Consider the following 112,942-nt stretch of genomic DNA (forward strand, 5'->3'; position numbering starts at 1 on the left):
CATTGGTCTGGATCTGGTTACCGCTAATCTTGAAGGATGCATTATCTGTGCTTCCTGTTCCGCTTACTAACGAATAGGTAAAGGTTGCACTTGGATCATCACTTGTTGAGCTTAATGTTCCTGCTACAGTACTTACCGGAGCATTCTCATAAAGCGTACTTGCTGCCAAAGTAATGCTGGTTGGATAACCAGGTTTAACAGTTAATACACCAGGAACAAAACTGATCGCATAGTTAGCAGCGGTTGCCCCATTTACTGTGATTGGGTAAGTTCCCTGAGCTGAATTAGCAGTTGCTGTGGTAGAGAAAGCTGGTTGAGTAGTTAATACTGAACTCGTTTCTCCGTTTACAAAGCCTGAATAAGCTGCTGTGAAAGCTGGCAATGCCAGTCCCTGGAACTTCTCTTTGTTCTCAGCAGTGATCGTCAGCACTTTCCTACCAACTGTTAAGGTTCCTTTTACATAAGTTACAGTATAGTTAGCAGACGCTCCGCTTGCCGTGATGTCATAAGTCCCTATTCCTGATTGGGTAGTAGCCGTAGTGCTTACCGCAGGTGCAGGGTTAAGAGCTGTTTCACCATTTACCAAACCTGAATAAGTCACACTCAGTGCCGGGTTAGTATCACCATAGGTTTTTGCCTTGTTCTCTGCGGTTACAGTAAGGGCTTTCTTAGCTACCGTTAGTGTCCCTTTTACGAAGGTTACATCATAGTTTGAAGCTGTTCCGCTTGCAGTAATGTCATAAGCGCCTACACTGCTCGCTGCCGTTGCAGTAGTACTTACCGAAGGTGCAGGGTTAAGAATGGTCTCCCCGTTTACCAATCCTGAATAAGTTACACTTAGTGCAGGGTTAGCTTCACCGTAAGTTTTGCTCTTGTTATCTGCTGTTACCGTTAAGGCCTTCTTGTTTACAGTTAAGCTTTGTTCTTTACTTGAAGCAGGATCATATTCAGTGTTTCCTGCTTGCGACGCTGTGATTACTGTTGTTCCTGCAGAAACTACATGAACCTTGCCATTAACAATAGTTGCCACAGAGGTATTACTAGAGGTATAATTAACTGCGAGTCCAGAACTAGCTACAGCGCCAGCTACGAAATCTGCATCTCCATAAGTTTTTGTTGAATTAGCATCGAAAGCTATTGTCTGGGAATTTCTACGATTAACTTTAATTGAATAAGTTTTTAACGTCAAGCCATCTTCGGCAGTAACCGCAATTAAGATCGTATTTATTCCGACTGCCAGGTTAATAGCAGAAGAAGCTGTAGCGTTTTCAACTTTAACTCCATTTACTTTGACCGTAGCATTTGCATCAGATAAAGTTGGAGTAACAACAATGCTTGAGGTTGAATAATCTACATCAGTAACATAATTCAAAATCGCCGCGTTAAAGTCCGGACTAATAGAACCCTTACTCGAAGCCAAATTAGCAAGAGTAGCAACCGTGTTTAACGTTCTGAAACTTTTAGCTTCTCCATAAGATGTACCTACTGCATTTTTTGCGTAAGCTCTAACATTATAGGAAGTATTAGCAGCAAGAGAGCTTACTGTTGAAGAATAATCTGCTATTCCTTTGCCGATACTTAGCTTAGAATCAGCGGTTGTAGGATTTGTATTAGTAGCTGAATAAACAATACCGTACTCGTTCAACGGGTCCTCCTCACTAACAACAGTTCCACCAAGAATAGCAGACGTAGTTTGGATACCTGTAATACCATTAGTAGTAACTACCGGAGCCCAGTAATTATAAAGCTTACCAGTGAATTTATTCGAAGAATTATCGTTAAACGCTCTAGCTAATTGATTACTCTCAGCAGTTACGTTTGATTCTATTGAATAATAAGCAATAAGATTCGAAGAGGCTGGGTCGATAGTATTTGGAAGATTTGCAGCAATTTCACTGGCAGTGCGTGCTGTTTTCCAAATTCTAACTTCATCCATCTCTCCCTTAAATATCTCAAAATAATTTGCAGTAGAATACTCTGCAATACCCATATTAATCGAAAGTCCCTTTTTAGCTGCATTTATTGCATTTCCAGTGAAGCCAATAGAAACACCATTAACAAAGATCTCCGTGTTAGTGCTCTTCATCACAAAGGCTAGGTGATACCATTTATCTTTTGTAAATGCATAAGTAATGGAATTATAACTACTACCATTCCAAAGACCTATCCTGTCTAATTGATTATTAATATGGAAACTATAGCGAGAACCAGTAGTATTTCTTTCTCCAATTACAGTTGGGTTACCTGTCGCTGAACCTGCGACCCAGGTTGGCTTTACCCACATCTCAATAGTACCCTCTGTAAACTCTAACTCAGGGTTATTAGGAATGGATACATATTGATTAGAGCCATTAAATGAAAGAGTACTAGCAGAAGGAGGATTCAAAGGTGCCAGAACAGTAAAGGATTGCTTTACTTCTGTAGCAGCAGTGAAAACTTCATTTCCACTCTGAGTGCTTGTAATGTTCACTTTTCCTACCCCGACAATATGAATTTTATTATCGACAATTGTAGCTACAGCGCTGTTATCTGAAGCATAACTTACCGTAAGACCAGAGCTGGATGTAGCCCCAGGCGAGAAATCTTCTGAACCATAATTCTTTGCCTCGATAGGATTGAAAGTAATAGTCTGCATACCCTTAGGGGTGCCGGAGACCGTTTCAGCAAGACCGCTTTCGTTCCCCACCTTATCTGTTGCAGAGATACTGTAAAGATATTGAGATCCGTTGGTAAGTGACTCTTGCGTATATGTTGTTGTTCCGGCAGGGATAGACGCAATCAGCGTACTTTTTTTATCTGAACCTATAGCATATAAACTGTACGAAAGAAAATCTGCCTCTGCATTTGCCGTCCAGCTAATTACGTTCCGGGTGTCACCTGAAGTAACCGCCAAACCAGAGGGTATAGCCGGGGCTGTCTTATCAAAAGCAATGGAATAAAGACCTTCAGCATTTCCATAATTATTCGCGTCTGTTACAGAGTTAGGCTTGACTTTTAATTTCACAACGCCGTCTCCGGAAGGTATCAGATTAACAGTGTATGTACTACCTGATCCTTGAAGATCTTTAACTTCTGCATTTTCCGCTACTAGATCTTCTAAACTGAAACCAGTAACTGAATTATCAAATTCTATTGTAATGGCAATAGGATTCTCGTTTGTTATTGTTTTTTGAACACTGGTTAAACTTACGGAGAAGCTTTGGATATACTTTGAAATTTGTGAACCAGTACTAGAGTACCCATTGGCTGATCTCAAATAAACGCTTTCGCCTTTGTCTACCAAGATGTCATTATTAGGCGACATCATCATCATGATGTCGTCGTAATAATCTCTGCTTATATTATAACGCCATTTTTCCTTACCATTAGAATCAAATTTAATCAAAACGTCGTATTGGTTACTGGAGCTATAGTAAATAGAAGAGCCGATAATGTAAATATTATCTGAATTAGCGATCTTAATACCGGTGGGATAAAGGTATTTTCCAGATTCATCAGAACTAGAGCCAGAAGTTTTAACTTCCCATAAGAGTTCCCCGCTGTTACTGTACTTAATAGTAAACATATCGGTATTATTGTCCCGTCCTAAAACAACAATATTATTAGAATTATCTAGCGAAATGCGATAAGGCCATACATAAGGACTGTTACCATTATAAAATTTGGTCCAGGCAGTAGTAGCGTCAGATCCTAATTTTGTTAAATAAACAGCATACGAGCTGTTATTTGAAACTTGCGACGCAAGATATACATTCTGACTAGCGTCCAAAACGAAATCAACAATGCTTGAACTGGTATAATTAGCTGGAGTGGAAATAGTTTTACTCCAAATTATCTCACCGCTGGTGTCTAACTTTCTTATAGTGTAAGCTGAGTTATTTTGATCAACAACATAACTATTGCCCAAATTATCTACTTTCAAGAACGCCATCTGAGTGTAGCTACCAGAAGATACTACTTTTTCCCATTGCTTATTGCCTGAGGGGTCAAACTTTGCAACAATCGTCTTGTAGTTTGAATTTACGTAGTCAGTACCAGATACAATTATATTTCCTTTCGAGTCTACAGACCAGGGACCCATGCCAAAACTTGTAACACTAGTAGTTGGTATAAATTCGATCTGGAAAATATTATTTCCACTTTTATCATATTTCAAGATTGATGTTCTTGAACCATTAGTATTGTTCCCGTAATAATAGGAATAGCACACAACAACAATACTTCCATCAGCATTTAATTTAATGCCTCTTGGCTGATGAGATGTATCGTAATTATTAATTTTTTTTGAATAAGTTCTTTCCCATATCAACTCACCACTAGCATTGAACTTTTGAATCAGTGCAGGGGCATAACTTTGATTTTGGTTAAATCCCACGACATACATATTTCCTTCGTCGTCGAGTACAGAAGCTCCCTGATCAGAATAATAACTGTAGGAATATATATTTGGTAAAGTCTTCTTCCAACTCTCGCTTACCTGCGCGAAGCTTAATTGTCCCGGCAACAATAAAAACAAAGCTATTATTGTCCTGTATAAGCACCAAGCAATCTTAGCCCCTGATCTGTTACCGCGTCTAACCTTAGTAAGGCCTTCATTTTGTTTGAGTAAAAATCTCCTCATTGTTCTTTTAATAAATATCTAAATCCATATTCTTCTATTTGCTGGCTATAATCACTAAAGCCCAACCCTCACCGTCTATTTTAACTTCTTCATAAAACTCCCTTTTTGCCCTTTTCTACGCCGCAAAGAGACGCTTGTTATTGAAATTGAGTATCAAAATCAGTAGTTCGGACAAGAAAAACCCAGAATAAGAGTACATTTTGACGATAAGAACCCACAAACGGAACAGGATAGCCGTGGATGCCGGAAAACCCTTTCAATATTTTCAATTCATAATTGAAGGATCAAACAAGTTCTAATTAGAAGGCCCTGCAATCTATTGAGAGGAATAACTAATGGTAACCAGAATAACAGGGGGAAGGATAAGAGATGCAGGTAGGAATATTTGCAGTAATTACAAATATCAGTCCGAACAAAAAAGGTAATGGGAGCCGCCGACCTTGGGCTGGATTGTCAGACGGTCCCTTTAACCAAAAACTTATGCCGAAAGGTAATACTTTGCTGGCTGTAGATCTTGCAATACGGGGGTATTGAATATATTATCAAAGCATTCGAAGATCCTATCGAAATCTTCAAAACTTAGGTTACTGCCACTGGGAAGACAAAGGCCCCTGTTAAAAATATGTTCAGCTACACCATTCCCGAAATAAGGGAAGTCTTTGAAAACAGGCTGAGTGTGCAATGGCTTCCACACTGGCCGTGTCTCTATATTCCTTTCTTCAAACTTACGTCTTATAAATTCTGCATCAACACCGCCAGTTTCTTTTGGATTGATCAAAATTGATGTCAACCAGTAATTTGAGAAGAATTCGTCAGATGGCTCCTCCTGAAATGTGATCCCTTGCTGCGTACCCAGCTCTTGCTGGTATCTAAAGAAATTATCTCTCCTTGCCTTTACCCTATCCTCAATTACTTCAAGCTGTCCTAACCCTATTCCTGCAAGTACATTACTTAAACGGTAATTATATCCAATTTGGCTATGCTCATAATGCACCGCCTGATCTCTTGCTTGGGTGGCGAGAAATTTAGCTCTGTCTATAAGAGATTTATCATTGCTGAAAAGTGCACCGCCACCGCTGGTAGTGATAATTTTATTGCCATTAAAACTAACCACTCCTAAAGTACTCAGTGTTCCACAATGCCGGCCCTTATAAGTACTTCCCAAAGCTTCTGCACTATCCTCAATAACAGGAATTCCATATTTTTCTGCAATCCTTGTGATCTCCGTCATCTGGCAAGGCATACCAAATAAGTGCACCGGAATAATAGCCTTCGGTAATTTCGCTTTCTTTACACCGCTTGCCGTTTTAACCTGCCCGGCAAGGCATGCTAAAATGGCCTCCTCCAAACTTTCAGGGCACATATTCCAGGTAGCATATTCAGAATCGATGAATACAGGTGTACCTCCCAGATATCTAACAGGATTAGCTGAGGCCGTAAAGGTTAAACTCTGTGTAAGAACAAAATCATCCTCTCCAACTCCCAGCATAATTAAAGCAAGGTGTAATGCAGCGGTACCCGAACTTAACGCAGCTACGTAAGGTGTCTGAGTATAATTACTCAGTGCAAGCTCAAATGCATCCAGGTTTGGTCCCAAAGGAGCCACCCAGTTTGTAGCAAATGCTTGATTAACATACTTATCCTCGCGGCCGCTCATATGAGGCGAGCTAAGCCATACTTTTGTCCCAGTGAATATACTCATCTTAAAATAGCTAAGGAAGCTAAAAAACCCTTTTCTCTCTGTCTCCCGATCTTATTGTTGCTCAATAAGATGCAGACAGTTTGTTCTACGAATAATAAATACAGAAGTTCCACTTAACTTGAGGACAAGTGAAACTTTTATATTCTATGGCATCTGAATTTTCTTCAGATATGCATTGCGTAAACCCAATGCCTTAATCCTTCTAAGTCTGTCCTCTGCTAACTTCTCATCGTTAAATACGCCAAAGAAATACAAACTATGTCCTCTGTCGTCCTTCCGTTCAAACACATTGGCATTTAACCCTTTCAAATAAGAAATATTACCGTCGCCTACATTAGCAGACGAACCAAGATATATAGTGAAATAGTTTGTATTGCTTGATCTTGCAGAGTTGCTCGTATCTGCATCCAGCTTCATAAAGGTATTTATCCTTCCCAGCAGCTCTTCCTGAGACACTGTATCACTTCCAAAAGTGGTTTCGCCTAATTCCTGCTCTTTAAACCCTGAGAGATACAGTTCGCTTCTTCTGTTCTTCTGCTGCACAATATCTTTACAACCTTCACAATTATTAATTGGAGCCTTCTCACCATACCATGAAGTTGCAATCCTTTGAGTATCAATACCGCTGTTTTTCAAATAGTTCTTTGCAGATTTAGCCCTGTTTTGACTTAAAATTTTATTATAAGCAATACTCCCTCTCAAGTCTGTATGAGATTTAATCTGCAACGTCAGCGAGCTATCATTCTTCATGATGTTGCTTATCTTATTCAGTGTGAAGGCTGCGCTTGGTCTGATATAGTACTTATCAAAATCGTAGTAGATCGTATCTTTATAGAACACCCGGAATCTTTTCGACAACCTGCTATCCAAAGAAACAGCCATGGAGGTATCAGGATATGACCTCTCGGGTACAGCAGCAAGGGTGGCAGCCACAACAGAGTCACAAGGATTTTTATCTGGTGATTTCGGAGCATCCGGTACCGTTTTAATATTCGCCAGATTATTTCCCCCGCAAGGAAGACAGAAGGTGGTACCAAATGGAAGTAAAGCTTCCATCTGACTAATGAGTTTCCTATTATTTTCCTGGGTATATTTCTCCATATCCGCCGGTTTCTTCTTTCTCCATCCATACGGGAAAATGCTCAGGGAAACCTCAACGTGAGACACATCATAATAAGGTTTAAGGATCGGCATTTCGTAACTAACGTGAAAACCCACCTTGTCGTTAATATTCATCCCCAACATTCCGTATACAGCCTTCCAGGAACGCGAATACATTCCGATATTAACTGTTTTCTTCGGCATGTAACGATAGTAAGTTAAGCTATAAGTAGTTTCATGGATCTCTGTACTATCATCACGTTTGGCTTTATAATCCCTTAAATAAATTCCCTCTTTCCAGGAGTAATGCTCCACTTTCAAGGCATTTTTAGGATCAGGGCGGTAATAAATACTACTTAGTGCATTAACCCGGTATCGTTTAAGCAACCAGCCCATATTCTTGTACATCAGGTTATAGTCGGGATTGGTAATATTATATGCAGAAAAACCCGATTCAATCTTCAAACGATCCAGCGTCAGTTTATACTTTAATCCGGTGCTATAATTCATATAACCCAAAGATCCCTTGAAATTACCTGTTGCGTTAGCTGGAGTAAACCACCTTACAGGTCTTACATCGATAAGACGGTCGTATGGGCCTTTTGCCTCATCAACTGTTCCATATAAGTAGCTGGCCTGAAATCCAACCCGCAACTCCTGAAATTTATATTTGTCAATATAGAATTGCCTTGCCGCCGAAATACCAGCATATTTACCGGAGATAGGGATATTAGGAGAACCTGTTTGCAAATAATTCAAACCCACTCCCCACATTCCCTTCTTTCCTAACCGCATATCGGCTGATAGATTATAGAAATGATTATAGTCCTGCCTGTTACTGATCCTGGCAAAAAGCCCGGTTATCCTGGCGTTGCCTTCTTCAATATCACCTGTCTGGGCTGGATTAACCAACAATGGGATAGCTCTGTATTGAGAAACCCTGGCATCCTGAGCACTTGCTTTGGTTACCACTATTAATCCCAGAACTAAAAGCAACATTTTATATACTGCTTTTACTGTGTTAGTAAATTGGCTCACAACCACTTTATTGATTATTATGATTTTCAACTCGAAAAACAACTGATAAACTCCCTTATTTCCTTAATATTTCCCCATAACGCTGCACCTGTATCAATCCTCAGTACCGGAATTCCTATCTTATCAAGGAAACTGATCTTTGATCTATATTCAGCCACATTTTGCTCGATGTAGTCCCTAAGTTCACTTTCAGATAAACCCCGGTGACTGAACGTCTTTACACCGCCTTTTCTTCTTTGAAGGGCTCTTGCGAACACCTCATCAGCATCAAGTTCACAAGAAATAATGGCTGCAGGATTAACAATCAGATCGTTCAACCACGGCTCGGAAGGATATTTAGAAAAGAGTTCTGACGACAGGCCATGATGATGGTGTAACGGTCCTTCATCCAGAACAACTACATCATTATTATCCAAAATATTATTCAAAACACAGACATCATCGGCGCGCTTCTGGAACGCCTTCGTCCTTTTCTGAACAAGAGATCTGTCTGTCACATTACTTAATTTTTCAGATAATACCGAAAGCGAAAAGCTGTATTGATTCGTCAGGTTCCTTTCCAGGCTATTAAGCATCCTTACTGAAACCCCGTATCGTTTATCTTTAAATGCAGGCACCTTTAACAGTGCTTTATATAAGATATTCTTATTCAAACCAACCTTGAAGCGATAATTCGTGGCAGCCCTTACATGAGCTTCCTGAACACTAAGAAAGTTCCTGTCAGGAATGCTCTTATCTACTAACCTCGAGTATAAGAACGTTTTACCTACCCCTGAAGGGCCTAGAAATTCAATTACTTTCACTTCGATTAGCTATACGTCCTGCAAGACTTGTTCTTCCATAAAAAAATCGGAGGAGATACCGTAGTAGCTGAATAAATCATTTATTACCGTGTCATTTTCTCCATTTGCAATGTTCCTGGTAGTCAGTTGCTCTGCATTTGAACCACTGATAGAGACTAAGGATTGATTAGAGGAACTTGCAATTGAAAATACCTGCGTATTACTTCTAATAGCCATAACCTTTAACCAAAGATCATCTGCATGCAAAGCCATTTGTTTCAGCCTTTCTTTATCGAAAACGTCAGCATGTAAAGCGTTAGGTGGGTATAAAACACCGCATACTCCTAAAGCAATTAAGAGATGCGAAGGCTTCGAACTGAACTTGTAAACAGGCCATTTAATATAAGTAGCAAGCCTAGAATGTTCCCAAACAATAGACCGGGTCATCGACGCACAGATCGCATCAGGATATTTTACATGTCCTTTTTTCAAGTTCTCAATTAAGTTCGAAGGGTAAATTTTATCATCATCAACGGTGATGATATTAGCCTTCGGAAAAGCCTTCATTGCAAAATAATATTTGTTATGAGGTTTGAGGTTATCTTCTACAAATACAATTTGCAGGCCTCTTTTTTTCAAGCTAGTAAGACTTTCAGGTAGAACATCTTCATGGGCAAACTCATCCCGGGCCAGATACAAGATCAGACCATCAGGCTTCTCGCTTTGTCGTAGTATAGATTCTATAACGAGCCATAATTTCTTAATACGAGAGGGCTTAGAGGTTAGTGTTACAACCGTTACCCCATTCCTATTCAGATCATCGCTTATTATTATTTTAGCAAAGGGCGACCACCTTGTACAAGAGTACAAGAGGGTCGCCCAAAGATTTAAAAAAAAATTTTTGAGATCATTCATTTGAGAGCGTTAATATTGGGAGTCCTCTATGGATAAACCAGTAGAGATCCGGCCCTGTTTCCGGTAGCTCCGGTATACCAGTTTGTAGAGTTAACACCACCTGAAGTTACCCAATCTGAGAATTTCAGGAATGCTCTTGTCATTGATCTACCAGATTTAGTATATGGAATCTCAGATGGAACTTCAACAGCCCATGTTAAATTTGCTGCTGCACGACCACCATTACTTAAGTAATACTTACCTGTAGCTACAGAAGAACCATCATCTTCAGTACCAAATCTTCCTGTGTTCGCTAATACAGTAGGTCTGCGGTTAGAAAGATGAGTTTCTACGTTTCTTCTATCATTGGTAATAATAAACGGAGATATTTTGTTGAAATCAGCAACAGAAATAGGTGTTTTAAACCTTACTGTAAATGAAAATCTTTCTACAGGTCTGGTAATAGCACCGTCACCGGTGTTATTCACCACATTTCCTCCCATTATTGTACTAGCGGCAGTAAATACTTTCACAACAACATCTTTCGTATGGCCAGATTCAACGGCGTAAGTCCGGCTAGTGGTTGTATTCGAATTTACATTAGCAAGGTTATAATTATTTACAACCTGTACATTATTTGGAGAAACATCAGGGATCATCACACCAAAGCTGTTGTTCAACTGCGCAGACAAAGCCTTCAGATCAAACGTAAAGCTGATATCCGTTACCTTTCCGGTTTCATCTAAATAGCCAGTGTAATTATGGTTGATAACCAAGTCGTTCATATCAAAGTCGCCAAGTCTAGGCCAGCAATCTTCAAACAACAATGTTCCTTTCAAGTTTTTGCCAGGGAAGAAAACATAATCCTTATCAGTACGTGGAACGTCTGGTAGCTTAGGGTAATCCTTCGTTGGAATTGCCTCGTTAGGTGTCCAGCTTGCAAAAAATGCTACATCGGAGTAATCTGCGTCAGTTCCATCTTCAATAGCCCATACGATCTTATTGGTTGTCTGGTCATATAATACAACCATACGCTCTGTAATACCAGCCATATTACCAGAAGTTCCTGCTGCATTGAACCTCTTATCTGAATAATAGGTTGTCCGTGCAGTTCTGATAGTTCCAGGAGTATTAATATCAGTACTAGGAATAAATCCATTAGCGATAATGAAGAAACCTACTGTGGTTCCTGGATTGAAAGATCCATCAGCATTCGGGCCTTGCAGCTTTACAGTTTGCCCGGCAACTAAACCGCTGTAATCAGAAATCGCACTTCTGGATGTACTAGGAAAAACATATCCCTTATTTACAATTGCTGCAGGAGAAGCAGGAGGATTATTACTATCATACCAGTAGTAACCAAGAGTATTGCGGTATGTAGAAGTTGCAAACATGAAAGAGATCGAGATATCCGCAGTCTGACCCGGCTTTAGATCTAATACAATGTTTCTTGGAATCGAAGTGTTCAATAAAGCTGGATTCACCTTAGTCTTATAAGGAACTGCCGTTTGAAATCTCTTCACGAACATTCCACTTACATAGTACGGGTCGATAAGATAATTAGGATATCCAACATTGTTCCAGGTACGAGCAACTGCACTAGTGCTTGCCGATCCACCTGAAATACTCATTACTTTATTCGATAATTTCAAACTTGAAAGCGTTTTATTTTTAGCAACAGCAGCATCCGCACTGTATTGCAATTTAAAGCCGCTTGCAGTTCTATTTAACTCAAACACTTCAGGAATTCCTAAAGACTTAGATAACAGGTAAATTTTTTCTACATAGGTTGGAACTTTGATTTCTGAATTGTACTGTCCGTTCTTGTTCAAAGTAAAGCTTGAAATCATCTGAATTGAATCAAGCACAGCAGGATCATCAAGACTAGCTGTTGGATCTTCAAGATACACTTCGAATTGAGCACCTTCATAAGGTGTTTTACCCAACAATAGGACTTCTGCACTTAAAGGTTGTGATTCGGAGGTTGCATAAGAAAACTTATCCGGCACCACCATCGTTGCAAAATCCACACCGCCCTCTTCCTCAGAGGTGGTCTGACTCTCGTTCTTCTTACACGAGGATAATAAAGCTATTGCCAGTATTGGAATAGCTAATAAGGTTTTGTTCATGGAACGCATCGTTGTTTATTTGTGTTATTTATTTTTTTTAATTGCTTAACTAGAAAGACGTACTCTTCCTGGAACTCCGACGATTTTTGAATCTGCCGTAACATTTTCAACTAACATCGCCTGGCCTCCAATTACAGCCCCATCTCCAACTATTATATTCTGCCGGCTCGCTGCACCTATTCCCACATCTACCCCTTTTCCTATCTTGGTGTGTCCGCCCAAATTAACCCCTGGCGCCAGGCTTGTACATTCTCCGATACTGCAATTATGGCCAATCGCGCTATTCATATTTATTACAACAAAATCCTGAATATCACAACCATAATTGATAGACGCGCCGGGATAGACAATACTCCCAACCCCTATCACTGTACCCCTTGATATCCAGGCATTCCTCGATATCAGGGTTGGAAAACTTAAGCCTTTGTTAGCCTTGAGCTTTTCTATTATTTTAATCTTAATTTTCGGAAATGCTATTCCTATAACAACTGCTAGATTTTCCCTTTTCTGCAATAGATCTACCGGACCCAAAACTTTGTATCCAAAAATTTCTGTCCCCTGCTTCTTTGGATCATCATCTACAAATCCTAAAAGATTAAGGTCACCAGAATATTCCTCAAGATTTAACGCTATGTGTCCCCCAACACTTCCAGCGCCTACAATTATCAGGTCCATCAGCAAAACTCATCAATGGCCAGTGGGCCAATATTTCTCATGTATTCGATCAGTAAAAAACGTTTGTTACATATTTTTTACTTTTTCAAAAACAATATCACTACTCGGCTGTAAAGGTAAAAAATTTTCTCTAATTATTCCCGGTGAATCTAGGCATCGGGACTTCATTTGAACTATTGATATCACTTGCCTTTAAAACCTTTAAAACTGTCATAATCAGTATATTGAAATCAACAGCCAGCGACATATTATCTACATACCAAACGTCTAAAGCAAACTTTTGCTCCCAGCTTATACTATTCCTTCCATTAACCTGAGCCCAGCCGGTAATTCCTGGTTTCACCTCGTTCCGGCGTTTTTGAAAATCACTATATAATGGTAAATAATCCATCAGCAGTGGCCGGGGGCCTATTAAACTCATATCCCCTTTCATAACATTGAGTAATTGAGGCAATTCATCTATCGATAGCTTTCTTACCAGTTTGCCGACAGCAGTTAACCTGTCTTTATCCGGAAGTAATCTGCCGTTTTTGTCCCGGGCATCCCTCATCGTTTTAAATTTAACAATGAAGAAGGGTTTACCATGAAGTCCTGGTCTCTGCTGAAAGAAAAAAGCATCGCCATTATTAACTATCTTAAGGATGATGTAGGTCACTAAAACCAGTGGCGAAGTTAAGATCAACACCAACAGGGCTATAAACAGATCAAATATGCGTTTTAGGAAAAATCTATACATTTCTATTAATCTATTGCCTCTTCCATTCATTTTTATAGATCGGTCTCTTACCAGACTTCTGAGGCTTAATATCCTCTACCATAAGAATATCTACAATTGCTTTTACTCCAAGTACCTTCAAAAGGTTCCCTTTAATCTCGTCTAATATCTGTACCGGGATCTGGGTCCCAGATTTAACCCGAAGTTCATAGTGCTTTTCCCCAACCTGGGCGAATTGGAATTGATTATAAAAATTTCTTTCTGTTAAAGGCTTATGAATTAAAGGTCCGAGGGAAAGTGCAGCAATAGAATTACCCTCCGCGTTATAGATCATCTCGGTAGTCCTTCCCGAGATAGCACTTAGAGACATCAATTGTCCTTCCTTGTATTCGTGAGCAACCGCTATATCGCCGGTATCGTAACGTACTATCGGAACAAGATCAGCCTTTAGATCTGTAACTACAACCTTACCCGCTTCTCCCGCTGCCACCGGAAGATTATCATCCCCTAAAATTTCGACCAGAACATTATACCTATTGGTATAATAAACCCCACCAAACTCCCTTTGCTGAGCAATTAAACCTACTTCTTCATTACTATACCGGTCAGTTACCCTGCATCCAAAAGCCCTTTTAATAAATTTCCGCTTTGTTTCGTCCGTTGGTTCAGACGTGAATATTATAGCATTTACAGGATGATCAATCTTGTTTTCAGCTATATAAGCAGCCAGTTCGTAAACAACTGATGGAAATCCTATAATAACTTTTATTTGCTGGTCGCAAAGCAGTTTAACAGTTTCAGCAATCTGTTGTTCCGAAAGGTCTTTAGGAACAAAGCGATATTCATTCCTCAAAAACTGCCACCATTTTGGTTTCTCTTTTGCAGCGATAAGAAGAAATGGATCTCCAAGGGAATAGCCTGCAATTTCATTAAAATAGGCAAAGGAAGCAGTTCTGATACCAGCTCTTTCTTTAGAATATGGCAATTTAAATGGCTCTCCATACGAGCCACCAGTGTAAGCATAGGAATGAATGCTGGAAGGGTTTACACCAGGCAATCTACCAGAAATATCCTTCTTTGTCATCAAGGGCAAAGAATTCCATTCATTATAATTATATCCCCATTTAGACAAGTATATCTGAATGTCCTCTTTCTTAATAAGACTCGCATACGTATGTGCATCCCTGATCTTTTTAAGGTGATCATTTATGGATGTGCCAACTACACCTGCGTAGGCATGAAATAAAAGTTTAGAAATTATCCTTCTGATCATAGCAACGAGCTAAACTCTTTTGAACTCATAAACTCAACATCCGGCCATCTTTTAACTACTGCAAACAAGAGATTGTCCAATTCATTGATACCATGCTTCCTGTTCGCTTCATTCAATCCCCCCACAAAATTCACCCGGTGTGTTCCTACAACAGCGGCTTTTCCACATAAAAATGCGCCTTGTATCTGGCTTAACACGTGAGATATTCCTTTGTATGAGCCTTCGGAAGGCTCGAAATTACAATTGCGAACATAGTACTTCAGCCCCTCTGAGCTTTCCTGACCAGTTACATAATTTTTGTGCTCATACGCCCCACGCTCATTCCTCTCCAAACGTTTATGAGGAACAGCATTGAAACGTATTCCCTTTTCAATCAATGTTGAGTTAAGGGAAGGTACAAAGACAGCATTCGGTGCATTGAAAACATCGGGCGAGCATTTAAAGCCAGCCTTAAAAATATCTATTCCCTCCTCCAGAGAACGCTTCAGACCTTGCAAACCCGATTCTGATTCAATGTAAAAGTTTGGCCTGAAATCCCTGGCCTGTGCAGGGAAACCTGCGGGAGAAAAAGAAGCATACTCATTCTCGAATGCGATATGTATCCTCTTGTCATCCATCCGCAAAGCTTTCAACCAAAGCTCCGTAGCGATATGCTCTCTTCCATGAAATTGAGGTACAAATAAATTAGCAGTAATACCCTGTTTCCAAGTATTCATCATGTTAGTACTGCCATAACGTCCGTATGTTTCTTCGAAGGTTTCATACTCGTATACCTGATAGCCATTTTCTTTAATCCTGCCAAAGTCGGGGTTTGCCATATTGCAGAAAGGACTTATTACAGCCTTTCTTCCGCGCTGATCAGTATGCTTACTTAAAACATTGAACAAAGCTTCAAGATCCTCACTCCGTTCCAGTGCGTCGTTCCTTCCATACCTGCTTTTATCAACTGGAATTCCAGCTGCTACTAAATTTGCAAAAGCTTTTTTGGAAGGCATCCGGATACTTCCCCAGTCGTCTGCTTCTATTACAAGAATTTTTCTTCCAATCCTTTTTCCTGGAATATTTTTAAAAACAGAGACTAATGAACGCTTTAACGATTGAAAATTCATCACTATTTGTCTAAGTACTCTCCATAAACCTGATCCATAAATGCCAGAGAATTTTCGATTGAAAATAATTTCATCTTCTCCGCACTTCTGTCTCCGAACGTTCTCGCCAGATTTCTATCGATGTACAGCTTACTTACGTAATTAATAAATTGCTGTATATTCTCCTGTTCGAACAGGAATCCATTCACATTATGTTCTATCATTTCCTTATGCCCACGATCCTCGGTCGCAACCACCGGAATTCGGCAGAACATTGCCTCTGCCAATGCTAAGCCTAAGCCTTCATGTTTGCTGGCAGAAATACTAAGGTCTGTTATGGCAAGTAGCTGATCGATGTCTTTGCGGAAGCCCAGAAATTCTACATGATCCGAAAGCCCGTGTTTTGCAACAAAATCTTTCATATCCTGAAGCAATACACCAGAGCCGGCAAACAATACTTTCACAGTAGGAATAAAATTTCTCAACTCCAGCAATGCTTTCAAAACGAAAATATGATTTTTTCTTTTTATAAAATTAGCAGCATATAGCAGGATAAAACTGTCAGGACTATAGCCCGCTGAGCGCTTCAACGGAGCTTTATCCCCAAGTTCGGTATGGTCAAAACGAGAAGTGTCAATTCCAATACCTCTCATATAACGTGTTTTCCCAGCCCTGAAATCCTGCTCTGCAACATCATAATCCTCCTTATTAATGGTAATGAGAACATCCGTGTACCTGGATAGATATTTTTCTACGGAATAGAACAACAACCATGAAAGCAACGGTCCTCCCTTATAGAAATGGAAGCCATGAGATGTGTACATCACAATCGTTCCCTTTTTCCGCGCTCCCCTTGCTGCTAACCTGGTAATAGCTGAAGGTATTGGGGTATGGCAATGTATAATATCGTACTTACCCTTATCAATAATATTTTTGAGCTGTTTGTATGCAGAAAAAAGTTGAGTGGTAAAAAGGGTACGCTTAAACGGAAGATTAAAGGTATTGTGTGTATGCGGTACTATTCCATCTCCCCGAACTTCCACTGCCACATCAATCACACATCCTTGAGATTCAAGAAGTTTGAAGTAGGGCAGATGGAAAACCTGCAAATGAATATCAGAAGTTGCAACAATAAGTATACGTTTACCCACTCTACCAGAAATTAATAGCCATCATACAATTAATACTTTTCCTGCCCCTGCAAGATATTAAAGAGTCTTCTAACACGATTGAATTCAGCAAGCTGAGCTATTGTAGGATTAATGCCTCTCCGGTTAACAAAAAATTCTGTTCCGGTAAAAGGCAGCAGAAAGAACATGATCAATGTTTTAAGAAGGGCAACCAGTATTGTTTTGGCCGCCACTACAGGGGTTTTAGCTAGTAGCGCCATGTTCCGGTTTATAATAAGCAGGTTTGTTTTTAAGATCTTTTTACCAGTAACTGATACAAACTCAGAATAGTAATAAAGAACCTCCCCTGCAATCATATACTTCCTGCCATCAAGGTACCGGATAAAAAAATCAGTATCCTGAGCCAATTTCATCGACTTGTTGTAAGTAATAGCTTTTGCAAGGTGCAGCCTCACTATTGATGGCGCATGGGGAGCATCATACTTTCCTGCCACTTCTACCTGTCGTACGCAATCTGTTTTTGCCGGATTGGCTCCTCTTACCTTTAGCAATTCAAATTTCCCGTCGTAGGAGCCCATGCCGCAGCTTACCAGATCGAGATCAGGGTTTTCTAAAAATAGCCGGATCTGCTTTTCAAGCTTTTCAGGATGAAAAAAATCATCTGCATCAAGAAATGCGAGAAAATCGCCTTCTGCTGCATCTAACGCTGCCTGACGGGCATAGGGCCTGCCCTGATTTTTCTCAAAGTGAATCACCTTAAAACGATCATCCTTCAGGCTATCCAGGTATAATCTGGTACCGTCTGTTGATCCATCATTTACAATATAACAGACCCAGTTCTCATAGGTCTGATGCAAAAGACTTTTAACGGCAAGTTCGATGGTCTTTTCGCCATTATAAACCGGCATCATAACCGCAACAAGCGGATTGGTTGACAATAAAGGCATTATATTAAATGAGAGGTAATTGTAGTTAAAAATCGTTCTCCTGACTTTTCAAAGGAAAGCTCTTCCTGGATCAATCTCGCTTTATTGCCTGTTCGTATCCGAAGTTCAGGATCATCGATAAGACGTTGAACAACATTAGCTAAACCGCTTGCATCTCCGTCCTTTACCAGAAAGCCATTCTCAGCATGTGTAATAATATCAGAGGGCCCTGCAGAAATATCATAACTTACACAAGGAATGCCGGCGGCCATCGCTTCGCATAAGGCGTTCGGAAAACCCTCACTTCGTGAAGGAAGAACAAAGATGCCCGCTTCGGCATACACCCTTGTCATGTCACTTACTTTTCCCAGGAACACTACACGTTCCTTAAGATTCAGCCGGGCAACCTGCTCCCGCAGGGCCTGACTTTGAGGGCCGCCGTCTCCGGCAAGTACCAGGCTCCAGTCTGTTTTTAACATAGCAAAAACATCCAGAAGACGGTCTAATCCTTTTACATGATAATGCCGGCCTACTCCAAGTATATAATTCTTCCTTTCCAAACCCGAAGGCTCTACTCTTTTAACCGTGTTAGGAATAATGGTGATCTTTGCTTTTGCCCCCAATAACCTTTTCTTTTGATCTGAGGCACGACGTGTCTGCGCGATTATTCCAGCACTACTGCGATAAGTGAATTTCTTGAACACTGTATAAGCCCGGCCGAAATTTTTATCAGGACTGGATCGATCAGAAACATATACGGGCACTTTAAGTCCTTTTAAAGCAAGCAGAACCAAAGCATTATGGTAATCACCAAAAGAAAGTACGGTATCAAAATTTCCCATTTTAACCCGCGACCGGACGTACTTAAGTAACTTCAAATAATAGATATGCTTAGACGTGGATCTATAGTCCAGTCGGGGCTCTACCAACTGTATCCTTTCGTCAAGCTTATAAAACTTGTCAAAATTATAAAGAGTAATATATGTAACCTGATGCCCTCTTTCGCAGAAATAATTTGCCAGATTAGACATGGCTCTTTCCAGTCCTCCCATTTGCAGGGATGGCGAAATAAGACAAATTGAATACGATCTATCAGTCATTTGCTACAACCCTCCTATTGTTAGTCTGGCTTACCTTATCAACGACCAGATCAACCATCCAGGCATAAGGGTTCATAGAACCTTCGGTCCAATCCAGATTCTTATTCCAGAACCCTGGACATGAATCATAGGCTGGCGCTCTGAACCCATAACTAATTTCTATAATAACAGGTTGATGATCTTTAAATACGATATCAAAAGCAATACACTGACATTTCAACACATCATTTGCTTTAAATGCAAGTTCCACTGCACTTAGCGGGATATCCTCCTTCCTGTAAAGGATGTCGCCTCCGCCCGATGCTCTGAAGTCATTTTCTCTGACCATTCGCTTAATCGCAAAAGCTTTATTATCTATTACGATCACCCGTATGTCGCTGTCATTTCCCGGAATAAATTCCTGAAAATAGGCATATCCTTTTTCGCGGCCTTTAACATCAGCTGCCTTTGTAATATAGCCCAGCCTGGCCACGCCTCTTAAAACATTCGAGAAGGTTCCCTTGCCTGTGCGGTACTTACGATACCTTTCCTTAAGATTACTCCATGCCTGGTAATTACTAATGCCGCTGCCGAACACTTTATTAATAATAGATCTGCCTTCGGCCCTGGTCTTTATCAATTCGACATTTGAAGAACCCGACCCGCCCCTTAACTTAAATACTTTCGGTAAACTTGTTGAGTCCAACCACTTCAATGCCTCCTTTTTATTGTAAAAAACAAAAGACCTGGCAGATGGAATATCACAGGCTTCAAATAAGTATTTCTGGCCCACTTTATCATCAAAGTGCCAGGTTGTTTTAAAATCAGGAAAAACTACTTTTCCAGCTAATTCAAGCGAATACAGTAGCTGACGGGCGAACAATACATCTTTTGGTCTCATATGGCTATGATGCCACATTAAAGCATCACAATCCTTGAGATCATTCATTATATCAGAAGCATAACAATCAACAACCTTATAAGGTATCCCTGCCTTCTGGCAGTAGTCTATCCATCTGGTTGTAAATGAATCTCCTTCTTTATGTATCGCTATTTTCATTTTAAGATTTCCAGGTATCTTTATTCTTTTCAGTAAATGCTATATCCTTTTTCTGATTAAATCAGCATATAGTTTCATTTCTTTTAAATTTCTGATGACCAATAAATTAAGAAGAAAGAGATTTTAGCACATGCAATAAAACGTCTTTATGCGCTTCGCAGCGTACAAGGTTCAGGTGCAGCCTCCTTTGTTGCTTCGTAAAGAAGTACGGTAACACCTTAAACTTCTTTAGCCCTCTGATCAACCTGTTATTAAATGGTTCGAGATAGCTGGTATAGATGTACTTCTTCTTGTTACAAAATTCGCTAAACCTGTTATATAATTGCTTGTCATCCTGTATCACCTCAGATAGGGCACTTACTTCTTTAGTAAATCTCTGCAAGTCCTCACCCTCTATCTTTCTAACGCCCGGCTCTGCCATGTTCTGGATGTATGGAACAAGAGCATACTTTAACCCATCCTCCGCAAGTGTCAGTTCCACACAAAACCCTTCATTCCAAATGGTATTAGTATGCTTAGGATTTTTACTGCCATAGGCATCAAAAATAAAGTTCCCGATACCATAGAAAATAGGTACTTCCTTATACACTTCGAAGCCGCTGTAGCAGTGCTGATGATGATTGATTAACACGGAAGCACCAGCCTCAGCATAAAATCTATATAATTCCTTCATCCTTGGACTTGGCAACTGGTACATCTCGTGTCCTCCATGTACAATAAGAATTACAAAGTCAGCTTGTTGCCTGGCCTTCTGAAGTATATGATAATTTTGAATAACATTCAGGGAATGAGCACCGGGACTATCATCCGAGGTTGTTGAAAACTCGTTCTCACTTATATTAACGATTGCAATCCGATGGCCCTTAAGAGTTATATAGCTGGTTTCGCTGGCCTCGGAGGAGTTCATGCCTGCACCCACAAAACCCGTATTATTTTCTTTCAGGCATTTGATAGTATTACTTAAGCCCTCAGCGCCGAAATCCATGATGTGATTATTGGCCAGTGTCACCATATCGAAGCCTGCATCCTTTAAGGCTTTGATCGCTGAAGGCTTTGCCTTTAAGGCTGGTCCTGTCTTTTCAATCACCTGATCTGAAGAAGTAACTACGCATTCCAGATTTACGATTGAAAGATCTGCGCTTTGGATATGCGATAATAGATCATTAAAGATCTTCCCAACCTCCCCGGCCTCTGCAAGTCTTTCAATCCGGTTAGCTGAACAATAGTCACCTGCAATAAACAGTTTAACGTTCTCTTTCATTCCTATTAATGCAATGCTTTTTTTAAGATTAACTGACCTAACTGATCAGAAGACAAAAACTCGACATCAGGCCACTTTCTTACGATACCCCCTAAAAGGCTGTCCAGTAAGCGAAGGTTCTCATCTCTATTATCCTGCACAATCGACCCCATAAAGTTAAGCCGGTGAGAACAGATGATCGCGGGTGTTTTCCAGAGAAAAGCAGTCTCAATCTCTTTAAGACAATTGTCAATCGCGCTTGCTCTATTCTGCCTTAAGGAAGGCTCAAAATGGCAATTGCGAACCGTATACACCTGATTCCTGGCATTTCGTTCTCCGGTATAATGCTTGATAAAGCGTTTCTTAGAGAGATCTGATTTTACCTGTACCCGGCCCGATTGGATTATCTGAACGCCTCCCTGAAGAAGGGCCTCTTCTACTGTATCCTCCCAACAGTAATTAGGAGCAATGAAAGAAGCGGAATTATAGTTGAATACACGGGTAAAAGAACTTAAAGCCTCCTCTATAATGTGCTTATAATTGCCCTTCTCGCTCTCTTCATTGTAGTCGTAAGCCGCGAGAAAACTTCCTCTTTTTTCGGTTGTAATAGTTTGGCTTAAACCGAACAGGTTTTGCTCAAAAGCCTGCATTGTTTCCCTCGAGTCCGCGTTAAGGAACTTTAACCATCTCAAAACATTCACATGCTCTCTTCCATGGCACTGTGCCTTTAACAGGCCTTCTTTAATACCTGTATGCACCAGTTCTAAAGATCCTTCCCGTCCCTGGTATCTTTTATAAGTTTCCGGAAATAATTCGTTTTTGAAAGTTAAAGGACTGTCCTGCTTCATAGCATCAAAGTCAGGATTAGCCATTATGAAATTTGCAGTAATAAGTGCAGGCTTATTTTGCTTGTCCTTGTGTTTAGAAAGCACCTGGAACAGTTCTGATAGATCCTCTCCGCTTTCCAGCGAGTCGTATTGGTTATACGGGCATTTATCTACCCGTATGTTCTCTTTCAGCAATCGATCGTATGCCTCCTTCGATGGCATCCGGATACTCCCCCAGTCGTCAGACTCGATAACAACGATCTTTCGCTTGGTTTTCCACCCGCGATAGCTTAGAAGATTATCAGAGAACTGTTTTTTTAATTTAGTGATCATTATATGCTTCTTCCCTTCCAGTATTAATAGCTTAGTTCTTAATAAAATCAATCATTGCCATACCCGGATCTACTATACTGATTAAAGGATTCCCTATGAAAGTTAATACGTTGATGGTTTGGAAACCGAGCCTGAACTGAAATACTACAAAGAATACAATTAACGGCAGGCATACCAGAACTGCACGTTTAATAGCCCTTACCTCCCACCAATAATGCTGTAAGATCAAAAACACAAATCCGTAGAGCAAAAAATAGCTGATCATTTGAAACCTTCCCACTGATGGGATTATCCCGATGATGTTAGTTACAGAGCTAAAGAATAATATAAAAGCAAATACATAAAGGTAAACGGGATTCTTTTTAAGGATCTCAGAAGACCGGAAATAAACCAGGGTGGCTAATAATAAAGCAAAATATCTCAGAAAATCCGAGCGCATGATCACAAACCATTTGGTTGATTGCTTTGCCGTTTCAATACTGTCTGCATAATCCTGATTCACATAGGTATGTAGCTTCTTCTGAAATATAGCCGGCGAATAACGCATCAGAAAATCCTGCAGCGGCTGTAAATTAAAAGAGGTGACAAGAAAAGAAGCAAGGAAAAGATAGAACAATACCTTAAGGTTCCATTTTACAACCGAGGAACTGATCACAATAACCAAAGGAATGATAAAGGAAAAGTGAAAAAGGATGGAGACCGAAGCCATCAGCAGATGCTTCCGGTTCCTTTCGCCATACAAATATTGTAAAAGTCCGTACAGAAATATATGAGATGCAGCCCAAAACCTAAAGCCATTGATTGACCAAAAAGGCATCGCCAGTGCTACTATTGAAAAAATTGCGACAGAAAGGACTGGCAGTTTCCCTTCTACCTTATCTAACAGGAACCATAGGTTCCGGGTATAGAAAAAGCCATAAATAATGGCAAAGGAACCAAAAAGTGCAGAAGGATTATCAGTGAACCGCGACACAATGAACTGGATCACCGGGCAGGCGAAATCAAGAAAGCTACTTTCCTCGTCAGTAAGAAGACTGCTCAAAAAGTTTTCGAAGGTGATCTCCTTATTATGAAGAATAATAAAATTTTCAGCATACCTGTTGGCGTCCATTTTATCATCGGAGATCACAAAATTGAACCCGTAAAACACTATAAAAGCCCACAAAATATTCTTAGCCCACCCTGGATTATTATTCCTCAGGGAATACAGGAGTGTCAGGAATGGCGACAATAAAAAAAGCAGCCAGATATAGAGGGTAGATTTATAGTCCTTTTTCAACTAAACTATATTTAAAAACTTCCGACAAACATTCTGGATACGATACTGATCCGCATCCGGAATGATCAATTGATTTTGATAGTTCCCCTCTAAGAACTCCAGAAAAGCCTCGGTGTTAAACCCAAAAGTTTTTACAGAAAGAATGGGCTTCTTAATAATGGCATAATCGATCAGCTTACTGGGCGACTGCTTTGGTCCTTTGTTCTCGAAGTTAACCACAAAATCCATCTTCTGTAACTCCTGCAAAAGGTCTTGCCTGGGCATTGCAGCCTTTACTACAATTCTCCCTTTCGACGCTGCCTCATATTTCCTTACCTGCTCCACATTTTTAGTATAGATGAAGAAGCGAAATTTGAGGTCACTCTTACAGATGAATTCGAAGAATTCATGAGGATCACGGATCCCCGGAATCAATGTTCCCGCATAGGCGAAAGTAGGCACCTCATTACTTGCTTCCTCCTCCATTAACCTTACATCTTCAAATCTAAAGCCTTGTGGGATCACATGGATCTTCTTTCTGAATTCGGGATAATAAGCTGTTATAGCATCTGAAATAGGTACGGTAATAGCATCAGCTTTACGGCAGAACCACTTCTCAAAATATTTAAAGTAGAAAACACGCTTGAAGGTATCATTCTCTCCTCCCATAAAAGGATCTCCACAATCCGCTATCCATTTTTTAGCCACTTTGTGTTTGTCTGATACCGCCATGGCAGTTCCCCAATGTACGGTATGAGGCGCGGCAATAGTGATCATCACGTCATAGAGCTCAGTTTCCTTTTTTAGCGCTTTATTAACCATAAACATCATTTCACTCTCCGGAAAGAGGAAAAAAAGATTGGTTAACCTGGCTACAGCCCTTGTGACAAACCGATGCGGACCAGATTTTGCAATCTGCACCGGCTTCCAGCTGGCTTTCCCTAAATCTTTAATTACCAGCTTATGCTGTTTTTCAAAATCATCATGAACCCCTTCCTTCCGTGGAGTGATCACTGTTACATCGTGACCGCTAAAAGCGAATTCCTTCGCCAGCTCGGTTGTTCTAAAAGAGCGGGGCGAGTTATCCGGATAAAAAGTGCGGCTTACAATAAGAATCTTCTTTTTTTCCATGCTCACAAATTCAACAGTTCTGTAACGATTCTTTCGGCTGCTTTGCCATCCCATTTTTCCGGAATTGCACCTTTCTTCCAATTTCCTGCAGTCAGCTTCTGCAAAGCAGCTCTGATTGCGGCTGTGCTGGTTCCGATCAATTCATTGGTTCCTATTTCACACGTCTCCGGACGCTCTGTATTGTCACGCAGGGTTAGACATGGGACCCCTAAAACAGTGGTTTCTTCAGTGATACCGCCCGAGTCTGTAATCACCGCCTTACAATGTTGTACCAGGTAGTTGAACTCCAGGTATCCCATTGGGTCAACTATATATAAATTGTCCGCCTTTATTTCAAGATCTGAAAATATCTTTGCTGTTCTCGGATGTATAGGGAAAATTACAGGCAAGCCTTTTGCACCGTCTATGATCTCATTCATTAATTCCTTCAATTTCTGACCTTCATCCACATTGCCGGGACGGTGAAGGGTAAGCATGAAGTATTCCTTATCTTCCAATCCTACTTCACCCCATACTGCCGGCTTTGAAAAACGAGATTGATTTGCAAGCAAAGTGTCTATCATCACGTTACCTACAAAGAATATTTTTTCATCGGGAATACCTGCCTTTTTCAAATTTGCACCCGCCCACGCACTTGTAGTAAAGAAATAATCTGTAATTGCATCCGTTACCATTCGATTAATTTCTTCCGGCATAGTAAGATCAAAGGAACGGATACCAGCCTCCACGTGAACCACTTTGGTATTCAACTTCTTAGCAACAATACTACAGGCCATTGTACTTGTCACATCACCAACCACCAATACCAGATCTGTAGGGTTAGCCAACAGCTCCTTTTCAAACGCTATCATAATAGCTGCAGTCTGCTCTGCCTGTGAACCGCCGCCTGCTCCTAAATGCGCGTCGGGATGAGGGATATTAAGCTCTTGAAAAAAGGTATCACTCATCTTCGAATCATAATGCTGACCCGTATGCACAAGGCGGTAGTTTATGGCTGCACCTTGCTTGCCAGCCTCCTTTATAGCATGAATAATTGGCGCAACTTTCATAAAGTTAGGCCTGGCCCCTGCTATAATAGTGATACTTAACCCTTTAGTTTTCATTTATTTTTTCAATATTAATATCAAACTCACGAACCAACTCAGCAAATATCTTATCGTTCTGACCTTCTCCAATATTGCTATCTGCCAATCTAAAATTCTTCCTGGATAAAATGGGAATAAAAAAGCGAGGAAACTCTCCGGCCAGGCTTAACACTTTTGTACCAGCTTTAAGGCTCATAATTTTAAGCCAGAGGTCGTCGGTCCTTAATGAGTGTTTTATAATACCTTCCCTATCTAATACTTGTTGGGGTAGTGATCCTGGCGGAAATAAAGTGCCCCCCCCCCCCCCCATAATAAGGTTTGAATAGCAAGGCAATGTATTCTCATGCAAATACTGCCATTCTTTATATGGTCTTAACGATCCATCCTTTACCTTAATCCTCCTGCTAATAGCACAGCATATGGCATCAGGAAAATTCCTATGAAACTTTAGCAAGCTTGTTAACATTGACGGAGGATATAACATGTCGTCATCAATCGTTATGATAGTAGCATCCGAATATTCAGAAAGGGTATAATAATACTTCTTGTGAGGCATTAAATTTTCTGCACAAAACCGTATTTCCAATCCTCGTTCTTCTAATAATAATAATTCCTTAGGCAAGGAATTCTTTCCTTCGAACTCTCCATCAAAAAGCCAAAGGATGATCCTATCGGGCTTTGTATCCTGTCTCAAGATCGATTCTATGGTCATCCAAACTTTGCCGATCCTGGCTGGGAAGGTTGTAAGAGATACGATCAATTGATCTTTTCCTTTAGCTCCTGATCTTTTCTGACTATTAAGCTTGCTTCCGGATGACAGGCTAAAATACGAGGGCAGCAGAATATTAGCCAATCGTATAATTACACGGGTAAATAAGCGATCCATTGCCTTATTCCTGAAGTGCAGGAAATAAATACTATAAAGAAAACGATAAAGAGCCATTTAATTTAAATCAAAAGATACGCGTGTAACTAACCTATTTCCTGCAGATCAACCATGTTCTTAAAGTCAGGAACACTTTCTACAAGCCCCTCGAATGAATCCATTCGAAGAATCTTTCCGCTTCTCAGATAAACAATGTTATCAGCGTTCTTAACGGTAGATAAACGGTGTGCGATAACGAGGATGGTAAAACTACCCTTCAACTGCTCTAGATTTTCCTGTATCTCACTCTCAGTACTTGAATCAAGAGCAGAGGTAGCCTCGTCGAGAATCAGGATATCAATATCCTTGAACAATTCCCGTGCAATAGAAATTCGTTGTTTCTGACCACCGCTTAAATTAATTCCATTATTACCCAGTTCCCCTTCTTCCTTTTCAGGAAGGGATGAAATGAAGCCTGCTATTGCAGCCTTTTGACAAGCCTCATTGAATCGCCTCAAATTTTCAGGGTTCTTCTCAGACCAAAGCGTCACATTATTATATATGGTATCATTAAATATTACCGGGTCTTGAGTAATGTAGCCAATCCTGTTCTGATAACTTCCAATATTAAGGCTGTCCCTTGACACGCCGTCAACAAGCATCTGTCCTGATGATGGAGGGAACAAGCCGCTTAACAGGTTTATTAGCGTCGTTTTACCACTGCCGCTCTCACCCACAAAGGCAAGTGTCTCATTCTTATTAATCCGCAAATTTATGCCTGATAGGATCTGGTGCTTGTCATAGCTAAAGCTCACATCCTCCAGAACTATTTCAGACTCGAACTTCTTAAGCTCCACAGCAGCATTCTTTTCCTGGTGGTTCTGCAGTTCTTCCGTAAAAGAAGTCATATTGCTTAAAGAGCCAGACAATCCGAGGAAAGTATTCCAGGAGGTTTGAAGGATCATTAATGCGTTAAGCGCCCGATAAAAGAACAGTAAGCTAATCAGAATAACTGAGAGCGGAGAACCAATTAAAGTGGTTTGAAGAAAAATAACCGCCGAGACTACAAAAATGATCAAAGGTTCGCGGGTAGATGCCATGATCGCATTAGAAACACCGATCTTCAGGTTGTTGTGTTCGATGTTGTCTACCTGATGCTCCAGTTTTCTGCTGTAATACTTCAGACGGCCTGTGGCCTTTAAATATTTGAAGTTAGCAACCGCCTGTATTATTAAACCCTGGAAAATATTAGACTCGCGGGTAACCTTTTTGGAAGAACCCTTTGTGTTTTTATAGATCGTACGGTAGATAAGGTTTGTCGACATACCTCCCAGGCTCACCATAATGGCGAACTTCCAATCAACAAAAAAAGCGAAGGTCATATAAACTACCACCATCACCCCACTTTGAAAAGAATTGAAGTACGTTTGATAAGCACGGGAAACTCGGTCTACCTCCCCTGTAAGTGTATTTTGAATCCTTCCTACGTCGGAAGTAATGAAATACTTATAATCAAGCCCGGTTAGATTATTGATATTCCTGATCCTGATCCGCTTAATAAAGCTTTGTAAAAGAGTAGCTGAATAAACAGCCTGCGTATACTGAACCAAACCTTTGGCAGCGAAGAACAGAACGATGATCAGAAGCACCTTAAGCAGGGTTAACTCGATACCGAAACGGTTCAGCCATTCTACGATAAAGCCAATATTTCCGCCCTCATCTCCCCTCTTCATCTTACCGTCAACCATTTGCAGCAATGGCAAGAACATGGCAAGTCCAAACCCATCTAAAACCCCTACACTTATATTTAACATCAGGGAAACGAATATTTTCCCTCTCAAATGCCGGTAGAAGTAAGTGAAGTTCGAGAAGTTCTTCCTTAATAGAGTCTTTATTGCTTCCAAGATAATTTTAAAAGATAAATGTAAGTTTCAGATTATCGTATAGAGCTATCTTTAATGAGGTTACGGTAGTTATTCCAGTACCACTCAGTTGCTAATTCCAAACCTTCAACGGCGTTATATACGGGGTGATAATCAAAAAGTTGCTTTCCTTTTTCAATAGAAGCTTGTGAATGAGGAATATCGCCCGATCTCTGTGGCCCAAATTGCACCTGCACATCAGCTACCTTCTTATCAAACCGGGCGAGATTCGTTTTAAGGATATTGAAAAGATCTGTTAAACTTATATTTCCACCACAGGCAACATTAAAAACTTCAGATAGAGCACCTTCTTCCGGAACAGCTTCACCAACAGCTTTATAGTAAGATTGCTGCCTTTCAAGAATTAATTCTGTAGCAGTGGTTGCAGCAAGTTGATTTGCAAGCAGCACATTATCAATATAGGTAAAGTCTCTGCTGAAAGAGCCATCTCCATTTATCAGCGGGCTCTCCTGCTTAAGCAGTTGAATAACAAATTTAGGGATTACAGCAGCATAGGCACCAAAAGGATCCTGGTTACGGCCAAAAACATTGAAATACCGTAAACCAACGGTTTCAATTCCGTAGATCTTTGAAAAGTTTGCCGCAAAAAGCTCATCAACGTATTTGGTGATCGCGTAAGGGCTTAAAGATCTGCCAATTTTATGTTCTATTTTGGGGAGATCAGGATGATCCCCATACGTAGAGGAACTTGCGGCATATACAAACCTCTTTACACCTGCCTCAACAGAAGCATGAAGCATCTTGACAAAGCCTCCTATATTGACATCTGTACTGGTCATAGGATCCTTTATACTTCTCGGCACTGATCCTAAAGCAGCCTGATGAAGCACATACTCACAGCCATTAGCCGCTTCCTGACAATCTTCATAGTTCCTTATATCACCTTCAATCAGCCTGAACGAGCTGTTACCCAGGAAGGCTTCGATGTTACTGCGGTGACCGTTAGAAAAATTATCAAGGCAAACCACCTCATTTCCCTGCTTCAACAGCACCTCGCACAGGTTTGACCCTATAAATCCCGCACCACCGGTAACTAATACTTTAGAGTTTTTTATTATTGATATATTCACGTCTATTCTACAATTTAAGCAGGTGGATTCAGATATCCCCCTATTGAAATCAAACAAGAAAACGTAATCTGACCCTCAATTATCATGCTTCGAAAAATACTTTAAAACTGAATTTCATTCCCGTTAAATCCATCCCTGTTACGCTGGATAAATTTTCCAGTTACAGTTTTTTGCAATGAATATTGATCACGATCCGCGTCAAACCCAGAACTAATATGTAAACATTGAATCAATCAAAGCTCAAATGAATATGAGGAGAAGATCATGATGAGCTTCTCTTAATAGCAATTTATTCTGTCTATATTCCCCTTATAAAGCAAAAATACATCCTTTTCCTGAAAGTAATATTTGTTTTCTTAATTGCAGGAGGCACAGGAATTACTTCAATCACTCCCCGAAATGCAAACTTGTCATTTTTGTCTCCGATGTTGACTACTTTTGATGAAACAAGCTCCATCAATTTGAAACAGAAACTAGTATTCCTGGTAGTTTCTCTCCAGGCTTCCAACGGAACGGAGAGAGCCACGATCAACCTCGCTAATTCCTTAATTTCTGATGAAACTGCTATCTCTATTATTTCTGTTAGGCCACAAAAAAGAAAACCCTTGTTTACTGTAGATGCAGGGATCAAACTGCGATCTTTAGACATTGATATTAAAAAGCCTTCAGAGATCTTTCAATATTATAGTCAGTTGAAAAACTTATTGCAGGATATCCGGCCCGACTACATCATCTCCTGCAACTTCTACATTTCCTTTACCTTAGTGCCCTTATCTAAAAAATACCGCATCATAGCATGGGAACACGTCCTCTCCACATTCGCTGGCAGGCCCTTCCAATTCATCCGGAAATATCTGTACAGATCCTTATCCGGGGTTGTCTGTCAGACAGATTACGATGTACAACAGTATAAGAAAGATCAGATAGAGGCAACTTGTATTCCGAATGTGGTTGCTATGCGTAGCGGTTACCAAAAGCAAGATACAGCATTCAAACAGATCATTTGTGTAACGCGATTTAGCAGGGAAAAAGGAATTGACCTTTTGATGGAAATAATAGAGGAGACAAGCCCCTTACTGCAAGGAGAAAAAGTAAGGTTCCTCATCATTGGTGAAGGAGATCAAAAAGAGGAGTTCCTGACAAAAATGAGCCGGCATATTGCCGATGGTTTCGTTGTTGTAAAAGGTAAAACAGATGTCATTGAACAGGAATATGCAAACAGCGATGTTTTAATTCTGACCTCCCGGTCCGAATCGTTTGGATTAGTTATCGTAGAAGGTTTCAGTTACAGCTTGCCAGCGGTTGCATTTGCAATAGAGGGGGGGCCACAAAGGCTAATAACTGATAAACAGAATGGCTACCTTATCCCTCCCTTTGATACCAAGGAATTTGCAAAAAAACTCTTTGAACTGATCTTAAATAATTCACTTCGTTTACAGATGGCCGGCAAAACAACTGCAGTGGCAAAAGAATTTGATGCTGCTCAGATATCTGCTACCTGGTTACGCTATCTGAAGTCCTTAAACAATTAACCTACTAACCTTCAGTGCCTAATTGAAAAGATCAGTACGCAATTACCGCATACTGATCTAGAACACAAATATCTTTAGATATCGGAGATTTGCTTATAATCTAGCGTCAACCAAATCTTTATTCAAAATACCCTTCACATCATAAACTACACAGTTATCGCTTTTCCTGATATCAAGGCCAGCAAACTGCTTATGCGATACCGCAAGTACAACACCTGCATAGTCAGCAAGGTTAGGAACCTTATCGGAAGGTAAGATAGTTAAACCATATTCGTGCTTAACTTCCTCTTCATTTGCCCAGGGATCGTAAATATCAACAGCAACGTCAAATGCATGAAGCTCGTCAACAATAGAAATAACTTTTGTATTACGGATATCAGGACAGTTTTCCTTAAAGGTAAAACCCAGTACAAGGACTTTAGCATCGATCACCCTGATATTTTTGCGCATCATGCATTTGATAAGCTCCATCGCTACATGGCGTCCCATACTATCGTTAAGCCTTCTTCCGGCTAAGATTATTTCAGGGTGATAGCCCACTTCCTGAGCCTTCTGCGCCAGATAGTAAGGATCCACACCAATACAATGTCCTCCTACCAGCCCTGGTTTAAAAGGAAGGAAGTTCCACTTTGTTCCGGCAGCTTCCAACACTTCATGAGTATCAATACCAAGAAGATTAAAAATCTTAGATAGTTCATTTACAAAGGCAATATTGATATCACGCTGTGAGTTTTCAATTACCTTCGCTGCTTCGGCAACCTTTATGCTTGAGGCCTTAAAGGTACCTGCTGTAATTACAGAGCGGTACATGGCATCGATATAATCGGCTATTTCCGGACTACTTCCTGAAGTAACTTTAAGGATCTTTGTAACCGTATGCTCCTTATCTCCCGGGTTTATCCGCTCTGGCGAGTAGCCTGCAAAGAAATCTACGTTAAATTTCAGTCCTGAAACCTTCTCCAACACCGGAACACATTCGTCTTCAGTAACACCAGGATAAACTGTACTCTCATAGATCACCACATCACCTCTTTTCAACACAGCTCCTACAGTTTCACTAGCTTTTAACATCGGCGTCAAGACCGGACGATTATGCTTGTCTGTTGGAGTAGGAACAGTTACAATAAAGATGTTGCAGGACTCGATATCCTTAGTATTAAAGGTAGGCACAAAACCGAGGTCAGAATTAGAGCTTCCATCCAGGGAAGTCAATACAGATCTCAGATCCCCATCACTTACCTCGAGTGTTGCATCATGCCCTGAAAGTAATTGTTCAACCCTTTCCTTATTAATATCAAAACCTACCACTTTATATTTAGCTGCAAGTGCCACAGCCAAAGGCAAGCCAACATACCCCAGACCAATAACTGCAATTTTTGACTGCTCCAGAGGTTTAAGATCCAAATTTTTTATAGAAGTACTCATCATAATATTATACACAACAATCCAATCAATTTACAAATGGGACCTTTTCTTTAAGCCTGCGCATCAAGGAAGGCTTGCTTTCTTCATCCCCATAAATATATCCATAGCCATATCCATAATCTGCAGACAACTTCAGATCGTTGTATATCGCATAAGTTTTCTTAATTAAGCCCTTCTCCACCAGATCGTTAATATTGTCTACCGCATCCCAGTCTGAGAACTGATGGCGGAAAATGAAGAATGTTAAGTCAGATTCACCAAAAATATCTATCGTTTCAGACACGAGGCCGGATGGAGGACAATCCAGAATAATAACGTCGTAATGCATCCTCAATTCCTGCATCATTGCTCCAAAATTTGCGCTTCCTATTAATTCTGCCGGATTTGGAGGAACGGGACCAGAAAGAAGGATATCGAGATTTTCACGGCCTGAAGCTTTAATAAGACTCCCTAAATCACATTTCTTACTTAAGTAATTACTTACTCCCTTATCGTTATGCAGGTTAAAATCATTAGCGATCTTTGGTCTACGCAAGTCTAGTCCTACTAATAAAGTTTTCTTGCCACCCAGTGCATAAATAGCGGCAGTATTAATAGAGCAGAAGGTTTTCCCCTCGCCTGAAACACTACTGGTAAAGGCAATAACCAAACTGGAATCGCCGGAATGCAGGAAAGGCACACTTGCGCGTATGTTTCTAAAGTTCTCGCTTACGAAGGATTTTGGCTGTTCGAACACTATGTTATTAACATTCTGCCTGCTTCTGCCAATACTTCCAACCAAGGGCACCTTAAGTCTTTGTTCGAGCAGCTTTGAGTCGTATATCTTATTATCGAACATATTCCGTACAAATATGAACAGCAAAGGCAGGATAAATGCCAAAGATATGGCTACACAATAGTTCCTTATCGGCTTTGGAGTGATCATACCACCCATAGGCCGCGCCAGGTCAAGAACCTCGCTGGAGGGGATGTTACTAGCCCTGCTAATCTCAGCCTCATCCCTTTTTTGCAGCAGGTAGGTGTAGATGTTCTCACTAATGGAAAACTGTCTTTTAATACTTAGTAAGTTGCGTTCAACCTTGGGCATTTTATTCAAATCACCACTCATAGTTCCAATGCGCTTTTCAACATCGGCGTAAGAAAGCTTTGCCGTTTCATAGGCACGCCTAATGCTTTCCTTAAGGGTATTAAGAACAGTAGTATATCTGAAATTAAGATCCTTTAGGGTCCGGTTATCATCCGACAAGAACTGATTCAATCTCAAGCGATCATTCTGGATCGTGATCAACTCATTGATCAACTGATCAAGCACGGTCTCCTCTATACCTACTGAAGAAGGCACAGTTAATTGATTGATCTGCTCCTTTTGCAGGTAGCCTAATACATTCTGATAATACTTCAGTTTCAATCCAATCTTAGACTTTTCATCTTCAAGCGTGGCAAGTCTTGACAAAGCGAGATTACTTTGAGCGCCAACATCGAAACTCTGGTTATCAGAGCGGTACCTCTGCAACTGGTCTTCGAAGTACATCAAAGAATCCTGGATACTTTTAAGCTGTATATTGATGAACTCGGCCGTATTCGTTGCGGTTCTGTTCTTATTGATCAACTCACGATCCTGATAGGCTTCAATGATCTTATTCAAGTATTTTTTACCCTTTTCAACCATAGAGCTCTCCAGACTAAGAGAAAGTATAGTTGATTCCTTCTTCTGAGGCTCTACTCTCAAGGCCCTGCTATAAGACACCGCCAGACTATAATTGGATCTTAGTTTAAAGGAAAAATCTTTCAGCTTCGCGTCGGGAGTTTCAGACCTAACCATTCTGAACCTGTAATTCTTACCCTCAATCCAGGTATTTAACCTAAACTTACCTTTTAGCTCTTTAGGTACTAAAGCGCCACTCTTCTGATCTGGTGAGGCCGGATTATAGAGAGCAAATGCAGACTTTTTAAAGGAGATCTTAAACTCGGAGGGATTAATAAAACTTACGAATAACTCTCCTTCAATTAATTGCGGATGATTCCAGTCAACTTCCAGCTTATATGGTAAAGAATTATAGATCTCTACTTTCCGCCACAGGCCTTCCCTGTAATATTCCACGTTAAAATCAAGCTGCTTCAAGGTGTTATAGGCCAGGGTAAAAGATCTCATTATAGAAATCTCGTTCTCCATATTATCCGACGTCGTTTTTAAGCCAATGCTTTCAAATAATTCCTTCGACGCGGCATTTTTATCCTGCTTTATAACAATGGTAGCCTGCACCTGATAGGCAGGGGTAGTAGTCTGATTGATATAATAGGCTACACCAAGAAAAGCCAGCACTAACAGGAGAACAACAGGCCAGATGGCCAAAAAATCAAAAAACAGCTTCTTTATATCTGAATTATCATCCACTCCCTTACTGGTAGAAGTGTAGGAGGACTGGGATTTCATTATCATTTCGTTAAACTTAATACTAAAACAACCGCCGAAATAGCTGAAACAAGAACCTGGAATGTTTGAGCAGCAGTTACACCAGTACCAAACTGCCTCACTTTAAGAGGTTCTACATACAATTGATCATTAGGCTGTATAAAGTAATACGGAGAATTAATAATAGACCTGTCATTCAGATCAAGGATATGAATACGGGTTCCATCTGGATATTGCCGTAATAGTTTTACCTTACTTCTTTTAGCCTGAACCGTAAGGTCTCCCGACTGTGCAATCGCTTCAAAAATGGTCATTCGATCCTGAAGTACCACATACTTTCCTGGCTTGTTGAACTCGCCCAGTGTGCTGAACCTTATCCCACCTAACTTCACCCTTACGTATAGGTCTTCTACCGAAACTTTCTTGAAATATCCGGCAAGTTTCTGACTGATCACTGTTTCTGCCTGTCCGGTAGTTAATCCCATCACTTTCACTTTACCAATAAAAGGAAGCTTTATTTCTCCGTTCTGATCAACGGTATACCCGGTCATATAATAAACATCGCCATTGTTCTGGTTCATTCCCTGAGTAGAACCTTGTTTGCTTTCCGGGTCTTCCAACCCAAAAATCGCATTCATCTCCGGAATAGAGGTTTTTATCTTAACGTCAACAATATCATTATATTGAAGGTGGTAAACAGGAACGGAGTACTGAATTAAAGAATCTGTAACTAAAGCTTTATTCTTGTCTTTATTTTGCATGTAGATCACCTTTTTGTTCGAAATACAAGAAGTTCCGAACATGGTGATAAGTAGAAGAACTAACCAAAGCCTGTTTTCCAGAGAACGCCAGTTTTGCATAATAGATATTAATTCGTTATCAAATGTAGATGAATTGTTCCAACTCCTAGAGAATCAGAACTATTCATAGGATACGAATGTGTACGTCAATGTTTTTTAAAGGTTATCAATTTTATAATTAAACACATTCTTTTGTTTGCTGCAGATCTTTAACCGGCTTATCCAGATTACAAAACCGGGATTGATTACTTTTGAACTCCGGTATCAGGGTCTTAATACTTGCAACCATCCCCATCTCATCCATCTCATTCATATACGAGAAGATCTCGTTGAACTGGCTTACTACCTCTTGAAATGCGTAGGGCCTCACTTTTGCAATCATAATCTTTTTATTGTAGGTTGGCTTAGTATTTTCACCATTAGCCAGCAATTCCTCGTAAAGCTTTTCACCTTCTCTTAGCCCCGTATACTTAATTTCAATATCCCTGCCTAGTTCCTTTCCGCTGAGTTTGATCATTTTCACCGCGAGGTCATTGATCTTTACAGGCGTCCCCATATCAAAAACGAATATCTCACCACCTTTTCCCATAGCCCCGGCTTCCAACACTAAATTGCAGGCTTCACTGATGGTCATAAAGTAACGAGTGATTTCAGGATGGGTTATCGTCAGGGGCCCGCCTGCTGCTATCTGCTTTTTAAACAAAGGCACAACGGAACCGTTAGAGCCCAGCACATTGCCGAACCGGGTTGTTATAAATTGAGTTCCCTTACCTCCAAGCTGAGTATTTAAAGACTGCGTATAGATTTCCGCTGCCCTCTTAGTTGCCCCCATAATATTAGTAGGATTAACCGCCTTATCCGTAGACACCATTATAAACTTTCCAACTTCGTAGCTAACTGCAAGATTTGCAAGGTTATAAGTCCCCTGAATATTACAGTAGAAAGCTTCGTAGGGATGTTGCTCCTGCATCGGAACATGTTTGTACGCAGCGGCATGGAAAATAACATCTATCTTGTAAGTGCTGAAAATGTAATCGAGCCGCTTCTTATTCACTACATCCGTTAAAACCGGCACCAATTTCACGTCAGGCTTAAGGTTCTTTAGATCTATCACCAGATCGTGCAAAGGCGACTCTGCCTGATCAAGAACAATTAACAAAGAAGGTTCTTCTGCAATTATCTGACGGGCCAGCTCACTTCCGATAGAACCGGCCGCCCCGGTTACCATTATAGCCCGGCCCGAGATCATCGTCTGGATCTCTGCTTTATCTGTAGATATTTGCTCGCGGCCTAAAAGATCAAGGATCTCAATATCATGCAATTTTTCCGGTTTCTTCTTTTCCACAAACCAGATATCGTCATGAGGGATTACCTTAAGTTGAACGCCCGCCTTTTTACAAGCTTCAAATAGCTCTTCCTTTCGTGCATTTGAAATAAGCCGGGGCGAGGCGATGATTTGCTTTATTCCGTTTTTCTTAGCATACTGCTCCAGTCCCCTGGCACTTACCACAGGAATACCATTGATCAGTTTACTGCATTTGCTTAACTCGTCATCAAAAAATGCAACTACAGTAGTTTTATTTGCTCTGTCATTCTTGAGATAGTTAGATAATAGGATCCCTGATTCCCCAGCGCCAAAAACTCCAACTTTAAGTCCCTCGGCAGAAGCAGTACGAGCAAATACAAAAACATATCTGATTCCGATCCTATAGTTAAAAAACAGGAACAGGCTCATTACAGAGCTAAGAAAATAATAATAAAGGATAATAGTAGATGAATTGTTAAGTAAAGTAATTCCTATAATTTCAATGCTAAATAATAAAGTTAACTGAATTGCGCTGGTTTTAAGGAGAGTAAGGATGTCTTCCAATGAAGTATGCCTGATCACTCCCCGATAGCTCCTGGTGATTGATGTACTTATTAGTCCCGTTACAGTAAACTTAATAAGGGAGGAATAGAATGGGATCTGAAAATAGAAGTTATCGCTCTGTGAAATAAACACAAACACCAGCAACGCCGACACAAAAGAAAAGAACACATCAATTAATAAGATCAACCATGGTGGTTGAAAGTTTAACGTGTTCACTCTATACTTAAACCTGTTAACCATAACTGTAATTTCCCCTTTACTCCGACTCAACATTGAACGAAGTTGATACCTTTAACAAACTTTAAGCGGGATATATGGGAGATCCGCCTAAACTCATCGATACTTGATACGAAGTGTTTTGCTGCAGGTTTCGGTCTAATTGCTAAAACTGCATTTTTCAACTTCTTAAAGTTCGCAAAGGTAAAAAAAATTAACAATAGAGTAAACCCTCCTTCCCGGCAAGAAATAGAGAAAGGAAAAGGACAAAGCGTAGAAAAAAAATCCCTGGCAGGCTTATAAAGAATGCTTTAATTAACGATAGATAAATTTCCATTTATCTATCGTTGATAATTTAAAGGAAATTTTCCTCTGATAAGATTGCTTAATTTATCCAGAGCAAAACAAAGACGTTTCTGGTATAGGCTTTGTTAAATAATCTGCTGAAATTGATTTCCTATTAGTGAAGGTTCCAGTATTAATGTACCACGCGGTTAGTCCTCAAATCACGGGTGCGACAAATATTAATCCCGTCCATATACCTTTAAGCAGCTTTATTGATCAAATGAGGTGGTTGAAAAATGAAGGCTATCAAACTCTATCCATAGAGGAGCTTCTTATCTATAAAAAATATAAAAAGGAGCTCTCCAAAAAAGTAGTACTCACTTTTGACGACGGATATCTGTCTTTACTTGAACACGTCACCAAGGTATTGAAAGAAAATAATTTTAAAGCGACGCTATTTTTAACAACAGCTTCTGTCGGTTCTAAGAGCTATAATGAGCTAAGCCATTTAGGAAAATCTTATCCCGAAAATGACCGGCCTTTAAACTGGAGAGAGTTGCAGGAAATGGAGCAATTGGGTTGGAGCATTGAAGCTCATGGTCACGAGCACAGGGTGCATAACATGCTGCCGGAGCAGGAGCTGAAATTTGAGATGGAGATGTGTAAGCAGTTAATAGATCAGAATTTAAATACCTCTTGCTCTCATTATTCCTTTCCGTGGGGCCGATATAACATGCTATGTTTAAAGAGTCTCGAGGAGCTAACTTCTTTTCGGGGTTTTCGGTTCAACCGGGTCTTGTAACAAATAAAAGCGACACAAGAAGGCTGCCGCGAATAGAAGTTAACAGATTTATCGATCTGGAGACATTTAAAAAGTTGGTCCTGCTGGGATATCCTAATCATAAACAGAAATATAAAAATAAACTTATCTCTCTTCTCTACTGCAATCCGATAATTAAGGATCTGTTAAAGACTTTAAATGATAAGTTTAACAATAGAATTACATGAATTACTTTTCTCAAATAACATTACTGATTACACACTATAACCGATCTTCCTCTTTAAATAGATTGCTTGCAACATTAAAGGAGTTAGACATTTTTTTTGCGGAAATTATTGTATCTGATGATGGAAGTGATGCACTTCATTTGAAAGAATTGAGACAGTTTCAGGCAACTTATAAATTCTCTCTGATCACCGCGGAAAAAAACTCCGGACTTGGCAATAATATTAATAAAGGACAAAAGGAAGTAAAAACACCATACACTTTGTATGTGCAAGAGGATTTCGAGCTACAAGTGGTATTCACAGATATTTTAAGAGAATCAGTTACTTTACTGGAAAAAGATTCCGCTCTTGACTTAATAAGGTATTTTGCACACTTCAGATACCCTTACCTAAGTGATTATGCTACTGATTTTGAAGAAGTGACTATTCCTGCCATAGCACTTGATTACAACAAAATCTATGCTTACAGCGACACCCCCCATTTACGCAGAACTTCTTTTTGTGAAAAGTTTGGCTGGTATGCTGAAGGGATAAATAGTGATCGTATGGAATATAGAATGTGTATTTCATTTTTAAAGAAAAAAGGTAAATGTTTAATCCATAAAGATTTCAAATCGATATTTAAACATTTAAACTTCGAAGAAGAACCAAGCACAGTTGTCAGACCATCCTATCAGCAATCGACAGGAATTTTTATAGGCACTTTAAGATATATATATCGCCAGCTAAGGTACAATTTCGATCTAATTTCATTTTAAAATTTTCTCTCTCAATATTCTCGTGGTTCCATCTCAAAAAGGCATTTCAAGAAACTTAGTTGAGAAATACGTGAGATTTTATCGGAGAAATGCGTTGGTACAAAAGTTAATTTGTACCAACGATAACCATAGGTAGACTGATAACCGATTAGTAAGATTAAGATTTTCATCCAGCTTAGAATTCTTGTTAAGCCGTGATAAATAAATAATTGAGCCGTCTTTTATAAAACCTTATTACCTATTTAATAGCTGTTGAATAGTAGACACCAGACCTATAAATAAAACAGTATCGACAAGAACTGTAAAAACAAAGGTCTGTCCTATTGAAAACAAATCAACATCAGAGGTTCTGAGAACTTTTTTAAGGAGTAGAATTGTCATAGATGATGTAGAGCCATATTTTTCTGAACTAGTGGCCTGCGCATGCTCATTCCCATCGCAGACCTATATTTCGAACAAATATCCGTATAAATAGCTTTAAAAAAATCACCTTAAATAGCGATTTACGTAAATACCCGTTTTCAGGTATACGTACACCTTTTTACGGACATACTCATATAGTTTAAGCGATATTATTATTGCAAGAAGATTTACCTAAAAGTGGAAAGAAATTAGCAGTCATCCGGAGACGTATCTTTTCCAGGAAATGAAATGGCAGGCAGACTACAAAGCTTTTCCGAGTTGGAATACTCAAAAAGACCTATTAAAGCTGGAGACTTATTAAGTTATTTTTCATTGCATATAACACAAGACCCGCTGTATTTTTACATCCAGCTTTAAACAACAACCTTTTCCTATGGGTGTCGACTGTTCGCACACTTACATTAAGCTTTTCCGCAATGTCAGCATTCGTATATTCCTGACAGATAAGCTCAAGCACCTCAGCTTCTCTTTGTGTAATCCCGTCTGAATTTACAATTTTCCGAGTCTTTTCGTTATTTTCCCTTAACTTATCAACAACTTCGCTATTTAAATAGCTGCCAGTACGAAATACAGAATTTATAGCCCAAAGTAACTCACTAATCGCACAATCTTTCGGTAAATAGGAGGCAACTCCAGCATTAATCATTTTTGCGATGGTTACGGCATCTATATGCATTGACAATACCAATACTTTAATTTCAGGATACTCTACCTGTAGCCTTTCATTAAGTTCCTCACCTGACATTACGGGCATGTCAACATCAATGATTGCAATGTCGGGCTTTTTCTCAGGGTATGCATTCAAATGTTCAAGAAAAGCGATACCATCGCTATAAGTTTCAATAAAGTTAAACTCTGGGATAGTGCCAAGAGCCCGTGAAAGAAGTTCCCGAATTATTTTTTGATCATCTACTAATGATATTTTAATTTGACTAGTCGGCCCCCAGTTCATACTTCTCTAACGATAAAATAAATGTCAAAACTAAAAAAACACAAATCCAATATCAAAAACAATCAGCTGCTCTGATATACTATAAACAAAGCGTGTGCCTTCGGCGGAAAACTCTTTAATTTTATCGCAAAGCAAGCAATAGAAGGAGTTGTAGCAACATTAAAGGTAACTGACAATTCTAGATCTTCAAAATATGAGAGTAGTTTCCCCACAATTCCCCGCACCAAAAGAGAATAAGTTACAAATCAGATGATAATATTCTCTAGTTAAAATATCTTTTTTTATTAACGCGGTCTTTTTGATTCCTTATAAAGAGAAATTATACAAGTTTCTAGCAGGAAGGTGGTAAACAAACACTTCTCTTACAATTTCAGGCCGTATATTTGAACTGCAAATAAGCCCTTACTTGCATTTTCAGAGATGAGTATATTTAAATTTATTTTATGTCCGCTTGGTTTTCATCGTTGGCGTTATCGTTTCGATGGATCAAGAAAAAAATGCTCCTGGTGCGAAAAACGCATCGATCTGCCCGGACATTAGATACACTTTTCTTAAAGCAACCCTTCAGGCCACACACGAATGAAACCTCTTTCAAAATACTTATTTATCTTAATCTTCTCCCTTTTCATAACCCTTCTTTCGGTAATGGCGTTGATGCCCTACTTGATGCCCCAGAGTTTTTCAGAGAAGGTAAAACAAAACGTTAATAGCAATATCAATGGTGAAGTTTCTTTTGCTCAGATGAAGTTATCCTTCTTTGAGCACTTTCCAACGCTAACTCTGTCATTATACCAGGTTTCGCTAAAGGGCTCGGCTCCTTTTGCTTCAGACACCCTTCTAAAGGCAGACGAACTTGCCTTGGGAATTAATTTAAAAAGCTTAATAAGTAATGAGGTAATTGTTAACAGGATCTATCTCGACAGCGGACAAATCAGCGTAAAGGTTGATAGTCTAGGAAGGGCGAACTATAATGTGCTGAAGGACAGTAAAAGTTCTTCCTCTGGTTCTGGGCAGAGTTCGTCTTTAAAGATCGAAGACATTAGCATCACCCGGAGTAATTTAAGTTACGAAGACAAGAGCTTGCCGATGGTTATCAAGGCTAAAGGCCTTTCCTATTCAGGCAAAGGGGATTTAAGCAAAAAGATATTTGACCTTACAAGCCGTGCTGAAATTGAAAATTTCGACTTCATCTACGACAGCATCCCTTATTCTGCAGGAAGAAAGGTCAAAGCTGACCTTATAACCCGGATAAATACGAGCTCTCTTCAGCTTAGCTTCATAAAAAACAACCTTAGGATAAATCAAGTTCCCCTAAATTTTGCCGGGAGATTCGAATTCCTGGCCAACGGGTACGATCTGGATTTCAAACTGGAAAGCAGAAACGCCGACCTCGGAAGCTTAATAACTACCCTTCCTCCACAGTATCTGGAATATTTCAAGAACTTCGATGTAGAAGGAAAATCGACTTTTGAACTAGGATTAAAAGGACGCTATGTTGCAGAAAGCAATCAATTTCCCAGCCTGAACCTGACAGGCAGGATTGACGACGGAAGCTTTCGCCACCAACAAAGCCCGGTCCCGCTGGATAATATTTCGGTCAGGATCAAGGGTGCTATCCCTAATATGGATATTGAAAAGGCAATCCTGGATCTGGATACGCTAAGTTTTAATGTTGCCGGAGGTTCCTTAGCTGGCTCCTTACACACTCGCGGCCTCACTAACCCTTTCATCAATGCTAACCTTCAGACCCGGCTCGACCTTGCCAAGGTTAATAAAGCCTTAAACATACAGAAGATCAGTACGCGTGGGTTACTCAATCTTAGCCTCAGTGCAAGTGGTCATCTGCGACATGAGCTCAGAAAAACGGGGAGAGGAAAGGTCGATACGATCCTGAAAAGCATTCCACAGTTTGAACTTAACACAAATCTGGCCAATGGCTATTTTAAATATCTGCCAATGCCTGGCAATATCGATTATATTGATTTAAGCTTCCGCGCTTCCTGTCCTGACAGCAATTATAAGAACCTTGTGCTTGATCTGAAAAAAATAGACAGCCGATGGTTGAACAACTACCTGAACGGATATATCAAGCTAGAGCATTCCCCTTCCCTAACAGTTGATACACGGATCAATGGTTTCGTCGATCTTGCCTCCATTCATAAGATATATCCAATACCTGGACTAACAATGAAGGGGGCTTTAAAGATGGATATCCGGTCTAAAGGATCTTTGGCAATAAAGCAGCGGAAATATCCAACTACCAATGCATCTATTTCTTTAAAGGATGGATTTATTAAAACATCTAAAAGTCCATACCCTATCAGCAAAATTGAGGTTAACTCTGTCTTTTATAACAAGAATAGTGCGGCAAAAGATTTTCGACTGGTCATTGCACCTTTGTCTTTCAACTTTGTTAGCCAACCCTTTGTCTTAAGAGCAAACCTGGCCGATCTGAATAACCTTGCTTACAGAATCTCATCCCGCGGAACGTTAGATATAGGGAAACTTTATAGTGTTTTTGCATCCAATGATTATAATGTGCAGGGCTTGGTCCGTACAGACCTTGAACTTGCAGGAAGACAAAAGGATGCTAATAGCGGCAATTACAAAAAGCTCTTCAACCAGGGTACTTTCAGAATCAGAGATCTTGCTCTAAGCTCTGAACTCTTACCCAAACCATTTAAGGTAAATAAAGGCATTTTTAGTTTCAGCAACGACAGAATAAATTTTCACGCCTTCAAAGCTAGCTATGGCCAGAGCAAAATTGCATTAGAAGGTAACGTTTCTAATATTATCGATTACTTTACTACATACAGGGGAGTGCTAAGGGGCAACTTCAAACTAAAAAGCGATTTAATCGTTGCGGATGAATTTCGTACAGTAACCGAAATACCTACAGGCTCGAATACCGCAGCAACAAAGCCAGGTGTAATAATTATTCCTACTAACATCAACCTTCATTTTACCGGAGCAGCGAAAGAAGTAAATTATGGGGGAATGAAATTTAACAAAATGCTCGGAACACTAAGCATAAAAAATGGTCAACTGGACCTACAGGATCTAAGTACCACTTTTATTGGAACTCCGGTAAAAATGACTGCGGCTTATAAAAGCTTTTCTCCTAAAACAGCCTATTTTCAATATGCGATCAACGCTAAAGACTTTGACATCCAAAAGGCTTATAAAAGCAGTGCGGTCTTTAGAGAACTTGCCTCATCTGCAGCACATGTTAGAGGCACTGTTTCCCTTGATTATAAATTAAGCGGTAGATTAAATGGTAACATGGAGCCTGTCTATCCATCAATAAAGGGCGACGGCTTGATATCCGTTAAAAACGTTAAGCTAAAAGGCTTTAAGCTCTTTAATGCGGTCAGTAAAAAAACAGGGCATAAAGACCTGCAGGATCCTAAAATGAGCCAGATTAACATTCGCTCTTCCATTGCCAATAATATTATCAGCATCGAAAGAACACGTTTGAAAATTGCAGGCTTCAGACCACGGATCGAGGGGCAAGTGAGCTTTGATGGCGACCTTAACCTCCAGTTCAGGCTTGGCTTACCTCCTTTTGGCATCCTCGGTATTCCGATCCAAGTAAGAGGATCACAGGAAAATCCGAAACTAAAGATCGGACGTGCTAAAGAGGAAGACAAACTTCAAGACAAAGAAGACGAAGCAGAAGAAGTGGTGATGAAGACACAAAACCTATAAAAGCAAAAAGGAGGCCCGGGCCTCCTTTTTGCTTTTATAGAGAAAATGAATTAATCACATTTTAGATTGCTTAGATTCAAGCCGTTCTTAAAGATCATGAACTCTGTCCTCCTGTTCCTTTGTTGTTCTTCTTCCGAACAAGGAACATCATCACCACACTGATTTGTAAGCTGAGTTTCTCCATGGTAAGTGATCTTTATACGTTGAGGATTAATACCCAGGGAAACCAGGTATTTTTTAGCCGACTCAGACCTTCTCAATGATAATCCAACATTATAAGCTTTCGATGCGCGGCTATCACAATGGCTACTTGCAATTACAGTCAGTTGCGGATATTGCTTTAACAAGGAAGCCAGTCTGGTAAGTGCAGGCACAGCATCAGGCCGGATGAATGATTTATCCAGATCATAATAGATTGGGTTCAAACCAAAGAGCTTACTTAGCTGGCAGTTGGTGATTTCTGCAGCAGGAACTTTCTCCAGCGGACGATGCAACAACAGCTCCGTGTACAAAGTGGTCGACTTCGTAATTCCTTTGGTTGTAGTTGTCTTACTGTCTGTAGAATACCCTGCTTTATTAGCTGTTATGCTATAGTCTGTTTTAGGAGCAAGCCGGGTTGTAAAACGACCCATATTATCAGTGAATAAAGAATCAACCTGGTTGTCATGTTCAATTTTCACCAACGCATTCTCAACCACTCTTTTATACCCCCCGAAGTCTGTGTAAACGGTTCCCTCCAGTTTAAGAATAAAAGGATCATAATTGAAGCTCAAAATATCATCGCTGCCATAGCGGTTAGAACTAAGGTATCCGCTCTTCTCATCTCCGCTTAAAATGATACCGAAGTCATCCTTAGCGGAATTAACCGGATACCCAAGGTTATGGGGTTCTGAAGCTGGTAAATTATTCTTTAACTCAACGGAGAAGATGTCCAATCCTCCCAGGCCTGAAAGACCGTCGGAGCTAAAGAATAGCTTGTTCGTTTTAGAAAGGTAAGGGAACGACTCATCACCTTCGGTGTTAACCTGTGAACCTAGGTTCTTTGGTTCAGACCATTCCGCATCACGACTTTCACGGGTACTATAATAAATGTCCTTCCCGCCCAAGCCTCCCGGCATATCAGAAACAAAATAAAGAACTTTTCCATCCTCACTTAATGCCGGATGAGCCGTTGAATATTCTGTATTATTGAATTTGAAAGGCTGCTTATTATACCAGGTTCCACCTAGGTAATTTACCGAGTACATGTTTAGCTTATAAATGCCGTTCTTCTTGTCTTCTGCATTACTCTTATCGCGTTGGTTCCGGTTGTAGATCATGTAATACTCACCACCAGAGAAACTTGCAGGGCCATCATGATAAGCTGTATTCAAACCTCCCCTCAGCAGTTCTACAACCGAAGAATCTTTGAAAGAACTTACATCAGCAATCGTTCTCGGGTAGGTAATGTCCCCAAGCACCCTCGTATCGTTCACCGAAACCGGAAGGCGTTGTTTATGTGCTTTAGTAGCTCTCATTTCATCATTATAGAAGTAATTCGCAGGTGGAACTTTCGCAATTTTAGCAGTGTCCTTAACTATATAGAGATCAGTGAAGGGCGTTTCGGTCCAGCCAAAAACATTCCTTACTCCCCAGCGCCTGTCCCTGTTGGAACTAAAGATCAGGCCACGTTTAAAAAACACAGGCGAAAATTCATCTTTTGGAGTATTGATAGCCAAGTACTTAATTTTCCAGTCTGCAGAATCCTTATAAAAGCTTTTTAGCTTATTATAGCTGTCGCTTAGATTTTTTGCTCTTTTATCAGATGGTTTTTTCAGCAGGTACTGATTATAATACTTATGAGATGCTTCATACTGGCCATTAGCAGCCAGCACATCTGCATACTTTAAATAGAACGCTGCTGTTTGATCCGCTTGTTCCGCCTGCTTCTGATACCAGGCTTGTGCGTTTTTATAATCCTTAACAGCACGATACGAGTCGGCAATTTTCTGTATCACCTCCTGATCGGTAGTATCAGACAGCTTATACAGTTGGATGGCTGCTCTATACCTTAGAGCATTAAACTCCTTATCTCCTTTTGTTCTATATATAACCTTCTTCTGAGCAAAGATCTGAGAGGATATAAACAGGATTATTGAAAGTAAATAGATTCTTCTCATGATTAAAAATAACGCGGTCCAACAATTCTGTCCTTTCTGAAACCAAACTCATATCTGATCATGATCTCGTGCGAACCCGAGTTATAATCAACGAGCTTCGAAGTACTCCTGTCATAAGAGTATCCGATACGGATCTGGTCTGAAGCCTGAAGTTCCAATATTCCTGCAACAGCATCGCCGGTACGGTACTGGGCACCAACAGCAAAACGGTCTGCAATCCATAAGTTGCAGTTCAGGTCGAGCTGCAGCGGGGCTCCGGCAACACCTTTAAACAATACTGAAGGCTTTAATTTGAATGTCTGATCCAGGGTAAACACATAACCGGAAGACATGAAAAAGTGAAGATATTGCCTGGCGGCCAAAGCGTTTGAAGTTGTTACAGAATCATTAACCAGGCGATTGTTAAAAAGGTGAGGAGTAGAAAGTCCGAGGTAGAACTTATCTGTATTATAATAAATACCAGCACCAAAGTTTGGCATCACTTTATTCACATTCGAATAGAACGCCATGTCGGAAGGATTTGCTGAATTTAAACGAACAGAACTGAAATCAGCCCGGTACTGGGTAACAGAAGCCTGCAAACCGAAAGCAAGCGTGCCTTTTTCCATCAGTATCCGGTAAGCATAGCTCAGGTTAGCACCTGTAGTGTTCGTAACTCCCAGCTTATCGTTGAACACCTGGATGCCAGCGCCAACGCGCTTATTTGGCAAGGCGGTATCAAAAGACACCGTTTGTGTCTCGGGAGCGCCTTCAACTCCCACCCATTGCGACCGGTAAAGGCCTGTCAGGCTGGGAACGTTGCGACTCCCGGCATAGGCCGGGTTTATCGCTAAAGTATTGAACATATATTGGGTATACATTGCGTCCTGCTGGGCTCGCGACTGCCATGCTGATAAAACTAATGCAGCTGCTACAATATATTTTTTCATCGATATTAGATTACTGATTTTCATTGTTCTTTTACCTGTTAATTGTGATGAACCTTACTCTCTTCTCTTTTCCATCTATGATGGCTATGTAGTAGTAAGTTCCATCCGGAACATTCTGGCCTACATAAATACCAGCGTTACATGTTCCATCCCAATCATTTTTATAGTCAGGATTTTTATAAACCAGGTTACCCCAACGGTTATAGATCTCAAGATTCACTCGTCTCGGGCCAACATTCTCCAATTCAAACTTATCGTTTACACCGTCGCCATTAGGAGAGAATCCTTCTGGTATCACTACGTTAGTAGGATCAAGACTTATCGGTGTTGGCTTTGCTTCTCCCGCGTCAGATGGATTATTATTACCATTTGGATCTGGATTTAATCCGTCGGTTGAAACATCCGTAGTTAGGCCACCTGTATTAGCTCCAGTACCTGTTGCAGTTGCTGTATTTTCGAAAACGCCTGAAGAACCGTTAGGCATTACATTAATTGTAAGGGTTATTGTTTCCGTAGCTCCAACCGGCAATGTACTTCCTGCTGAAAGCAGCTCTAAACTATTTGTTCCGTTGTAACCAATGTTTGCTTTAAGCGTTCCACTAGCGATGATAGCGTTAACTTTTACATTCATTGGCGATGGGAAGACAGTTTGTAGGTTGTCAGAAACTTTCACATCGTTTAAGGCCACGTTTCCGTAGTTCTTAACATTCATGGTGTAAGTAAACGTGTAGCTACCATTTCCTTCAAGTTTTGGAGCCGACACCGTCTTCGCAATACCTATTTTAAGACTAATTGCCGTATTGAAGAATATAGTCGCGATATCTGTCAAGCCTGTTCCGACTTCCTTAAGTTCGTAAGGGATTGGCGTAGGATTGGTGATAAATCCAAATACGGGAACGAATGTGGTGTTTCCTGTTGCCGGATCGTAAGTCCAGGTTCCTTCACCGGTTACCGTTTTGGTATTTTGCACCCCAGGTGTTGAAGGATCAAGATCAACTATTATTTTATCAAGTGTTGCAGGGCTACCATCCGATAACTTATCGTTTGTTATGATATTAACAACGTTTACTCCAGGAACGGTACTGGTTCCAATATCGTTAACAGCATCTGGAGGAAGTTTGGTATACGTTATAGTTACCACTGCATTTGCACTCAAACCTGTGATCTTCTCTATTAACTTATAAGGAAGGGCGGTAGGATTTGTAGTGAAGCCAGTGTTCGGATCAAATGTAAGGTTACCCGTAGCTGGATCATACGTCCATACACCTTCTCCAGCTACAGTCTTTGTAAGATCTATAGTTGGTGTAGAAGGATCAAGATCGACCGTTACTAATGCAGGTAAAGCAGGGCTTCCGTCAGAAAGCTTATCGTTCGCCAGGATGTTTTGCGTTACGTTAGCCCCAGGCGTGTTTCCTGTTGAACTATCATTTGCTGCAACCGGAGGAACTTCTGTATAGCCCACGGTTACCGTAGCATTTGCACTTAGTCCCGTGATCTTTTCAATCAGTTTATAAGGAAGAGCTGTAGGATCTGTGGTAAAGCCTGTATTCGGATCAAAAGTAAGATTACCTGTAACCGGATCATAGCTCCATACTCCTTCTCCTGTTACGGTCTTCGTAACCTCAATACCAGGTGTAGATGGATCAAGATCCACAGTTACCAATGCTGGCAGAGCGACAGTTCCATCAGAAAGCTTATCGTTTGTCAGGATGTTCTGCGTTACGTTAGCTCCAGGAGTATTTCCTAATGAACTATCGTTAGCTGCAACCGGAGGAACTTTGGTGTAACCTACCGTTACATTAGCATTCGCACTTAAGCCTGTAAGTGTTTCTATCAACTTGTAAGGAAGAGCAGTAGGGTCTGTAGTAAACCCGGCGTTCGGATCGAATGTAAGATTACCCGTAACTGGATTATAGGTCCACACTCCTTCTCCTGTTACCGTTTTAGTCAGGTCAATAGCCGGAGTAGAAGGATCAAGATCGACAGTTACCAATGCTGGCAGAGCTGTACTTCCGTCAGCAAGCTTATCATTTGTTAAAATGTTCTGCGTAACGTTAGTTCCAGGCGTGTTTCCTGTTGAGCTATCATTTGATGCAACCGGAGGGCCTTTAACATAGGTCACTGTAACCACTGCATTATCACTCAAACCTGTAAGCTTTTCCGTTAATGAATACGGAATTGGGGTCGGATCTTTTGTAAATCCAGTATTTGGATCAAAAACAAGCGCTCCGGTAGCCGTATTATACGTCCACACTCCCTCTGAAGCTACCGTCAGGGTTGTTTGAACTCCTGCGGTAGTCAGGTCAAGGTCTACAGTAACTAAAGCTGGAAGAGCCTCACTGCTATCTCCCAGTTTATCGTTAGTTAAAAGGTTAACTGTAGCATTTGCTCCGAGGGTGTTACCTGTTGAAGAATCATCTTCAGCAACAGGATTAGCAGGTATATACGTAATGGTAACTGTTGCATTAGCCGAAAGTCCGGTAAGCGTTTCTTTCAATGTATAGGCTAGTGGCGTAGGATCTACCGTAAATCCAGCATCCGGGTTGAACGTTACTTCACCGGTAGTACTGTTATAGGTCCATACTCCCTCTCCTGTTTTAGTAAAGGTAGTTTGTACTCCGGGAGTGTTTACGTCAATGTCAATTGAAGAATTTGATGAAGTGGCCAGAGATCCGTCAGATACCTTATCGTTCGACAATATATCCAGAGTAACATCAGCACCCAGGGTATTTCCTGTTTTAGAATCGTTAACAGGGACCGGAGGTAATTGAACAGGAGTTGTACTTACAGAAGCGCTGTTATTTGAAGACTCACTATCTGCAATTAAATTTGAGCTGGCAGTGTTCTTATATTCTGCTGCAGTTTTTGCAGGCAGCACTTTTCCTGTAACGGCCAGTGTTTGAGTAGCGGCATTGGCTAAGGTACCAACAGTCCACTTACCTGTTGACGGATCATAAGCTCCAGCAGAAGGACTAGCTGAAACAAAAGTATAACCAGCAGGCAGGAGATCAACCACCTCTACGCCTTCAGCTACTGCAGGACCATTATTTTTTACAGTAACCGTAAAAATCACATTGGTATTAACAGTTGGTGTTGCGTTATTTACCGTTTTAGTAACTGCAATATCTCTCGTTTGGAAGACAACCGGAGTCGGGATATTATCATCCAAAGGACTTCCGTCTCCGTCTCCATCCGGATCAGTCGAGTTATTCGAGTCGTCAAAAACCGGAGTATCATCAGTTGTTACAGCGCTAACCCTGGCAGTATTATTATAAGTAGTACCACCCGCAGCTCCATTCATCTTAACATTTAAGTTAATGGTAATCGTGGCAGATGCTCCGGCAACAAGCGTACTATTGGCCGGATCTAATAAGGCAGAGTTAGCAGTCGTACCATCATAGCCTGCCGCCAAAGCAATCGTTCCTGTTTTAGCAGGAGCTGCGATAAGCGTATAAGTTAAAGGAGAGGGAAAGGTATTAGTTAATACATCAGTAACCTGAACCTTTTTTAAGTCTATAGTTCCAAAATTCTTTAACGTTATGGTATAAAGAACGTCGTAAGAACCGTCTGCTTTAATGGTTGAAACAGTTGCTGTTTTACCTATCCCGATCACAGGAAAAATAACAGGCGTTTGATCAGATAAAAGCCTGTTGATTGTCAAACCATCGTTTGATATATCTGATACAGCCACGTTACCAGGTGCTGTACCTTTTGCAGTTGCCGTGTTCTTAGCAGTGTAAGTAACCTGGGCAAAGGAATCAGGCCGACCCGTAAGTAATAAAAGGCCAATTACCGGTAAGGTAATTTTCAAAAATGTCTTTGTAATATTCATTTTATATGTTCTCCCGGTAATTAATTCAATTTGACATTAACTATAAGTGTGATCGTTCCTTCTGCATTAGCAGCCAAGCTAGAGGATGACGCTGTAAGAAGGTTTTTATCAGCTCCACCATTGAAACTGGCGTTTGCAACTAAAGAACCGGTCGCATTAATATTAACCTTCGTGAAGGTTTTAGGAGATGGGAAGGTTAAAGCCAGGTCATCCTCTACCTGTACATTACTTAGCGCAGTTGATCCTGTATTTTTCACTTTGAATGTGAAGGTTACATTATAACTTCCGTCGTTTTGCTGTACCGGAGTACCAGCCGTTTTAGATACCGCTATCTGACAATCCTCAATGTTAACGATGATATCATCCTGACTGGTAGTACAAGGGCCATTAGAGGTAGTCCAACGCAATTGATAAGCACCTTGTATAAGACCATTTACACTCGCATTAGCGGCATTTATATCGCTGAAAACAGGATCACTCGCGCCGGCAGGCTTAGTTAGTACTGACCATGTCCCAACTCCGGAAACAGGTGCAGTTGCATTAAGCTGAACAGGAGCATATAAACAATAGGTTGCAGAAACAGGGCCAGCATCAGCTGTTGACGGAGGATCAAAGGCTGTGATAGTAACTTCATCCTCATTGGTACAGCTGCTTCCATTAGAAAGTGCCCACTTTAATACATATACACCTGCCTTTAAATTGCTGACCGTTGTATTGGCTACAGTAGGACTTGCAAAAGCAGGGCTGCTACCTGCTGGCTTTGAAACAACTGTCCAGGTTCCAAGTTCAGAACCAACTGCTGCGTTTGCTGCAAGGGTCACACTCGCTGTTCCACCTATAGCGTTTGTACAGGTAGTTTGATCTGATCCTGCATTTGCAGCTGAAGGAGTTACGTCCGTAACATTCACGCTAACAGTCTGAGATGAAGGAGAACAAGAACCACTTGTTATTTCCCATTTAAAAATATAGGGGTTGCCGGGAGCGGCATTTAAGTTTGTAACAGTAGTAGTTGGAGAGTTTGGCGCTGTGATAACAGGGGTACTTGTACCACCGCTAACATAAGTCCAGGTACCATTTCCAATCAGAGGCGTAGTTCCGGTTAATACTACCCTGTCTGTACAAGCCGATGTTTGAGCGGCCATAGGCTGAACAGTTGTAGGAGGGTTGGAAACCGTAATACGAACTACATCTTTGTTTGATTGAGTGCCACTGCATGTTGCATTGCTTACTGTCCATTCAAGGATGTAAACACCGGCTTTAGTAAGGCCAGTAACCGTAGTAGATGCTGAACTTGTACTGGTAATTACTGCTGTTCCTCCTGTTGGCTGACTTCTGATACTCCAGGCTCCTGTTCCAACCGATGGTGCTGCTGCAGCTATCGAAACACTCGATCCATTTGCAGTACAAAGATCCTGGTCTGTACCAGCATCAGCAACTGATGGAGCCCCACTAACATTGATAGTAACATCATCTGATGAATTACCACATCCTCCGCTTGTGATGGTATACCTGAACACATAGCTACTGCCAGGTATCAGATCAGAAAGGACAGCGTAAGAAGTATTAGGATTTTGAGATAATGTATAAGCAGGTCCGGATACATAGCTCCAGGTTCCGATACTTCCCTCGTTACCTTGTAATAAAGTTGTTGAGGTATTACATAAGTTCTGGTCAGCTCCAGCATTGGCCGACTTGTTAATCGTAATCTTTACTGTTGAAGAAGATGGTGTACAGAAAGCACCGTTGGTAATGGTCCATTTTAGAATATACTCACCAAGTTCAAGGTTACTTATTGAAGTTAGGGGATTGCTTAAATCAGCAAATGTGGGATTATTTGGTCCACTAACTACAGACCATAAACCTGTTCCTACACTTGGGCTGTTCGCTGCAAGAATTGCTGAACTTACATCACAAAGTGTTTGGTCGCCACCTGCAAGTGATGTTGTTGGAGGCTCACTGATGTTATAGGTAATTTCAGCCGAAGAACTTGAACAAGCACCGTTTGAAATAGTCCATGTGAATTTGTAACGGCCAGATGTAAGTCCCGAAACCGTAGTGGCTGCCGAGGTTGGGTTAGCTATTACTGCCCCACCAGGACCGGCAGATTGTATCCACAGGCCTGTTTCAGCAGCAGCAGGCGAATTACCCTGTAAGGTAATATCAGCTAAGCTACATACATTTACAGTGGGAGCACCTGTTATTGTCGCCACGGTTGTTGGTCCTGAAACAGTAATGGTTACCGTATCCCGGGTTGGATTACAAGATCCGTTTTCCAGCTTCCATTCAAATTGGTAAGTACCATTAATGGCACCCGATACGGTCGTATTATAAACACCAGCATTAAATGCCGGAGTATTAGGAGCTCCCGGCAAAAGGGTCCATGTGCCTGTTTCTGCACCTGTTGGCGCATTTCCGGCTAAGGTAAAACTCGTGGTACCGGAAGTTTTACACTGGTCGGCACCTGCAAGGGCCTGTTTGGGCCCGTTGCTGCTATTCGTATTGATCGTAACATTATCGGTGATCGTACCGCAACTATTGCTGATCTTCCATTCCAGCTGGTAAGTTTTATTTGCAAGTAAGCCAGTAACAACAGCATTAGGATCATTGATGTTAGAAAACACCAGCGTACTTGCTGGTGAAGCAGGAGATTCTGACACCACTGACCAGGTTCCTGTTTCATTCAATAGTGGTTTGTTGGCATTCAATTTTACCGGGGTACCGTAGCAAGTAGCTATATCTGTCCCGGCATCAACAATAGTGGGAGTGGAAGCAACTACAACTTTGGTATCCGACTGGGTATCGCCACAGTCATTATCTCCGCCAGCAACGATCCATCTGAATACGTATACTCCACTTACAAGATTTGAAATTCCAGTAGTACTAGATAATTTGTCGGCGATAGTAGCTTTATTTGGTCCGCTTACCTGGCTCCATGCACCCTTCCCAGCATCACCGGGCGCGGGGTCGTTTCCTGCAAGCGTAGCTGTTACGGTACCGCAGGCCAGTAGCTGAGCCGTACCGGCATTGGCTTGATAAGGCGTTTTGGATACTACGATACTTATATCAGCAAATGCGTCAGTGCATCCCCCATTCGAGTCATTGCTGAACCGGCGAAAACGAATAACGTAAGTTCCCGGCTGATTAAGCCCGGTTAAAATCTGGGGACTGCTTGCTGCCGTTGTATAATTATTGAAGCCTGAAAGAGACGCAATATCAGATCCCGCAGGTCCGCTAACTAATGCCCATTGAGTAGTATTACCACCGCCTACGGTATAAGGGATACTTACCTGAGTAATCCCACATGGCAAGATCTGAGGACTGGTAAGTCCGATAGTTACAGAGGGAGGGGCTGTATAACGTATCCTATATATTCCGCTGGAAGTACAACCAAATGAATTAGTAATCGTGTAAGTAAAGTCGTAATTTCCTGAACCATTCAGACCCGAAATTGAAGTTGTTGGTGAATTTGGTGAACTAATGGTTACAGGGCTGGAATTATTTACAGCTGCAGTCCATTTAACTGTTTCACCAGTATACAAAGGTTTTACACCTTGTATGGTAGTTGAAGTACGACCATCGCAATAGATCCATATTCTATTTCCCGCGCCCGTTACACTCTGAGTTGGAGGGCCGACATTGATCGTAACATCTTTAAACCCACTAGCGCATGGTCCAACAACAGTCCAACGCACCACGTACGTTCCTTCTACCAGGTTGCTGATAGTCGCATCATGTCTGTTAATATCATTAAAGGAGGGAATACTTGGGCCGCTGATAAATGACCAGGTGCCTTGTTGCCCGTTCCCAGCGCCTCCATAAGATGCACTCAGTTGAACAGAGCCTGTTACAGTATAACAACTAACATTTACTGGGCTGACTGCCGTTACCGGCGAAACGCCACCTAAATTAGTTACTTTGATATCGGAAGTAGTACTACAGGAACCGTTAGTGATTGTCCATCTGAAAACAGTTACCCCTACTGTATTTCCTGAAATGGGAAGGTTCACTGTCGCAGTTGGCGAAGTTTGGGGAGAAGGAACCGGCAAATTACCGCTTACCACCGACCAGGTACCCGTTTCTCCAGGCTTAACTGCATTAGCAGCCATGGTAAGCACTCCCGGACATTGTTTAACGTCTGGACCTGCATTGGCTACAGTCAGGTTCGAAGCGATGTACTTTGCATCGTCCACAACCGGCGATCCATCGGTACATTTAGCAGATAAGCGAAACGTGTATTCCACATTTTGTGCGTATCCAGTCACCGTTGCTTTTGCAACTCCACCAGATACGGTTGTAGTAGAAACAGTTACGGCCGGCCCGGCAATTTGGGTCCAGACAGCTCCAGAAGCGAAATTACCTGTAGCGGTACCATTTAGCTCGAAAGGAAGGCCCGGACATATTGCTCTGTCCGCCCCAGCGTTGATTGTACAGTTTTGAGCCTTTGCAAGGTTGGCATAAAGGAGGATAAATGCCATGCAAAAAATCTTTAAGAATTTATTCATACGTTAAAAGTTTAGGCAGTACTTGCCCATGTCATTAGCTGAACTTGAAAAAATTGTAAAAAAATGGAAGGATATGATACTACATAGGTATATGTATCAACTGTAATAAGTAAAATTGCTTACATAGTAATTTATTAATATTTAACCGAATGAAGTTCCCCTTACTTCAAATATAAACTCATCCGCGATATATAGGTTGAGAGCAGGGCTATATACCTGGCGCAAATATAGTAATTGATTAAGATACAAGATATAAGTATTTGCAAAAAACTGTAGTATAACTACTACTTTAAGAAACTATTAATTAATTCTCTTTGGAAAAATCTGCCTTATTAAACTTTTCCGAAAGTTCTGGAAGACTAAAACCTTCGTAGATACGCTTCTTAAAGTTGCATCAGGTGAAATTTCATTGTGATCTCTTACGTAAAGGCAAATCAAAGCATTTAAAGAAATGAAGACAATTGGATTAATAGGCGGAATGTCGTGGGAAAGCACGGCTTTATATTACCAGATAATAAACCGAAAGATACAAGATACGTTAGGAGGAGTCCATTCTGCACGATGCATCTTGTATTCTGTAGATTTTGCTGAGATAGCCGAACTGCAACATAAGGGAGACTGGGATGCTCTAGCCGAAAAAATGATCTTCGCTGCTCAAAAACTTCAGGCTTGTGAGGCTGATCTCATTATCCTCTGTACTAATACTATGCACAAAGTAGCAAGCCATATTGAGAAGAACATTCAAATTCCCTTTTTGCATATAGCGGATGCAACTGCTGGAGAAATACATAAAAAATCGTTCAGGAAAGTTGGGCTGCTGGCAACGAAATTTAGCATGGAAGAAGATTTCCTAAAGTCGCGTTACCGTAAGAAGTATGGCATTGAAACCATCGTTCCTGATGAAAAAAGCAGGAATGATATTCATAAGATCATTTATGATGAATTGGTTAAGGGCATTATTAACAGGCAGTCTAAACAACGCTTCATGGAAATCATTGCAGATCTCGTTGAGCAGGGTGCGGAAGCTATTGTTTCCGGATGCACAGAGATAGAACTCTTAATTAATCCTCGAGATCTAAATGTAGAGCTGTTTGAAACGACGAGGATACATGCAGAAAAAGCAGTAGAAATAGCTTTAGACAAGAGCTGGTAGACCTAATATTGAAAGTCCTGATTTACCCGGCATGCCCTGAGCAGCTATTTCTTATACGCTAGCTGGTGCAGACGAACTTCTCCTTTCAAATGTTGAATGATCTCATTTGTAAATAGGATAGCTCCATTCTTCTTTAAATGACTTTGATCATAAAAATAATCCTTATTGAGGTAAATGGGATTTGCGGTATTATAACGAATAGAAGAGACACGCGGACCTGACAGTTTCCTTATCCTCTGTTCAAACTTCGGATTATGGTTTTTAAAATTGGGAGAATAGACCGTATATAACTTGATATTATGATGAACACATAATTCCTGTAGTCTACTAAATGCCCGTATTTTCTCAGGCAACTCTAAATCTTTTTCATACGGCCGGGAATCATGTTGGAATGCTAAGACGCGATTTTTCCTCTGGAAGGAAATGGGCATGGAGCCACAATTCATGAGCGTATCAAGAGCAGTAAATGATTTTCTCCTGATATCAAAATTTCGTTTGTTGATTCGTGCAAGCGTGAAGAATTTCGAGAGAAGGTTCTTCTCGCCCCTTTTAATCATTTCATCATTTACCTGATCGTATTTCGCAAGTGGATACAGCCTGTCTAAGCGAAAGGTAATGGATTCATTTGGTAATAGTTCATAAGGATCGTCCAGGGCTAATAGTACAACCTTAGGCTTTTTATTATTAGCGATCAACGACCTCAATAAGAACTCGTGAAACTCGATGTTTGATCCGGGATAAGAAAGGTTGTAGCTGGAAATATTTAGAGAATCTTCTATCTGACTGGCAATTATATTTCTTGCGCCACGAGATGAGCCTAATACGATGAGGTCTTTATTCATCTTGCTATTTAGCACCAACTCCAGTCGTTTATCTTTCTCTTTAGTAGGCGAAACAAGCAGAAAAATATAGAACAATTTATCGAATAGGAAAAAAACAGCAGCGAACAGCAATAGTTGAGTAAGGAACTTTTTCATTTGTTTAAAATTGGAAATAGATAAATTGTTGTTCCTTCCCATTAAATATGAAAAGCAAAATAAGGATCAGGAAATAGAAACTCCAGCGGTAGGTTTTCTGCCATTTCAGCCCAAATCTTTCAATAGCATATTGATTCTCCCTGCCCTGCCATTCCATCAAAACAAAAAAGACGATCAGAATTAGTATCATCACAGGATTCTGCATCCCTTGAAACACAGGAAATTGAAAAATTGAAGGTGATAAGATCTTAGAAATATAAGTTGTGGCATCACCAATACTATCTGCTCTAAAAAAGATCCAGGCAAAAACGGATAAGCTAAAAGTTATAGTCATTTGAAAGAGCTCTTTTAGCGATGGAAGCACCTTACCTTGTGCTACTGTTTCCATATTGTCCCGGTTTGTTTTCATCAACACCGAGGGCATAATGAACAAGGCGTTCAATGCTCCCCATACTATGAACGTCCAATTAGCCCCATGCCAGAAACCGCTGACGATAAAAATGATGAATGTATTCCGGATACGCATCCAATTCCCACCCTTGCTTCCGCCGAGCGGGATATACAAGTAGTCTTTAAACCAGGAAGAAAGGGATATATGCCAGCGTCTCCAGAACTCGGCTATGTCTCTGGAAAAATAAGGGAAGGCGAAATTCCGCAATAGCTCAATGCCAAAAAGTCTTGCAGTTCCTAAAGCGATGTCTGAGTAGCCTGAAAAATCACCATAGATCTGGAAGGTAAAAAATAATGCGCCCAAAGCCAGGGTGCTACCAGGATAATGGGCTGAATTATTAAAGATTTGGTTTGCAAATTCAGCACAATTGTCGGCGATGATCACCTTCTTGAATAGGCCCCACAGAATTTGCCTCAGGCCATCTACAGCTTTTGAATACTCGAAATTCCGTGATCTTTTTATTTGAGGTAAGAGGTGCGTTGCCCTTTCAATTGGTCCGGCAACCAGCAGTGGGAAGAAACTTACAAAGACCGCATAATCAGTAAAGTTGCGTTCAGCTTTAATCCTGTCTTTATAAATATCAATTACATAGGAAAGGCCATGAAAAGTATAAAACGAAATGCCGACCGGAAGTATGACCTTTAGTGTCCAGGGATCCAGATGTAAGCCTAGCTGCGCAAAGGCTCCCGAGAAAGATTCTGCAAAAAAATTATAGTATTTAAAAATGCCAAGAAAGCCCAGATTTACCGTTATACTGAGAATGAACCAGAATTTCTTTTGTTTACGATCGGAAGCATCCTGCATTTTCAATCCTGTGAAGTAATCCAGGAAGGTTGAGAACATTAACAACAACAGAAAACGCCAATCCCAGCAAGCATAAAAGAAGTAGCTTGCGCCCAGCAATAATAAATTTTGAAGTTTCAGGTTTTTGTTTGTCACAAACCAATATAATATAAATACTACCGGTAGAAATATGGCAAAGCTTATGGAGTTAAAAAGCATAATTCAATCAAGTAAGCCTTACTACGTACTTTAGACTCAGGAGGTTCGCAGAAATAATGTTCCTAAAAATCACTGATAATGAGCTGTTATACAATGATCTTTTTAGAAGGAGAAAGAGATCGGCCTTAACTGGAAATTATTGAAGCTATAGTTAAACAAGGAATAGAAGAATGAAATTTTTTTTATTTTTTATTCCAATTAATACTACAATTGTTAGCTGCTTAAAAACATGCGACCTATTGCAATTATGAACCTAATGTCAAACTACTTTCAAGCTAAGCCTTTTAATCCAGGCTATGGCAATACAATTTGGGTAGCACCAAGACCAAAGTCTTTAACATCTATCTACATCCCTCCTTTCTTTCATGGTGATTTCTAACTAAAAACGCTGGTGAATTTTGAAAATCAAAAGAAGTAGTCCTTTTGAGACTATTGAATTAATAGGCCGGGAAAAAGCCTGGACCAGCAGATTTTCTGAATTTTTTAAAAATTTATTTTTGTTATTTAATGTTAGAAAAAATTAAAAAAGTAGTGGTTGGTTTCCTTTCGAATGAGGAATTTACGATCACATCAAAACAACTAAATGAAATTGAGTCAGAGATCCTGGCAGATCTTTGCACAAGAAAAAAAGAAAAAAATATTTCCTCTTTTTACTGGAGAGTCGAGGAGGTAGAAGAGGATATAGGTAGAGTTTACAGGAAGCTTCAGCCGGTAGCTTCTGTTACCGGAGCTAAAATTTTATTGGTACTGTTGGATATCTACGAAAAGCTAAACGACCTGATAGCGGAATCAGGGAAATGCAGAGGATTCTATATGATCATGCTTCGGAAGCTTAAATTCCAACTAAAAAAGTTTGAACAGGAGTTTATCATTTTTTTAGACGAGAGAGAATATCCCGAGAAACTTCGATGGCTTGCCTTTTTGCCAATCCAGGAACTTCACAGCATGAAGGCGTTGGAAATTGTGAAGGCGAACAAAGTTAACTATGTTGGTGATTTCCAGGCTTCATTCAATTCAATCATTAATTCCGAAGCAAGGCTAAATTTTGGCAAATGGAAAATGCTGTGCAAGCTAATCGAACTAAACCTTAACCATCCGGATCTGGAGCAGTATTTCTACAAGGAGTATACAGAGCTGGCAAAAAGATGTAGTTCACCGGAACAAACAAAGCAATTGGAATTTATGCTAAAGCTACCGCTTTCCAGTAGCAAAGCACCGTTTGATCCTTTCAATAAATCCTTGAGTGAAACTTTACCAGCCTTCATTTCACAGCCTCTAGAATTCGGAGAGTTCGAACCCGATTCGAAATTCTCCTTTGCGAAGCTTGTATTACTTAAAATATTCTTGTCTGTTCCTCAAATTGGAGGTTTATTATTTCTTCTTTTAAAAAGAGGCAGCTTTGGCACAATAACCCACAGAAAATTGGCCGGCCACTTTGCAAACTGTTTCACCTCGTTGGAAACAGGCCAAATGAGTATAAAGAGTCTCGAAAACAATATAAAAATAGAACCTGAAACCTACACTTTTCTCCTCAAATTCTTACAAGATATGATCCAAGATCTGAAGGATGTTTATAAAAAGAAAGAAGAAGAGAAAAAACAAAAAAAAACCGCAGAAAAGTAACCGGCTTGTAACCCCATCGCTATTGAAAATCTCAGTAGTATTGGCAGAATTAAAACCTGATAACAATATCATGAAAAAGGAACAAGTAAATAACCTGTCAAAGACAGATTTCAAAGCAAAAAAACTTTTTCTAAGGCTATTACATGCTGCTGAAACAATTGAAGAGAATACAGCAGAGCTTATCCGTGGGTTACATTATCTTATCGTGCAGCTAGAGGAACGGGAAGGCACAAAGGTTATCCCTATTGCCAGGAAAAAACAGCAGGAGTTTCGTGAGAGCTGGCTGGATAAGCAGGAGGTGATGCAACTAATGCCAATTAGTGAAAGGAGCCTTTACACCTTAAGGAAACAAGGAGATCTTCCCTCCTATTCTTTGAAGGGAAAGGTGTATTTCAAATTGTCTGATGTGGAAGCATTAATGAGAGGAAAGCCAGGAGACGCGGGTGTAGCTGTTTAACATGCTGTGTGTAAAAAAGAAGCCCGGGCAAAATGTCCGGGCTTCTTAAGCTTGCTACTAATCGACCTTCTTTTCATCAGTTTTCGATTTATTCCTCTGTCGTACTTTCTTCAATGCCTCTGTCTCAAAGCTATTCAGCAGATATAGCTCCAGTTGTTCCAGCCGCTTCTCATGAAAGTTGATCCGCTCGAATATCCGTCTGTTCTCATTATGCATGTTTGCCTTGATCAGCTCGGTGCTGGTCTTTATTTCGAAAAGGTTTTGTTCCACCTTCTTGAAATCACTGTGCAATTGCCTTACAAAGAAGGCAATCACTGAGAAGATCAGCGAAAGGATACTTCCCAGGATGAGGCTGCTATTGGCCAGGTTTTCCATTTTCTTATTTTTGAGAGTTAAAAAAAGAAACCGCCGCTCCTTTTGAAACGGCGGCTTCTGCTTACAACTTATTCAACAATGGTGATCTTACCTCCATAGAAGGTATTAGAGACCTCTTTTCCATTTGCTGAAGCAACAAACAAGTAGCAATCCACCTCTTTACCAACCCATCCGGCTGGCACTGCTATATCTAAAGCAGCATCTGCACGAGTAACGGTGCCCAGGCTATATTCAGACTCCTCATCCACCTGATTAACCAGCAGCACAGAAACTTTGTCTGTATCCAAGGCTTTTCCTTTCTTCGAGTTGTCTGTCCAGCTGAAGCTTACATGACGCTCTGCTGCAGCAACCACTGCAGGATCTAAAGGTAGTGGTAAAATGCCGCGACTGAAACTTAATGCAGCGGCATCAATGGTATAATCCGGATAGTTACCCGAGATCGCATTCTTTACGTTATCCGCTACCGCAACATTATAAGCCGTTTGCTTTACCGCGAGCTTTTTATACCCAACCTCAATGAAAGGTCGAAGAGAGCTAAGGAAGGCCGTGATCAGGCCAAACTTGGCCTGCTGTTCCATTTGACCCTGGCTAGCCACCCTGTTTTTAGTCATCCTGGGCAAGCTGCGCAGATAATCAATTCCGCGCCAGTTGCTGCCTACTACATTGCCTACTTTTCCGTAAAAGTTTCCAAAAATTCCATTACTGAACTTTCCCATTTTTTTAAATTTTAAAAGATTAAAAATTCTGTTAAGCCTGCTTTTTTATACCGGTATGTCGCAAAGGCTGAACAAATGTAGAGGGCATTTTTGCAGCAAAAAAGACCTGAGAAGCCCCTTGCCGGCTTTTGCGAGGATTTGCTTGATTTTGCGAAGATTTGCGAACCGTTTGATACTTTGTTGTGGAATTGTTCGGGAATGAACCCCTATTTGTTGTGAAAACGGGGGGCGTTTTCCCAATAAACTCACAACAGGGTACCAAGAGGGTACGAACAAGTTTAGAATATTACTAGTGTTATTCCTTGCCATATGAACCCGTACCCAATGTAACCCCGTTTGTTTCATAAAATTTTTTCTGACTGATTATCTGCTAATTAAAATTCAAAAAAGGGGTTACACTTATTTTCGGGGGGTTACATAATCCCCCAGCTATTTTTATTTTTTTGACCTTGGCAGACAAGTAGTCAATACCATGAATTATATCAAACACTTATCAGATTTCTATAATCAACTTTATGGTGATGAGCGCCCTACTCCTATGCATGTTAGCCTGTATCACGCACTTTTTCAGCGATGGAACCATGCGCTGTTCCAGAATCCCTTTCCGGTGAACAGGGCCGAAGTGATGAGACTATCGAAAATTGGATCGGTGAACACCTACACCAAATGCATGAAGGAACTAGCTCAATGGGGATTTATCGATTATCTACCCTCTCACAGCATTCATGCAGGAAGTCGCATACGTATGATCACTTTTGATAATACTACTAATAATACAGGTGATCATACTACTGATCAAACAGGTGATAAAACAGCTGAGATAGAGCTGAGACCATTAAATAAACACAATAAACCTAATAAAACATTAACAAACATCTCTCTAAAAGAAGTTGAAGTTTTTTTTGAATTTAAAAATTCAGGAAAGGAAGAAGCATCACAGTTTTTCAACCACTACGAGGCTTGTGGTTGGATGATGGGAAAAACGCCCATCCAAAACTGGCATGCAGCCGCTGTGAAATGGATAAACTCAACTATTACAAAGGCCGCAAAAAGCAAGCCTGGCAGAGCGACCCCAGCTAAACCTGTCTCCGGAAACCTATTCGTTAACCCTGCAAAAAACTACCATGAAGCCTTCTGAAACAAAAAATATGCTCGAAGTAGCATCACTTAACGCTGCACCTAAGCAAGAACCGCAAGTGCAGGAGTTTGATGACCTGGCAAGCTATCTGGAACAAAAGGGGAAAGAGCTTTTGGGAGATCATTTCAGGCTCTTTCATGAAGATTACGATATCCTTTTCAGGATCCTGGTGTATCTCTTTAAAGACCAGTATCATGCCGATCTTCTGAACATTGACCTGAAAAAGGGCTTGCTGCTTACTGGACCGATAGGATGTGGAAAACATCCCTTATGACAGTGATTCGCTGCCTGCAATATCCAGGTCATCACTACCAGTTGGTGTCAGCCAGAGAAGTCTGCATGCAATTCATGTCTCAGGGAGCGCCGGTAGTGCAGCATTATTCCTCCAGCGGTGAGCGCATTCCGCAAGTGTTCTGCTTCGACGACCTGGGGTCAGAACCCAACATGAAGTATTTCGGTAACGAGGTGAACGTCATGGCAGAGATCATGCTCTCACGCTACGATCTTTTGATCCACCAACGTATTCCAACACACGTAACCACCAACCTCTCGGCCACAGAACTGGAACAAGCATACGGCAACCGCATCCGCTCGAGGTTTAGAGAGATGTTCAACCTCATCGCCTGGAACCCCGAAGCAAAAGACAAAAGGAAGTAGCATTCACTCATTCTATCATTCATTCATTCATTCTATCATTCATTCATTCATTCATTAAAATCTATAACAAATGGCAAAATTACCAAACGGAGTATTAGGCAACTTTTCCGGAAAAGTAGGAAACATTGTAGGTTACACCTATAAAGGGCAGCAGTGCATCAAACAGGCAACGCGAAAAACAACCAAGGCACCGACAGCGGCACAACTTGCACAAAGAGCAAGATTTAGCTTAGCAGGCAGGTTCCTCAAACCTATTAATCATTTTCTGAACGGGCTCCCCCCCAAGTCCAGGAATGCGAATTCAAGGAGTTCAACAGCGATCGCATTGGTGCAGAAAGCGATGGTAAACGATGGAGAAAGCTGGCGGATCAATTATCCGGAAGTAGTTCTGTGCGAAGGCAACTACGGCTATTTTAGTTCAGAGGTAGCTGCTTGTCCCAGCGGTTTTTCCTTTCAGTGCCAACAGGCTCCCTGGGCTCGTGAACGAATGGAGATGGTCTATTTCCTGATCTACCTTCCCGAATATGATCATTGGATCATTGAGGAAGCAGAATTTGAGGGAGAGAAAGCAAAGGGGGAGGTGGTATTTGAAAATTGCCCTAAGGAAACGACAGCAGAAGTCTTCGCAATTAGCACCTTTTCACGAGGGTCAAAAACAACCTACTCCTTTTACGCTGGCTCAGTGCAAATCACCCCAACAACAAATCCCGAATAATGGCCATAAAAGTAATTCGAGTAGCTGAGGGGAAGTTTAGTACGCTCAGTCATCTTTACCTCAACGATATCTTCCAATGCTACTTGCTCGAAGATAAGATCCGCAAAGAAAAGATAGCCGGGAAAACTTGTATTCCGGAAGGAGAATACCTGCTGAAGCTCAATACCACCGGGGGAATGAATCTGCGGTACAAAAAGAACTATCCCGATATCCATAAAGGGATGATCGAGATCTGCGGCATTCCGAACTTCAGCCTGGTATACTTTCATGTAGGCAATTATATCGATAACACCAATGGCTGTTTACTTGCCGGGCATTATTGGACCATGGTAGATGGCGACTACATCGTGCTGCAGTCCGGCCTCGCTTATCGTCTCGTATATCCACAACTCCTCGCCGCCCTGGAGAAAAAGGACAACAAACTAATAATAGAAAACAAAATTCAACCATGATGAACACAAAACTGAACCTTAGAAGGAGGATCAAGTCCCCCACTCCCAAGTTTTTCCGCAAAATTAGAAAGGCTGGCTTAATTGCCGGAGCCGTAGGAACAGCGCTACTAACTGCACCTGTTAGTCTGCCTGCTGTATTAACCACTGTAGCGGGATATTTAGTAACTGCAGGGATAGTGGCATCTGCGGTCTCGACCACGGCAGTGGAGAGGGAATGATTGGTTTTTAATGATCAAGCTAGAGATTACATAAGTTCTCGTAGCTTGATCTCTATAGCCTAAGGCAAACAATTAAACTTTTTTAGGAGGCAAATCAAATGCAATTGCTTCATGCTCAAAATGTCCGTTGTGAGATCCATCACAAAACGGCTTATTTTTAGAAAGTCCGCAGCGACAGACAGAGACAACTGTACGGCCTTGCAATCCATAAGCATTGCCATTCTTATCAACAATCTCAAAATCACCTTCGATTCTAACAGAGCCGTTATTGTTTATAGTAAGTTTTGTAGTAGCCATTCTTTTTATTTCGGGCAAACATAGCATATTTCCTCATTTGTGGGATTTAAAAATTACAAGAAGGGGTAGCGGAGAGCCAAAGCTGGTGGGTTTTTTATAGAATAGTTAGAAGTTTATTAATTTCTCAAATAAAAGGTATATCTAATTTCCGCTGTTTCAAAGCTTGAAGACATATTCGAATTGGCTTGCGCAGACGGATTTATTGAGAAACCTTTTAATCTTATTGATATCGAAACCCTAGCAACCTCTTTCGCTAATTAAAGTGTGTGATAAACTCATTGACGGAAATTGTAAATTTGAGGTAGCGGCTGGAAACTACAATATAGAACAACTAAAGCCTGTTTGTAGTAATCTTCAGCAGCATAAGGAAAACAAAAACGCTTCTAACGCGTCTATTACCTAATTTTAAATTGCTCTACTTTTAAATGATTCCAATTAAGTACATCTTTAGCCTTAAGGATTTACAATACACCTATGGCGCTTTCTCTATCATATCGCCTTATTCCAAGTGGGATTTTGATATGCCTAATAGAAGTCTGTTTAATAGAATGAATAAGTTTGAAATGGTATTACTTATCAATTCTCTTCAGCGAGCTTGGAATGTATATTCAAAAGAAGATTGTCTGAAAATTGAACGGCTTATCAGAGAGTATATGCCTGAGGAAATCAAAACACAAATAGATGTGGCAGACTGGTTGGTATTACATTGGGATGAAAGTAGCTTCACTCTGCCAACTAGCATGGTAGGTTAAAATAGACGGAGTTACCGACTATTAAAAAGAGAGAGGTTCATCTAATTTTTTAGTCATTTTGTAATTGTTCAAGTCGATACCTTCAAGAGTAACCGTTTGCTCTTTCAAAACCTTAAAGCCCATCTTTTCAAAAAACATCCGGGCAGTTTTACTTACATTAGAAGTAATTTCATTTGTACCCAAACGCTTTGCTTCATTTTCAAGTCGAATATAAATCTGACGGGCAATTCCTTGTCGTTGAAAGTCTTTATCAATAAAAAACATATCAATATAATTCCCCTTGTCGAGAGTACCGAATCCTGCTGCTTTTCCTTTGTCCTGAGCAACTATTACAAATTGATTCGAGAGTACGTCCTCCCAGCGCCTTTTATTTCTGACTGTCGAAGTCCATACGCTTATTTGCTCAGGGGTATAGTCCGTCTACAAACTTCTGTCACTGTGTTTAAAAATAACTGTTGTAGATTTTTTAAGTCCGTAATATTTCCTTCTCTAATTACCATTATTTTAACTTCAATTATTATTCTAATTAACTGACTGCACCTGAATATTTTAAATTTTTCATGATGACATCTTAGAATATATAGAATAGCTGCGCCTTTTTTTAAGAACTAGATTTTTATAAAGTTGTTAGCTGTGTAAATAGGCATGCTTTGAATCATAGAATTAATTTTGACACCTTTTTTAATTCCGCTCCTCCAACAGCTATTTTAAGAGCAAATGTACCAGACTTTACAGTAATTGATATCAATAAGGCTTTTTTAGATACATCGGGTACTAAACCTTCGGATATACTGGGAAGGGGCATTTTTGAAGCTTTTCCTGAAAATCCAAAGGATCCAAATTCTAAAAACAATATAGAAGCTCTTAGAAATAGTTTAACGGAAACCGTATTAAATAAAAATAAAACTGAACTGCCTTTGCAGAGGTACGATATTCCCATTCGGGGGACTAAAGAATTTGATACCCGATATTGGCAGGCTATTAATTCCCCAATTTTAGGTAAGGACGGAGAGGTGGAGTTTATCGTGCACGTTACTACAGATATTACCAAAGCCATTATGCTGGCAAAAAAAGAACGGATTTCCTTTGAGGTAGCAGACAGAAAAAGACGAGAATTGCATACTCTATTTATGGAAGCCCCTGGAGCTATCTGTATTTTAAGCGGTCCTACATTCATATTCGACTTGGTAAATCCGACTTTCCAGGATATTTTTCCTGGCCGGGAACTGTTGGGAAAGCCTGTGTTAGAGGCTTTGCCCGAAATGCGGCAACATCCGCTCATAGAAGTCTTAAAAACTGTCTACGACAAACAAGAAACTTTTGAAGGAAAAGAGGTACTAACCCGGTTAGCCCGGCATACTGAGGGACCTGTTGAAGATATTTACTGGAATTTTATTTACAAGCCCAGGTGTGATTTTAATGGTAAGGTTGATGGCATACTGGTTTTTGCCCATGAAGTAACAGACCAGGTTGTTTCAGAAAAAAGAGCTCAGGAGATTGAGCGACAGCTAAAACTTGCCCTTGAAAGGAAATAGAGAGCACAATGACAGCAAATGATCTAGTTCAAAAAGCTATGTATGGCTTTCATTGCTTCGTAAGGTTCGCTTATATGAGGACAATGCCCACTCGCTTTCATGATACGAAGCGTATTGTAGGGAATGTTGGACTTGATATAAGTCCCGATAGAAAGAGGTGCTATAATATCATCCCTACATTGCAATGTTAGACTAGGTACTTTAAGTCTGGGAAGTTCTTGTCGGCTGTCAGAGAGAAAGGTAACTTTTGCAAATTCACGTGCATTATCTGGATTAGTTGAACAAAAGCTGTTAGTCAGAAATTTAGCTAACTCTGGCCTTTCCGCATTCCCCATAATAGCGGGAGCAAGTTGACTTGACCAACCTAAATAGTTAGCGTCCATAAATTCGAAAAGAGCTTCCAAATCTGCTTTTTCGAAACCTCTAAAAATGTTTAATTAAGTACCGATAGGCTTAGTTTAATGATAATTTATCTCACCTGAAGTTCTGAATATACTTGACTTCCTCCGGGGAGGCAGCTTAGAAAGGAAAGCAAGAAGGTAAAAAGTATTTGTTTGAGGGGCGTTGGTCTTTTTTTTGAGGCCGCTGAACTATGTTGAAATTTGATACTACATTGGTAATTGACGGGAAGGAATTTCTCGTTACCGTTCAGGAAATGGAAGCCCATAAATCCGACGGGTCTATTTATTACTTTATCCACCACGATAATATCCTTATTGGGGTAATTAGTGTTGATGGTCATTGCACCTTTGAGGTGGTGGAAGGTAATTACAACGTGAATCAGCTGCAACCTGTTTGCAGTGTTATCCGGCAGCATAAGAAGGTGCCAAATTCCATTCCTTCAAACAACTAGCTGACGTTTGAAATTGTAAAATTACTAGCAGAGAAAAGCAACAGTTTTTCTCTGTTAGCTCTAAAGGAACTAACCTTATTTCTCATCCAGCCATTTTCTAGCGGATACGATATCCTTGAAAAATTCGGTGATTACCTCTCCCTCTTTCACATTTATGGTCTTTCGAGCCGAAAATTGGCTGAAAGTGCTGGGAGAGAAAATCCATGCAAAATAACGGAGACCGGCCTTTTCCATCATAGGAAACCACTCTCTACCCACCCATTCTGAAGCTTCTGACCAGGTTCCCTGAACATTTATGTTATCATTAATTACTTTAGAGCACTGGTTCTTTTTCAATATTTCCAACATTTTCATACAGCCTTTCTTTACTGAAGAAATATTTTGAAACCCTTTCCAATCTACTTCAAGTCGTTCGTCTTGCTGGTTATATAGAATGGTAACAAAAGAATCTTTATAATAGGTTTCAGTCTCTGCTGCCTCAACTTCCCCTTGCCTTTCAAGTGGCAACCTGAAATAGAAGGTTGAGCCTTTTTCCTGTTCACTTTCGATCCAAAAGTCGCCACCATGGCGCTTTAATATTTCAGAAGATATAAATAAACCTAAACCTAATCCTTCAAACCGCATCGAGGTATTATCTACCCTATAGTACCGGTCGAATAGTTTATCCAAATGATCCTGGGGAATTCCTATACCAAAATCCTGAACGGAAACAATGAGGTTATTACCTTGTAATACGCTGTTAACTACTACCTTTTCACCACCAGGAGAGTATTTTACTGCATTTATCAAAAAGTTATTCAATACTTGCTCTAGCCTCAAACGGTCACCTGTGTATTCTACGTCCACTGCATTTTCCACATAGATTTCGTGAGATGGAGCAAGGTGCTGAACACTTTCAACGCAATCAAGAACAATCTGCCTGAAGTTAAATGGCGCTATATTATATTGCATCTTTCCAGCATTGATCTTACTAACATCCAGGAGGTCATTAATAAGCTTCTCCAATCTGCCGATATGCTCGGCAGACTTCTGAACAAAATCAGGCAGCTTGGTCGAGTCTTTTGTACGCTGCATCAACTGGTTGAAGGCTTTTATACTAGTAAGCGGCGTTTTAAGTTCATGACTGGCGATAGACAAGAACTCATCTTTTTTTATACTAAGCTCTTTAATCTCTTCGTACAATTTTGCGTTATCGAGAGCTATTGCCGCTTGTGAAGCAACTCCAAGAACCAAACCCTCGTGCTCGTCTGTAAATACACCCACCTCTTTATGGCCTAAAAACAGTCCTCCGATAACTTTGCCCGATTTTGAAATTACCGGCACTGCGAGGTAACTCACTACGGGAAGATGACCGGCAGGCATTCCATTGTTAGGTGCATTCTTGCCATAGCGAGGGTCTTTGGTGATATCATCGACTCTAACAACACCCTCTCCCGCAAATGTGGGATGGAAAACAGCGGTATTGCGTGGCGTCCCCAATTTTTCAAATGCCTCTCTTGGAGCTCCTGATAATGTATATAGGAGGAACGCCTCGCCAGATGCATTTATCGTATTATAAAAGAAAGCCCCAAAATCAGCTCCTGTCAGCTTAGTCACTGCATCCGTCACCTTCTGTAGAATTTCCTGCAAGTCCAGACTCTCCGAAATGGATAATCCTATCGAATTTAATATTTCAAGACGTTCTGCATGGGCTTGAAGGAGGGCACTTGCTTTTTTCTGCTCCGAAATATCACGAACTTCGATAACTGTTGCAACCGGAACTCCATCTTCAAATATGGGGCTGGCAGCGCAGAGTACAGGAAGAGAAGTTCCGTCCTTTCGAAAAAAAAGATCTTCATGCGCTCGCATTTCAAAATTTCGGGGAAGCGCCCTGTCGAGCGGGCACTCTTCCCTTGGATATTCTCTACCGTCCGGATAATGATGATGAATCAGATTATGCAGAGGTTTACTCTTAATCTCGGTCAATGAGTAGCCGAACATGGTTTCGGCAGCTGGGTTCATAAATGTACAGTACCCTTTGTCATTCATTAAAAACAAAGCAGATGTAGCATTGTCTGTAATTGTCTTAATCAGCTTGTTTTGACTCTGAAGCGCAATGTCAGCCTCTTTGCCCGAAGTCACGTCGACTACTATACCTTCATAAAAAAGTTCTCCGTCTACCATCTTAGCCTTTGCTCTTGCTAAGACCCACTTCGCTTTCTCTGACGAGATTTTAACCCGGTATTCTATTTGATAGGGCTGGCTTTTATTTATTTGAGCCTCCCTCAGTTGATTAGCACGTTGAAGATCCTCTTCATCGATATTCCTCAAAAAATCAGCTAGTGGAATACCTTCGTCATTATACTCTAATCCGTACATAGCACTTAGAGTTTTATCTGCATACACTATTTTCTTCTGATAGTCCAGAAGATATGTACCAACCAGTCCAAACTCATGCTCGTCTTCCAATTGTCTTATCCTATTTAACCTCGAATCCATTTCTATTGTACTCAACCCTTGTCCAGCAGGGGTAAAAATAGCGTTGTTGGTTTAAAACTCATCATTTAAGCCAAACTTCTTTACGTCCCGTATAATTGGCTAATGAATTAAGAGGAAAGGTGATTAGACTAAGTGCTATGAAATAATTAGGAATAGATCATGAATATATACGAATATTATAATTCCAGGCCTTACCTAAGGTTGCTAAGATTGCTTCTCTTTAGCAACTATTCTTAATACAACAGGACTGCTTTTCCTAAGAAGATAAGTGTGATTTTTAAGTAATTGAAATCAAAATTGAAATATGTTTATATGGATGCACATTAAACCAGCATACTAAAAACTCTTGGTCAGACTCGAAAAAGTTGACGGCATAAGGTAGCTTAAATTAAGACTATTCAGATTTTGCTAGCATATGCAGCTCTTTGTCATCGAACTCGTTACGCTCCCAAGTAGCGATAAGTAGTATCAGTGAAAGTTTCTTTTCAATTTCTCCTTTTCTCAGAATAACCGCTTTCCTCGCGTATTCTTCACGAACCAGATACTTAAAAAACAATTGCCATTGCTCCTCTGGAAGTTTGAGCTTTTGTTCGAGAAAATGCCTGTGTGTATCCATAACTTAATGCTTTCAAAGATAGCGTTTAGTAGTGGTAGAAGTATTTAGGATTAGTAATGCAGGTATAAGCGCTACAAGCATTCTATGGTTATTGTAAGCTAAAAGCGGATGCCCGAAATGCTAACTGTTTTAAGCTTTCCTATCTTTTTAATTAAAAATTTGTGCCTCAGCCTTGCCCATTCTTTATCCTACTAACACCAGCAAATTGCAATCACATTTTGTTAAGTTCAAACCCTCCGTTTACTTTTGTTAGAGTTATGACAATTTATAATCTCCCAAAAGACCTTTTGGGACCTGGAGCAGCAACTATGGATGAGGTTCACATCCGTTGTTATACATCTGACCAGAACTCTCATAAAAACAAGATAGTACTGAGCCAGAACATGATCAATTTGCTTGTCAGTGGCACAAAGACTATTGTTTATCCCGATTCAACAGCAATGGTTAGGGCTGGTGAACTGGTGGTATTATCGGCAGGTAACATTTTGACTTCTGAACTGCTTACCGATGGAGGAGCCTTCAGTAGTGTATTGTTTTATTTTAGCAATGAGGTGTTGAACCGCTTTTTAATAAAGTATGCCTCGCTACTACCTGGAGTGATTTCTAATAGTAACAGGCAATCCTTTCAGATATTTCGGCAGGACACCTTTATCAAACAGTTTATTGCCTCGATTAAGGCACTTCTGGCAGAGAGCAAGGAACTGCCCAATTCAATCCGTCTCCTGAAAATTGAAGAACTGCTCTTATACCTGCTTCATGCAGACCCGGAAAGATTTCGCGCCATTCAGGTACTTAGCAGTGATAGAGAGCAATTGCATTTAAAAAAAGTGGTTGAAAGCCATATTGGGCAGCAGATCACCGTGGATGAACTCGCATTTATTTGTCATATGAGCGTTTCTACTTTCAAGCGAAGGTTCAGCGAAATATACCATACTACTCCTCAAAAATGGCTTCTTTCCCGCAAGCTGGAACTAGCAGCAGAATTACTAGGTTCGGCAGAGGAGAGCCCTTCGGAAATATATCTGAAAGTAGGCTATCAGAACCATTCCAGTTTTACAGAGGCCTTCCGTAAACATTTCGGCACTACCCCAAGTCAGTATCAGCAAGCCAGGTTGAACGTGCTTCTATAGTTGTTGGACGTCTATCCTTAACTCGTCCGGCCTTACCGTGCCTACTTTTGTTACATCAAATCAATAACAAAATGGAAACAATGGAAGACAATAAAGCAATTGTGCGTCGCTTCAACCAGGAAGTAATTGCTTCGTGGAATGAAGATAGTTTTAATGTCCTAATGAATGAAAATTTCGTTAACCATTCAGCTCCTGAAGGTATGGATAATGGACCTCAGGGAATGCGGTACTTCTTTAACGAAATACTACGGCCGGCAATATCAGATATTAAAGTCACGGTTCACAAACAACTTGCCGAAGGAGACTGGGTTACTACTCGTAAAACCATCAGTGGCACCCATACCGGTCCTCTTCTGAACATCCCTGCCACGGGGCGATTAGTTAGCATTAATGTGATTGATATTGTGAGGCTGAAAGACGGCAAATACCTTGAACATTGGGGCCTTACAACCCTTCCGGAATTATTGGCTGGCCTTTCAACCATCTAAGAACATAAATAAAGCGTATTTTACCGAACTAGCGGCATTCAGTCCTGGGCGGATAGAGAAGCGATTTACTAAGTTGGGGTTTTTCTTCCGCGAATTGGGTCAAAATTAAAACAACACTCCTCAACATCATTTTTTTTACTACTTGGAGCTGGTTGCTTAAAATCATTTACAACAGCACATGGAACTTAAAATGCGCTTAAAACAGTCCTAAATCGATCTTTTATTTAAGAGGAAGCGAATTTGGTATGGTTATGGTATAAGATCATATACCTACTCTTACCTATGAAAAATAAGGAACTGGTGTTAATCGGTTCCTTTTAATCTCTCCCCTTACTATAGCGAAATAAATAGGTTAAATCAAATCAATCAAATCTTACTGCTAAAATCAGAGTAACACTTAAATTAATTCCTTCAAACTCCTGTTTAAGCTTCTAACGGAAATACCGAGATAAGATGCCATATCCTCCTTGGAAAGTCTGATATCCTGTTTGGATTGCAGTTCTAAAAGTTTCTTTAAATTATACTCCGCAGGATGCAATTGCTGATAAGACGCACGGCTTGAGGTATTAGTTATTCTTTCTGCAAAAATATCCAGCAACTGACGATTAAGTTTAAGGTCGGATTCTATTAAGGTTTGGAAGTAGGGAATAGAAAAGGCAAAAACACTTACTTCCGTTATCGCCATTACACTGCATAAGCATGGTACATTCCGTAAAAATTCGATTTCACCTATAACCTCCCCTTTACCTAAAAACTCCAGAATATAGTCCTTGTCATTGTTTTCTGTAAAAAAGCATTTGGTTATACCTTCCCTTACCACCATAACTTTGGTAGCGGGTTCATTCTGACATAATAGTGTCTGACCTGGTACATATTTTCTTACAATGATGTCTTCTTTACGTTCTTGCTTTTCGTAAAGATTTTCAGCATAGGCTAAAAATGCCTGATTGGTTCTTAACATATACGTGCGGGACAAATGTCCTTTTTCTCTGGTTTTTCCTTCCTGATCTTTGCTTCGTGCTGATAAAAGTACAAAACAGGATATACAGGTGAAAAAACAAATAACAACGATAGCATTTGATGCTGATGATACTTTGTGGATAAATGAACCTTATTTTCAGGAAGCGGAAACTCATTTTTGCGAATTGCTGGAAAATTATCTCCCAGCGAGTGTTGTTTCAGCAACGCTGCTAAAGACGGAAATGAAAAATCTTTCTCTATACGGATATGGAGTAAAGGGTTTCATGTTATGTATGATCGAAACAGCCATCAACATTATGGGAAGTTCTGCAGGACCAGCCTTCGTTTCTAAAATTATTGAGATTGGTCAGGACCTGTTGCAAAAGCCGGTTGAACTCCTGGAGGGTGTGCCGGAAACGCTCGACCAATTGCACAAACACTACCGGTTGATAGTAGCTACAAAAGGGGATTTGCTGGACCAGGAACGAAAATTAAAACGTTCGGGATTGGAAAAATACTTCCACCATATTGAGATCATGAGTGATAAAAAGGTGAGCAATTACCTGAAATTGCTGAAACACCTGGATTGCCAGCCTGAAAACTTCCTCATGCTTGGAAACTCTGTGAAATCTGATATCCTGCCGGTGCTGGAATTGGGTGCCTTCGCGGCCCATATTCCCTTCCATACTACCTGGGCTCATGAAATACACGACGAGGACTTACAGCACCCCAACCTGCTGGAATTGAAAAGCATTGACAATATTTTAAATTATTTGAATTAAATGAAGACATTGATTGATCTAGGAACCTGGAACAGAAAAGAACATTTTTCTTTCTTCTCGAAATTTGAGGAACCGTTTTTTGGAATAACTGTTGAAGTCGATTGTACAAGAGCTTACGTAAATACTAAAAAGATGGGAAAATCCTTCTTTTTATACTATCTCTACCGGGCGTTGAAAGCAGCTAATCAGATTGAAAACTTTCGCTACAGAATTTTGGATGATAAGGTTTTTCTCTTTGACGAGGTCCATGCTTCTCCGACCATTCCGCGACCTGATAATACTTTTGGTTTCGGGTATATCGATTATCAAACTGAAGAAGAATTGTTCTACAAAAACGCACTGGAGGAAGTGCAAAGAGTACAAGGGTCGACTACCTTATATCCTACAGTTTCTGGTAGAAGTGTTATTCTTTTTTCTGCACTTCCGTGGCTTAGTTTTACGTCAATTTCTCATGCAAGTAATTTTTCTGCCAAGGATAGCTCTCCTAGGATCTCCTTCGGGAAGGTAAATGAGAAGAATGGCGTAAAAACAATGCCGGTTGCGATACATGTACACCATGGATTATCAGACGGTTATCACATTGGGCTTTTTGTCGAAAAATTCCAGGCGCTGTTGAATGAGTAGTGTGACGATTAATACCAAAAGAATTTGCTATGATAACAATAATAGATTATCAACCGAGATGGCCTAAGCAATTTTTAGAGATTGCAAAAAGATTAAAAGCGGCGGTTGGACCAAAAATGCTGGCTATTCATCATATTGGATCAACCAGTATTCCTGGTACGGCAGCAAAAGATGTTATTGATATTCAAATAACTGTTAGTGACATCGACAAGGATGTACTTGCCTACATTATGGTGTGTGGATTTATCCAACGAAAAGAAATTGTTAGCGACCACCATCCTCCAGGGATTGCCGTTCTTAACGAAGATGAACTTTTGAAGGTATTTTTTCAGCTGGACAAGCCCGCAGTAAACCTTCATATCAGGAAATTGGGAAAGTTCAACCAACGATACGCTCTTTTATGTCGCGATTATTTAAGAAATAATCCTGCCGCTACCAAAGCCTATGAACAGGTGAAAATCAATCTTGCCAAGAGGTTTCCAGACAATATGACTGCTTATTATGAAATTAAGGACCCAGTTTTTGATATTCTAATGGCAGGAGCTGAAATATGGGCAAAAAATGTAAATTGGGTTCAACCAGAATCAGATCTATAAAATGAATGAAATTTTTATTCCGAACCGGGAAGAACTGCCTGAACTGATTGAATTATGGGAGACGTCAGTGCGAAGTACCCATCACTTTCTTTCAGAAGAAGACATAGTAATGTATAAAGAGCTTTTAAGCTCAATATTACCGGTGCTGGAACTGTATAGCTTGAGTGACAGTACCGGTAAAACCGGCTTTATTGGTATATCCGAGGATACTGTACAAGCCTTGTTTATTCATCCTGAACATATGGGAAAAGGATTAGGCATGAAATTGATGAATTTTGCCATGCTTCAGAAAGGGGTACGAAAGGTAGAGGTAAATGAACAGAACACCAGGGCATTTGAGTTTTATAAGAAACTTGGTTTTGTGGTTATTGGCAGAACGCCATTGGATGGTATGAACCGCCCCTATCCTATCCTTAGCCTCCAGCTAGTCAACGAGGAACAGACCAGGTCACAAAATTAATCGTTATAAATTTAGGTTAAAAGGCTTTGAATTAATGAACTCAGTTTTGCTTTAAAGGAATTTCAAACCAGAAAGTAGATCCCTTTTCTACCTCACTTATTACACCATATTTTCCCTTGTGGAGTTTTATGATCTCGGCAATTATATAGAGACCCAACCCTAGGCCAGAAACATCAGTCAGTTTCTCGTCTACGCGATAAAATCGTTCAAATAGATGTTCCAGCTTTTCGGGAGGTATACCTTTTCCCTTATCAACTACCTGTACTTTGAGCCATCCTTCATAAACAGAAGTAATTACCTGAACAGAAGTCTCTTCCGGGGAATATTTGATTGCATTACTAAGCAAATTATTGATGACCTGTCCAAGGCGCACTTCGTCTGCTTCTATCTCTACATCTACAGGGCCCTCTATTTGTATTTGCCTGTGGCTTGAATAAGAATGAAGAACTTCTTCCAAAAGGCTACCAAAATGGAATGTGGTAATATTCAAATGCAACTTCCCTTCTTTAAAGCCTGTGTTGTCTAGAAGATCTCCTATCAGGGACATTAACTTGTTAACTTGTTGAGTTGCCTTTATTACAAACACAAGAAGGGTATTTTCATCAGAATGGTTTTGAATAAGGCGTTTCAAAATCTGAATAGAAGCCTTTATTGTTGTTATAGGTGTTTTTAGCTCGTGGCTTGCCACACTGATAAATTCTTCTTTCTTCTCTACTAACTTGTTTAAAACTTCATTTTCAGTTTTCCTGATCTCTGCTTCCTTTCGGTCTGTGATATTTTGTACTACAGCGATGTACTGCTGCACAGATCCTTTTTCATCCCTTTGAAAAACCATCCTGCGTTCGTTCAGCCACATCCACTCATCGTGATCAGCTAAATGCTGCTTTTTAACCCGGTATTCAATTTCCCGTATCTCTCCGTCTGTAGCCGTGTAAAAATGATCATGAAAAAATAACGCTGCCTGCCGGTCTTCGAGATGTACTAACTCTACCCTCTCCTCCTTATTCATCTTCTTGAGCTCTTCGGGACTGTAATTGGAAAGATGAGATTTATTCAGGTAGACTATAGATTCGGAAGGAATATCATAGATCATTATAAGATCTGGGGTGGTGGTGGTAATAGAAGTTGCCAGGTGAAGGCTTTCCCTGAGTCTGTCTTCCACCAATTGTTGCCTTCTTTTAACCAAAACAAAATCATGTATGTCAGTAGCGGTACCCACCCACAATGAGGGCTTTTTTTCTTTTGTTGGCAAGGGAACTAAACTGTCGGCATGCCACCGATATTCGCCTTTTTTGTTCAAAACCCGGAACTTCGTTTTAAAAGCTTTTCCTGATTCTACATTTTGATCCCAAAGCAGCATTTTTTTTTCAAAATCCGCCGCATGAATTCTTTCACCCCATCCATATCCCATGCCCTCTTCTATGGCTGTCCCAGTATATTCTGTCCAGCGTTTGTTGAGATAAACAACCTCCGCTTTTTCATTCAACATAAACGCAATGTGAGGAATGTAGTCAAGTACAAGACTTAATACCTTTATATTCTGAATGATCTCTTCCTGCACCGGGCCTTCACTATCCGCCAGGTTCAGGATCACAGCAACGCCTTCGTTCCATTTGTAAGCTGTAACATTGAACCATCGCGAATGGCTGAGAGAATAATACTGTTGTGAAACTTTTTCTCTTTGTAAAGATGCACGTATTAGAATATCAGATAAGAGCGCAGCTTCTTTGAAGGGGTACACCTCCCAGAAAGAGGCATGCATTAATTGTGTCTTCGCTGTATTAAAAAAATCACACGCACTCCTATTTATATATTGAAACTTGTATTCGGCATCCAATACAAAAAATACATCCGTAATACTATTCAATGCTATTTCAACCGGATCATCAAAGGAAATATGTTCTATCATAGTAAGGAGCAGATGAGACGAATGAATGAATGGCTAATGGTGTATTAGCAATATTTACTGGCACTAGTATATAACAACACAAAGCTACACAAGTGTTTAGGTTTGTTGGTTTACAGTTTTTATGAAGAATAAAATAAGTTTTACCTGACGGAAATTCTTCAGAAGTTCAGATTACGGATATTTTTCAATAATTATAAAAAAGGGCCAGATTACTCTAGCCCTACATCTACCTATGAAAAACATTGCTTTGGGAGCAATAACATTATTACTGCATTTCCCGGCAAATAGTTACACCAAAAAAGATTTCTGAGATCAAAACAAATTAGCACAAAGAATCTTTGCTATTAGGTAAGGTTAAATTCATTTTCTCAATTGTTAAAACTAAGTTATTGTAAGGGAGCTTTTAAGGCTCCCTTTTTTAATTTATAGACTCAGATCCTGCAGTACTAGATAGTTCCCTCAGAAGTTAATAACTCTATTTTCTGCAACAATACATCCATTTCAAACGGCTTTGCAAGAAACTCGGTTGCTCCTGCCTCCTTCGCTGTTTTTTCCAGATCCCGGCTTGCTGAAAGCATTATTACAGGAATATTCTGAGTTGCAGGGGAACATCTTAATAACTGGCATATTTCCTTTCCATCTTCTCCAGACAACCAGATGTCCAGCAAGATCAGATCTGCGCTTCCCCTTGCCAGGAAGGAGAACAGATCAGACCCTTTACTAAAGCTAGTTATAGTATAACCTGCAAATTCAAGCATCACTTCCAGGGAATCTACAATTCCCGGATCATCATCTACCACAACTATATTCTTATTTTTCATTCTTGAGCGTTAATTAATTTTTTGCATTAATGTCCTGGGGCAGGCAGAAGCAAAACGTTGATCCCTTGCCTTCTGTACTGCTTACCCAAATCTCGCCTCCTTCGCGCTTAACGATTTCTGAAGATATATATAAACCTAAACCCAACCCAGGAAAGGTATGTTCTTTAGTACCACTAACGCGGTAGAATTGTTCGAACACCCGCTCTCTTTTATTGGCTGGGATACCGATACCAAAATCTTGTACACACAACCGTACATTATTCCCATCGGCGCGTGAATAGATAATAACTTTGTCTGCCTGAGGGGAGTACTTGATCGCATTTGAAATCAGGTTGGTAATAACTTGCCCGATACGATCCCGGTCAGCAAAAACGCTTCCCTCAAATTCAAGTTTAGGAACAAGCTCATGCTTCGTGGTCCTTTGCAGCTCTTCAATGATCTCCTGGATCAGAGTATTAAAGTCAAAGGAAGCATCATTAAATTGCATCCTGCCGGTTTGTATTTTAGTTACGTCGAGCAAATCACCAATAAGAGAGGTAAGCTTATTCAGCTGCAGATCCATTTTATTTACCAGGGCTGCTTTTTTTGCGTCTCCGTCTGTCCTTAACATCGCTTCTAACACTTGCGTATAAGCTTTAATACTGGTAACGGGTGTTTTTAATTCATGGCTTGCAATTCCCAGGAAGTTATCCTTTTGCTTCTGTAAAATCTTAAATTCATTAATATCAGTATTGGTTCCGATCCAGCGAATTATTTCCCCAGCCTCATTTTTAATCGGAACAGCTCTTCCCAAAAACCAACGGTATTCACCTTCCCTGAACCGGTCAATAAAGCGGTATTCTATTTCATAGACAGTACCCGTTTGTACACATTTATACCAGGTATCTACCACGCGGTCCAGGTCGTCAGGATGTAGTACGGGGGCCCAACTTTCATCACCGAAGTTCTCTCTGCTGAAGCCAGTGTAGTCATACCACTGTTGATTATAATAGTCAAGATAGCCGTCAGCGCGAGCAGTCCACACTATTTGCGGCATAGAATCTGCTAATTCTTCCAGCTTTTGCTGACTTTCCTTCAACTTCAATTCATTCTCTTCGATCAACTTCCGTGATAGCACCTGGTCTGTTACATCGATGCACATTACTAAAATACTTTTTAGGTTCTCCTGGAAGGTTATTTGTTTGTAGGTGAAATTGAAGTAATAAACCTTGAGTTCGCCATTAACTATGATCTCCGCCTTACTTTCTGTATTGGTGTATTCTTCTCCCGTTTCATAAACCCTTCGAAGCAGGTCAGGATAAGCCTGACCTTTCAACTCAGGCATAAAATCCAACAATTCTCTGTTTAGGATAGTTCTGTCTCTACCCCAGATCTCCAACATGGCATCATTTACTAATTCAAGCACCATGTTCTCGCCGCTTAGCAATGCGGTAGGAACAGGAGCTTTATCCACGAGGTTTTTAAACCTCGCTTCACTTTCCTCAGCCCGCTGTCGTGATAGTACCAGGTCGGTTACATCGTACCCTAGCGACATGATAGATGTTACTTCTCCGTTTTCATAAATAGGGTGATATACAAAATTTATATAGAGTGTCTTAGGCCCATTATTATACATAATAGTAACCGGAAGTTCTGTACCATAGAAAGGTTCGCCATTGTGATATACATTATCAAGAATACCAATGAAGCCTTGCTCGATAAGTTCAGGAAAAACATCTACCACTTTTTGACCTATAACAGCTTCTGTTCTGCACCATATTTCGAGGGATTTGGCATTAGCTGTTTCTATAATAAATTCCTTCCCTTTAATTACCGCCATGGCTACAGGGGCTTGCAGGATCAGGTCTTTAAGCTTATTTTCGTTATTCTGTGCTTTTTGTCTAACTAATACTTGCTCGGTTACATCTACTGCCATGTTCAGAATGCCGTAGATCTCTCCTTTAGAATTTCTGAGAGCCTTGTAGCTGAAGTTGTAGTAGAAGCGTTGGAGCTTCCCTTCTACGATCAGGTCTACCGGGTCCTCCGTAGCCTTATAAGTGATCCCGGTAAGAAAAACCTGTTGCAATAATTGATGAAAAGGTTGACCTTCCAATTCAGGGAGCGCTTCGTTTAGTGTTTTACCTATTACTTTCCCGTCCTTTCTCCAAACATCTAACATGGCATCATTAGCCACCTCTATTCTCATTTCCTGGCCAACATATATAGCAGTAGCAACATCGGCTTCTAAAACCAGTCCTTTGAATTTCTTTTCACTGTCAATAAGACTTTTCTTTGCCAACACCTGTTCAGTTACTTCTGTGGCTACTACGCTAACGCCAGTAATTATTCCTTCCTGATCGCGAACCGGGGCATAGATATAGTTGAAATAAGCATCCTCCAGCTCCCCATGCCTCTGTAACTTCGCCAGGGTTTCATAACCCCGTTGTTCGATTCCAGTGCTATAGACCTTTTTTAGCAGATCAGGGAATTCCTGAGCCGAGATCTCGGGTAATGCTTCTATAAGTGGCAATCCTATAATTTCTTTTTCCTTCCCCCATAACTCAAGTATTTGCGTGTTAGCTACATCTACTAAAAGTTCTTCTCCTTTCAGGTAAGCCAGCGCCACTGGGGCTTGTTGAAACAAGGAAAACAAGCTTTCCTGACTAAACATTTCGAAATTCATTGTAAATTTTACAATTAAACATTTAAAAAAACAGTACTCTAACGTGCTTTCCAGATGTTGAGTACACCATAACGGAATCACCTTTTAGCTTTGAGAAAGCGGCAAGGAAAAATAAAAGCTACTTCCTTTATTTATCTCACTATTAACAAAAACTCTGCTTTGGTGGTGCCGGAGGATATTCTGGATAATATAAAGCCCCAAACCTAAGCCCGCCGCCTTATTGTTATTCTTTGTATCATTCACCCTGTAGTACTTTTCAAAAATCAGGTCGAGCTGTTCCTGAGGGATACCAACTCCAAAATCCCTGATTTCAATCTTCACTAAAGTCCCGCTAGCATTCGGTTCCAAATAAACCTCTACTTGGTCTGCATCAGGAGAATACTTAATTGCATTATTTATCAAATTAATTACAACCTGCATAATCCTTTGCCTGTCAGCGAAAACGGCGAGAGACAGGGTAGGATCGAATTGGGAAATTATAGTATGAGAGCGACGGGCAGCCGACACAATATCAATACATTCTTGCAGAGCTTCTGTAATAGAAAAGGTAGTGGGGTTTAGTGAAAGTTGATTAGCATCTATTTTAGATACGTCCAATAAGCTGCTTGCTAGGAATTCCAAAGAGTTAAGAGAGATATTAGCTCTTGAAAGAAAGTTTTCAGCATTGGCAGGCAGAGCTATTCTCTGAAGGATCTGATGGTAAGCCTTGAGACTGGTAATAGGGGTTTTTAGTTCGTGACTTGCAATATTGATAAATTCATCGCGGCGTTGGATAGACTTTACCTGACTGTCAATATTTGTACAAGAGCCTATCCAACGCGCCGGGGCGCTTGCTTCTTCGATATAAACCTCGCCCTTAATTAAATGCCACTCAAATGAATCAGCCTGATTTTTAAGCCTTATTTCGACTGCAAAGCCCTGACGTTTATTTAAGCCTGTTCTCCAGGCCTTGAATAATTTGAAGCGATCGTGAGTACATACCTTCTCCAATGCGGTATTAAGCGAAAATTCAGCAGTATTGAAATATTGATAAAATCGTCTGTTAACATAATCGATCTTACCATCCGCTGCGGCTGTCCAAATGATCTCTGGGTTAAAGTCAGATAGCACCTCGAATCGTTTGCGCTCTGCATCTGCTTTTTTCTTGGATAACAGTAATTCCTGTTCGTAAAGCTTACGCTCCCTGACGTCGTAAAGCGTGGCATTTACAGCTTTTACCTGGCCATCTTCTGCTTTAACGGAGACTGCACTTAGAAAAACAGGAAAAGAACTTCTATCTTTTGCCAGGATATCGTAGCTAAGCTGATTAACCACACCCGTAGCATTTACCAGGGGGCGAAAAAACATCTCAAAATGGAGAGCAGCGCCTTTAGAGATAAGGTCAGTAAATTTCTTCTTGTATAGCACCTCCTCTGAATTGTAGTTCAACCACCTGAGGAGCGTTCTATTTATCTTGATTATAGTTCCATCAGGCAGGAATGATAAATAGCCACAGGGAGCATTTTGATAGAGTTCTTCTGTATCAATTAATTCATCCACCACTCTCCGGTCAATATTACTCAAACTCAATATTCTAGTTTAAGAATTGCTTTATTGCTTTTATTGTTTCTTGTGGCTCACTGATATGTGGACAATGGCCACTTGCTTCCATCAGATACAATTCATTGAAAGGAGTGTGTGCCTTAATGTAGTTTCCAATACTCATTGGTGCGATTATATCATCTGTACACTGAAGTGTAAGACTCGGTACTTTTAGTTTTGGCAGGTCTGTCCTATTGTCCGAAAAAAAAGTAACCCTTGCAAATTCCCGTGCTATTTCTGGGGTAGTAGAGCAAAAACTACTGGTTAGAAATTCTCCTAATTCAGGTCGTTCTGGGTTTCCCATTATTGCAGGTGCTAGTTGAGATGACCAGCCTAAATAATTGGAATCCATAAAATCAAATAGAGCTTCAAGGTCAGCCCGTTCAAACCCGCCATGATAGCCTTGGTCGTTTAGGTACCGTGGAGAAGGACCTACGAAAACAAGTTTTTCAAAGAAAGAAGGCTCATCAATAGCAGCCAGCATTCCAATCATACTGCTCACTGAATGCCCTATGAACACGACATTCTCTAAATTGAGCTCCTCACAGATCTCAAGAACATCTGTGGCATAACCGTTAAGACTTCCATATCGTGAGGAATTGTAAGCCTTTAGGTCTGACTTGCCGGCTCCGACATAGTCAAATAACACCAGCTTGTAGTCGTCCTTAAACGTATCTTTCACAAATTGCCAGGAGTTTTGATCGCAACCAAATCCGTGAGCAAAAAGCAGAACTTTCTCGCCATTACCTCTGATGGTAACGTTATTCCTTTTGGATATACTATTTCTCATAATGTTATTATTTAGAACTTATACCCGAGTCTATAATAGACAAAAGTGTTATGCTTTTTTCAGTAAAAACTTCGAAGGAAGCTTCTTTCGTTTCCAGATTTGTTTCCTTTTTCTCAAAGCCCATACTCCAGTCGGGAAAAAAACGGTCATTAACCGGTCCCTCTCTTAGCGTTTGAACGTTATAGTGACGCGCATCGCGAAGAAGGTTTTGATATAATTGCTTGATTTTGTCTTCTTTTCCTTCAATTAGTTGCAGGTACATGGTGTCGAAGCAAACTAACATACCAGTAACCTCATTTTGAGCATTTGCCGCACGTGCTACATCCAACAGATCCTGCAGTTCCTGATCTGACAAATTCCTTGTCGGTGTACTAGAATAGATAAGATGATATAAGCTCATATGCTTTTCTCAGTCACAACGAAAATTTTACACACTAAACTCCCCGTGTTAACAGCAGACCTTAAGCAATGTTTGAGGTGAGTTGAAATTTAATAAAGATTTGGATACGCAGCCTTTGGTGTAAAAAAGCGCAGATGAGATATTTTTTAGATGGATCTATAAAAAAGGGCCAGATTGCTCTAGCCCTACATCTACCTATGAAAAACTTTGCTTTGGGAGCAATACACGTATTACGTGACTTATATCGCTAAAGTTACAGTTAGGTTAAAATAAAATGAAAAAACCTTCGTTTAAGCCCTTTACACTTTCAGCAACCAATCTTCTCCCTCATTTCCATCATTAAATAGGCGTGTTACAACCTTTCCTTGTAAAATGTCTACACTTTTATGGGCAGACAATTGGCTGAATGTGCTGTTTGAATAGATCCAGGCAAAATGCTTTAATCCTGCTGCTTCCATCATAGGAAACCATTCTTTGCCAACCCACTCCGCAGCATCTGACCAGGTCCCTAACACGCTTCGGTTATCATTAAGAACTTTTGTCAGACCTGTTTTTTTAAGCATATCCAACATCTTTAAACACCCCTGGCGAACCGACTCGTTATTCTGAAAGCCTAACCAATTAACATATAGAAATTTTTTTTCCTTATTTATAGAAATTGATATATGCAAGTTGGAGTAGTGATCTTCGGCATCGACTTCTTGAGTGACAGTTTGTAAACCTTTAACGGGCAACATGAAATAAAAGGTAGAGCCTTTGCCTTGCTCGCTTTCAATCCAGAATCGCCCTTTATGGCGGTTTAATATTTCAGATACGATAAATAACCCGAGCCCCATTCCCTGAAAATGCATTGCTGTTTCTTCGATACGGTAAAAACGCTCAAATAGCAGGTGAATCCGATCTTGAGGTATTCCTACACCAAAATCTCTTACTGCAACTACAAGATAATTCTGAATAAGGGAAGAACTTACCACTACCTTTGTTGCCTGAGGGGAATACTTTACAGCATTACTTAGCAGATTATTCAACACCTGCTCGAGACGCTGCGAATCGCCCTCTATCACTGCGTCTTGATTCTGTTCAACCTCGATCTGATGGGTAGTGACAGTAGATTGAAAATTACTGACAGCTTCCTGCAAAAGATCGGCAAAATTTAGTTCTGTTATTTTATAATCGAGCTTTCCTGCGTTGATCTTAGAGATATCCAGAAGATCTGTTGTAAGTTTCTGCAATCTGTCTAGCTGCTTCAGCGCCCCTGAGACGAATTTTTCAATCTGAGGCATGCTTGCAGTACTACGCGCTACTATTTGAAGAAAAGCCTTAGCACTGGTAAGCGGCGTTTTGAGTTCATGGCTAGCAACACTGATAAACTCATCCTTCTTGGTAGATAATTCCTGGATTGCCTGAAGCTGCTTTTCTTCCTGCTTACGCATTTGCCAGTGCTCGTACTGATGCTGTAAATATCGTCCGCACAAACGAAAGAACTGAATATAAAGTTCGTTACAACTGGTTCGGGAGCTCAATCCCAATAAAACATAGTTACGGCACTTGAAATGATTATAGGAATATGGAATTATATAGCAAAAGGTTGGATCTTCTTGCCAAGGCTTTAGATCGAATTGAACACCATTTTTAAGGATCTTTTGACTCTCAAAAACCCCTTCTTCTGAAAGGTTTCGAATAATATGTACTCCTTCGGCACTTAAAAAGCCTTTAATTTGTGGATCACTGTTACTTAAGCCAAATTTTGACAGACAGGAAAATGCTTCCTTTTCGATGTTATACTCAATAAATAAAGAGTAAGGCAAATCTTTAGGGTTATGAGAAAGTTGAAGATGACTTTCTTTAAGGAAATCTCCGGCAGCAGTACTATCAAAAGCTACAGGTAAAGTGTTCGCTAACATCTCCATCCGGCGCTCATGCAATACCCGATCTGTTGTTTCTAAACAACTTAGAAACACCCCACCTATTGTTCTATCTATCTTTCGGATAGGACTATAGGAAAAATCAAAATAGGTTTCTTCTGTATACGAACCGCGTTCGAGGAATAAATTGAAACCGGGGAAGCCGAAGCTTTCTCCTTCACGTAATACCTTTCTGAACATTGGTCCAATTACCGGCCAGATCTCCGGCCAGGTTTCCCGCGTAGATTTTCCTATCTCATCGTCTCCTTTTGCTCCTAAAATAGGAACGTATGCATCGTTGTAAAATTGAATGAATTCCTCACCCCAGGCCACATACATTGGAATACGGGATTCTAGCATGGTAGAAACTGCATTATGAAGCTCGGGCGGCCAAACTTCGATTGTTCCTAAGCTGCTATTATGCCAGGGATATGCGTTAATTAAACGCGCCATCCTGCTGTTCTCAACAAAAAATTTCACGCAATTAAATTATCCTATACAGTTTTGCTACCCTAGAACGGGGTAGTATCTCATCTTGTGCCTATGAAAACAAGGAATTTTATTATTTGTTCGGAGGGTTTAAGCAGCACAATTTAATCAATATCGCTGTCTCCTAGCTCTGAAGTAAGCTTCGTAAATCCAATAACTGATCCGTCATCATCATGAAGAGCCGTTATTACTATTCTTCCCCAGAAGGTTGTCCCGTCTTTCCGCAATCTCCTTCCGATATGTTTAGCCCGCCCTTCTTTAATAGCCTGTTTTAGTAAGGCTTCCGGAAGTTGAGCTTGCCTGTCTAAGGGTAAGTAAAAAAGGCGGAAGTTTTGGCCAAGTATTTCATCTTCTCTATAGCCTTTAATCTTTTCTGCTCCTTTATTCCAAGTCAATATGGTTCCATCGATATCAAGTAGGATAATTGCATAATCTTGTATTTCTGCAATCATTCTTTGATGTAACTTCTGTAATATTTCCACCTTTTGTGTTTCCATGGGATGTCTGGTTTGCGAATCTACGCACTAAGAAACATATATTGGTTAGCACATTTACTAATAGTAAAACATTACCTGGGAAAAAGGTTTTCAAAAAAGAACCTGCTTTGTGCCAGGCTAGCTTCTAACCTACCAGAACTTTGGCCGGCAACATTCCGTATACGGCTAAAATTTTTATAAGAAATATGTTCAAATCCTTCAGTAAGAACCTGGTTGTTGGATTAGTTGTTACAACTGCCTTGCTGGTTACCTTAACGGTTGTGTCTTTCTTATCGGTAAGAAGGTCAGAAGGGTCGCACAAGTGGCTGCTTCATACTCAACTCGTTTTAAGGAAGGTAAACTTGATTAATATCTCTCTGCTTAAAATGGAGGAGCAGGCCAAGAACTATGTGTTGACGGGCAGAAAAGAGGACTATCAGCAATACGTTAATTCAACTAGATTTGTTAGTAAGGATATACCCTACCTAAAGAATTTAGTGGCAGATAATGCTTCCCAGCATAGGAGGATCGAGTCGCTGGAAATTTATACAGCACAAAGGATCCAGGAGCTGAATAAATTGGTTGATTTCAGAAAGACAAATCCCTCATCTCCAGCCCTACCTTTAATACTCCAGGCGAACAGCAGTGATACCCGGTCTGCGTACGAAAAAAAAATAGATGAGTTCAGACAAGCAGAGCGAAGGCTGGGAAAAATACGAACCGATGGAAGTAATAGAGATAGCGCGTTCTCGCTTGCCGTCCTTTTCTCCAGCACTGTTCCCGGATTTGCCTTTATCTTCCTGCTATTCTTCTTTATACGGAAGACTTTTAAGGAGAAAGAGAATTTAAATAGAGACCTTTTAGAGACTATCGGGCGCCTACAGGAACAAGATAAGACCCTGGAAAAGATTAAGGAGTTCCAATTTCTTGCAGATTCACTTCCTCATATTATCTGGACTGCCAGTCCGGAAGGAAATACAGATTACTTTAATAAGTTCTGGTACGACTATTCGGGATTGACCCGCCAGGAGAGTATTTCAGGGGGATCAAGAGCACTAATACATCCGGACGATCTGGCCATGAGTCTGTCTGTAAGGGAAGAAAGCTTCCGGAAAAAGGTTCCTTACCAGATAGAGCTGAGAATAAAGAACGCAGCAACTGGGGAGTATAAATGGTTTTTGGCTAAGGCTGCGCCTTATTTCGATAATCACGGTAACGTACTCAGGTGGTTTGGATCGAGCATTGATATTGACGAGTATAAGAGAGCATTGGATCTGGAAAATAAGATCACCCAGTACGAAGATTTTAACCGCATTGTTGCACACAATCTGCGTGGCCCTGCAGGTAGCATTGATATGATGCTTGATCTGATCGCAGACACGGAAGCCGAGGAAGAACGAGCAGAATACTTTGAATTGCTTAAAGGGTCGAGCAAAAGCTTAAATGCCACGTTGAACGATCTAATGAAAGTGCTTGAGATCCGGCTGAGTAAGCATGTGGAGAAGGAAGATTGTGAATTGGAAAGCATGATTAAAGGTGTATGTACCATGCTCAACGGCCAGATTGCAACAAAAGAAGCTAAGATTTCCCTGGATCTGGATATAAAGGTTATTTCTTATCCTAAGGTTTATCTGGAAAGTATCATTTATAACATGGTTAGTAATTCGCTGAAGTATAGCAAGGATAATGAAATACCGGTAATTCAGATAAGCAGTAAGCGTGAACTTAACCGGACAGTACTACGCTTTAAGGACAATGGTTTGGGCATCGATCTGAAAAGGCATGGTAAAAATCTTTTTAAGATGGGCAAAACTTTCCATGCCGGGTATGATAGCAAAGGTGTTGGATTGTTCATGACTAAAACACAAATTGAAACCTTTGGTGGATCAATTGAAGTTGAAAGCGCACCGGGAGAAGGTTCTCAATTTACTGTCACACTCTGAGGATCTGCGGGCTGATCGAGACCACTTTTAATAGGAAGTGAAGTAATTTTCTTTATAAAGAACTATTGCCTTCACTACGATGCAAGAATTTTCTCTTTATTATGTAACGTTTTCAATTAATCTTCGTAATAGTTATTATTGCTCTCATAGCATTGTTTTTCATAGGTAGATGTAGGGTCAGACTAGTCTGGCCCTTTTTTTTCAAATTCCTTAATGCTCTTATTTACTAATCCTGTAAATGCCTCGTTGAATTCTCTTACTAAAAAGTAGCGATTCTGTCATGCTAAGCTCTGGCCTAGATTCTTCTATTGAAACAATAAAGTAATAAGTGGAGCGTAGAACGATCAGATCGCAAGCTTACTAAAGCAGAAACTTCCATTTAGATTCTGCAGCACAGCTTTTGTCGGGGGCCAGGTTGCAGCAATAACTAACTCACCATAAAGAAGGAACAGCGGGCGATTACCGAAGATTTCTGTAGAAGGTTGCACCTTCGCAGGTATTTGACTGATTTATTTCATAAAAAAGGGCCAGATTTCTCCGACCCTACATCTACCTATGAAAAACAATTGCTTTGGGAGCAATGACTTTAATACTGCAATTACTGCCCTGAGGTTACATGTTTTTTCACATTTATTATAAGAGCCAGATTTTCAGTAAATTAATTTTCAACAACCCCAAATTGTTTATCGAAGCAATTACCAATAATGCTTCCCATTGGTAGTTGAAATTTTCTTTCTTACCTATTTCAGTAGTATTAAGCGGCTTTATATAAAATTTTCTGAAGGATCCAGGTTTATTAGATTCCTTATTAATAATGCCTCAATTGCTTTAAGGGAATTAAAAGTCTTTATTTAATAGTACTTTCGGCCCAAACCAGCATTATTGCTCAAAGCAGAATGCAAATTTGACAGAAAAAGTCCAATAGTTGATTTCTTACTATTAACCCATTTAATATGAAAAGAGTCTTAATTATAGACGACGACGAAGATATAGCGAGCATACTTAATCTAATTTTCCTTGATCTGGGTTTTGAAACTCACACCTATTCCAAGGCCACTTCTATTCCAAATATTACTGAAATTAAACCTGATCTAATTTTATTAGATGAATGGCTTGCTGAAATAACAGGCAGCAGCTTATGCAGAACTCTTAAAACTAACCCGGAGTTGAAAAATATTCCTATTTACCTGGTCTCTGCAGTACAAGGGCTTAAAGAAATAGCTAAGGATTGCTACGCAGATGGCTATATAGAGAAACCCTTTGCACTGGAAGAAATAGAGGCCATAGCTAAAAATATAGGACGATAGAGCGTATTCCTATCTTATAGATATAAAATTGCAGCAAGAATGTACGAGGCTTATAGATAAATGCAAGATCAGATCTTTATTAAAAAACTGCCTGGAGTATTAAAACATCCACTCCAGACAGTATCTAACAACTACAATTTTTGAAAAGTTAATAAATCAGTTCCTGATGAACTTCCTGATGAGTGTTCTAATTGAACCTTGCTACTGGTAGTGTTTATTACTCTCCAGTCTTCGTTCAACTCCATGAACGAAGTGTTTGAGCCGAAGTTAAGCAAAAGCTGAGCCTCATCGTCGTCATTACGGATGCTCCAGCTGCCTGTTACTGTTGGCGAACCAGACCGCGTTCCTGTTACCACTCCGTTATCAGTAAAATCAAATTCATACCCATTAAAATCATTTACTGCTGTACCGTTTTGCGAAAATAGGGCTATTTTCCATCTGCCTTCCAAAATAGCCCGGGCAGTGGATGGCCCCTCATCATCTTTACTGCAAGAAGAAAGAGTAACAAAAGAAATGAATAAAAGAATAAAGGTTGTTCTCAAGTAAGACATAATAGAATAATGTTTAATACTTGATAATTATCCCCAAAACGTAGAGAATGTTTTGGCTTTTTGATAATTGGGGAGCTTTAGGACAAGCTGGACATTTTGTCTACAGGGCCAGGAAATCTTGAATAGCAGCTATTACTTCTTCAGGTGCTGAAACATGAGGATAGTGCCCTTCTGCATTGACCATCACAAGCTTACTGTCCTTTATGCGTGCATGTAAATACTCTGCTACCTCTTGAGGAACTGCAATATCTTTTTGGGCCTGCAGGATCAGAACTTTATTCTCGACGAATTTTAGGATCAACCTGAAATCGGACTGAAAAATAGATTTGGCCACTTCCAAAGAAATGTCTGGTCGCAGCGAAAGGAGGCTGTCTTCAAACTCTTTACTTAAGTCGGGTTTATGGTCGTTTCTCATCGCTACTTTAGAAAAGCCACCCACCCATTCCACATAGTTAGCGCGCATCTGGAAATAAAGACTGTCTAATTCGGCCTGGTGAAACCCTCCTACATAGTTCTTATCATTCAAATATCGCGGTGAAGCTCCAATCAGAACCATTTCTGAAAAAAGTCCAGGAACATTTAGAGCTGCTAACAGCCCGATCATACCACTAACAGAGTGTCCAACAAAAACAGCATCCTTCAACTGAAGCGCTGAACAGATCTCCTGCAAATCGTCTGCATACGCATCGAGACTTCTGTATTTCTCAGGAATGAAGCAATCAAGATCTGATTTTCCAGCCCCAACGTTGTCATATAATACAATTCTGTAATTTTCGCTAAAAGCCGGAACAATCTTTCCCCAAATCCTTTGATCGGTACCAAAGCCGTGTCCGAACACCATGGTTTTAGTGCTTTCAAGGTTTCCTGCGATCTTTATATTATTTCTTCTGAAAATACTGGGAGATGCTATCATTGATTCTAAGGTCAGTGCTCTATCAAATTTATTGCTTTTACTTTAAACAGGAAGGTAGGTTACAGTAAAATTTTCATCCTTTTTTCTATTGCAAAAACCTTGCTAATGAGAGAATTTACTATTATCGCATTCTTTAATCCTGGCTTAAAATGAACGGCAATTCTCCGCATATACTTAATACCTCATCTAATCTGTTAGGTTTTTGCTTTCTTGTAATTACTTCTCTAAAAATTGGCAATCGCACCGACCAGTCTGTTATAGATGAGATTTTAGTAATAGGTGCCCTCATTTTTATGAGTAGCACTATATTTTCCTTCCTCTCTATAAAAACCAAAAGCGAGACTAAAACTGTATTCTGGGAGAACCTCGCCGTTTATTGTTTTCTTGCCGGATTGTTTATCCTGCTCATCGTCATATTATTAATTGCGCTTGACCTGCTTTAAATATAAGATGTTGTGTAGCATCGGGTATACTTACTTCGTACAGTAATTAAACACATCCAATATGTTCAGACTTACTTTTTCAATTCTCCTTGCCGCTGCACTGCTTTCAAGCTGCACAAAGGATAATAATAATCCTCTTGTAGATAACGAAGAAAAGCTTTCTATCAACAAATACAGCTACAAATCCCTCAATGTAATGGTAGATTCTCTACAGTACAATAATCCGATGCAGCTTGATTTAAATGGAGATGGATTTATTGACTACGTGCTTAGCTCTGTATTATTGGAAAATAACGATCTACCATATCTCTATTTATATATTAACAGAAAAAGCCCTAACCAGAACAGGATCATTGTAAGACAGGGCGAGGAACTTCCTCTGAATGCATTATGGGGAGTCCCACTTGAAAAAGACTTTGTAGTACAGGAGAATTTATCTTCCGGTCTGCTCTGGTCTCTTGATCAGTATAAAACTGCTCTCCTAAATGTATCAGAAACAAGTAACTCACGCACTTTCGGAGGAGAATGGCTGGGCAAGAAGGAGAAGTTTCTTGGTTTGCAGTTCTACATCGAGGGCAAAAAGCATTACGGCTGGCTTAGAATAAGTCATAACTTAAACCAGGCGAAGCTCGCAATACAGGACTATGCCTACAATAAAATTGCAGGACAACCTATTAAGGCTGGCGAAAAATAGTTTTCTATATTTGTCTGACCCGTAGATAACAGGTCAGACCTTTTCTACTTTTGAATAAGTACTTCTCTCTTAGACTTTACCTTATAGCCTATATTATTTTCGGTTAAAATTTCTTTTACAGACATAAATTCTTCATCGGTATCAATAACAACCCTGTCGTTATTTTTCAAACCCGCAGCAAGGTCGGCATAAAGCGTTAATTCGACCAGGTCGGGAAAAGTGTATTTAGCAGATTTAAGACTCATAAGCGATTGTGTAAACAAAAAGGAAAAAACGAGAAAATTGTTTTAGCATTTAAGGTTAACAAGCGCTTCATCTACTGATAAAAAAAAACGCAGTATTTTTATCTATTGGCTATCCTAAAACTTAGCACAACTATTTGTAGATATGACTCCAATGAGTAACTAACAGCCAAATGTATATCCAGATCATCTAGCTGAGTGAAAATCAGTGTTTCAGGAGATATCTTCCCCGCGCATTTCCCTCCAGGATCTGCTCTAATTTTTCAGAAAGTTCCTCTATACTTATTATCCTTACCATGTTCTTAAGTTGCTGAGGCTTCCAATCGAGGGCCAGTAAGTTCCACACCTTCTGCCTGAGTTGCCGCGAAATAACTACCGAGTCTATTCCTGCCAATTGTACGCCTCGCAATATAAAGGGGAAGATGCTTGTACTTAAGGCAGGAGAAGAGACCATACCGCAGCAGGTTACCAGACCTCCATATTTTGTAGCTTTTAAAACCCCGGAAAGGATGTCCCCTCCTACGGTATCAATCCCGGCTGCGAAATGCTCTTTAGACAGTGGTTTAGTATTGTAAATGTTTATAAATTCCTGCCTGCTAATGATGGTACTCACACCTAAAACTTCCTTTAAAAACGGGTCCTCGGATTTACCGGATATAGCAGTTACCTTGTATCCCAGCTTTGATAGGATAGCTACAGATAAGCTCCCCACTCCCCCAGTAGCCCCACTCACTACTATTTCTCCTGCTTCTGGTTCGATTCCGCCTTCTACTAGTTTTAATACAGATAAACCCGCCGTTAAGCCTGCTGTACCGAAACACATCGCTTCTTCCGCACTTAGATTTTCGGGGAGTGGTAATACCCAGGAAGCAGGCACAGAGATGTACTCTCCAAATCCACCCCAGGTATTCATACCAAGGTCGAATCCTGTTACCAGCACTTCGTCCCCTTCCTGGATCGAAGGATCTTTAGAGCTAATTACCACGCCTGAGGCATCTACTCCAGGTACATGAGGGTAAGTTCTGGTAACGCCCTTATTTCCGCTTGCCGAGAGCGCATCCTTATAGTTGATACAGGAATACTGAACCCTGATGAGAACATCGTTCTGCGGTAATTTGGAGATTGGGATATTTTTAATTTGTTTGCTAAATCCCCCCTCAGTCTCCTCTATAAGTAGTGCCTTAAATGTATCCATATGTTATTGATAAAGAATTCGATTATTTTGTTCTACTGGGAACTAAAATATCAATAGCTTAACAATAAAAGAATGATGAAAGTCTTTTCAATATGAGCTTAGTTAAAATAAAAAAGTCCTGTCGTTGCCGACGGGACTTTGAATTGTAAGGAAAAACTAGGCGGGTTTTAAAGCCCGCCAGAAAGGGTATATTAAAATTTGTATGAAAGGGTTGTCATAAATTGACGAGGCGCTATTGGGTTAACACTATAGTTTTCATGAACAATATAGCTCAACTCGTCAGTGATGTTCGATACTTTAGCAAGCAATGAGAACTTTCTAAATGAATATCCTGCTGAAAGGTCAAAAGTAGTGTATGCTGAAAGAGGAATTAGACGATCGTTAGTAGTGGTTCTTCCACCTTTTCCATCTTTTTGATTATTCCAGCCAGCATTACGCTTACCTGTGTAAAAGGCTGATGCACCTAACTTTAAGCCTTGAGCTCTCCCTCTTTGGAAAGTATAGAACAAACTGCCATTAGCTGTATGAGCTGTTGTACCCACCAGTCTTTCACCTTCAATATAGCTATTTAACGTCTCGCCGGTCTTGGTAAATCGCATGAAATTGTAAGCATATCCTGAGATAAAGTTAAGGCCAGGAATGATAGTTCCATTTATATCTAGTTCAGCACCATCACTTGTTGTTTCTCCGGCAAACTCCTTCAGGTTTACATCAGCATTCGGAGTACCTTGTAAGTTTAAAGTTGCTGTTTGAGCAAGGTCGTTGTTGATGATCCTGTAATAAGAAATATTAGCAGAAAGCTTTCCTTTCAAAAAGTCATTTTTCACCCCCACCTCATACTGGTCAATTAAAGAAGGCTTCATAGCTCCGTTTGTGGCTACATTTATACCAGTATTAGTAACAAAATTATTGGAATAGCTAGCGAATATCGAAGTGCTTTCCAAAGGTTGATAAACTAAACCTATACGCGGAGAAATAGCTCTGTCGTACCGGTTGTCCGGTGTTGATTCCGGAGTTGTTCCTGCACCTAATTTTGCCCCATAGGCTACACGGTCGTCTGTGTTTACATCGTAAAGAATGCTTCTTGATGATTTTTGATACGTCCATCTAAGACCTGCCATAAATTTGAGCTTCTTAGTGATTGAAATTAAGTCCTGAAAGTATACTCCGAAGCGATAGGTTGGAACTTTAGCATACAGAGAATCTTGCGTACTCGGCATATCGGTACGCATTGAATTAGCATACATTGTAGGATCAAAAAGATTTATCTTATCATATGCAGCTGCAAAACGTTTGAAGGTTGTAGGGTTATTTATGTAGTTTTCAGCATCGCCACCAACGAGAATGGTGTGTGCTAATTTCCAGGTTTTAACATTTCCCGTCAGATTCACCTGACCGTTATAATAATTCTCATCGGTCTTAGTCCTTGTAATGCTTCTACTCCAGTCGCCCAGATTATTGGCTACTATCCTTTCTGTAGAAAAATAATCCCTTTTATACTCCTGAACGGCAATGATAGAATTCAGCTTCCAATTACTATTGATCTCATGATTCAAGTTAGCTGAGGCAGTGGCTTGTTTTCCCTTATTATAAGCCCATGGAGTGTTAAAAGATGCATTCCTACTTATGTTTGTTGGGATTGAATAACTTACTACGGTTGAACCATCCATTACCGATAAAGAACCTATACCGAAATCGGGAGTATTGTTATAATCAAGGTAATCCCCCTGAACAACAAGAGTAGTTTTATTACTAAATTTATAAAGTAGTGATGGATTTACGTAAGCTCTTTTAGATTCCACATTATTTCTAAAACTCTTGGCATTTTCGGCCGTGCCTACTACACGGAAAGCTAGTTTTTTTGAGATAGGACCATAAACGTCCACGGTAGGTTTGTAGAATTCATAACTTCCTGAACGTAAAGAAACCTCTCCTCCAAAATCGAACTTCGGTTGTTTTGTAACAAGATTCAATACAGCTCCTCCTGATACATTTCCATATAATAGAGCTGAACTTCCCTTTAAGATTTCAACGCTTTCCAAAGTGCTTGCTTCTGGAATAGCTCCAGAACTTACCCTTGAACCATTCTTAAATATGTTATTACTTCCAAGGCTATATCCTCTTGAATAGAATGTTTCTGAAGCACCACCTCTTGCAGAACCTATAGCAACACCATTGGCATTTTTCATGATATCACTTAAACGATTCACCTGCTGGTCCTGAATAACAGCACTTCCGATCACCTGCACCATTTGCGGATTATCCAGCGGCTTTATGGCAACCTTCCCTGCTGATACCGGTTTTTGGTTTACACTCTTATATCCTGTAACTACAACCTCACTTAACTTCTCGGCACTTTCTGAAAGGGTGAAATTCAAGTCGGCATTTTGTCCGGCTGCAACCGTAACTGTCGCTTCTTTTGAAACCAGGCCTACTGCAACTGACTTAACAACATACGTTCCCGGCTTAACATTCTTTATCGTATAAGAACCCTTTTCAGAGGAAATTGCTGACCTGTTTAATTCTTTAACTACTACAGACACTGCCTCTGCAGGTTTACCGTCGCTGGTAGTAACCGTTCCGGAGATCGTTCCGTGAGTTTGAGCCTGAGCATTAATGGTTAAGAAACCAGCCAATACCAGAAGGTTTAATTTAAGTAGGGTGTAAAGGTTGTTCATTCTTATTTAGATTAATTCTAACGGCGCAAAAATAGAAAGTCATTTTGTTTTCACAAAATTATTTAGAATTAATCTAACTAGCCTTTAGGTGGTTTCTAGTCCCCTTACTGCTATCTATTGGAAGTATGGCATTAAAAGAGATGGTTTATTGAAAAAGTATTAATACAAAGGGATTATCCTTTCATTAAACCGATGGTCTCACCTGTCCAATCCGGAAATAGCAATCCATTATTTTTGAAATTTAAATGCCTACTTGCAACCTCACTGAACACACTTCTAAAGTCTGTAGTAACAGCAAGATCTCGTCCGTCCTCCAAATTTTCCGGAGCCAGAGCCTGCATCTTTCCATGGACCTTCCCCCCATTGATGCCGTTGCCAAGGATAAAATTGCAGCTAGCTCTGCCATGATCCGTTCCACCTGTTCCGTTTTGTTTTACGGTGCGACCAAATTCGGTCATGGTCATTACTGTAACATCATCCTGAAAAGCACTTATATCTGTCCAGAAAGCCATTATACTATTACTAAGGTCTGCTACATTCCTGGCAAAAACGCCTGTTGCTGTTCCCTGATTGAAGTGAGTATCCCATCCTCCGGATTCTGTGAAGGCTACCTCCATCCCTACATCCATTTTAATGAGCTGGGCTATTTGCTTCAATGAATTACCGAGAGGTGAATTAGGATAAACCGCATTATTCGCAGGTCGATAATTCTTGACGTCGGTTTTCTGAAGCATCTTCATGGCGTCGAAGCTTTCCTTTCCTGTTTCCTTCAGCAAGCCGGAAGAGGTTTGATCGTAGAGTTCTTCAAAGCTTTTTGCTGCCATATTTGCCCCCACCGGATTTCCACGCATTTGAATAGAAAAATCTTCCAGGCTACTTATTGCCACAGCTGGATTATCGCCATAAAGTGAACGGGGTAAAGAAGAAGTCAGACTTACTGCCTGAAACGGGGTTGCTACTTCGTGCCCCATTAGTCCCACTGCACGGTTAAGCCAACCACTGGAGGTACCTTTACGGAAAGGAGTTCCAGACTCCATATAATCCTGGGCATCGAAGTGCGAGCGGGTATTATTCGGAGAACCGATGCCATGCACAATAGCTAGGCGCTTTTCCAGGAACATCGGTTCGAACGCTTTCATTGCAGGATGTAAACCAAAACGACCATCAAGGTCGATCAGAGGATTCGGATTGTTGCCTTTTGCAGCAGACATAAAAAGTGTAGGACGGGCTGCTTTCAGATAGTTATCAGTGAAAGGAGTAACGGCCATCAAACCATCCATCGCCCCACGTTGAAAGATGCAAACCAGTACCTTATTCCTTTTATAGGGATGTATGATCTTTTTTGTTTCAGCTGCACGTGCCAGGAAATTGGGCAAGCCGCCTAAGCTTATACCAAATAAGGCTAATCCACCTGCTTTGATAAAACCTCTTCTTGTTACCATGATTATTTGTTTGGGTCGTTTTTATCTGCGTTGAAATTCTGGGGAACCTATAATTACTCCTACTACCTGCGCCAGCATCGTATTAGTTCCGGTACTTGTTTGAAGCGAGATCTTGCCTGATTTATTGATACCTTTTACCTTCTGTGATCTATCACTTTGCAGCTGCATGTCGACTGGTGATTCCTGCATAGAAGTAGTAGCCTGCGAGGTCTTAGCTGCTGCTGCTTCCACCTTGGTATTCAAATTTGGATCGTTCAACAAGGGGGTAAGACGCTTCACTGTTACCTGCACATCTCTTTCCGGCAAAATCAATTGACTGTATTTTTGAAGGGCTGAGGCGGCGCTCTCGGGCTCATGGTTCTGATTTAATGCCAGCAGGTTTGCTTTTACTCCGGGAATTCTTCCTGATGCAATAGCGAGTCCGAAATTCATCCTGTTTAATAGGGAGCCTGTATTTATCCAATATTGACCGCGATCTGGAAAGCCGGTAGGAGCCTGGTAGTAGTAGATCTTCTGCCCCATCTTATTCATCCAGTTGAAAAGCTGGTAAGGCTGATCTACTTTAGCGTCGAGACACCTCACTGTACTGATAGCCAGTTCGAACGGTGATTTTGTTTTTTCGCGCAAAGCTTCTTTAGTCCAGAATTCAGGAGAGCTTACCATAGTAATTAATACTTGTCTTATATCTCCGCTCTTTTCAGTAAAGGTCTTTGCCATTTTATTGATGAGGGACGGGGAGGGGTTATCTGATACAAAGCGAATCGCTAACTTTTGAGATATAAATCGCGCAGTAGAAGGATGTGAGGCAAGCATCTGTAAAAGCTTCACACCTTCCTGATATCCTCCATCAATAAACTTCCTGCCAAGAACGATTTTCTCCCCTTCATCATGGCGGGTAGGTACAAACATGAAACCGCCCTCATGCACGTATCCTTTTTTTGCCATATTTTCTTCACCAACCCGTTCTATCAATTTGATGATCTGATTTCCAGCAGCTCCTTCTCCTGCCGGATAAACCGTCCAGCCTGTTAATACCCTTGCAGCTTGCGTTACATCATTTTGAGTATACCCCCCCTCAACACCAAGTGTATGTAGTTCCATAACCTCCCGGGCGTAGTTCTCATTTAGTCCCTGATTCTTTTTGTTTTTAGCAAGCTGACTTAAACGTTTGTTCATCATTGAATCGCCCTGCATCATCCCCTCTTCTGCATATTTCATTGCAGCGGCAACCTTAGGATTGTCTTTGGCAGGACCAGAGCTACTAAAATTATCGAGGTAAAAAAGCATTGCCGGAGATTTTGCCGTTGCGAACAGCAAGTCCTCAAAACGACCTAAAGAATTTGGACGTATCGCATCCCTTTCGTAAGGAAGAACATATTCAGCACATTGATTCTTAGTTAGGGATACATTGAAGTGATTGAACCAGAAATCTGTCAATACTTCCTGTAATTGATTTTTGGAATAAGCGGAACGAAGGATCTTTTGGTTAATCAACTCCCGGAACAGCTCCTGTTGCGGTTTGTAGCCTCTTTGTTCCATGTAATTACGGACAAGTCCCCTGTAACCCTGTTTACCAACTGATGCCACAGAATCTTTATCGATCACCCCTTCCTTTACCGCCTGGCGGATAATAAAACCATTTTGAGGGTAGGTACGAACGATCTCCTCAGAGCTCAGCTTTAGGGTTTTATAATCTGACAATAGATTATTGAGGGAATCATCTTCCAGACGGGCCTGCAATTGCTGATTAAACCATTTCTCCAAACCTTCCTTCATCACCTCATCTACCTGGCCAGGCTTTGCGCCATAGGTAAAACGGCTTAAAAGATGTACTGCCGCCTGCCTTTCTGTAAGCCCCGCTTGTTTATACGGAAATTTGTATTTGGGAGCACTATTAAAATTTTCAGAGCTAAAGGAAATAAAGAAGAGCGCAATAAGCGCTATCAAAAAAGTTGATTGCAGGGAAAATGGAGATTTCATAAAGGGTTCATCAATTGCAACTTAAGCTAAGACGAAGGGTCTGAAGATTGGTTTAACCGGAAAGAAAGATAAATTTGCGTATCGGTAACAAAAACTATCTTTAAAAAAAGAAATACCTATATTATCATGAAGAATAAGATCATCATTGCCTCAACTATTATCATAGTATTAATAGGAGGCTTTTTGTTTGGCAGGCAATGGCTGAACAAAAGTAATCCCTCCGAAGTAGATCAGTTCGTTAAAACCTTCATTTACTCGCTTGAGAATAAACCTGCAGATTCTGTAGTCACCCTATTTGATGTAAAACAAAAGAAAAAGGACCTTTTAAGGCTTGTTGATGTTCTGGCAGGACGTACAAGTTCGAATGGACGTTCAAAGCAATTGTTCAAGCGAAAGCTGGATAGTATGAAGGTGGAAGTGAAGGTTATCTCGGATAGCCAGTCGGAAGTGGTTATTCCCCTAATCTTATCTTACGAAGGCCTTTATGATCTAAAATCTTCCATCAAGCTTACTTTGCAAAAGCGGGATAAGAAAGAATATAAGATCATTCAATTTAATGGAGAAGACCTTTATACAGACTTTGTTGCTTATGAAAACGCTATCCGTTCGCTTACCATTCCTGATAAGGATATTTACGACCCTTTAACACTCACAGCTTTTGAAGGTGCAGAGAAACTGAAAGGCAAGTATGATTCGGTGATCTGGTTCAGTTACCTGGATAACAAGCCTCTCTATTACGTGGTAAACGGTGAATGGAGTATGCCCGAAAACCTGTTTGGTGAAGAGAACAGAGAGGAGAAACCATACCAGATGGGTCTGGTCAGTGCGGATTTTAAGGAGATAATTCCTGCCCGTTTCGACCTTATCCATAATATTAACGGGACTTTTGAGGGCCTAATTGAGGTTGAGAAGAACGGAAAGAGAGGATTCTATGACCTTCAGGGAAAGAATATAGTTCCTGTTGAATATGATCAGATCATTCCAATTGAGGACGGCGAGAAAGTAGCAGTGGTTGGCAGCGGAACGGACTATTTCTGGCTCAACAAGGACTTTAGCGTTTCAGAAAGAGACTCCTCTATAAAAATATCCGACATCCTTAAGAAAGTATATGTTTACCGGAACACCTACAATATCAGTGAAAACAATGTCAAAAACCTGATAGAGTTTAACTCTCGCCAGGATCATAATGCCCTTTATATCCCTCCTTCCCACCTGTCTGACTGGGGGATCCTCTCACGAGCTCAACAGTTCAAAAACCCGCTTCGGCATAACGTTGAATTTTATGACATGAGTTCTTCCGTGCAGGTAAAGTTCGCTAAGACGGATGAAGACTCGAACTGGCTGGAAACCGTTCTTTCATCCATTAGGGATAACTATGTAGGCGGAAGGTCTGATTTCTATGAAAAAAAGAATGTCATGATGATCGACCATAGGAATAACAAACTCTACAGCTATACGATCTGGGAGGATGAGGAAATGGGGGAGGCTGTAAATTGTAATAACATCTTTCAGACCAGAGCTCTTTCTGACACGTTAATCGAAGTAAAAACATCAGGATCAAACTATTTGGGGATTTCGGGAAAAGACCTGACAGAAATGCCTTTTTATCACTATATCAGTTTAAAAACAGGTAAAGCAGAAGGATTACCAAGCAAACGTTATTTTAATTTTACGGAGTATGTGAAGTTAAACGACTCGTATATTAAAGGGTGTTATGTATATGGCGGTAAGCAGTTAGACAAACTACCTAAGGATGTTCTAACCTTTATGAAAATGGAGATCTACGCCAACTATAACTATAATTTTCCAGACAATAAATGGAACGAAGTTTTTAATGATATTTATGGCGTTTACAAGCCGGAGAATTCGGATGTGGAGCAGTACCTGACGGAAATTGACAAATACAACATCAAATGGCTCGACCAGAGAATCAAAGGTCAGAGCAGCGAAAAGCTAGCCATATCCAAATGAGATTAAATGTGCTTCTGAGATATCTTGCTTTTTTTTGGATCGCTATATTAAGCCTTGCTTCTTTAGAATATTGGCAGCTAAAACCACAAACGGGCTTCCTTCAATTGAAGCAGGCAGCTGTAGCAAGCGGCTGGTATTTGCCAGCCTTCTACAGTCATATTTTCGGCAGCAGTGTTATCCTCATCTGTGGCTACTTTCAGTTTGGTAGAAAAAGTTTGGAGAAAGCTTCGCAGCATAGGGTCCTGGGAAATATATATGTTTTCGGGACCCTCTTTTTCGCCTCGCCGGGAGCCTATGTTATGAGCTTTTTTATCGACAGAGGCATAGCTGTACTTCTTTCTTTCCTTGTTCAGAATACCTTATGGATCCTGTCGACAGTTGCTGCTATTTATTACATAAAAAAGGGCAACATGAAAGCGCATAGTGATATGGCTGTGAGAAGTTATAGTCTCGCTTTCGCGGCAGTTACCTTACGCTTTTATGTCTGGCTATTTAACATTTTTGGCAACGGAGCTGACTTTCAGCATAACTACGTAATTATTGCCCTTTTAAGTTGGGTTCCCAATCTTCTTATTGCTGAATTTTTAATAAGAAGAAAGGTATATTCAGCGGCCATACCGGGAGACCTGCATTAGCCAAATACTATTTCTCTACCAGCCAGGCATCATAAATCAACCACTGAAAAAACTTCGTCACCTTCTTGAAACCCTCCGATTTAAGTAAAGATATCAATTCCTCTTCTGCAATATAATGCAGATCGTTCACAATATGATTTAATCCCTTCGGCAAGGTGTCATCATCTATATTGAGCTCCTGATAAGTTTTGAACAGCTCGAAATTCTTGTTGAAACTATTTTTACTTCCTGTGATATCGGCGAGAATAAAAACCCCACCCTCATTCAGGTGCTTGTAAATACAGTGATAGATCTCCTTCTTTACCTCAATTTCAAAAAAATGAGTGACCAGGATACAGGTGATCGCATCGAAACTCTCATGGATATTTTCAACCGTGCCTTTAATAAGCCTTACATTTGGCAGTTTAGCGGTTTTTTCAGTCGCCAGAGCTATCATTTGTTCTGAGGGATCCACACCTACAAATTCCCATTCAGGTCTTAATCGGGCAAGAATATTCAATTCATTACCTGAACCACATCCTACAACCAGTACTTTATGATCCGCCGCGGGGGCAAGACGGCTTTTCAGCAGTGGAAATAACAGCTCTATTAAATTGTCATAGCCAGGAAACCATTTTCTGATAGAGCTATCATAATGCGATACCCTGTCGCCTTCGAAAGATTCGATTTTCTTCATAGAATAGTGTGATAAGGATTAGACGAGGAAAATTGTTTCTAAGGGGACTTCCTCTTCAACCAATCCTTTGGCATGTGAACAATACAGATATTCATTGTCTTATTATCCTCCGAAAGCATAGCGGATTGAATTTCGAAACGGGTTCCGTCCGGGTGAAATGTGGGATGGCAGTGATCGGCTGCTGTTGTTTTGTGCCCGGTAGAGATCATCTTCATTTCACGGGTACGACGATCTATAATATATAAACTTCTGCTGAAGTCATCTCCAACCGCCCACCTGCCATCAGGCGATCCATGGACATGCCACAAGCCGCTGCCGGAAGGTGTTTGCCCGGCGATGGTGGTTTCACGGGTACGTAGATTAACTATAGCCAAACCAGTAGGCTTTTCACGGGTGCCCGCATTTCCCCAGTCGCTCTCCTGACCTGGGTTCGCTCCGGTGACGCCTGTTGCTGGAGCTCCAACGCCAGTATTAGCTGCCCCGGGAATAGCACGATGTCCCATCAAGGCCATTGCCACTTCGTCCTTGGATATAACGGCTTCGTGAGTTACCCACTCGTATGAAGCTTCCGGGTACAGCGGTCTTAGGCCTGATCCATCCGACCTTACTGTCCAGGTACGTTGTGGTGATTTACCACCTGTCTCCCAACAAAAAACTATTTCACCGGGATTCCATAAGTTGGCCTGAATATGACCTACCTGGAATGGAACAGACACGACATGTTTAATTTCACCGGTTTTTATGTTCATCCGCGCAATGCCGGCTGGTCCGGCTCCCATTTTTCTCGGGCCAAAGCTTTCTTCTACCTTAGTTCCCGCTGCCAGATGTTTCACTGCTGCTTCTTTACCAACCCTAAAGTAAACCCATTCCTCATCCGCATCCAGGGCCATATCACCACCTGCACCAATTTCAGGGGGAGTTATGCCGCAAATCCGTTGATAAGTACCTGCAGCCCTCATCGACCCTGATTTACTGTCGGCAAAGACTTTTGCAAGATCTACCTCCACTATTTCCAAGCCCTTAGACTCTTTTCCTTGTCCCGGATCAGCCTCTCTGGTTTGACCTATGCTCCGCATGAAATAGAGTTTCATTGACTTTCTGGCGATATTTAACATGCCGGTGTAACCTCCTTCCGAAACCTGGACGATATCGCCGCTTTTCTCATTTACCGCCATGGCCTCGTTCTTTGCAAGATCGGAGCGGAAGATGACCCATTGCCCATCTGAAGTCCACTGCGGATGAGTGGGATAGATTTTGGAATCCCCATGAGGCTTGCTGGTCAAAAAAACAAGTTTGGCGCCTGTGACAGGATCTTTAATTTCCTTTTTTTCTGAAGGGAAGCGTTTGCCGATCTGAGAGAAGACTGTACAAGGAACTAATGCAGAAAAAAATACTGCCAGAAGAATAGAAGTTCTCATTTCTTGGATCTGATTATAATTGGTGATCAAGTATAGGTATCCCAAAAATTCCTTTTGAAGTCAGGAGGTATTTCTTTTGTTACATAACCTTTTTGATACAAATTTTAAGGAGTAGAGCCCCTCGCTTGAGCTGAACTCACAAACGGAGGATGATCGTTAATTGGAGGTTCCTGGTGGATAAAACATATAGACTTTCACAAAAAAAAGGGAGGCTAGCTCCCTTCTCAATCATCCCACAATTAATCCTACTTAATCACCTTAAATATCGTCGTTCAAAAATTCTGTCAAGCTGCAAAACCGGGCTTGCCCTGTAGGAATATGGATCTTTTTTCCATCAAATATGATCGTTACATCACTTATGTTCCTTCCTACAACCTGAAACAAAAATCCCTCGTAAAGGATGTATCCCATCTCACTATTCATTGTCTTTCCTGGTAATGTAACATGCTTTACGAAGAGTTTTTGCAAGAGTTACAGAAAATGTTATGGCTGATAAAAAGATGACAAATTCAGAGATTTAATCCAAGGATGCTTTTTCGCAGAACTCAAACTAATCCAATACTTCTTAGTTATTGGAAAAGGAATTTCGGAAGATAGCGCAGCTTCCGTAGCCTTTATAAACTTATTTTTCACCTTAAAAAAACATTTCTTCATCTATGAATTCACCCGCTATTTTAGGTATAAATCGCACTCAGGATGGTACAATCTCAGTTTTTGACGGAGGTAAACATGTGATGTCTATCCACAAAGAAAGGCTAACAAAACGCAAGCACCACTGGGGAAGATTGGGTGATATTAAGATGTACAAAGAGCAGATCCCGGTAGTTGACCGCCCATACGACCTTATTGTTGAATGTTGGTCGGCCGACGACGAGTACCAGAAAAAGGAACAATATCACGAAGAATTAAGAACTGTTTTGAACCTGAAGGAAGGGGCCGAGATCATAGAGATCTCTCACCATTTAGCTCACCTTTACAGTGCCTATCATCCTTCCGGATTCGACACCTGCGCCACCATGATCATTGATTCAGTGGGCAGTCCGGTTGAACATATTAAATATGATTATCCGGGAAAGGGACAGAGGAACCTGTTTGAGGTTGCCTCATATTACTACTGCTCTAATGGCGAGATAAAATGTATCAAGAAACAGCTGCACGACCGTAATCCTGAACAGCCACACGGGCTGGGTAATTTCTATTATAAATTAACCAACTGCCTTTTCTCTGGTGAGGGAAGTGAAGGAAAGGTAATGGGACTTGCAGCCTATGGGGATCCTAAGAAAATAGATCTGCCTGAACTTATTGTAAGAGAGGGAGAAGTTTTGATTCCGGATGAATGGATCGAGGCCTTTAAAACCACTGATTATTTCTACAATAATGAGGTGAAAACCTTCGGTGAAAAGGCAGATTTCGCAGCAAAAGGACAAGAAGTGTTTGAGAATGCTTTGATGAAGGCTGCCCAATGGTTATCGGATGTAACAGGAACAAAAAACATAGCCTATGCTGGGGGCTGTGCTTTGAACTGTGTTGCAAATAGCAAACTATTGGAAATGGGACTAAATGTCTTTATTCCACCAGCACCGCATGATGGAGGAACTTCCGTAGGTTGTGCGATCTATGGGGCAGTAGAATGTTTTAAACTTCAGAATGAGTTTGAATGGCGCTTCGATTATCTGGGACCGGAAGTAGACATTGAACAGGTGACTGAAGTGATCAAGAACTATCCTGACCTGAAGATCGAAAAGCCCGAAGATTTGATAGAAGAATGCGCTAACCATATTAACTGGGGGCGCATCCTTTGCGTATTTCAAAGTCAGAGTGAATTTGGACCTCGTGCCCTCGGAAACCGCAGTATTATTGCTGATACCAGGTATGGGGTTAATAAATTCTGGATAAACGCCTTCATTAAAGGAAGGGAATGGTTCAGGCCAATCGCTCCTTTTGTATTGGAAGAAGATGTAAACGAGTATTTCAAATTTGAAGGCCGGACCCCTTTCATGCTATTCACCGCTTTTGTACAGGACGCCTATAAAGATAAGTTCCCTACTATTGAACATATTGATCATAGTGCGAGGATCCAAACTGTGAGTAAAGATGATAATGAATTTATTTACAATGTGATCAGACGCTTTAAGGATAAAACAGGTGTGGGAATTATTGCCAATACTTCCTTTAATGGAAAGAACGAGACGATGGTGGAAAGTTTAACCGATGCAATTAATTGCTTCGTGAACCACCCGATCCATCACCTGGTGGTGCCACCTTATATCATTTCAAAAAGTACACCGGTAAGCAATCCTATCCAGTTATCAAGCTATAAAGTGTGAGCTTAAAAATAAATATCCTGTCGCCGCATTTTGACGATGCGGCGTACGGGCTTACGCTAACCATTTCTAAACTACTTAACAGCGACGTGCCTGTTAAGCTGATCAACTGTTTTACGGTTACGCGCTGGACAGCTATACCTGTTGAATCTAAAGAAACAGAAGCTATAAGCCTGTTGCGTGCCGGAGAGGATCAGAGCTACAATGCCTTATTCGATTCGAAGATTGACATTGTAAACCTTGATCTGCTGGATGCTCCCCTCCGTAACAATTACATTTTCCGCTTCAAAGCGCTGGCGGAGGATGAATTAGCCCTTGCTGAAGATCTGAGGGGAAAATTAATCAGGGAGGTGGAAGGTGTTCTGCTTTGTCCTCTGAGTATTGGCGACCATGTTGATCATGTGATCTGTCTCGAGGCTGTATTAAAGCTTTATGCCCAATTAGATATCGCATTTTATGAGGACCTTCCCTATTCTGCAAGGATAACAGAGGAACAGATCGTGAACCATGTAGAGCAGGTAGCAAATAGATTACAGGTAAGCCTTATTCCGCTGGTAAATAATATGAGCAATTGCAGTATAGATAAAAGTACTGCGGTTCGTGTTTATCAAAGCCAAATGAATGAGGATATCCATTCGGAGATCCTGGCCCATATGGAAAATCTGCAGGGTGAACGTATATGGGGAGAAGAGAAAGTTCTGGAAAAGCTAAAGTTCAGCTTAGGTTGCTGATGCATATTTTCCTTTCGGTTTTTACTCTTTTGTAAATCTCTCAAAACCCTTGATGCTAGTGGGTGTTGGAATTTCATATCTACATATAAACAAATGAAAAACCAACAAGAGAACCCGGAAGAAAACAACGGACACGATAATACTATCGGTGGCGCACAAACTAATACCCCTGATCCTGAAACCCAAAATGACACAGGATTTGCAGGTACTACTAATTCATTAAGCGAATCGAGAAATGACGATGATGGGTATCAGATAGCAATAGAAGATACTATGATCGGTTACGACGGAGACGAAAGCCAGATGGATATGGATCTGGGAGAGGAAGACCGGAAACGATCAGGAAGATCGGGAATCGATGATAACTCCTAGAATAAAGTTTAAAAGGTCTGGCATTTGATGCCGGACCTTTTTGCTTATTTATCAAGCAATAGCTTTAATCATACACCTCCTTATTAACCAGGTAAGGAAGCCTTTCACCTTTAAGTCCGGCAATTATATTTTCAGCAACTCTTCTCACCATCTTTTCTCTCGTTTCCTCAGTTGAGGTTCCTATGTGAGGCAAAATAGTCGCGTTTTCAAGTTTAAGCAATGGATTATCAGGGCTCATTGGTTCCGGATTAGTGACATCAAGACCGGCACCCCAGATCTGCTTTTTCGCCAAAGCTTCTGTTAGGTCATTTTCGTTATGAATCTGTCCCCGTGCAGTGTTAATAAAAATAGCGGAAGGCTTCATCGCCGAAAAAACCTCCATATTAAACAGCCCCCTGGTTTCATTGCTCAGGACAGAGTGAACAGACAAGACATCACTTCGCTGAACAAGCTTATCAAAAGGTACTTTTTCAGCTCCTAATTCTTGTTCTGCCCGGAAGTTCCGGCTGCGGTTGCAATAGATGATCTTCATATCATAGGCAGCGCGACACAAGGCTGCCATCCGAGAACCTATATTCCCAAGTCCGAAAACCCCGAGGGTCTTATCTCTAAGCTCTATGCCTAAATGGGCAGTAGGTTCAAAGAAAGCCCACTCCCCCTTCAATATCCTTTTATGCTGATATAGGGCATTTCTTGCAACCATCAGCATAAGCATAAAGGCAGTTTCTGCAGTAGCTTCATCAACTACTGCCGGAGTGTTTCCGATGGGGATACGAAAGCGGGTAGCCGTCATGAGGTCTACATTATCGTAACCAACTGCGTGAAGGGCAATAACTTTCAAATGCTGGCAAGCCTCCAGGAACTGCGCATCAACCTTTATAGGTCCGGCTACAATAAGGGCGTCGTGTTGCCGGCATTTTCTGATCAACTCATCCCGGCTTAGCTCTCTCCGTTCTTCCCATTGGTTTACTTCGATGCCAGCTTCCTCCATTAAACGTATGCCAAGGTCAGTTATAACGCGTGTTGAAAATACCTTCATTAGTCTCCTATAAATATCCAGCGAAAGTAGAAGTATAATGGAAAGTTACACTATTCTTTCAGGATAAGATCCTGCTCCTACTCCGTATTCACTGTTTTAATGTTGAATTAAGGGGTCGCTTAAGGGTAAAGTCGAATTATTCCCCGATCTGTTGATTTTTAGGAGTCTAAGTGACCTCTAAGCTTTACGGTTACAAAAACAGGTCTTTTTGCGGAAAATACCCAAATTTCATTTAATTCTTAGTCTTATCTGGCTCCCAAATGGGTGTATATGAAGAAATAAGGCGTTTTTTAGCGAATCAGGTATTTTTTGGATCAACACTTCCGAAAAGCGGAACAAGAGAGACTCTTCAGTCCGGCACGCCAATTGGCAGACTTAGGCGAAAAAGAAACTATCTAAAGAAAAACATCATGAAAAAAGTGTGTGCATTATTAGCATTTGTTCTGGCAGCTGTTGTGTCAGAAAATAGTTATGCTCAAACAGGAAGTCGTAAAACCGGAACAAGTTCCGATACAACTACCAACAGCAGAACGATCAAAAAAAGCAAAAAAACTACAACTGAGGGTACCACAACTCCGAGAACTGGGACTACAGGTACTGGAACTGGAACTACAACCCAGGGAACTGACACAGGTACGGGAACTACTACAACTACTCCTTCTGGAACAGGTACAACCACCACTACTCCAAGATCAGGTACAGGAACTACAGGCAGTGGCACCGGAACTACTACTCAGGGAACTGGTACACCTACAGGCACAACGACCATTCCGTCAACAGGCACAGGAACTGGTACCGGAACTACAACTTCACCTGGAACAGGAACTACTGGCACTGGCACCACTACTTCACCAGGTACTGGAACCGGAACTACAGGTACTGGAACTACACAAGGTACAGGAGGCTCAACTACAACTACTCCTAAGCCATAGTGTATTGGTTTTAAATGTAACGTCCTAAAATAGGTTGACTATTTTGTGAATACTAAATTGGCGTAAAAACCTCAAACATCCTCAAAAATGTTTGAGGTTTTTTTATAGGTTTTAACTTCCCTATTTTGTTGACTGTGCATTT

The 112,942-nt window shown here is 40.6% G+C and carries 92 protein-coding genes; 32 read left to right on the plus strand and 60 right to left on the minus strand.

Features of this window, described 5'->3' with window-relative positions:
- The 22 genes from J4N24_RS23135 to J4N24_RS23240 all read right to left on the minus strand — a co-directional run.
- Positions 1–4,621: MBG domain-containing protein (locus J4N24_RS23135; protein WP_207536122.1), on the minus strand; the 4,621-nt coding region annotated here is incomplete at its 3' end.
- 478 nt (positions 4,622–5,099) lie between these two features.
- Positions 5,100–6,323, minus strand: coding sequence for a DegT/DnrJ/EryC1/StrS family aminotransferase (locus tag J4N24_RS23140; RefSeq protein WP_207536123.1), 1,224 nt, complete (start codon positions 6,321–6,323; stop codon positions 5,100–5,102).
- A gap of 144 nt (positions 6,324–6,467) precedes the next feature.
- The gene (locus tag J4N24_RS23145; RefSeq protein ID WP_207536124.1) at positions 6,468–8,462 is read right to left on the minus strand and encodes an OmpA family protein; all 1,995 of its coding nucleotides are present in this window, start codon (positions 8,460–8,462) and stop codon (positions 6,468–6,470) included.
- A gap of 26 nt (positions 8,463–8,488) precedes the next feature.
- Positions 8,489–9,265 carry a hypothetical protein gene (locus tag J4N24_RS23150; protein ID WP_207536125.1) on the minus strand — a complete coding sequence of 259 codons (777 nt, stop codon included), beginning with the start codon at positions 9,263–9,265 and terminating at the stop codon, positions 8,489–8,491.
- Between the two features lie 9 nt (positions 9,266–9,274).
- Positions 9,275–10,159 (minus strand): hypothetical protein, encoded by an 885-nt coding sequence (locus tag J4N24_RS23155; protein WP_207536126.1) that lies wholly within the window; start codon positions 10,157–10,159, stop codon positions 9,275–9,277.
- A gap of 26 nt (positions 10,160–10,185) precedes the next feature.
- Complete coding sequence (locus J4N24_RS23160; protein ID WP_207536127.1) at positions 10,186–12,267, minus strand: LruC domain-containing protein; 2,082 nt, start codon at positions 12,265–12,267, stop codon at positions 10,186–10,188.
- A gap of 45 nt (positions 12,268–12,312) precedes the next feature.
- A complete protein-coding gene (locus tag J4N24_RS23165; RefSeq protein ID WP_207536128.1) occupies positions 12,313–12,942 on the minus strand; it encodes a NeuD/PglB/VioB family sugar acetyltransferase in 630 nt (209 codons plus the stop codon).
- Positions 12,943–13,072: 130 nt separating this feature from the next.
- Entirely contained in the window at positions 13,073–13,678 is a 606-nt protein-coding gene (locus tag J4N24_RS23170) for a sugar transferase (RefSeq protein ID WP_207536129.1), read from the minus strand.
- Positions 13,679–13,688: 10 nt separating this feature from the next.
- Entirely contained in the window at positions 13,689–14,930 is a 1,242-nt protein-coding gene (locus J4N24_RS23175; RefSeq protein ID WP_207536130.1) for a phenylacetate--CoA ligase family protein, read from the minus strand.
- Positions 14,927–16,039, minus strand: a complete 1,113-nt coding sequence (locus tag J4N24_RS23180; RefSeq protein WP_207536131.1) for a hypothetical protein — start codon at positions 16,037–16,039, stop codon at positions 14,927–14,929. The genes J4N24_RS23175 and J4N24_RS23180 overlap by 4 nt, the downstream gene beginning before the upstream one ends.
- A 2-nt stretch (positions 16,040–16,041) precedes the next feature.
- Positions 16,042–17,169, minus strand: a complete 1,128-nt coding sequence (locus J4N24_RS25945; protein WP_207536132.1) for a glycosyltransferase family 4 protein — start codon at positions 17,167–17,169, stop codon at positions 16,042–16,044.
- Between the two features lie 29 nt (positions 17,170–17,198).
- Positions 17,199–18,095 carry a glycosyltransferase family 2 protein gene (locus tag J4N24_RS23190; RefSeq protein ID WP_207536133.1) on the minus strand — a complete coding sequence of 299 codons (897 nt, stop codon included), beginning with the start codon at positions 18,093–18,095 and terminating at the stop codon, positions 17,199–17,201.
- Entirely contained in the window at positions 18,095–19,174 is a 1,080-nt protein-coding gene (locus J4N24_RS23195) for a glycosyltransferase family 4 protein (RefSeq protein ID WP_207536134.1), read from the minus strand. Before J4N24_RS23195 ends, J4N24_RS23190 begins: the two co-directional genes overlap by 1 nt.
- Positions 19,167–20,213: an ATP-grasp domain-containing protein gene (locus J4N24_RS23200; RefSeq protein ID WP_207536135.1), complete on the minus strand. Its 1,047-nt coding sequence runs from the start codon at positions 20,211–20,213 to the stop codon at positions 19,167–19,169. Before J4N24_RS23200 ends, J4N24_RS23195 begins: the two co-directional genes overlap by 8 nt.
- Before the next feature lie 106 nt (positions 20,214–20,319).
- A complete protein-coding gene (locus J4N24_RS23205; RefSeq protein WP_207536136.1) occupies positions 20,320–21,474 on the minus strand; it encodes a CapA family protein in 1,155 nt (384 codons plus the stop codon).
- 5 nt (positions 21,475–21,479) lie between these two features.
- Entirely contained in the window at positions 21,480–22,613 is a 1,134-nt protein-coding gene (locus J4N24_RS23210; protein WP_207536137.1) for a hypothetical protein, read from the minus strand.
- A gap of 31 nt (positions 22,614–22,644) precedes the next feature.
- Positions 22,645–23,892: an EpsG family protein gene (locus tag J4N24_RS23215; protein ID WP_207536138.1), complete on the minus strand. Its 1,248-nt coding sequence runs from the start codon at positions 23,890–23,892 to the stop codon at positions 22,645–22,647.
- Entirely contained in the window at positions 23,893–25,002 is a 1,110-nt protein-coding gene (locus J4N24_RS23220) for a glycosyltransferase (protein WP_207536139.1), read from the minus strand.
- Between the two features lie 2 nt (positions 25,003–25,004).
- Entirely contained in the window at positions 25,005–26,105 is a 1,101-nt protein-coding gene (wecB, locus tag J4N24_RS23225) for a non-hydrolyzing UDP-N-acetylglucosamine 2-epimerase (protein ID WP_207536140.1), read from the minus strand.
- Entirely contained in the window at positions 26,095–27,030 is a 936-nt protein-coding gene (locus J4N24_RS23230; RefSeq protein ID WP_207536141.1) for a glycosyltransferase, read from the minus strand. Before J4N24_RS23230 ends, wecB begins: the two co-directional genes overlap by 11 nt.
- Before the next feature lie 29 nt (positions 27,031–27,059).
- Positions 27,060–28,856, minus strand: a complete 1,797-nt coding sequence (locus J4N24_RS23235) for an ABC transporter ATP-binding protein (RefSeq protein ID WP_207536142.1) — start codon at positions 28,854–28,856, stop codon at positions 27,060–27,062.
- 32 nt (positions 28,857–28,888) lie between these two features.
- A complete protein-coding gene (locus J4N24_RS23240) occupies positions 28,889–29,965 on the minus strand; it encodes an SDR family NAD(P)-dependent oxidoreductase (protein ID WP_369806256.1) in 1,077 nt (358 codons plus the stop codon).
- Between the two features lie 425 nt (positions 29,966–30,390).
- Here J4N24_RS23240 and J4N24_RS23245 point away from each other — a divergent pair, with 425 nt between their 5' ends.
- Positions 30,391–31,497, plus strand: coding sequence for a glycosyltransferase (locus J4N24_RS23245; protein ID WP_207536143.1), 1,107 nt, complete (start codon positions 30,391–30,393; stop codon positions 31,495–31,497).
- 93 nt (positions 31,498–31,590) lie between these two features.
- Here J4N24_RS23245 and J4N24_RS23250 read toward each other — a convergent pair whose 3' ends face one another.
- The 4 genes from J4N24_RS23250 to J4N24_RS23265 form a co-directional block, all read right to left on the minus strand.
- Positions 31,591–32,925, minus strand: coding sequence for a nucleotide sugar dehydrogenase (locus J4N24_RS23250; protein WP_305795746.1), 1,335 nt, complete (start codon positions 32,923–32,925; stop codon positions 31,591–31,593).
- Between the two features lie 22 nt (positions 32,926–32,947).
- Positions 32,948–35,356: a GumC family protein gene (locus J4N24_RS23255; RefSeq protein WP_207536144.1), complete on the minus strand. Its 2,409-nt coding sequence runs from the start codon at positions 35,354–35,356 to the stop codon at positions 32,948–32,950.
- A gap of 2 nt (positions 35,357–35,358) precedes the next feature.
- The gene (locus J4N24_RS23260) at positions 35,359–36,195 is read right to left on the minus strand and encodes a polysaccharide biosynthesis/export family protein (protein ID WP_207536145.1); all 837 of its coding nucleotides are present in this window, start codon (positions 36,193–36,195) and stop codon (positions 35,359–35,361) included.
- A 118-nt stretch (positions 36,196–36,313) separates the two neighbouring features.
- Positions 36,314–38,245, minus strand: coding sequence for a polysaccharide biosynthesis protein (locus tag J4N24_RS23265; RefSeq protein WP_207536146.1), 1,932 nt, complete (start codon positions 38,243–38,245; stop codon positions 36,314–36,316).
- Between the two features lie 439 nt (positions 38,246–38,684).
- Here J4N24_RS23265 and J4N24_RS23270 point away from each other — a divergent pair, with 439 nt between their 5' ends.
- Together J4N24_RS23270 and J4N24_RS23275 are read left to right on the plus strand one after the other, a co-directional pair.
- A complete protein-coding gene (locus J4N24_RS23270; RefSeq protein WP_207536147.1) occupies positions 38,685–39,308 on the plus strand; it encodes a polysaccharide deacetylase family protein in 624 nt (207 codons plus the stop codon).
- Positions 39,309–39,510: 202 nt separating this feature from the next.
- Entirely contained in the window at positions 39,511–40,272 is a 762-nt protein-coding gene (locus J4N24_RS23275; RefSeq protein WP_207536148.1) for a glycosyltransferase family A protein, read from the plus strand.
- Positions 40,273–40,975: 703 nt separating this feature from the next.
- On the opposite strand, the gene J4N24_RS23280 is transcribed toward J4N24_RS23275, so the two are convergent.
- Complete coding sequence (locus J4N24_RS23280) at positions 40,976–41,647, minus strand: response regulator (RefSeq protein WP_207536149.1); 672 nt, start codon at positions 41,645–41,647, stop codon at positions 40,976–40,978.
- A gap of 579 nt (positions 41,648–42,226) precedes the next feature.
- Here J4N24_RS23280 and J4N24_RS23285 point away from each other — a divergent pair.
- Complete coding sequence (locus J4N24_RS23285) at positions 42,227–45,355, plus strand: AsmA family protein (protein ID WP_207536150.1); 3,129 nt, start codon at positions 42,227–42,229, stop codon at positions 45,353–45,355.
- Between the two features lie 50 nt (positions 45,356–45,405).
- Here the strand turns inward: J4N24_RS23285 and J4N24_RS23290 are convergent, their stop codons facing one another.
- The 4 genes from J4N24_RS23290 to J4N24_RS23305 are packed head-to-tail and all read right to left on the minus strand — an operon-like array spanning position 45,406 to position 56,750.
- Positions 45,406–47,514, minus strand: a complete 2,109-nt coding sequence (locus tag J4N24_RS23290; protein ID WP_207536151.1) for an OmpA family protein — start codon at positions 47,512–47,514, stop codon at positions 45,406–45,408.
- Between the two features lie 2 nt (positions 47,515–47,516).
- Positions 47,517–48,443 (minus strand): PorP/SprF family type IX secretion system membrane protein, encoded by a 927-nt coding sequence (locus J4N24_RS23295; protein ID WP_207536152.1) that lies wholly within the window; start codon positions 48,441–48,443, stop codon positions 47,517–47,519.
- Positions 48,444–48,474: 31 nt separating this feature from the next.
- Complete coding sequence (locus J4N24_RS23300; protein ID WP_207536153.1) at positions 48,475–52,254, minus strand: T9SS type B sorting domain-containing protein; 3,780 nt, start codon at positions 52,252–52,254, stop codon at positions 48,475–48,477.
- A 41-nt stretch (positions 52,255–52,295) separates the two neighbouring features.
- The gene (locus J4N24_RS23305) at positions 52,296–56,750 is read right to left on the minus strand and encodes a PKD domain-containing protein (protein ID WP_207536154.1); all 4,455 of its coding nucleotides are present in this window, start codon (positions 56,748–56,750) and stop codon (positions 52,296–52,298) included.
- Between the two features lie 478 nt (positions 56,751–57,228).
- Between J4N24_RS23305 and J4N24_RS23310 the strand changes: the two genes are divergently transcribed.
- Positions 57,229–57,930, plus strand: a complete 702-nt coding sequence (locus J4N24_RS23310) for an aspartate/glutamate racemase family protein (protein WP_207536155.1) — start codon at positions 57,229–57,231, stop codon at positions 57,928–57,930.
- A 44-nt stretch (positions 57,931–57,974) separates the two neighbouring features.
- Here the strand turns inward: J4N24_RS23310 and J4N24_RS23315 are convergent, their stop codons facing one another.
- Together J4N24_RS23315 and J4N24_RS23320 are read right to left on the minus strand one after the other, a co-directional pair.
- Complete coding sequence (locus J4N24_RS23315) at positions 57,975–58,907, minus strand: hypothetical protein (RefSeq protein ID WP_207536156.1); 933 nt, start codon at positions 58,905–58,907, stop codon at positions 57,975–57,977.
- 4 nt (positions 58,908–58,911) lie between these two features.
- Complete coding sequence (locus J4N24_RS23320) at positions 58,912–60,297, minus strand: MBOAT family O-acyltransferase (RefSeq protein WP_369806257.1); 1,386 nt, start codon at positions 60,295–60,297, stop codon at positions 58,912–58,914.
- A gap of 570 nt (positions 60,298–60,867) precedes the next feature.
- Between J4N24_RS23320 and J4N24_RS23325 the strand changes: the two genes are divergently transcribed.
- The gene (locus tag J4N24_RS23325; protein WP_207536158.1) at positions 60,868–61,983 is read left to right on the plus strand and encodes a hypothetical protein; all 1,116 of its coding nucleotides are present in this window, start codon (positions 60,868–60,870) and stop codon (positions 61,981–61,983) included.
- A 70-nt stretch (positions 61,984–62,053) separates the two neighbouring features.
- Positions 62,054–62,440 (plus strand): helix-turn-helix domain-containing protein, encoded by a 387-nt coding sequence (locus tag J4N24_RS23330; protein ID WP_207536159.1) that lies wholly within the window; start codon positions 62,054–62,056, stop codon positions 62,438–62,440.
- Positions 62,441–62,497: 57 nt separating this feature from the next.
- On the opposite strand, the gene J4N24_RS23335 is transcribed toward J4N24_RS23330, so the two are convergent.
- Entirely contained in the window at positions 62,498–62,815 is a 318-nt protein-coding gene (locus J4N24_RS23335; RefSeq protein ID WP_207536160.1) for a hypothetical protein, read from the minus strand.
- Between the two features lie 68 nt (positions 62,816–62,883).
- Positions 62,884–63,531 carry a DUF6266 family protein gene (locus tag J4N24_RS23340; RefSeq protein ID WP_207536161.1) on the minus strand — a complete coding sequence of 216 codons (648 nt, stop codon included), beginning with the start codon at positions 63,529–63,531 and terminating at the stop codon, positions 62,884–62,886.
- 472 nt (positions 63,532–64,003) lie between these two features.
- Here J4N24_RS23340 and J4N24_RS23345 point away from each other — a divergent pair, with 472 nt between their 5' ends.
- The 6 genes from J4N24_RS23345 to J4N24_RS23370 all read left to right on the plus strand — a co-directional run bounded on the left by J4N24_RS23345 (position 64,004) and on the right by J4N24_RS23370 (position 66,711).
- On the plus strand, positions 64,004–64,669 hold the full coding sequence (locus tag J4N24_RS23345; RefSeq protein ID WP_207536162.1) for a hypothetical protein: 666 nt from the start codon (positions 64,004–64,006) through the stop codon (positions 64,667–64,669).
- A complete protein-coding gene (locus tag J4N24_RS23350; protein WP_207536163.1) occupies positions 64,656–64,943 on the plus strand; it encodes a hypothetical protein in 288 nt (95 codons plus the stop codon). Before J4N24_RS23345 ends, J4N24_RS23350 begins: the two co-directional genes overlap by 14 nt.
- Positions 64,940–65,326: a P-loop NTPase family protein gene (locus J4N24_RS23355; RefSeq protein WP_207536164.1), complete on the plus strand. Its 387-nt coding sequence runs from the start codon at positions 64,940–64,942 to the stop codon at positions 65,324–65,326. The genes J4N24_RS23350 and J4N24_RS23355 overlap by 4 nt, the downstream gene beginning before the upstream one ends.
- A gap of 70 nt (positions 65,327–65,396) precedes the next feature.
- Positions 65,397–66,041: a DUF6266 family protein gene (locus J4N24_RS23360; RefSeq protein ID WP_207536165.1), complete on the plus strand. Its 645-nt coding sequence runs from the start codon at positions 65,397–65,399 to the stop codon at positions 66,039–66,041.
- Positions 66,041–66,493, plus strand: a complete 453-nt coding sequence (locus J4N24_RS23365) for a DUF5675 family protein (protein WP_207536166.1) — start codon at positions 66,041–66,043, stop codon at positions 66,491–66,493. The genes J4N24_RS23360 and J4N24_RS23365 overlap by 1 nt, the downstream gene beginning before the upstream one ends.
- Entirely contained in the window at positions 66,490–66,711 is a 222-nt protein-coding gene (locus J4N24_RS23370; protein WP_242691782.1) for a hypothetical protein, read from the plus strand. Before J4N24_RS23365 ends, J4N24_RS23370 begins: the two co-directional genes overlap by 4 nt.
- Before the next feature lie 72 nt (positions 66,712–66,783).
- Here J4N24_RS23370 and J4N24_RS23375 read toward each other — a convergent pair whose 3' ends face one another.
- Positions 66,784–67,008, minus strand: coding sequence for a CDGSH iron-sulfur domain-containing protein (locus J4N24_RS23375; RefSeq protein WP_207536167.1), 225 nt, complete (start codon positions 67,006–67,008; stop codon positions 66,784–66,786).
- Positions 67,009–67,433: 425 nt separating this feature from the next.
- Between J4N24_RS23375 and J4N24_RS23380 the strand changes: the two genes are divergently transcribed.
- Entirely contained in the window at positions 67,434–67,760 is a 327-nt protein-coding gene (locus tag J4N24_RS23380) for a hypothetical protein (RefSeq protein ID WP_207536168.1), read from the plus strand.
- Positions 67,761–67,781: 21 nt separating this feature from the next.
- On the opposite strand, the gene J4N24_RS23385 is transcribed toward J4N24_RS23380, so the two are convergent.
- The gene (locus J4N24_RS23385; RefSeq protein ID WP_207536212.1) at positions 67,782–68,159 is read right to left on the minus strand and encodes a GNAT family N-acetyltransferase; all 378 of its coding nucleotides are present in this window, start codon (positions 68,157–68,159) and stop codon (positions 67,782–67,784) included.
- Between the two features lie 251 nt (positions 68,160–68,410).
- Here J4N24_RS23385 and J4N24_RS23390 point away from each other — a divergent pair, with 251 nt between their 5' ends.
- Entirely contained in the window at positions 68,411–69,295 is an 885-nt protein-coding gene (locus J4N24_RS23390; protein ID WP_207536169.1) for a PAS domain-containing protein, read from the plus strand.
- Positions 69,296–69,318: 23 nt separating this feature from the next.
- Here the strand turns inward: J4N24_RS23390 and J4N24_RS23395 are convergent, their stop codons facing one another.
- Entirely contained in the window at positions 69,319–69,678 is a 360-nt protein-coding gene (locus tag J4N24_RS23395) for an alpha/beta fold hydrolase (protein WP_207536170.1), read from the minus strand.
- A 209-nt stretch (positions 69,679–69,887) separates the two neighbouring features.
- Between J4N24_RS23395 and J4N24_RS23400 the strand changes: the two genes are divergently transcribed.
- Positions 69,888–70,148, plus strand: coding sequence for a hypothetical protein (locus tag J4N24_RS23400; protein ID WP_207536171.1), 261 nt, complete (start codon positions 69,888–69,890; stop codon positions 70,146–70,148).
- Positions 70,149–70,223: 75 nt separating this feature from the next.
- Here J4N24_RS23400 and J4N24_RS23405 read toward each other — a convergent pair whose 3' ends face one another.
- Both J4N24_RS23405 and J4N24_RS23410 read right to left on the minus strand, forming a co-directional pair.
- On the minus strand, positions 70,224–72,626 hold the full coding sequence (locus J4N24_RS23405; RefSeq protein WP_207536172.1) for an ATP-binding protein: 2,403 nt from the start codon (positions 72,624–72,626) through the stop codon (positions 70,224–70,226).
- A gap of 394 nt (positions 72,627–73,020) precedes the next feature.
- A complete protein-coding gene (locus J4N24_RS23410) occupies positions 73,021–73,242 on the minus strand; it encodes a hypothetical protein (protein ID WP_207536173.1) in 222 nt (73 codons plus the stop codon).
- A 257-nt stretch (positions 73,243–73,499) separates the two neighbouring features.
- Here J4N24_RS23410 and J4N24_RS23415 point away from each other — a divergent pair, with 257 nt between their 5' ends.
- Together J4N24_RS23415 and J4N24_RS23420 are read left to right on the plus strand one after the other, a co-directional pair.
- Entirely contained in the window at positions 73,500–74,372 is an 873-nt protein-coding gene (locus tag J4N24_RS23415) for a helix-turn-helix domain-containing protein (RefSeq protein WP_207536174.1), read from the plus strand.
- 80 nt (positions 74,373–74,452) lie between these two features.
- On the plus strand, positions 74,453–74,860 hold the full coding sequence (locus tag J4N24_RS23420; RefSeq protein ID WP_207536175.1) for an ester cyclase: 408 nt from the start codon (positions 74,453–74,455) through the stop codon (positions 74,858–74,860).
- A 397-nt stretch (positions 74,861–75,257) separates the two neighbouring features.
- Here J4N24_RS23420 and J4N24_RS23425 read toward each other — a convergent pair whose 3' ends face one another.
- A complete protein-coding gene (locus J4N24_RS23425) occupies positions 75,258–75,821 on the minus strand; it encodes a Crp/Fnr family transcriptional regulator (protein ID WP_207536176.1) in 564 nt (187 codons plus the stop codon).
- Between the two features lie 88 nt (positions 75,822–75,909).
- On the opposite strand from J4N24_RS23425, the gene J4N24_RS23430 reads away from it, so the two are divergent.
- From J4N24_RS23430 to J4N24_RS23445, 4 genes are read left to right on the plus strand one after another with little or no spacing between them, the layout of a single operon-like run.
- Positions 75,910–76,602: an HAD family hydrolase gene (locus J4N24_RS23430; RefSeq protein ID WP_207536177.1), complete on the plus strand. Its 693-nt coding sequence runs from the start codon at positions 75,910–75,912 to the stop codon at positions 76,600–76,602.
- Entirely contained in the window at positions 76,603–77,226 is a 624-nt protein-coding gene (locus J4N24_RS23435) for a chloramphenicol acetyltransferase (protein WP_207536178.1), read from the plus strand.
- A 29-nt stretch (positions 77,227–77,255) separates the two neighbouring features.
- A complete protein-coding gene (locus tag J4N24_RS23440; RefSeq protein WP_207536179.1) occupies positions 77,256–77,822 on the plus strand; it encodes a GrpB family protein in 567 nt (188 codons plus the stop codon).
- 1 nt (position 77,823) lies between these two features.
- Complete coding sequence (locus J4N24_RS23445) at positions 77,824–78,282, plus strand: GNAT family N-acetyltransferase (protein WP_207536180.1); 459 nt, start codon at positions 77,824–77,826, stop codon at positions 78,280–78,282.
- 40 nt (positions 78,283–78,322) lie between these two features.
- On the opposite strand, the gene J4N24_RS23450 is transcribed toward J4N24_RS23445, so the two are convergent.
- The 8 genes from J4N24_RS23450 to J4N24_RS23485 form a co-directional block, all read right to left on the minus strand.
- Positions 78,323–80,191 (minus strand): PAS domain-containing sensor histidine kinase, encoded by a 1,869-nt coding sequence (locus J4N24_RS23450; RefSeq protein ID WP_207536181.1) that lies wholly within the window; start codon positions 80,189–80,191, stop codon positions 78,323–78,325.
- A gap of 446 nt (positions 80,192–80,637) precedes the next feature.
- Positions 80,638–81,012: a response regulator gene (locus J4N24_RS23455; RefSeq protein WP_207536182.1), complete on the minus strand. Its 375-nt coding sequence runs from the start codon at positions 81,010–81,012 to the stop codon at positions 80,638–80,640.
- Between the two features lie 13 nt (positions 81,013–81,025).
- A complete protein-coding gene (locus J4N24_RS23460) occupies positions 81,026–83,674 on the minus strand; it encodes a PAS domain-containing sensor histidine kinase (protein WP_207536183.1) in 2,649 nt (882 codons plus the stop codon).
- An 84-nt stretch (positions 83,675–83,758) separates the two neighbouring features.
- Positions 83,759–85,243 (minus strand): PAS domain-containing sensor histidine kinase, encoded by a 1,485-nt coding sequence (locus tag J4N24_RS23465; RefSeq protein WP_207536184.1) that lies wholly within the window; start codon positions 85,241–85,243, stop codon positions 83,759–83,761.
- A 4-nt stretch (positions 85,244–85,247) separates the two neighbouring features.
- Positions 85,248–86,045, minus strand: a complete 798-nt coding sequence (locus tag J4N24_RS23470) for an alpha/beta fold hydrolase (protein ID WP_207536185.1) — start codon at positions 86,043–86,045, stop codon at positions 85,248–85,250.
- A 7-nt stretch (positions 86,046–86,052) separates the two neighbouring features.
- A complete protein-coding gene (locus tag J4N24_RS23475) occupies positions 86,053–86,445 on the minus strand; it encodes a BLUF domain-containing protein (RefSeq protein WP_207536186.1) in 393 nt (130 codons plus the stop codon).
- Between the two features lie 299 nt (positions 86,446–86,744).
- Entirely contained in the window at positions 86,745–88,829 is a 2,085-nt protein-coding gene (locus tag J4N24_RS23480) for a sensor histidine kinase (RefSeq protein ID WP_207536187.1), read from the minus strand.
- Positions 88,830–88,942: 113 nt separating this feature from the next.
- Positions 88,943–89,335: a PAS domain-containing protein gene (locus tag J4N24_RS23485; protein WP_207536188.1), complete on the minus strand. Its 393-nt coding sequence runs from the start codon at positions 89,333–89,335 to the stop codon at positions 88,943–88,945.
- A 185-nt stretch (positions 89,336–89,520) separates the two neighbouring features.
- Here J4N24_RS23485 and J4N24_RS23490 point away from each other — a divergent pair, with 185 nt between their 5' ends.
- Both J4N24_RS23490 and J4N24_RS23495 read left to right on the plus strand, forming a co-directional pair.
- Positions 89,521–91,257, plus strand: coding sequence for a CHASE3 domain-containing protein (locus J4N24_RS23490; protein ID WP_207536189.1), 1,737 nt, complete (start codon positions 89,521–89,523; stop codon positions 91,255–91,257).
- 953 nt (positions 91,258–92,210) lie between these two features.
- A complete protein-coding gene (locus tag J4N24_RS23495; protein WP_207536190.1) occupies positions 92,211–92,564 on the plus strand; it encodes a response regulator in 354 nt (117 codons plus the stop codon).
- A gap of 131 nt (positions 92,565–92,695) precedes the next feature.
- On the opposite strand, the gene J4N24_RS23500 is transcribed toward J4N24_RS23495, so the two are convergent.
- Both J4N24_RS23500 and J4N24_RS23505 read right to left on the minus strand, forming a co-directional pair.
- Entirely contained in the window at positions 92,696–93,115 is a 420-nt protein-coding gene (locus tag J4N24_RS23500; protein ID WP_207536191.1) for a hypothetical protein, read from the minus strand.
- A 100-nt stretch (positions 93,116–93,215) separates the two neighbouring features.
- Positions 93,216–94,028 carry an alpha/beta fold hydrolase gene (locus tag J4N24_RS23505; protein ID WP_207536192.1) on the minus strand — a complete coding sequence of 271 codons (813 nt, stop codon included), beginning with the start codon at positions 94,026–94,028 and terminating at the stop codon, positions 93,216–93,218.
- A 149-nt stretch (positions 94,029–94,177) separates the two neighbouring features.
- On the opposite strand from J4N24_RS23505, the gene J4N24_RS23510 reads away from it, so the two are divergent.
- Both J4N24_RS23510 and J4N24_RS23515 read left to right on the plus strand, forming a co-directional pair.
- On the plus strand, positions 94,178–94,471 hold the full coding sequence (locus J4N24_RS23510; protein ID WP_207536193.1) for a hypothetical protein: 294 nt from the start codon (positions 94,178–94,180) through the stop codon (positions 94,469–94,471).
- Between the two features lie 61 nt (positions 94,472–94,532).
- Positions 94,533–95,165, plus strand: coding sequence for a hypothetical protein (locus J4N24_RS23515; protein WP_207536194.1), 633 nt, complete (start codon positions 94,533–94,535; stop codon positions 95,163–95,165).
- 44 nt (positions 95,166–95,209) lie between these two features.
- Here J4N24_RS23515 and J4N24_RS23520 read toward each other — a convergent pair whose 3' ends face one another.
- The 5 genes from J4N24_RS23520 to J4N24_RS23540 form a co-directional block, all read right to left on the minus strand.
- The gene (locus J4N24_RS23520; protein ID WP_207536195.1) at positions 95,210–95,410 is read right to left on the minus strand and encodes a hypothetical protein; all 201 of its coding nucleotides are present in this window, start codon (positions 95,408–95,410) and stop codon (positions 95,210–95,212) included.
- Between the two features lie 202 nt (positions 95,411–95,612).
- A complete protein-coding gene (locus J4N24_RS23525) occupies positions 95,613–96,602 on the minus strand; it encodes a YhdH/YhfP family quinone oxidoreductase (RefSeq protein WP_207536196.1) in 990 nt (329 codons plus the stop codon).
- A gap of 191 nt (positions 96,603–96,793) precedes the next feature.
- Positions 96,794–99,280: a TonB-dependent receptor gene (locus J4N24_RS23530; RefSeq protein ID WP_207536197.1), complete on the minus strand. Its 2,487-nt coding sequence runs from the start codon at positions 99,278–99,280 to the stop codon at positions 96,794–96,796.
- A gap of 173 nt (positions 99,281–99,453) precedes the next feature.
- Positions 99,454–100,722 carry a DUF1501 domain-containing protein gene (locus tag J4N24_RS23535; protein WP_207536198.1) on the minus strand — a complete coding sequence of 423 codons (1,269 nt, stop codon included), beginning with the start codon at positions 100,720–100,722 and terminating at the stop codon, positions 99,454–99,456.
- Positions 100,723–100,743: 21 nt separating this feature from the next.
- Complete coding sequence (locus tag J4N24_RS23540) at positions 100,744–102,702, minus strand: DUF1800 domain-containing protein (RefSeq protein ID WP_207536199.1); 1,959 nt, start codon at positions 102,700–102,702, stop codon at positions 100,744–100,746.
- A 126-nt stretch (positions 102,703–102,828) separates the two neighbouring features.
- On the opposite strand from J4N24_RS23540, the gene J4N24_RS23545 reads away from it, so the two are divergent.
- Complete coding sequence (locus J4N24_RS23545) at positions 102,829–104,673, plus strand: WG repeat-containing protein (protein ID WP_207536200.1); 1,845 nt, start codon at positions 102,829–102,831, stop codon at positions 104,671–104,673.
- On the plus strand, positions 104,670–105,308 hold the full coding sequence (locus tag J4N24_RS23550; protein WP_207536201.1) for a DUF2306 domain-containing protein: 639 nt from the start codon (positions 104,670–104,672) through the stop codon (positions 105,306–105,308). Before J4N24_RS23545 ends, J4N24_RS23550 begins: the two co-directional genes overlap by 4 nt.
- 7 nt (positions 105,309–105,315) lie before the next feature.
- Here the strand turns inward: J4N24_RS23550 and J4N24_RS23555 are convergent, their stop codons facing one another.
- From J4N24_RS23555 to J4N24_RS23565, 3 genes are all read right to left on the minus strand, one after another.
- Positions 105,316–105,984 carry a class I SAM-dependent methyltransferase gene (locus tag J4N24_RS23555; RefSeq protein WP_207536202.1) on the minus strand — a complete coding sequence of 223 codons (669 nt, stop codon included), beginning with the start codon at positions 105,982–105,984 and terminating at the stop codon, positions 105,316–105,318.
- A 38-nt stretch (positions 105,985–106,022) separates the two neighbouring features.
- Entirely contained in the window at positions 106,023–107,402 is a 1,380-nt protein-coding gene (locus J4N24_RS23560; RefSeq protein ID WP_207536203.1) for a TolB-like translocation protein, read from the minus strand.
- Positions 107,403–107,660: 258 nt separating this feature from the next.
- Complete coding sequence (locus J4N24_RS23565; RefSeq protein ID WP_207536204.1) at positions 107,661–107,825, minus strand: hypothetical protein; 165 nt, start codon at positions 107,823–107,825, stop codon at positions 107,661–107,663.
- A 233-nt stretch (positions 107,826–108,058) separates the two neighbouring features.
- Here J4N24_RS23565 and J4N24_RS23570 point away from each other — a divergent pair, with 233 nt between their 5' ends.
- From J4N24_RS23570 to J4N24_RS23580, 3 genes are all read left to right on the plus strand, one after another.
- Positions 108,059–109,729 (plus strand): carbamoyltransferase C-terminal domain-containing protein, encoded by a 1,671-nt coding sequence (locus J4N24_RS23570; RefSeq protein ID WP_207536205.1) that lies wholly within the window; start codon positions 108,059–108,061, stop codon positions 109,727–109,729.
- Positions 109,726–110,457 carry a PIG-L deacetylase family protein gene (locus J4N24_RS23575; protein ID WP_207536206.1) on the plus strand — a complete coding sequence of 244 codons (732 nt, stop codon included), beginning with the start codon at positions 109,726–109,728 and terminating at the stop codon, positions 110,455–110,457. The genes J4N24_RS23570 and J4N24_RS23575 overlap by 4 nt, the downstream gene beginning before the upstream one ends.
- A gap of 93 nt (positions 110,458–110,550) precedes the next feature.
- On the plus strand, positions 110,551–110,829 hold the full coding sequence (locus J4N24_RS23580; protein ID WP_207423945.1) for a hypothetical protein: 279 nt from the start codon (positions 110,551–110,553) through the stop codon (positions 110,827–110,829).
- Between the two features lie 64 nt (positions 110,830–110,893).
- Here the strand turns inward: J4N24_RS23580 and J4N24_RS23585 are convergent, their stop codons facing one another.
- The gene (locus tag J4N24_RS23585; protein WP_207536207.1) at positions 110,894–111,868 is read right to left on the minus strand and encodes a 2-hydroxyacid dehydrogenase; all 975 of its coding nucleotides are present in this window, start codon (positions 111,866–111,868) and stop codon (positions 110,894–110,896) included.
- Between the two features lie 410 nt (positions 111,869–112,278).
- Here J4N24_RS23585 and J4N24_RS23590 point away from each other — a divergent pair, with 410 nt between their 5' ends.
- Entirely contained in the window at positions 112,279–112,800 is a 522-nt protein-coding gene (locus J4N24_RS23590; RefSeq protein WP_207536208.1) for a hypothetical protein, read from the plus strand.
- Positions 112,801–112,942: the final 142 nt, after the last annotated feature.

This window comes from Desertivirga arenae, assembly GCF_017355785.1.
Taxonomy (GTDB): Bacteria; Bacteroidota; Bacteroidia; order Sphingobacteriales; family Sphingobacteriaceae; genus Desertivirga; species Desertivirga arenae.

Bases quoted from the DNA above. Each gene is read 5' to 3' on its own strand.
- J4N24_RS23330 (WP_207536159.1), top strand. From the start codon at position 62,054: ATGAAAAAGGAACAAGTAAATAACCTGTCAAAGACAGATTTCAAAGCA.
- J4N24_RS23515 (WP_207536194.1), top strand. From the start codon at position 94,533: ATGTTCAGACTTACTTTTTCAATTCTCCTTGCCGCTGCACTGCTTTCA.
- J4N24_RS23245 (WP_207536143.1), top strand. From the start codon at position 30,391: ATGTTGACTACTTTTGATGAAACAAGCTCCATCAATTTGAAACAGAAA.
- J4N24_RS23255 (WP_207536144.1), bottom strand. From the start codon at position 35,356: ATGAAATCCCAGTCCTCCTACACTTCTACCAGTAAGGGAGTGGATGAT.
- J4N24_RS23590 (WP_207536208.1), top strand. From the start codon at position 112,279: ATGAAAAAAGTGTGTGCATTATTAGCATTTGTTCTGGCAGCTGTTGTG.
- J4N24_RS23155 (WP_207536126.1), bottom strand. From the start codon at position 10,159: ATGAATGATCTCAAAAATTTTTTTTTAAATCTTTGGGCGACCCTCTTG.
- J4N24_RS23375 (WP_207536167.1), bottom strand. From the start codon at position 67,008: ATGGCTACTACAAAACTTACTATAAACAATAACGGCTCTGTTAGAATC.
- J4N24_RS23410 (WP_207536173.1), bottom strand. From the start codon at position 73,242: ATGGATACACACAGGCATTTTCTCGAACAAAAGCTCAAACTTCCAGAG.
- J4N24_RS23530 (WP_207536197.1), bottom strand. From the start codon at position 99,280: ATGAACAACCTTTACACCCTACTTAAATTAAACCTTCTGGTATTGGCT.
- J4N24_RS23310 (WP_207536155.1), top strand. From the start codon at position 57,229: ATGAAGACAATTGGATTAATAGGCGGAATGTCGTGGGAAAGCACGGCT.
- J4N24_RS23470 (WP_207536185.1), bottom strand. From the start codon at position 86,045: ATGAGAAATAGTATATCCAAAAGGAATAACGTTACCATCAGAGGTAAT.
- J4N24_RS23580 (WP_207423945.1), top strand. From the start codon at position 110,551: ATGAAAAACCAACAAGAGAACCCGGAAGAAAACAACGGACACGATAAT.
- J4N24_RS23525 (WP_207536196.1), bottom strand. From the start codon at position 96,602: ATGGATACATTTAAGGCACTACTTATAGAGGAGACTGAGGGGGGATTT.
- J4N24_RS23210 (WP_207536137.1), bottom strand. From the start codon at position 22,613: ATGATCACTAAATTAAAAAAACAGTTCTCTGATAATCTTCTAAGCTAT.
- J4N24_RS23265 (WP_207536146.1), bottom strand. From the start codon at position 38,245: ATGGTTAACAGGTTTAAGTATAGAGTGAACACGTTAAACTTTCAACCA.
- J4N24_RS23200 (WP_207536135.1), bottom strand. From the start codon at position 20,213: ATGAAAATAGCGATACATAAAGAAGGAGATTCATTTACAACCAGATGG.
- J4N24_RS23495 (WP_207536190.1), top strand. From the start codon at position 92,211: ATGAAAAGAGTCTTAATTATAGACGACGACGAAGATATAGCGAGCATA.
- J4N24_RS23500 (WP_207536191.1), bottom strand. From the start codon at position 93,115: ATGTCTTACTTGAGAACAACCTTTATTCTTTTATTCATTTCTTTTGTT.
- J4N24_RS23505 (WP_207536192.1), bottom strand. From the start codon at position 94,028: ATGATAGCATCTCCCAGTATTTTCAGAAGAAATAATATAAAGATCGCA.
- J4N24_RS23550 (WP_207536201.1), top strand. From the start codon at position 104,670: ATGAGATTAAATGTGCTTCTGAGATATCTTGCTTTTTTTTGGATCGCT.
- J4N24_RS23335 (WP_207536160.1), bottom strand. From the start codon at position 62,815: ATGGAAAACCTGGCCAATAGCAGCCTCATCCTGGGAAGTATCCTTTCG.
- J4N24_RS23315 (WP_207536156.1), bottom strand. From the start codon at position 58,907: ATGAAAAAGTTCCTTACTCAACTATTGCTGTTCGCTGCTGTTTTTTTC.
- J4N24_RS23520 (WP_207536195.1), bottom strand. From the start codon at position 95,410: ATGAGTCTTAAATCTGCTAAATACACTTTTCCCGACCTGGTCGAATTA.
- J4N24_RS23570 (WP_207536205.1), top strand. From the start codon at position 108,059: ATGAATTCACCCGCTATTTTAGGTATAAATCGCACTCAGGATGGTACA.
- J4N24_RS23545 (WP_207536200.1), top strand. From the start codon at position 102,829: ATGAAGAATAAGATCATCATTGCCTCAACTATTATCATAGTATTAATA.
- J4N24_RS23355 (WP_207536164.1), top strand. From the start codon at position 64,940: ATGACAGTGATTCGCTGCCTGCAATATCCAGGTCATCACTACCAGTTG.
- J4N24_RS23490 (WP_207536189.1), top strand. From the start codon at position 89,521: ATGTTCAAATCCTTCAGTAAGAACCTGGTTGTTGGATTAGTTGTTACA.
- J4N24_RS23435 (WP_207536178.1), top strand. From the start codon at position 76,603: ATGAAGACATTGATTGATCTAGGAACCTGGAACAGAAAAGAACATTTT.
- J4N24_RS23415 (WP_207536174.1), top strand. From the start codon at position 73,500: ATGACAATTTATAATCTCCCAAAAGACCTTTTGGGACCTGGAGCAGCA.
- J4N24_RS23340 (WP_207536161.1), bottom strand. From the start codon at position 63,531: ATGGGAAAGTTCAGTAATGGAATTTTTGGAAACTTTTACGGAAAAGTA.
- J4N24_RS23205 (WP_207536136.1), bottom strand. From the start codon at position 21,474: ATGAAAGAGAACGTTAAACTGTTTATTGCAGGTGACTATTGTTCAGCT.
- J4N24_RS23360 (WP_207536165.1), top strand. From the start codon at position 65,397: ATGGCAAAATTACCAAACGGAGTATTAGGCAACTTTTCCGGAAAAGTA.
- J4N24_RS23180 (WP_207536131.1), bottom strand. From the start codon at position 16,039: ATGAATTTTCAATCGTTAAAGCGTTCATTAGTCTCTGTTTTTAAAAAT.
- J4N24_RS23440 (WP_207536179.1), top strand. From the start codon at position 77,256: ATGATAACAATAATAGATTATCAACCGAGATGGCCTAAGCAATTTTTA.
- J4N24_RS23400 (WP_207536171.1), top strand. From the start codon at position 69,888: ATGTTGAAATTTGATACTACATTGGTAATTGACGGGAAGGAATTTCTC.
- J4N24_RS23395 (WP_207536170.1), bottom strand. From the start codon at position 69,678: ATGGACGCTAACTATTTAGGTTGGTCAAGTCAACTTGCTCCCGCTATT.
- J4N24_RS23280 (WP_207536149.1), bottom strand. From the start codon at position 41,647: ATGAACTGGGGGCCGACTAGTCAAATTAAAATATCATTAGTAGATGAT.
- J4N24_RS23295 (WP_207536152.1), bottom strand. From the start codon at position 48,443: ATGAAAAAATATATTGTAGCAGCTGCATTAGTTTTATCAGCATGGCAG.
- J4N24_RS23275 (WP_207536148.1), top strand. From the start codon at position 39,511: ATGAATTACTTTTCTCAAATAACATTACTGATTACACACTATAACCGA.
- J4N24_RS23260 (WP_207536145.1), bottom strand. From the start codon at position 36,195: ATGCAAAACTGGCGTTCTCTGGAAAACAGGCTTTGGTTAGTTCTTCTA.
- J4N24_RS23370 (WP_242691782.1), top strand. From the start codon at position 66,490: ATGATGAACACAAAACTGAACCTTAGAAGGAGGATCAAGTCCCCCACT.
- J4N24_RS23305 (WP_207536154.1), bottom strand. From the start codon at position 56,750: ATGGCATTTATCCTCCTTTATGCCAACCTTGCAAAGGCTCAAAACTGT.
- J4N24_RS23190 (WP_207536133.1), bottom strand. From the start codon at position 18,095: ATGCCTTTATTGTCAACCAATCCGCTTGTTGCGGTTATGATGCCGGTT.
- J4N24_RS23535 (WP_207536198.1), bottom strand. From the start codon at position 100,722: ATGGTAACAAGAAGAGGTTTTATCAAAGCAGGTGGATTAGCCTTATTT.
- J4N24_RS23405 (WP_207536172.1), bottom strand. From the start codon at position 72,626: ATGGATTCGAGGTTAAATAGGATAAGACAATTGGAAGACGAGCATGAG.
- J4N24_RS23290 (WP_207536151.1), bottom strand. From the start codon at position 47,514: ATGAGAAGAATCTATTTACTTTCAATAATCCTGTTTATATCCTCTCAG.
- J4N24_RS23285 (WP_207536150.1), top strand. From the start codon at position 42,227: ATGAAACCTCTTTCAAAATACTTATTTATCTTAATCTTCTCCCTTTTC.
- J4N24_RS23195 (WP_207536134.1), bottom strand. From the start codon at position 19,174: ATGACTGATAGATCGTATTCAATTTGTCTTATTTCGCCATCCCTGCAA.
- J4N24_RS23220 (WP_207536139.1), bottom strand. From the start codon at position 25,002: ATGGAAAAAAAGAAGATTCTTATTGTAAGCCGCACTTTTTATCCGGAT.
- J4N24_RS23325 (WP_207536158.1), top strand. From the start codon at position 60,868: ATGTTAGAAAAAATTAAAAAAGTAGTGGTTGGTTTCCTTTCGAATGAG.
- J4N24_RS23165 (WP_207536128.1), bottom strand. From the start codon at position 12,942: ATGGACCTGATAATTGTAGGCGCTGGAAGTGTTGGGGGACACATAGCG.
- wecB (WP_207536140.1), bottom strand. From the start codon at position 26,105: ATGAAAACTAAAGGGTTAAGTATCACTATTATAGCAGGGGCCAGGCCT.
- J4N24_RS23380 (WP_207536168.1), top strand. From the start codon at position 67,434: ATGATTCCAATTAAGTACATCTTTAGCCTTAAGGATTTACAATACACC.
- J4N24_RS23485 (WP_207536188.1), bottom strand. From the start codon at position 89,335: ATGGAAACACAAAAGGTGGAAATATTACAGAAGTTACATCAAAGAATG.
- J4N24_RS23175 (WP_207536130.1), bottom strand. From the start codon at position 14,930: ATGATCAGAAGGATAATTTCTAAACTTTTATTTCATGCCTACGCAGGT.
- J4N24_RS23565 (WP_207536204.1), bottom strand. From the start codon at position 107,825: ATGAATAGTGAGATGGGATACATCCTTTACGAGGGATTTTTGTTTCAG.
- J4N24_RS23140 (WP_207536123.1), bottom strand. From the start codon at position 6,323: ATGAGTATATTCACTGGGACAAAAGTATGGCTTAGCTCGCCTCATATG.
- J4N24_RS23555 (WP_207536202.1), bottom strand. From the start codon at position 105,984: ATGAAGAAAATCGAATCTTTCGAAGGCGACAGGGTATCGCATTATGAT.
- J4N24_RS23450 (WP_207536181.1), bottom strand. From the start codon at position 80,191: ATGATAGAACATATTTCCTTTGATGATCCGGTTGAAATAGCATTGAAT.
- J4N24_RS23560 (WP_207536203.1), bottom strand. From the start codon at position 107,402: ATGAGAACTTCTATTCTTCTGGCAGTATTTTTTTCTGCATTAGTTCCT.
- J4N24_RS23170 (WP_207536129.1), bottom strand. From the start codon at position 13,678: ATGTATAGATTTTTCCTAAAACGCATATTTGATCTGTTTATAGCCCTG.
- J4N24_RS23455 (WP_207536182.1), bottom strand. From the start codon at position 81,012: ATGAAAAATAAGAATATAGTTGTGGTAGATGATGATCCGGGAATTGTA.
- J4N24_RS23160 (WP_207536127.1), bottom strand. From the start codon at position 12,267: ATGAACAAAACCTTATTAGCTATTCCAATACTGGCAATAGCTTTATTA.
- J4N24_RS23345 (WP_207536162.1), top strand. From the start codon at position 64,004: ATGAATTATATCAAACACTTATCAGATTTCTATAATCAACTTTATGGT.
- J4N24_RS23365 (WP_207536166.1), top strand. From the start codon at position 66,041: ATGGCCATAAAAGTAATTCGAGTAGCTGAGGGGAAGTTTAGTACGCTC.
- J4N24_RS23445 (WP_207536180.1), top strand. From the start codon at position 77,824: ATGAATGAAATTTTTATTCCGAACCGGGAAGAACTGCCTGAACTGATT.
- J4N24_RS23425 (WP_207536176.1), bottom strand. From the start codon at position 75,821: ATGTTAAGAACCAATCAGGCATTTTTAGCCTATGCTGAAAATCTTTAC.
- J4N24_RS23510 (WP_207536193.1), top strand. From the start codon at position 94,178: ATGAACGGCAATTCTCCGCATATACTTAATACCTCATCTAATCTGTTA.
- J4N24_RS23585 (WP_207536207.1), bottom strand. From the start codon at position 111,868: ATGAAGGTATTTTCAACACGCGTTATAACTGACCTTGGCATACGTTTA.
- J4N24_RS23230 (WP_207536141.1), bottom strand. From the start codon at position 27,030: ATGGCTCTTTATCGTTTTCTTTATAGTATTTATTTCCTGCACTTCAGG.
- J4N24_RS23420 (WP_207536175.1), top strand. From the start codon at position 74,453: ATGGAAGACAATAAAGCAATTGTGCGTCGCTTCAACCAGGAAGTAATT.
- J4N24_RS23250 (WP_305795746.1), bottom strand. From the start codon at position 32,925: ATGATGAGTACTTCTATAAAAAATTTGGATCTTAAACCTCTGGAGCAG.
- J4N24_RS23475 (WP_207536186.1), bottom strand. From the start codon at position 86,445: ATGAGCTTATATCATCTTATCTATTCTAGTACACCGACAAGGAATTTG.
- J4N24_RS23540 (WP_207536199.1), bottom strand. From the start codon at position 102,702: ATGAAATCTCCATTTTCCCTGCAATCAACTTTTTTGATAGCGCTTATT.
- J4N24_RS23350 (WP_207536163.1), top strand. From the start codon at position 64,656: ATGAAGCCTTCTGAAACAAAAAATATGCTCGAAGTAGCATCACTTAAC.
- J4N24_RS23460 (WP_207536183.1), bottom strand. From the start codon at position 83,674: ATGAATTTCGAAATGTTTAGTCAGGAAAGCTTGTTTTCCTTGTTTCAA.